At 37.4% G+C, this 115,343-nt stretch carries 84 protein-coding genes, 2 tRNA genes and 1 CRISPR repeat array (2 of these 87 only partly in view); of the genes, 31 read left to right on the top strand and 55 right to left on the bottom strand.

Annotation, left to right across the window (positions count from 1 at the left end; all coding sequences use genetic code 11):
- Window positions 1-687, top strand: partial view of an SPFH domain-containing protein gene (locus ES711_RS07980; RefSeq protein WP_146892394.1) — the 3' portion only. 249 nt of this gene lie to the left of the window's left edge; the window shows 687 of its 936 coding nt (coding positions 250-936); its start codon lies off the left edge, out of view; the stop codon is at window positions 685-687.
- A 137-nt stretch (window positions 688-824) separates the two neighbouring features.
- Here the strand turns inward: ES711_RS07980 and ES711_RS07975 are convergent, their stop codons facing one another.
- Both ES711_RS07975 and ES711_RS07970 read right to left on the bottom strand, forming a co-directional pair.
- Window positions 825-1,034 (bottom strand): hypothetical protein, encoded by a 210-nt coding sequence (locus ES711_RS07975; protein WP_146892393.1) that lies wholly within the window; start codon window positions 1,032-1,034, stop codon window positions 825-827.
- A 335-nt stretch (window positions 1,035-1,369) separates the two neighbouring features.
- Complete coding sequence (locus ES711_RS07970; protein WP_146892391.1) at window positions 1,370-3,379, bottom strand: glutamine--tRNA ligase/YqeY domain fusion protein; 2,010 nt, start codon at window positions 3,377-3,379, stop codon at window positions 1,370-1,372.
- Between the two features lie 121 nt (window positions 3,380-3,500).
- On the opposite strand from ES711_RS07970, the gene folB reads away from it, so the two are divergent.
- Both folB and ES711_RS07960 read left to right on the top strand, forming a co-directional pair.
- Window positions 3,501-3,863 (top strand): dihydroneopterin aldolase, encoded by a 363-nt coding sequence (gene folB, locus ES711_RS07965; RefSeq protein WP_146892390.1) that lies wholly within the window; start codon window positions 3,501-3,503, stop codon window positions 3,861-3,863.
- Window positions 3,864-3,914: 51 nt separating this feature from the next.
- A tRNA-Cys gene (locus tag ES711_RS07960) sits at window positions 3,915-3,985 on the top strand.
- Between the two features lie 1,027 nt (window positions 3,986-5,012).
- Here the strand turns inward: ES711_RS07960 and ES711_RS07955 are convergent.
- From ES711_RS07955 to rnr, 5 genes are all read right to left on the bottom strand, one after another.
- Window positions 5,013-5,480, bottom strand: coding sequence for a lipoprotein (locus ES711_RS07955; protein WP_146892388.1), 468 nt, complete (start codon window positions 5,478-5,480; stop codon window positions 5,013-5,015).
- Window positions 5,481-5,537: 57 nt separating this feature from the next.
- On the bottom strand, window positions 5,538-6,224 hold the full coding sequence (locus ES711_RS07950; RefSeq protein WP_146892386.1) for a LysE family translocator: 687 nt from the start codon (window positions 6,222-6,224) through the stop codon (window positions 5,538-5,540).
- Window positions 6,225-6,346: 122 nt separating this feature from the next.
- Entirely contained in the window at window positions 6,347-7,021 is a 675-nt protein-coding gene (locus ES711_RS07945) for a head GIN domain-containing protein (RefSeq protein WP_146892383.1), read from the bottom strand.
- A gap of 96 nt (window positions 7,022-7,117) precedes the next feature.
- Window positions 7,118-7,414: a YbjQ family protein gene (locus ES711_RS07940; protein ID WP_146892382.1), complete on the bottom strand. Its 297-nt coding sequence runs from the start codon at window positions 7,412-7,414 to the stop codon at window positions 7,118-7,120.
- Window positions 7,415-7,456: 42 nt separating this feature from the next.
- Entirely contained in the window at window positions 7,457-9,655 is a 2,199-nt protein-coding gene (rnr, locus tag ES711_RS07935; protein WP_146892380.1) for a ribonuclease R, read from the bottom strand.
- A 719-nt stretch (window positions 9,656-10,374) separates the two neighbouring features.
- Here rnr and rpiB point away from each other — a divergent pair.
- From rpiB to ES711_RS07920, 3 genes are read left to right on the top strand one after another with little or no spacing between them, the layout of a single operon-like run.
- Window positions 10,375-10,809 carry a ribose 5-phosphate isomerase B gene (gene rpiB / locus ES711_RS07930; RefSeq protein ID WP_146892378.1) on the top strand — a complete coding sequence of 145 codons (435 nt, stop codon included), beginning with the start codon at window positions 10,375-10,377 and terminating at the stop codon, window positions 10,807-10,809.
- A gap of 3 nt (window positions 10,810-10,812) precedes the next feature.
- Window positions 10,813-11,712, top strand: a complete 900-nt coding sequence (locus ES711_RS07925) for a cation diffusion facilitator family transporter (protein ID WP_146892376.1) — start codon at window positions 10,813-10,815, stop codon at window positions 11,710-11,712.
- A gap of 26 nt (window positions 11,713-11,738) precedes the next feature.
- A complete protein-coding gene (locus tag ES711_RS07920; RefSeq protein ID WP_146892374.1) occupies window positions 11,739-12,182 on the top strand; it encodes a GNAT family N-acetyltransferase in 444 nt (147 codons plus the stop codon).
- A 526-nt stretch (window positions 12,183-12,708) separates the two neighbouring features.
- Here the strand turns inward: ES711_RS07920 and ES711_RS07910 are convergent.
- From ES711_RS07910 to ES711_RS07890, 5 genes are all read right to left on the bottom strand, one after another.
- Window positions 12,709-14,343 carry a S41 family peptidase gene (locus tag ES711_RS07910; RefSeq protein WP_146892370.1) on the bottom strand — a complete coding sequence of 545 codons (1,635 nt, stop codon included), beginning with the start codon at window positions 14,341-14,343 and terminating at the stop codon, window positions 12,709-12,711.
- A gap of 19 nt (window positions 14,344-14,362) precedes the next feature.
- Complete coding sequence (rnpA, locus tag ES711_RS07905) at window positions 14,363-14,746, bottom strand: ribonuclease P protein component (RefSeq protein WP_146892368.1); 384 nt, start codon at window positions 14,744-14,746, stop codon at window positions 14,363-14,365.
- Between the two features lie 78 nt (window positions 14,747-14,824).
- On the bottom strand, window positions 14,825-16,717 hold the full coding sequence (locus tag ES711_RS07900; protein WP_146892366.1) for a M1 family metallopeptidase: 1,893 nt from the start codon (window positions 16,715-16,717) through the stop codon (window positions 14,825-14,827).
- 15 nt (window positions 16,718-16,732) lie between these two features.
- Window positions 16,733-18,349, bottom strand: coding sequence for a S8 family peptidase (locus ES711_RS07895; protein WP_146892364.1), 1,617 nt, complete (start codon window positions 18,347-18,349; stop codon window positions 16,733-16,735).
- Between the two features lie 13 nt (window positions 18,350-18,362).
- Window positions 18,363-19,226 (bottom strand): MBL fold metallo-hydrolase, encoded by an 864-nt coding sequence (locus ES711_RS07890; protein ID WP_146892362.1) that lies wholly within the window; start codon window positions 19,224-19,226, stop codon window positions 18,363-18,365.
- Between the two features lie 164 nt (window positions 19,227-19,390).
- Here ES711_RS07890 and ES711_RS07885 point away from each other — a divergent pair, with 164 nt between their 5' ends.
- Both ES711_RS07885 and ES711_RS07880 read left to right on the top strand, forming a co-directional pair.
- On the top strand, window positions 19,391-19,744 hold the full coding sequence (locus tag ES711_RS07885; RefSeq protein WP_394344886.1) for a DUF202 domain-containing protein: 354 nt from the start codon (window positions 19,391-19,393) through the stop codon (window positions 19,742-19,744).
- A 131-nt stretch (window positions 19,745-19,875) separates the two neighbouring features.
- On the top strand, window positions 19,876-21,756 hold the full coding sequence (locus ES711_RS07880; protein WP_146892360.1) for a cation:proton antiporter: 1,881 nt from the start codon (window positions 19,876-19,878) through the stop codon (window positions 21,754-21,756).
- A gap of 99 nt (window positions 21,757-21,855) precedes the next feature.
- On the opposite strand, the gene ES711_RS07875 is transcribed toward ES711_RS07880, so the two are convergent.
- The 3 genes from ES711_RS07875 to lepA all read right to left on the bottom strand — a co-directional run bounded on the left by ES711_RS07875 (window position 21,856) and on the right by lepA (window position 26,522).
- Window positions 21,856-23,118, bottom strand: coding sequence for a glucose-1-phosphate adenylyltransferase (locus tag ES711_RS07875; RefSeq protein ID WP_146892358.1), 1,263 nt, complete (start codon window positions 23,116-23,118; stop codon window positions 21,856-21,858).
- Window positions 23,119-23,120: 2 nt separating this feature from the next.
- Entirely contained in the window at window positions 23,121-24,524 is a 1,404-nt protein-coding gene (locus tag ES711_RS07870) for a glycogen synthase (RefSeq protein WP_146892356.1), read from the bottom strand.
- Window positions 24,525-24,725: 201 nt separating this feature from the next.
- Window positions 24,726-26,522: a translation elongation factor 4 gene (gene lepA / locus ES711_RS07865; protein WP_146892355.1), complete on the bottom strand. Its 1,797-nt coding sequence runs from the start codon at window positions 26,520-26,522 to the stop codon at window positions 24,726-24,728.
- A gap of 146 nt (window positions 26,523-26,668) precedes the next feature.
- On the opposite strand from lepA, the gene ES711_RS07860 reads away from it, so the two are divergent.
- Both ES711_RS07860 and dusB read left to right on the top strand, forming a co-directional pair.
- The gene (locus ES711_RS07860) at window positions 26,669-29,095 is read left to right on the top strand and encodes an outer membrane beta-barrel family protein (RefSeq protein WP_246139147.1); all 2,427 of its coding nucleotides are present in this window, start codon (window positions 26,669-26,671) and stop codon (window positions 29,093-29,095) included.
- Between the two features lie 118 nt (window positions 29,096-29,213).
- A complete protein-coding gene (dusB, locus tag ES711_RS07855) occupies window positions 29,214-30,206 on the top strand; it encodes a tRNA dihydrouridine synthase DusB (RefSeq protein ID WP_146892878.1) in 993 nt (330 codons plus the stop codon).
- Between the two features lie 202 nt (window positions 30,207-30,408).
- Here the strand turns inward: dusB and ES711_RS07850 are convergent, their stop codons facing one another.
- Both ES711_RS07850 and rbfA read right to left on the bottom strand, forming a co-directional pair.
- Window positions 30,409-31,611 (bottom strand): ABC transporter permease, encoded by a 1,203-nt coding sequence (locus ES711_RS07850; RefSeq protein WP_146892352.1) that lies wholly within the window; start codon window positions 31,609-31,611, stop codon window positions 30,409-30,411.
- Window positions 31,612-32,007, bottom strand: a complete 396-nt coding sequence (rbfA, locus tag ES711_RS07845; protein WP_133756954.1) for a 30S ribosome-binding factor RbfA — start codon at window positions 32,005-32,007, stop codon at window positions 31,612-31,614.
- Between the two features lie 402 nt (window positions 32,008-32,409).
- On the opposite strand from rbfA, the gene mce reads away from it, so the two are divergent.
- From mce to ES711_RS07785, 12 genes are all read left to right on the top strand, one after another.
- Window positions 32,410-32,814: a methylmalonyl-CoA epimerase gene (gene mce / locus ES711_RS07840; RefSeq protein ID WP_146892350.1), complete on the top strand. Its 405-nt coding sequence runs from the start codon at window positions 32,410-32,412 to the stop codon at window positions 32,812-32,814.
- 49 nt (window positions 32,815-32,863) lie between these two features.
- Window positions 32,864-32,937: transfer RNA gene (locus ES711_RS07835), tRNA-Ile, on the top strand.
- Between the two features lie 115 nt (window positions 32,938-33,052).
- Complete coding sequence (locus ES711_RS07830) at window positions 33,053-33,733, top strand: hypothetical protein (RefSeq protein ID WP_146892349.1); 681 nt, start codon at window positions 33,053-33,055, stop codon at window positions 33,731-33,733.
- 158 nt (window positions 33,734-33,891) lie between these two features.
- The gene (locus ES711_RS07825; RefSeq protein ID WP_146892347.1) at window positions 33,892-34,191 is read left to right on the top strand and encodes a helix-turn-helix transcriptional regulator; all 300 of its coding nucleotides are present in this window, start codon (window positions 33,892-33,894) and stop codon (window positions 34,189-34,191) included.
- Entirely contained in the window at window positions 34,188-35,384 is a 1,197-nt protein-coding gene (locus ES711_RS07820; RefSeq protein ID WP_146892345.1) for a primase-helicase family protein, read from the top strand. The genes ES711_RS07825 and ES711_RS07820 overlap by 4 nt, the downstream gene beginning before the upstream one ends.
- A 247-nt stretch (window positions 35,385-35,631) precedes the next feature.
- Entirely contained in the window at window positions 35,632-36,501 is an 870-nt protein-coding gene (locus tag ES711_RS07815; protein ID WP_146892344.1) for a toprim domain-containing protein, read from the top strand.
- A complete protein-coding gene (gene mbpA, locus ES711_RS16490; RefSeq protein WP_246139146.1) occupies window positions 36,479-36,991 on the top strand; it encodes a mobilization protein MbpA in 513 nt (170 codons plus the stop codon). The genes ES711_RS07815 and mbpA overlap by 23 nt, the downstream gene beginning before the upstream one ends.
- 38 nt (window positions 36,992-37,029) lie before the next feature.
- Complete coding sequence (locus ES711_RS07805; RefSeq protein WP_246139145.1) at window positions 37,030-37,845, top strand: relaxase/mobilization nuclease domain-containing protein; 816 nt, start codon at window positions 37,030-37,032, stop codon at window positions 37,843-37,845.
- Between the two features lie 11 nt (window positions 37,846-37,856).
- A complete protein-coding gene (locus ES711_RS07800) occupies window positions 37,857-38,180 on the top strand; it encodes a DUF6730 family protein (RefSeq protein WP_146892340.1) in 324 nt (107 codons plus the stop codon).
- A 238-nt stretch (window positions 38,181-38,418) separates the two neighbouring features.
- Complete coding sequence (gene cas9 / locus ES711_RS07795) at window positions 38,419-42,726, top strand: type II CRISPR RNA-guided endonuclease Cas9 (RefSeq protein ID WP_146892339.1); 4,308 nt, start codon at window positions 38,419-38,421, stop codon at window positions 42,724-42,726.
- Between the two features lie 41 nt (window positions 42,727-42,767).
- Window positions 42,768-43,013, top strand: a complete 246-nt coding sequence (locus tag ES711_RS07790) for a ribbon-helix-helix domain-containing protein (RefSeq protein WP_146892337.1) — start codon at window positions 42,768-42,770, stop codon at window positions 43,011-43,013.
- Window positions 43,006-43,296 carry a type II toxin-antitoxin system RelE/ParE family toxin gene (locus ES711_RS07785; RefSeq protein ID WP_146892335.1) on the top strand — a complete coding sequence of 97 codons (291 nt, stop codon included), beginning with the start codon at window positions 43,006-43,008 and terminating at the stop codon, window positions 43,294-43,296. Before ES711_RS07790 ends, ES711_RS07785 begins: the two co-directional genes overlap by 8 nt.
- A gap of 81 nt (window positions 43,297-43,377) precedes the next feature.
- A CRISPR array of direct repeats spans window positions 43,378-45,913; the repeat unit is 36 nt; unit sequence GTTGTGGTTTGATTAAAGATTAGAAGACACGATATT.
- A 105-nt stretch (window positions 45,914-46,018) separates the two neighbouring features.
- On the opposite strand, the gene cas2 is transcribed toward ES711_RS07785, so the two are convergent.
- From cas2 to ES711_RS07770, 3 genes are all read right to left on the bottom strand, one after another.
- Window positions 46,019-46,348, bottom strand: a complete 330-nt coding sequence (gene cas2, locus ES711_RS07780; protein ID WP_211363060.1) for a CRISPR-associated endonuclease Cas2 — start codon at window positions 46,346-46,348, stop codon at window positions 46,019-46,021.
- On the bottom strand, window positions 46,339-47,223 hold the full coding sequence (gene cas1 / locus ES711_RS07775; protein ID WP_146892331.1) for a type II CRISPR-associated endonuclease Cas1: 885 nt from the start codon (window positions 47,221-47,223) through the stop codon (window positions 46,339-46,341). Before cas1 ends, cas2 begins: the two co-directional genes overlap by 10 nt.
- A gap of 277 nt (window positions 47,224-47,500) precedes the next feature.
- Entirely contained in the window at window positions 47,501-47,701 is a 201-nt protein-coding gene (locus ES711_RS07770) for a hypothetical protein (RefSeq protein ID WP_146892329.1), read from the bottom strand.
- A gap of 434 nt (window positions 47,702-48,135) precedes the next feature.
- Between ES711_RS07770 and ES711_RS07765 the strand changes: the two genes are divergently transcribed.
- The gene (locus ES711_RS07765; protein ID WP_146892327.1) at window positions 48,136-49,587 is read left to right on the top strand and encodes an ATP-binding protein; all 1,452 of its coding nucleotides are present in this window, start codon (window positions 48,136-48,138) and stop codon (window positions 49,585-49,587) included.
- A 464-nt stretch (window positions 49,588-50,051) separates the two neighbouring features.
- Window positions 50,052-50,288, top strand: a complete 237-nt coding sequence (locus tag ES711_RS07760) for a hypothetical protein (RefSeq protein ID WP_146892325.1) — start codon at window positions 50,052-50,054, stop codon at window positions 50,286-50,288.
- 225 nt (window positions 50,289-50,513) lie between these two features.
- On the opposite strand, the gene ES711_RS07755 is transcribed toward ES711_RS07760, so the two are convergent.
- From ES711_RS07755 to ES711_RS07705, 11 genes are all read right to left on the bottom strand, one after another.
- The gene (locus ES711_RS07755) at window positions 50,514-51,980 is read right to left on the bottom strand and encodes a PA14 domain-containing protein (protein ID WP_146892323.1); all 1,467 of its coding nucleotides are present in this window, start codon (window positions 51,978-51,980) and stop codon (window positions 50,514-50,516) included.
- A 15-nt stretch (window positions 51,981-51,995) separates the two neighbouring features.
- Window positions 51,996-54,320, bottom strand: coding sequence for a beta-N-acetylhexosaminidase (locus tag ES711_RS07750; RefSeq protein ID WP_146892321.1), 2,325 nt, complete (start codon window positions 54,318-54,320; stop codon window positions 51,996-51,998).
- On the bottom strand, window positions 54,317-55,777 hold the full coding sequence (locus ES711_RS07745; RefSeq protein ID WP_146892319.1) for a glycoside hydrolase family 125 protein: 1,461 nt from the start codon (window positions 55,775-55,777) through the stop codon (window positions 54,317-54,319). Before ES711_RS07745 ends, ES711_RS07750 begins: the two co-directional genes overlap by 4 nt.
- 3 nt (window positions 55,778-55,780) lie before the next feature.
- Window positions 55,781-57,394: an MGH1-like glycoside hydrolase domain-containing protein gene (locus tag ES711_RS07740; RefSeq protein WP_146892317.1), complete on the bottom strand. Its 1,614-nt coding sequence runs from the start codon at window positions 57,392-57,394 to the stop codon at window positions 55,781-55,783.
- A 12-nt stretch (window positions 57,395-57,406) separates the two neighbouring features.
- Entirely contained in the window at window positions 57,407-58,549 is a 1,143-nt protein-coding gene (locus tag ES711_RS07735; RefSeq protein WP_146892315.1) for an alkaline phosphatase, read from the bottom strand.
- A gap of 22 nt (window positions 58,550-58,571) precedes the next feature.
- Entirely contained in the window at window positions 58,572-59,441 is an 870-nt protein-coding gene (locus tag ES711_RS07730) for an endonuclease/exonuclease/phosphatase family protein (RefSeq protein WP_146892313.1), read from the bottom strand.
- A gap of 217 nt (window positions 59,442-59,658) precedes the next feature.
- A complete protein-coding gene (locus ES711_RS07725) occupies window positions 59,659-60,990 on the bottom strand; it encodes a sugar MFS transporter (protein ID WP_146892310.1) in 1,332 nt (443 codons plus the stop codon).
- Between the two features lie 28 nt (window positions 60,991-61,018).
- Complete coding sequence (locus ES711_RS07720) at window positions 61,019-63,946, bottom strand: GH92 family glycosyl hydrolase (RefSeq protein WP_146892307.1); 2,928 nt, start codon at window positions 63,944-63,946, stop codon at window positions 61,019-61,021.
- A 235-nt stretch (window positions 63,947-64,181) separates the two neighbouring features.
- Window positions 64,182-65,747 (bottom strand): RagB/SusD family nutrient uptake outer membrane protein, encoded by a 1,566-nt coding sequence (locus ES711_RS07715; protein WP_146892305.1) that lies wholly within the window; start codon window positions 65,745-65,747, stop codon window positions 64,182-64,184.
- 34 nt (window positions 65,748-65,781) lie between these two features.
- Window positions 65,782-69,177, bottom strand: coding sequence for a SusC/RagA family TonB-linked outer membrane protein (locus ES711_RS07710; protein ID WP_170245250.1), 3,396 nt, complete (start codon window positions 69,175-69,177; stop codon window positions 65,782-65,784).
- A 148-nt stretch (window positions 69,178-69,325) separates the two neighbouring features.
- Window positions 69,326-70,507: a FecR family protein gene (locus ES711_RS07705; RefSeq protein ID WP_146892299.1), complete on the bottom strand. Its 1,182-nt coding sequence runs from the start codon at window positions 70,505-70,507 to the stop codon at window positions 69,326-69,328.
- A gap of 140 nt (window positions 70,508-70,647) precedes the next feature.
- Here ES711_RS07705 and ES711_RS07700 point away from each other — a divergent pair, with 140 nt between their 5' ends.
- Entirely contained in the window at window positions 70,648-71,232 is a 585-nt protein-coding gene (locus tag ES711_RS07700) for an RNA polymerase sigma factor (protein ID WP_146892296.1), read from the top strand.
- A 627-nt stretch (window positions 71,233-71,859) separates the two neighbouring features.
- Here ES711_RS07700 and ES711_RS07695 read toward each other — a convergent pair.
- From ES711_RS07695 to ES711_RS07685, 3 genes are all read right to left on the bottom strand, one after another.
- Window positions 71,860-73,068 (bottom strand): site-specific integrase, encoded by a 1,209-nt coding sequence (locus tag ES711_RS07695; protein ID WP_146892294.1) that lies wholly within the window; start codon window positions 73,066-73,068, stop codon window positions 71,860-71,862.
- A gap of 763 nt (window positions 73,069-73,831) precedes the next feature.
- Window positions 73,832-75,064: a mechanosensitive ion channel gene (locus tag ES711_RS07690; protein ID WP_146892290.1), complete on the bottom strand. Its 1,233-nt coding sequence runs from the start codon at window positions 75,062-75,064 to the stop codon at window positions 73,832-73,834.
- Between the two features lie 312 nt (window positions 75,065-75,376).
- A complete protein-coding gene (locus ES711_RS07685; RefSeq protein ID WP_146892287.1) occupies window positions 75,377-78,346 on the bottom strand; it encodes a glycoside hydrolase family 3 N-terminal domain-containing protein in 2,970 nt (989 codons plus the stop codon).
- A 231-nt stretch (window positions 78,347-78,577) separates the two neighbouring features.
- Here ES711_RS07685 and ES711_RS07680 point away from each other — a divergent pair, with 231 nt between their 5' ends.
- Window positions 78,578-79,363 carry an SOS response-associated peptidase gene (locus tag ES711_RS07680; RefSeq protein WP_146892284.1) on the top strand — a complete coding sequence of 262 codons (786 nt, stop codon included), beginning with the start codon at window positions 78,578-78,580 and terminating at the stop codon, window positions 79,361-79,363.
- A 90-nt stretch (window positions 79,364-79,453) separates the two neighbouring features.
- Window positions 79,454-79,561: a hypothetical protein gene (locus tag ES711_RS16610; protein ID WP_394344888.1), complete on the top strand. Its 108-nt coding sequence runs from the start codon at window positions 79,454-79,456 to the stop codon at window positions 79,559-79,561.
- A 12-nt stretch (window positions 79,562-79,573) separates the two neighbouring features.
- Here the strand turns inward: ES711_RS16610 and ES711_RS07670 are convergent, their stop codons facing one another.
- The gene (locus ES711_RS07670) at window positions 79,574-80,476 is read right to left on the bottom strand and encodes a phospholipase A (RefSeq protein WP_146892279.1); all 903 of its coding nucleotides are present in this window, start codon (window positions 80,474-80,476) and stop codon (window positions 79,574-79,576) included.
- 22 nt (window positions 80,477-80,498) lie between these two features.
- Window positions 80,499-82,046: a hypothetical protein gene (locus ES711_RS07665; protein ID WP_146892276.1), complete on the bottom strand. Its 1,548-nt coding sequence runs from the start codon at window positions 82,044-82,046 to the stop codon at window positions 80,499-80,501.
- 147 nt (window positions 82,047-82,193) lie between these two features.
- Here ES711_RS07665 and ES711_RS07660 point away from each other — a divergent pair, with 147 nt between their 5' ends.
- The 4 genes from ES711_RS07660 (at window position 82,194) to leuB (ending at window position 86,702) form a co-directional block, all read left to right on the top strand.
- On the top strand, window positions 82,194-83,369 hold the full coding sequence (locus ES711_RS07660; RefSeq protein ID WP_146892273.1) for a 2-isopropylmalate synthase: 1,176 nt from the start codon (window positions 82,194-82,196) through the stop codon (window positions 83,367-83,369).
- 1 nt (window position 83,370) lies between these two features.
- Window positions 83,371-84,783 carry a 3-isopropylmalate dehydratase large subunit gene (leuC, locus tag ES711_RS07655; RefSeq protein WP_146892270.1) on the top strand — a complete coding sequence of 471 codons (1,413 nt, stop codon included), beginning with the start codon at window positions 83,371-83,373 and terminating at the stop codon, window positions 84,781-84,783.
- Window positions 84,784-84,941: 158 nt separating this feature from the next.
- Window positions 84,942-85,529 carry a 3-isopropylmalate dehydratase small subunit gene (leuD, locus tag ES711_RS07650; protein WP_146892267.1) on the top strand — a complete coding sequence of 196 codons (588 nt, stop codon included), beginning with the start codon at window positions 84,942-84,944 and terminating at the stop codon, window positions 85,527-85,529.
- Between the two features lie 54 nt (window positions 85,530-85,583).
- A complete protein-coding gene (gene leuB / locus ES711_RS07645; RefSeq protein WP_146892264.1) occupies window positions 85,584-86,702 on the top strand; it encodes a 3-isopropylmalate dehydrogenase in 1,119 nt (372 codons plus the stop codon).
- A gap of 115 nt (window positions 86,703-86,817) precedes the next feature.
- Here leuB and argH read toward each other — a convergent pair whose 3' ends face one another.
- From argH to ES711_RS07550, 19 genes are all read right to left on the bottom strand, one after another.
- Window positions 86,818-88,095, bottom strand: coding sequence for an argininosuccinate lyase (gene argH, locus ES711_RS07640; protein WP_146892261.1), 1,278 nt, complete (start codon window positions 88,093-88,095; stop codon window positions 86,818-86,820).
- A gap of 121 nt (window positions 88,096-88,216) precedes the next feature.
- On the bottom strand, window positions 88,217-89,278 hold the full coding sequence (locus tag ES711_RS07635) for a M20 family metallo-hydrolase (RefSeq protein WP_146892259.1): 1,062 nt from the start codon (window positions 89,276-89,278) through the stop codon (window positions 88,217-88,219).
- The gene (argB, locus tag ES711_RS07630; protein WP_146892256.1) at window positions 89,275-90,051 is read right to left on the bottom strand and encodes an acetylglutamate kinase; all 777 of its coding nucleotides are present in this window, start codon (window positions 90,049-90,051) and stop codon (window positions 89,275-89,277) included. Before argB ends, ES711_RS07635 begins: the two co-directional genes overlap by 4 nt.
- A 99-nt stretch (window positions 90,052-90,150) precedes the next feature.
- Entirely contained in the window at window positions 90,151-91,086 is a 936-nt protein-coding gene (locus ES711_RS07625; RefSeq protein WP_146892253.1) for an N-acetylornithine carbamoyltransferase, read from the bottom strand.
- Between the two features lie 60 nt (window positions 91,087-91,146).
- A complete protein-coding gene (locus tag ES711_RS07620) occupies window positions 91,147-92,298 on the bottom strand; it encodes an aspartate aminotransferase family protein (RefSeq protein ID WP_146892250.1) in 1,152 nt (383 codons plus the stop codon).
- Entirely contained in the window at window positions 92,295-93,095 is an 801-nt protein-coding gene (gene proC, locus ES711_RS07615; RefSeq protein ID WP_146892248.1) for a pyrroline-5-carboxylate reductase, read from the bottom strand. Before proC ends, ES711_RS07620 begins: the two co-directional genes overlap by 4 nt.
- Before the next feature lie 104 nt (window positions 93,096-93,199).
- On the bottom strand, window positions 93,200-94,177 hold the full coding sequence (gene argC, locus ES711_RS07610; protein ID WP_146892245.1) for an N-acetyl-gamma-glutamyl-phosphate reductase: 978 nt from the start codon (window positions 94,175-94,177) through the stop codon (window positions 93,200-93,202).
- Complete coding sequence (locus ES711_RS07605; protein WP_146892242.1) at window positions 94,174-95,364, bottom strand: argininosuccinate synthase; 1,191 nt, start codon at window positions 95,362-95,364, stop codon at window positions 94,174-94,176. The genes argC and ES711_RS07605 overlap by 4 nt, the downstream gene beginning before the upstream one ends.
- A complete protein-coding gene (locus ES711_RS07600) occupies window positions 95,361-95,978 on the bottom strand; it encodes a GNAT family N-acetyltransferase (RefSeq protein ID WP_146892239.1) in 618 nt (205 codons plus the stop codon). Before ES711_RS07600 ends, ES711_RS07605 begins: the two co-directional genes overlap by 4 nt.
- 350 nt (window positions 95,979-96,328) lie before the next feature.
- Window positions 96,329-97,906, bottom strand: a complete 1,578-nt coding sequence (locus ES711_RS07595) for an NADP-dependent glyceraldehyde-3-phosphate dehydrogenase (RefSeq protein WP_146892236.1) — start codon at window positions 97,904-97,906, stop codon at window positions 96,329-96,331.
- Window positions 97,907-97,916: 10 nt separating this feature from the next.
- Window positions 97,917-99,182 carry a threonine ammonia-lyase IlvA gene (gene ilvA, locus ES711_RS07590; protein WP_146892234.1) on the bottom strand — a complete coding sequence of 422 codons (1,266 nt, stop codon included), beginning with the start codon at window positions 99,180-99,182 and terminating at the stop codon, window positions 97,917-97,919.
- 57 nt (window positions 99,183-99,239) lie between these two features.
- Window positions 99,240-100,742 (bottom strand): ketol-acid reductoisomerase, encoded by a 1,503-nt coding sequence (gene ilvC / locus ES711_RS07585; protein WP_146892231.1) that lies wholly within the window; start codon window positions 100,740-100,742, stop codon window positions 99,240-99,242.
- A gap of 13 nt (window positions 100,743-100,755) precedes the next feature.
- Window positions 100,756-101,286, bottom strand: coding sequence for an acetolactate synthase small subunit (gene ilvN, locus ES711_RS07580; protein WP_146892228.1), 531 nt, complete (start codon window positions 101,284-101,286; stop codon window positions 100,756-100,758).
- Window positions 101,287-101,366: 80 nt separating this feature from the next.
- Window positions 101,367-103,103 carry a biosynthetic-type acetolactate synthase large subunit gene (ilvB, locus tag ES711_RS07575; protein ID WP_146892225.1) on the bottom strand — a complete coding sequence of 579 codons (1,737 nt, stop codon included), beginning with the start codon at window positions 103,101-103,103 and terminating at the stop codon, window positions 101,367-101,369.
- Window positions 103,104-103,180: 77 nt separating this feature from the next.
- On the bottom strand, window positions 103,181-104,866 hold the full coding sequence (gene ilvD / locus ES711_RS07570) for a dihydroxy-acid dehydratase (protein ID WP_146892222.1): 1,686 nt from the start codon (window positions 104,864-104,866) through the stop codon (window positions 103,181-103,183).
- Entirely contained in the window at window positions 104,863-105,762 is a 900-nt protein-coding gene (locus tag ES711_RS07565) for a branched-chain amino acid transaminase (RefSeq protein WP_146892219.1), read from the bottom strand. Before ES711_RS07565 ends, ilvD begins: the two co-directional genes overlap by 4 nt.
- Before the next feature lie 548 nt (window positions 105,763-106,310).
- On the bottom strand, window positions 106,311-107,777 hold the full coding sequence (locus ES711_RS07560; protein ID WP_146892216.1) for a glutamate synthase subunit beta: 1,467 nt from the start codon (window positions 107,775-107,777) through the stop codon (window positions 106,311-106,313).
- A gap of 34 nt (window positions 107,778-107,811) precedes the next feature.
- Window positions 107,812-112,317 (bottom strand): glutamate synthase large subunit, encoded by a 4,506-nt coding sequence (gltB, locus tag ES711_RS07555; protein ID WP_146892213.1) that lies wholly within the window; start codon window positions 112,315-112,317, stop codon window positions 107,812-107,814.
- Window positions 112,318-112,784: 467 nt separating this feature from the next.
- Window positions 112,785-115,343: the 3' portion of a phosphoenolpyruvate carboxylase gene (locus ES711_RS07550; RefSeq protein WP_146892210.1), read on the bottom strand. 21 nt of this gene lie beyond the right edge of the window; the window shows 2,559 of its 2,580 coding nt (coding positions 22-2,580); the start codon falls outside the window, past its right edge — the gene reads right to left on this strand; it ends in the stop codon at window positions 112,785-112,787.

Here is a 115,343-nt window from a genome sequence, read left to right as displayed (position 1 = left end):
TCCGTGCAGTTTATGGTGATTTCAGAAAAAGTATATGATGCATTTTATAAGTTGGATTATGCACATGATCAAATTACCAGTTATGTGTTTGATGTGGTCCGCGCTGAAGTTCCTAAGATGAAATTAGACGATGTTTTTGTGAAAAAAGATGACATTGCCATCGCCGTTAAAACAGAACTTAACGATGCCATGTCAGACTACGGGTACGATATTATAAAAACATTGGTTACAGACATTGATCCTGATGCACAAGTAAAAGCAGCGATGAACAGAATTAATGCCTCTGAACGTGAAAAAATTGCCGCACAATTTGAAGGTGATGCGGCGCGTATTTTAATTGTAGAACGCGCGAAAGCTGAGGCGGAAAGCAAACGATTACAAGGTCAGGGTATTGCTGATCAGCGACGTGAAATTGCCCGTGGCTTGGAAGAATCAGTAGAAGTTCTTAATAAAGTGGGCATCAATTCTCAGGAAGCCTCTGCCTTAATTGTAGTTACCCAACATTATGATACGCTACAATCTATCGGCGAACATGTCAATAGTAACTTGATTTTATTACCAAATTCGCCACAAGCGGGTAGTGATATGTTAAACAATATGGTGGCGAGTTTTACCGCAAGTAATCAAATTGGTGAGGCTATGAAAGAAGCCAAAAACAAGAAGAAAGAAAATGATCTGAAAAAGTAATCATTAATTAAAGAAGCCGTCTCAAAACTAATTGAAACGGCTTTTTTTATGTTTTTCTATCGGACAGCTGTCCGAGAATAGTCTCAAATATTCAACTCTCAGATAGGTTGTATAAGTATTGAGACACATTCCTTAGTTTAATGTTCTTTATCGTATTTAGTAACCAGTTCTTTTAAGCTGTCTAAATATTCCCTTAACGCCTGATTGTCCATTTCTACATCACTACTGTCGCCTTCCGGAAGTGTCATCGGGTTTTCATCCAAATACTTCTGAAGTTCCGGATGATGATCCTCAATACTTCTCGTGACTTGGGTAATTTCAGCTAATAGTTCTTGTGATAGTTTCATCTTTCCATCTGTTTTTTGAAACATAAAAGTTACTGAAATTAAAAAGGCTCACAAAAACTTTAATTCAATATTAAGATTTTCAAAATAGTTTTAAAGCAAAACATCACGTGTCATCCATGCATTTCCTTTAAATGTCATTTGTGATGAATTTCTTTTTCGAAATGTGCCTTTTTAAACGCATTGCAACTCCCTAACCCTTTCGTAACTAAATAGTTCGATTATGATTCCTAGCACATTTTTATGCAGAACAAACTTTTTAAAAGCCACCTAAATGCCAACTTTATAAAATATCGGGTTGAAAAGCATTAAAAACACTAAAACAAGAGCATATACTTTTAAAGCGCTTTAGCCTCAGCCGACAAAGCGTCATATTTATCCTCTATTCCTGAAGCGATAAATGCTTCTATATCTTCATTACGCTCTAAACCTTGTTCTAATAACACACCTAAGGTGATCATGGTGGCAATACGCGTCCCTACTTTTTTGGCCGCAGTATTAAACCAAGGTTCCAAATCTTCATAACTTACATCATTAGCAAGTTCTTGAATCTCTGCTTTGGTTTTTAACTGTTTTTCTTCCGGCAAATTGGTGTATTTTTTACCCAATTGCTGAATGATTTCGATCGCTTTTCGTTGCGGCAGATTGTTTTTCGATTTTGTTTGCTGTGGCGTGTTTTCTTGCTCCGTTTTTGCAGTAGGTACTTCCTTTGTCCACGAATCGCGCAAGCCCACAGTTTTGTTGAACACTAAATGTTCAGCCGTTGTATCCTTATCAACATTAAAATATCCCAAACGTTGAAATTGATAACGGTCCCCTACTTTAGCGTCCTTTAAACTTGGCTCCACGTAAGCGGTGATGGTTTTTAACGATTCAGGATTTATAAATTCCATAAAATCCTTATCCGGATGTGCGTCTGGAGAAGGATCCATAAATAAACGATCATACTCTCTAACCTCAGCTTTTATAGCATGTTTAATAGAAACCCAGTGCAAAGTTCCTTTCACTTTTATAGATGTATCTTCAGTATAAGTACAGTGAATTTCTGTAATGGTGCCTTGGGCATCTTTAACAACGCTTTCCCCTTTAATGATGTATGCATTCTTTAAACGCACCTGTTTTCCGATGCTTAATCTGAAATATTTGCTGCTTGCTTCTTCCTTAAAATCGTCTCTTTCAATGTAGAGTTCTCTAGAAAAAGGGACTTTTCTAAAGCCCATACCATCATCTTCCTGATTGTTTTCAGCTTCCAGCCACTCTTCCTTTCCTTCTGGATAATTCGTGATTACCAGTTTAACAGGATCTAAAACAGCCATGACCCTTGGTGCGGTCTTGTTCAAATCTTCCCGGATGCAGAACTCTAAAAGCGCCACATCAATAACATTATCGCGCTTGGCAACTCCTACCGTTTCCACAAACTTCCGTATAGCGTTGGGTGTATAACCTCTACGACGCAACCCAGAAATAGTAGGCATTCGTGGGTCATCCCAACCGGAAACAATCTTCTCTTCCACTAATTTTAGCAACTTACGTTTGCTCATAATGGTATAACTAAGGTTTAAACGGGCAAATTCGCGTTGTTTAGGACGAATGTTGTTAGTTTCGACCACTTGGTCCAAGAACCAATCGTAAAGCTCTCTATGCGGCTTAAATTCGAGCGAACATAAACTGTGTGTAATACGTTCCAAATAATCACTTTCACCATGCGTCCAATCGTACATCGGGTAAATGCACCAATCGTTGCCCGTTCTGTGATGGTGTTTTTTTAAGACGCGATACATGATGGGGTCGCGCATTAGCATATTAGTATGCTTCATGTCAATTTTTGCGCGCAATACATGCGACCCTTCATCACATTCTCCATTCTTCATTTTTTCGAAAAGGGCAAGGTTTTCCTCGACACTTCTATTGCGGTACGGTCCATCAACCCCAGGTTGTGTTGGTGTTCCTTTTTGCTCTGCCATGGCTTCAGAAGATTGGGAATCGACATAAGCCTTGCCATCCTTGATCATTTGAATAGCCCAATCATACAATTGTTGAAAATAATCAGAAGAATACAATTCATCCGCCCATGTATAGCCTAACCAAGAAATATCCTCCTTAATGGCATCTACATACTCCTGCTCTTCCTTGGCGGGATTAGTATCATCAAACCGAAGATTGACCGGCGCATTATATTTTTCGCCCAAACCAAAACTAATGCCGATGGCTTTAGTATGTCCTATGTGCAAATACCCATTAGGTTCCGGAGGAAATCGGAATCTAAGGTCGTCTTTAGACATTCCATTCGCTAAATCTTCTTCTATAATGTGCTCTAAAAAATTGAGCGATCTTGATTCTTCTGACATAGGACTTGTACGTATTTGTTTATTCTTTAGTGCTTTTATCTGCACCATAAGAATTCTATTGCAAAATTAGGGATTTTTTTAGTTCTATAAATGCCTTATTTTTGTGGATATAAATGGAATTATGGGTGTTATTAAAGTTGAAAATATTCGGGTGTTTGCACACCATGGGTGTTTAAGTGAAGAAACAAAAATTGGTAGTGATTATCGCGTGGATTTAAAGATTAAAGCCGACTTACAACCGTCTGCACAATCTGATAAACTTAGTGAAACCGTCGATTACGTGCTACTTAACAGAATCATTAAGGAAGAAATGAAGCAACCTTCCTATTTACTTGAAACTGTTGCCAAACGGATCTTGAAACGTATTTTTGAAGAAGATCAGTTAGTGACCAAAGCTACAGTGTCAGTGAGTAAATTGAACCCTCCTATTGGTGGCGATGTTGAGAAAGTGACCATTAAAATGTCCGAAAGACGAAAATTATAGAACTATATAGCTTACCACGTTTATTTTTTTTACATTTGCACTTCCAAATTCGGCATCATGGCCGAGTGGCTAGGCAGAGGTCTGCAAAACCTTCTACAGCGGTTCGAATCCGCTTGATGCCTCAAGAAAACCTTCAACTTTTGTTGAGGGTTTTTTATTCTAAATTTTTATCTGTTGGAACGCTGAGGACGCGGATTTGTCTGATTTGAGCTGATTTTTGTGTTGGTATAAATTTTTATAAAAAATTAATTAAAGAATGTAAACCTTCTACAGCGGTTCTCCCGATAGCTATCGGGACCTTTGATGCCTCAAGAAAACCTTCAACTTTTGTTGAGGGTTTTTTTATTCTAAATTTTTCTGTAGGAGCGCTGATGACGCGGATTTGTCTGATTTGAGCTGATTTTGTAATACTTCTGAATTCTTATCTATGATTAATCAAAGCCTGTAAATGTTATACAGTGGTTCTCCAGATAGCGATCGAGACGCCTGAAGAAGAAACAAGACCGCTGCGCTTCAAGAACAAAGAATCAAGATTTTTTGCGTGAATATCAATTATTATGGTAGTTCAACTCACGTAAGAAGAAATTGGTATAAACTCCTCTTAAAAATGACCTACTTAGTTCATCCAAAGAAAATAAATTTTTGTTTTGCTTTAGCGTAAATCTGTTTCATCTGCGGGATGATTGTTCAAAATGCATAAAAGAGAATCAAGACTGCTGCATTTTTTTACAAAGAATCAAGTCGTAAATTTAAATATGAAATTATTGCGGCAGCTTGAATGTTAAAATGAAAGGAAATTTTGCACAGTTAAAGGTTAGACAGTAGTCAATTAAAAAGAAATCGTATTGCTCATTTTATTCAGATATTCTATTTTAAAGATCCAGTCTCTCGGGTAAAATCTTGGTAATTTCTACATAATCTTCATTTACGGTTCGAAGAACACCTCAATATCATTAGGAAAGTATTTTGAAACTATTTTGAATTAACACACACTATGCTAAAATAAAAAATGAACATAGATTGACGATTATTATGCCAAATTCACACATTTATGATGAATAACTATTTCGTATTAAGGCCTTTTCTAACTTTTATACTTAAACACTTATAACACAGATTAGGCAAATATCCACCGATGTTTTTATACTACTAGGGGTTGTTAATTAATGCAATACTTGCATTCACTTCATCCATAAAATTATGGAGATATTCAGGAACATTTTCTTTAATCTGATCCATATTCCAGGTGTATAAAGTTCCATTTTGGGAAAGTTGAATATACAATCCGCCGCCATCAGCGCAATCAGGACATCCAAAAACAGAAGTTTCGTCGGTTAACAATTCTTGTGGTACAGCAGATATTAAAGACCTAACATTTTCAAACGTAGCGTGATCTAACTCACGAAAACTTAGGTTATCAAGACTGTAATTATCGTTGGTATCCTCATAGAGTTTTGTTTCCGTCAGCTTGAAAATTTCTACACAAGATTGCCCGGCACACATCCCGTAATAATGCCCAAAAATAAGATAATCGCCTGTTTCTATGGTGTTATCATCATCAGAATTGCAAGCCGTTAATACAACAGCAGTAAATAGGAAAAAAAATACTCTTTTCATAAGTTAAGGTTTCTAAGAAGATGGCATTTTATAAAAAGGGTTGCGTGAACTTAGAACTTATTCAGTTTCAAAGGGGTTGATTTGTTCCAAACGGTCTTTTAACAATTCCTTTTCCTTAGGAAAAAAAGCCTGGGAAAGCAACAAAATACCAAAACCCAAAATAACTAATGCTATAATTTTTTTGGTCTTAAATATAAGTCGTGGGGTGAGTTTGTTCTTAAGCTTCTTAGCAATAAGAATTTTAAAAATATCAATGATAAAATAAGTCACCAAAATAGTGCTTAAAAAAACCATGACACCGCCTTTAGTTTCCGTAAACGAGTTGGCAATGATGATAAAGCCTACCCATCCCACCAATACGCCAATATTGATAAAATTCAGTAAAAAACCCTTTAAAAAGAGCTTTCCATAATTTTTTTGAAGTTCAACCTTATGGTATTCTCTGACTATAGATCGAAAGGATTTTGAAGTTTTTGTAAAACTGATCGTGCCATAAACCACTAAAATAACACCTCCAAATACCAGGAAGTTAGGGTCATCCTTAATTTTTTCCAATAATTTGTTGGTACTGAAAAAGGCGACGGCAATAAAAAGAATATCGGCCAACATCACACCCAAATCGAAAATAAGGGCACTTTTAAAACCCTTTGTGGCGCTAGTTTCTAAAAGCACAAAAAATACTGGCCCTATTGTAAATGCCAGTATAATTCCAAAAGGGATCGCCGATAAAATGTCGTCAAACATAAAACGTGTGTTTCAACAAAGCTACATAAAAATAACGCTGTTATGAGGCTCTAAAGGTTTCAAAAACCTATTCAATACCCTGTGTTAGCTCAGTATCAAGCAACTAAACACAAGGAAAATGATTAATCCATTAGTTTAATTCGCCCACCCAACACTTTGCTTTCGTTTACTTTTTCTGGTTTCCCGTAAACAAACACATCTCCACCGGCTCTTATTTTAATATCCGCTACCTTGGATGCATTGATATGCGCTTCTCCAGCCGCTCTAATTGCGACGTATGTCGATTCACTTTCTAAAGTTTTACCGGAAAATATTCCCCCAGTGTTAATACTAATATCCTGTCTAATGGCTTTTCCCGATACTTGAATTTCTCCACCGGTAACGGCTTTAACTTCGTTTTCAGTAACCTTTAATTTTAATTTGATTACACCACCTTCCTGAGCTCTTAGTTCCATTTTATGTTGCTTAAACGTTTCTTCAGAACTTACATAAGCCCCTTCATTAACGTCTATAACGTCAATTTCTTGATAATACAGAGTGACATTGGTTTTGTTGCCATCAAATTTTTCCCCCAAACGCATTTTTATCTTTAGGGTACCATTTTTATTGACCACTTCCACATCACTTTTATGATCTCCGGAAATAACCGCTTTTGAAGCTTTTGCTTTTACTAGCGTGACGTTAATTAAATCGTACACTTTAAGTTCATCAAAATCGCCAATAGACATTTCTATGTCGTCTTGGGCAATGGACTGGACTCCTATAAAGAGCGCGACCATCATTATAACTAATTTCATAATAATAATTTTTTATTTTATAAATTCAAAATTCCTCTCAAGTTACTCATTTGAGGGCAGATACAATACATGGGTTTAATAAATAAAACTTAAATTTTAGGCAACAGAAACAGCCGTTCCAGTAACAGAAACGGCTATGTAATTATTTGCTGTGACTTCCATGTCTACCTTGATACCAATAATGGCGTTGGCATTTAAAGTGCGGGCATTGTCCTTTAATTCCTGGAAAGCCTGTTCCTTAACTTGGCCCATACTTTCAGAAATTCCCGCATAGTATTTTTCCATATTGAAAGAAATACTCATTTTTTGCATGTTAACAGCAATCCCGGAAACAATGCCTTTATATTCAAGAATTCTAAAGCCTTCTATTTCGTTGGTAGTGGTAAGAATCATAAGTTACTATTTTTACTATCAGTACAGTGAATCTGGTAAATGTTACAGTTCGATAATTTGAGGTTTTCCAATCAGTGTAAAATCGAGGTGTTTTTTAACTAGGTCTGTGTTCTTGACCTTCACCACAACTTCTTCACCTAATTGATAACTCACACCGCTCTTCTTACCCACCAAGGCGTATTCTGTCGCATCAAACTCGTAATGATCATCGTTCATGTCTCTGACAGACACCATACCTTCACACTTATTTGTCACAATCTCTACGTAAATTCCCCAGTCTGTAACTCCTGAAATGACCCCAACAAACTCTTCATTCTTATGGTTCTCCATAAATTTGATTTGCATGTATTTAATAGAATCACGCTCCGCTTTTGTGGATAAATTTTCCATATTACTAGAGTGGTTGCATTTCTCTTCGTAAATAGCTTCGTTGGCCGATTTATCACCATCGAGATAATGCTGCAACAAACGGTGCACCATCACGTCAGGATAACGACGGATTGGCGAGGTAAAATGTGTGTAATAATCGAATGCCAAGCCATAATGCCCAATGTTGTCTGTAGTGTACTCAGCCTTACTCATCGTTCTTATGGTTAAGGTATCCACCAAGTTTTGTTCGGCTTTGCCCTGAACATCCTTAAGCATTCCGTTTAAAGAAGATGAAATCGTTTTGCTGTCCTTAAAATCGAGTTTATAACCAAATTTAGAAACCACACTTTGTAAGGCGGCTAATTTAGTAGCATCAGGTTCATCATGCACACGGTAGACAAAGGTCTTTTTAGGCGATTGTTTCCCAATGTATTCTGCCACTTTTTTATTGGCTAGCAACATGAATTCTTCAATCAGTTTGTTGGCATCTTGACTGGTTTTAAAGAACACACCAATAGGATTGGCCTGTTCATCTAAATTAAATTTAACTTCAACCTTATCAAAAGAAATGGCCCCATCTTTCATACGTTCACGACGCATAATTTTGGCCAATTCATCCATTTTTAAAACGGCATCCGCAACCTCTTGAGCTGCATCATAAGCATTACCTGTAATGGAAAGCTCTTCAGGAATATGTGTGTTTTGGGTTTCAATAATCGATTGTGCTTCTTCGTAAGCAAAACGAGCGTCACTATAGGTCACGGTTCTTCCAAACCATTGCGACTTAATTTCAGCTTTATCGTTCATTTGAAAGACTGCTGAAAATGTGTATTTCTCTTCATTAGGACGCAAGGAACACGCGTTGTTAGACAGTACTTCTGGCAACATAGGTACTACCCTATCTACCAAATATACCGACGTTGCACGTTCATAGGCTTCATCATCTAATATGGTGCCTTCTTGCACGTAATGCGAGACATCTGCAATGTGAATTCCAATTTCATACATACCATTATCCAATACTTCAAAGGATAACGCATCATCAAAATCTTTAGCATCTTTTGGATCTATCGTAAAGGTGAGTGTTTTTCTCATGTCACGACGCTTGGCAATTTCCGCTTCGGAAATAGATGTGTCCAGACTGTTGGCATACTCTTCAACTTCTGCAGGAAATTCGTACGGCAAACCGTATTCGGCCAAAATAGCGTGAATTTCAGTATTGTGTTCTCCAGGTTTTCCTAACACTTTCAAGACGGCACCTTTGGGCGAGTCTTCATCTTTATCCCAACTATCCAGAGAGACCAAAACCACATCGCCATTTTCAGCGTTGTTAATTTTATTGATTGGTACAAAAATGTCTGTATACATTTTGTTGCCATTAACCACGACAAAAGCGTAATTATCGTGAAGTTGAATGACTCCTACATAATCGCTTTTAGCGCGTTTAATGATGTTTGTAATCTCACCTTCAAACTTCCCTCGGTTACGGCGTTTATAGGCGTAAAATTCAACCTCATCACCATTAAGGGCTTTATTGATGTTATTGGAAGCAATAAAAACGTCTTCTTCAAAATCAGGACTAATAATGTAGCCAGATCCTTTAGAAGCCATATCTAAAATTCCCGTATGGTATTCAGTGTTAACAACGGCTTTGAATTTGCCACGTTCAGTTTCTTCAATTTCCTTTTTAGCAAGTAACTCTTGAAGTTTCTTTATAATTTGATTTCTGCTAGAAGCATCATTAACTTCAAGTTTAGCAGCAATTTGTTTATAGTTGTAGGATTGATTTCTATCTTTTTTTAAAATACTTAGAATTGTATTTGTTAGGTTAGAGATCTTATTTGATGATCCCTTTCTTCTTTTTTTTGTCATTTATAATGTAATCATATTGAATTTCTAAAGTTAAGCGAAATTCTGTTATTTGTAACTCAATTAAAGGAGAAGATTGGTAATTAAGTTTTTACAAAACTACGATTTAAATATTAAATGAAAGTTTCCTTTATATCAAATTTAAGAAAAGTCTGTCACCAGTGCTTTTAAAAAACTCTAATGGCTACTCAAAAAACAGTTATCCACAATAGTATATATTATAATCAGCTTTTATTTTAAATTAAAAAAAAAAATGATGTTTATGATGGGGTGTTAATAGCCGTTATAACTTTTTTGGGTTTTGCTTTGAAAGTCGTTAGTTGACATTTTGTTAGGATGAAGTTAACAAGTTATATGAATAGAACGTGTTGAGTGTAAGCGCTATTTTAAACCTTATTAACAAGTGTTAATAACCGATGTTAATAGTGAATTCATGATAATATTTTTAAAATTTTATGTTCACAGAACCACATTTTGATCATGATAAGTAAACGGGAAAAAAGGGGTTAAATTTTAGGTATTGATGATTATAAGCTTGGTTGTAAAAAAATCTGGATTATAAAAATTTTAATGTTACATAATAGCTACAAGATATCAACAAGTAATGAAGAGAACTTTGGCTGTTGTTAACAACGCTCAAACTCCATTATATAGAAGCTTAAATATATCCTTTTAGTTAGGTGTATTTAGTAACTTTATACACTAAATAAAATACAAGATATATGAAAATTTCAATTGGTAATGATCATGCGGGTACTGCGTATAAGAAGGCGATTGTTAAGCATTTAGAACAAAAAAATTACACGGTAAAAAACTACGGTACGGACAGTGCAGATAGTGTAGATTATCCAGATTTTGTACATCCGGTGGCCCAAGATGTAGAAGATAAGGTTGTCGATTTTGGAATTATTGTCTGCGGAAGTGGAAATGGCGCCAACATGACGGCCAATAAGCATCAAGGAGTCCGTTCAGCATTGTGTTGGAACAAAGAAATTGTGGCACTTGCCAGACAACATAACAATGCGAATATCTTGAGTATTCCCTCACGTTTTACAGCTTTGGAACAAGTTTTGGAAATGGTAGATACATTTTTTGAAACTGGTTTTGAAGGAGGCCGTCATGAAAACAGAATCAAAAAAATTCCTGTGGCGCATTAATTTATGACACAACACCATGCACATCCTAATAAGAAGGATAGAAATTTAGTTATTTCTATTCTGCTGAACATCCTTATTACTGCCGCCCAAATTGCTGGCGGTTTAATTTCGGGAAGTTTGGCCTTATTAAGTGATGCTCTGCATAATTTTAGTGATGTCATTTCACTTTTTGTAACGTATGTGGCTTCAAAATTATCCAAGAGAAAAGCATCCTTTCACAGAACTTTTGGGTATAAGCGGGCGGAAATACTAGCTGCTTTTATCAATGCCTCAACTTTAGTGATTGTGGCTATTTTGTTGATTATTGAAGCCATTAAACGTTATCAAGATCCGCAAGTAATCGAGTCTACATTAGTGATCTGGTTAGCGCTTATTGCTATTTTCGCGAATGGTTTTAGTGTGCTATTGCTTAAAAAGGATGCAAAAAACAACCTTAACATGCGTTCTGCCTATCTGCATCTATTCACCGATATGTTGGCCAGTGTAGCGGTATTAATTGGAGGTTTACTCATGAAGTTCTACCAATGGTTTTGGGTAGACAGCGTTTTAACCTTTTTAATTGCTGTGTATTTAATTTGGGTAGGATTTGATTTGTTGATAAAATCTTCAAAAATGCTAATGTTATTTACGCCTGATCATATAGATATTAAGGATGTGGTTAGAGCAGTGCACCAACTGCCAAAAGTGAATCGATTACACCACGTGCATATTTGGGGTTTAAATGATGATGAGCTGCATTTGGAAGCCCATCTCGAATTTAAGGAAGATATCAGCCTGTCTGAATTTGATCTCATTTTACACGATATTGAAAGTCTGTTACACGAGCAATTCGAAATTAATCATGTCAACATTCAACCTGAATTCAATAAAAAAGATCCCAAGGAAATTATTGTCCAGGATTAAATTAATAAACACATTTTGAGAATACCATGTTAGAGATTGCTACCAAAACATTTAAAGAACTCACCACTGACGAGTTGTATGCTATATTACAACTGCGAAGTGAAATTTTTGTGGTGGAACAAAATTGTGTCTATCAAGATTTAGATTATAAAGATCAGAATGCGTTGCATGTATTGGGTTATAAAAATCGTGAATTTGTGGCCTACACCCGTATTTTTAAACCAGACGATTATTTTGAACACGCCAGTATTGGCCGCGTTTTAGTAAAAGCGGAAGAACGTCTTTTTAAGTATGGGTATACCATTATGGAGGCCTCTATTGAAGCAATCAGAAAACGATATGATGAAACCAACATAAAAATTTCAGCCCAAGCGCATTTGGAAGGTTTTTATAATAACCTCGGATTTAAAGCTTGTGGAGATGGCTATTTAGAAGATGGTATTCCGCATATCCCTATGCTAAAAACCTAGATAATTTCTGATACATAAGTTACCCATAATTTCTACGCGGCGAAGGTATTTTGCTTCGCCCCTAATGTGAATTTAGGGCGCATTCCCAAAAACTTAATGCGTTTATAATCAATGCCTTGTTTTACCAAATAATCGTAGATATGCTTCGCTCTGGCGAGCGAGAGGTTGCGTTTTTTGTTTTTCTCTGAATGGCAGCTTTGCTGTTTTGTACACACATGACCTTAAACGGTGAAATAAATTTCATCTCTTTTTAGAAGCACTTTAGAAATTTCATCTTAGGTTTTTTTTAGATTCTAGCAATAAATAACTATAACCATTGTGGAAGAGTTTAGTATAGGGCAATGGTAACTCCTATTTTTATAAAAGCTATTAGGTTTGTTAGCGGTTTTGTCCTGATTTTTAATTTTTCCTATGTTCCTAAATCTTGAGTACAGAAACCCAATTAGGAGAATCTTAGTTCTAATTAGTGGGTTGGATGGCCGCTTGTGCACTTTTAAAAAACTTAGTTTATTAGAAGAATGGAATGTTATTGAAGATATCCAAGATAGTTTGAAGGATTTTTTAAAATTTCGGTACCTTTTTTTATTTCTGTATTATGCGCCATATAATACGTATACATACCTTCTCTGTAAAAATAGCGTTTAACGATCTCTTCAGATAGCAATCCCATCAATTGGGCTTTATTGTCATCGATTGCTTTCGTTTTATAGGCATTTAAGGAGTTAACCAAAGTGGCATATTCGGAATCAATGACTTCATCTAAGGCTTCATCTTTAGCTACCATTAAAGCATCATCAAAGGCTTTCTCGGTTTTGGTCTCAAACTTAAAATTATTAGCTTTTAAAAAGGCTTTAAAAGCATTAAAATCGACTTCCTTCAGTTCAAAATTCTTTAAATCCGTCACCTTATGGGAATAATAATAGTCAGTGGCAAAATCAAAAATCAAATTATCATTGACAATGGCGGTGGTGATCGGACTTAGTTTGGTGATATCCAACTCAAGATCTGGCTGAATGCCACCACCGTCATAAACGGTTCTTCCGCGTTTGGTTTTAAAAGCATTGTAATTTTCTTTTTTTACCCGGGTTGCTTTTCCAAATTCATCTCTATTCCAATAGTCTAAAGACTGAATACTGCGTCCTGAAGGCGTATAATACCGTGAGATGGTAATTTTCATTTGCGTCCCGTAGACTAAGGATTTAGGACGTTGTACCAAGCCTTTACCATAACTCCTGGCCCCAACAATCACGGCTCTATCTAAATCTTGCAATGCGCCTGCAACAATTTCACTTGCAGAAGCACTTCTACCATCAATCAATACCACTAACGGGATATCAGTATCGATGGCTTCTTTTTGGGTATAATAAGTTTTATTGTATTTGTCAACTTTAGATTTTGTGGTCACCACCAACTGATTTTTTGGTACAAAAATATTGGTAACATTCACAGCTTCATTGAGTAATCCACCTAAATTTCCTCGTAAATCCAATACGATTTGTTTGGCACCTTCACTTTTTAAAACGCGGACTGCATTGATGGTTTCAGCCGACGCTTTTTCATTGAATTTACGTAATACCACATAGCCCGTTTTGCCGTCTATCATGGAATAGTGAGGTACGGCATGTATTTCTACCGATTCTCTTTTGATGGTAGCCGTCTGTGTTTTTCCTTGACGCAGGTAAGTCACGTCTACGGTGGTTCCGGCGGTGCCTTGCAACAAATTACCGGCATCATCGTTAAAATCGGCCACAACGGTGCCATCCACTTTGATAATTTCGTCCCCAGCTTTTAATCCGGCTTTATCTGCAGGAAAATTTTTGTAAGGTTCTATGATGACTAACTTATCTTTTAAGGTCAATACATTGGCGCCTATCCCGGTGTAATCGCCAGTATTGTTAATTCTGGAGGCCTCCACATCCTGTTCATTGTAAAAATTGGTGTAAGGATCTAAATCCTGAAGCATGCTTTTAATGGCGGTATCCATCAAATTGGCCGGATTGGTGTCGTCCACATAATTCATATTCACCTCTTTAAATAAGGTGGTAAAAATTTCTATCTGTTTTGCGATTTCAAAAAAATCGCCTTTAAATGCTGATCCGGTAAGGAATACCACACCGATGAGTATAGGAAGTACTATCTTTTTTTTCAGTAACTTTTTCATAATCAAAGTCTCAAAAAGTTTAGGGTTTAGGAAGGGTCTCTTTTGTGATAAAAGCGTCCAATAAGGTATTCATTTTTTTCGATATAGTTTTATAATCACTTTCAGACTTCCCTATATACAGAATCATTAACGCATATTGCGCGGTAATGTTGTTAAAATAAGCGGATTTATTAAGCCGATAGGCCTCTCTCAATAACCGTTTAATGCGGTTTCTATGAACAGCCTTTTTAAAATTGCGCTTGCTCACGGAAACCCCAGCTTTTACAGGCACAGCGTCTTCAAAAACAGTCTTTAAATATACCAATCGTAACGGATATGCTACTACTGATTTTCCGTCAGAAAATAGCTTTTCAATAAGCTTTTGGCTTTTGAGCTTTTCTATTTTTTTATACGACTGTTCCATAGGGCACCAAAGGTAATTAGGTTATATAAAAAAACCGCTCTATTAAAAGCGGTTTTTTATACGTAAGCATATTGTGACCTAGTTAAGGGTCATCACATTATTATCTCTATTAACATCTGCCATATATCCTCGCGGGTCTATGGTGATAGACGTGATGGCGCTCTTAGGTTTGTCAATTTTAAAGCTATAGTTTGGATGTGTCCAAGCCCAATTTGTCAAAACAGTGGTTGTATTTGCCACTGGTTTGGCACCACGCATCATACGTAACGGAATGTTGTATTGGGCTTTTGTGCCGTCTGTAAAAGTGACTTCCACATCTAAAGGCATTGGCATTAATCCTATACGCTCTAGACTAACTGTTGTGATATCCCCTTCAGAATTGACTGCTTTTACGGCATAATCAATCGTATTGGTGGTCTGTGTCCAGTCCATCAAATACCAATCCAGCTCCAATCCGGATACTTTTTCAGCCACACGGATGACGTCCATTGGTTTTGGGTGTTTAAATGCCCACTCTTTATAGTAGCGTTTAAGCGTTTTATTCAGATTGTCTTCACCAATGATATAGCCTAACTGCGATAAGAACAAGGTCCCTTTACTGTATGCTGAAATCGAATAGGCACGGTTGTAATTATAACGATCAGAATGGGTAGTTTGTGGTTGCTCCCTATTTGACTTTGCTAGGGCAATATACGATCGGTACGATCCACTAAATGGGTTGTCACTATTAGTGCCACTGATAGCATCTAATGCTCTATCTTGAATATAACTGGTAAAACCTTCGTCCATCCATGAATGTTTACTTTCATTGGTAGCCAACACGAATTGGAACCAGCTATGCGCTAATTCATGTGCCGTAACACCAATCAATCCATCTAAAGAACCTTCGCCCACTATCAGTGTGCTCATGCCGTATTCCATACCGCCATCACCCCCGTGGATAACAGAATACTGGTCATAAGGATACGCTCCAATATGCGTACTGAAGTAGTTCATTAATTGTTCAGTTATGGGTTGTAATTTTTTCCAATTCTCTAAATTTTCCGCTGGCATTGTGCTTTTGTAAAGAAAATGTAAGGTTGGTCCATTTTCCATTTTTAGCGTATCGTGGATATAATCCGGATCCGCAGCCCAGGTAAAATCGTGAACTTTTGGCGCTTTAAAGTGCCAAGTTAAGGTCTTGCCCTTTTGTTTTTTTACTTTTTCGGTTTCGTAGCCATGTCCAATTTCATTAGGGTTTTGAAGATAGCCAGTACCACCGATAATATAATCTTTATCAATCGTAATTTTCACATCAAAATCACCCCAAACCCCGTAAAATTCTCTAGCAATATATGGGTCAGCATGCCATCCTTCATCATCATATTCAGCCAATTTAGGATACCATTGCGCCATAGATAAAGCAACACCTTCTTTACTGTTTCTACCAGCACGTCGAATTTGAAGTGGCACTTGCGCCTCAAACACCATATCAAAAGTGGTTTTTTCGCCCGGTTGAATTGGAGTGTTTAATGTCACCATTAAAATGGTGCCTTGAGTTTCATGGGTTACCGGTTGCCCATTTTGCAACAGTGACGTCACCTTGATATAGCCAATTTCATCCGGGCCTAACTTACTGATTCTACTTTCGTAATTAGGCTCTGCTTTGGTGCCCAAATTATTGACCATTCGGCCATCCGGATCTGCGATACTTTTTAAACGTGCATCCATTTCGCTATCCGGTTGAAAAGCGTTAGGATACAAATGGTAAAACACTTTGTTTAAATCATCCGGGGAGTTATTGGTATAGACCAATTTTTGGGTTCCAGAATATTTATAGGTTTTGACATCCATATCAATAGCCATCGTATAATCTACGTGTTGCTGCCAGTAATACGGATTTGGAGTTACTTCGAAATCCTTTTGAGCCTGTCCTGTAAAAGAGGACATCATTATAAAAATTCCGAGACTTAAAGCACTAAATAATTTCATTTTAAGATAGATTTATTAGAGGTTTTTTGCCACTTGTGCAGCTAATATTAAGGCATTGTAAGCGTTGGCTATTTTTGCTGATTTTGACAAGGTGCTGAACGGTTTTACGTTGGATGGATTTCCTCCCACAACTACTTTTGTGGTTAAGGCCAATCCTGAATCCATAATGATTTTCTTAACCTGAGGCGCAGAAAGTTTTGGATATTGTGATCTGATCAAGGCTGCAATTCCAGCAACACCAGGAGATGCCATAGAGGTTCCTCCAACTGCCTTATAGTTGTTATTTGGGAATGTCGAATAAATATCACCCCCTGGAGCAAAAATATCCACGTTTATTTTCCCAAAATTTGAGAATCCTGAGACCAAGCCTGACCCATACTTAGGGTCTAATGAACCCACACTGATAAAGTTATCTGCAACCTCTGGTCCTGTGCCGACAGCATCGTTTGGATAGACATTTTTAGTATCCAAATCAGTCCCTTCGTTACCTGCTGCATTTACGATTAACACATCTTTAGTAGCGGCATAAGCAATAGCTTCCCTTACCCAATCGCTATGCGGTGAATAATATTTACCAAAACTTGTGTTGATGACTTTAGCGCCATTATCGGCTGCATATCTAATGGCCAAAGCCACATCCTTGTCGTACTCATCGCCATTAGGAACGGCTCTGATGCTCATGATTTTTACGTTGTTAGCAACACCATTGCCTCCTTTACCATTGTTTCTTATCGCGGCCACAATTCCGGCAACGTGGGTGCCGTGGCTTTCAGAAGCTTTTACTGGTTTAACGTTGTTATTTCCGTAGTATTTTTGGGTCATATCATCAGGATTGTCACCTGTAGTACGCCCTTTAAAATCGACATTCAGGTTGTAATTTAAGCGGTCAGTTATATCTACCAATCCTTCGGTCAATTCTTTTGTAGCCGCTTTTAAACTATCAAACTCTAAACTGTACACATATTTTGCTACTGCTACATATTGTTGTAATGTTTGGTTGTTGGTTTTTATAGCATTGACATCATCCTCAGTGTAATTTTCCTTTTTTGTTTCTCTTTTTAAGGCATCATCAGCATTTTTGATTTGTTGTAAAAACTGCTCATAATTGGTCTTAATGCCTACATATTTATCGTATTCTGATTGGCGTTCTGCTTTTGCCTCAGCATATCTTGGGTGTGATGTATTGCCGCTTGCCAGTAAACGCACATATTCTAATTGTTCGTTATAAGCATCACCTAAAAAATTCCAGCCATACACGTCGTCGACATAGCCATTGTTATCGTCATCCTTTCCATTATTCGGAATTTCTTTAGGATTTTTCCAAATGGCCCCTTGCAAATCCTCGTGGTCAATATCAATACCAGAATCAATGATGGCCACAATCGTAGTCGAGCCTTTTCGGTTTTTAATAATTTCATCGTAAGCTCTATCCACGCTCATTCCCGGAATCGTATCCCGCTTCAAATCGAGATGCGACCAATGATTTTTTTCTGCTTCGGTCAATTCAGAAATTTTAAGGGGTAGCGCATCAATATTTTCCATCGGTGTGGAAACGACACCTGGTGCTGAACCACAATTATAAAGGGTAGTTGCTGCAAAAGCGGCAATAGCGAATGATTTAATAAATTTCATTTGAATGTGTGTATTAATTTGTAAAAATGTCTTGTGTAGTGTAGGTTTGATCTAAGCGAACACCTTTTTCTGTATGTTTAACCGTGATGATTTGGTGGTGTGCATCATGTTCCAAAAATAAATAATAATTCTCGTCCGCCGCCTTGTTCAAAAACAATTGTTTTTCATCTAAGGTCAGTAACGGTCGGGTATCATACCCCATCACAAATGGCAACGGCAAGTGGCCAACGGTTGGCAACAAATCGGCCATAAAAGCGATGGTTTTATCTTTGTATTTGATCAGCGGAATCATTTGCTTATCTGTATGTCCATCCGCAAAGAAAATATCAAACCCTAAATCAGAATTTTTAAGGATTCTATCTGTTGGAAGTTCCGTAAATCGGAGATGACCACTTTCTTTCATTGGCATAATATTTTCCTTTAGGAATGATGCTTTTTCACGATTGTTAGGTTCTGTTGCCCAGTCCCAATGCGCTTTATTACTCCACAAATTTGCGTTTTTAAAAGCAGGTTCATAGGCGGTTCGATCTTTATTCCATTGGATACTTCCGCCACAATGGTCAAAATGCAAATGGGTCATAAATACATCGGTAATGTCATCGCGATGAAATCCGTGCTGTTCTAAAGATGTATCGATCGAATTATCTCCCCATAAATAATAATAGCCAAAGAATTTTTCATTTTGCTTATCCCCCATTCCGGTGTCTACTAAAATCAAACGGTCACCGTCCTCAATCAGTAAACAACGGGCGGCAATGTCAATCATATTATTGGCATCGGCGGGATTGGTGCGTTGCCAAATTGACTTGGGTACGACCCCGAACATGGCACCGCCATCAAGTTTGAAGTTCCCAGATTCTATAGGATATAGCTGCATAGTTTTTATTTTTGGCGGTTATTAATCATGCAAATTACTAAAACACTTAAAATTTAAAGGTTTTGGACAATGATATTGGCGGTATTTTAACATATTCTTACCATAAGTAATCATGAGATAATTTGAATCCTATCAAAAATAATCTAATTTTATAAAAAAGTGTTATGAGAAAAATAGTTCCGGAGCCTTTGCGGCTCAGAAAAATGAAACTCTTGAAGTTTGGTAGGGATTTTAAACCAGATCAGGAGATTATTTTAAGAGACTATCTTGCTATTGAACGTACGCGATTGGCTAATGAGCGCACTTTGTTATCTTACATCAGATCTTCACTTTATCTGCTCTTGGGAGGGATTGCTTTTTTTCAGTTAAAGAATTTTCCAGACTTTAAATATTTGGCTTTGTTGGCCCTGGTATTTAGTGCCATATTTTTTATTATTGGCATCTATCGGTTTACCCTCTTGAAGAAAAGTCTTAGAAAATTATATTACACTTTTGAGACAAACGAAGATAAAAAATGAGATCCTCATTCGGTCAATTTCTTAATAAACAGACCTCCTTTTCATTTTTATGCTTATTTTCCTGCGTAGTTGCTTCAAAAAAAAATAACTTTGCTCCCTTTCCAATACGTAAATAAGGATAAACAAAACATATGGTTGAATTAGCAGGAATCATTATACTCGGTATCTTGGCGCAATGGGTGGCCTGGAAGTTAAAAATCCCAGCAATTCTACCTTTAATTCTTATCGGTCTGCTCGTAGGACCCATAGCTGCGGAATATCTTTCCAGCGACGGATCTAAATGGATCGAGCCTATTTATAATGGCAAAAAAGGATTATTTCCTGGAGAAAGTCTCTTTTATTTTGTCTCTCTCGCCATTAGTGTGATCCTTTTTGAAGGAGGCTTGACCTTAAGAGTGAAGGAAATTAAGAATGTTGGGCCCGTGATTTCCAAATTGATTACCGTAGGCTCTTTGGTGACCTTTTTTGGTGCTGCTGTTGCCGCACATTTCATATTTTATTTAAGTTGGGAAATGTCCTTTCTCTTTTCGGCCTTGATTATCGTTACTGGACCTACTGTAATTACGCCTATTTTACGAAACATTCCATTGAAGCAGGACGTTTCTGCCGTATTGCGCTGGGAAGGGATTCTGATTGATCCTATTGGGGCTTTGGTGGCGGTTTTGGTGTTCGAATTTATTAGTGTGGATGCTGGAGGTGCTTTTACCAAAACAGCCTTTATAGAGTTTGGTAAAATTGTTTTATTTGGAAGTACGTTCGGGTTCGCCTTTGCCCACGGATTGAATTTTATTATCAATAGACGCTTGATTCCGCATTATCTTCTGAACGTTTTTGCTTTAGCCAGTGTGCTGGGTGTGTTCGTTTTGGCGGATACCTTTGCTCACGAATCTGGTTTATTGGCGGTCGTAGTGATGGGGATGGTTTTGGGAAATTCCAATTCACCTTACCTAAAAGAATTGCTATATTTTAAGGAATCCTTGAGTATTCTGTTGGTCTCCATCCTGTTTATTTTGCTTGCAGCCAACATCAATATGGAAGATCTACTGCTCATTTTCAATTGGAATACCGCGGTCTTATTTGCAATTGTAGTATTCATCTTAAGACCAATTGGTGTGTTTTTAAGTACGTATAATTCGTCCTTACAATTCAATGAAAAAGTATTTATCAGTTGGGTGGGACCACGTGGAATTGTGGCAGCAGGTATTGCGTCATTATTCGGCTTGAAATTGGCTAAAAATGGGGTGCCGGATGCGGAATATATTACACCCTTGGTGTTTATGATCGTGTTAGGAACCGTATTATTGAATGCAACAACAGCGCGTTATGTAGCGCAGTGGGTGGGCGTCTTTCTGAAAAAATCGAACGGTATCTTGATTATCGGTGCTTCTAAAGCTTCTCGATTAATCGGAAACTATTTAGAGGAAAATGGACGTCATGTGGTGTTGATTGACAACAACCAGAACAACATCAATAAAGCGGCTGAATTAGGATTAGAGGCCATTAACACCAATATATATGCTGATTCATTAGGCGATAATATTGAGTTGAATGATGTGGGCTATATTATTGCATTAACTGGAAATTCTGATATTAATCAATTTGCGATTAACAGATTTAAAGGTGAATTTGGTGAAAATGGCGCTTTCAGATTGATCACTCCTGAGGAATTAAACGACCCTAACTACGAACCAAAACAAAGTATTTTTATTCAGAGGGATGATTTTATCTCCTTAACGGAAACTACTCGACGGTATCCAGCGATTCATGAAATTGTAATCACTGATAAAAAGCATTACGAAAACTTGATTGATCTCAGTGGTAGGGATTATGATATTATCCCGTTGTTCTTAAAAGACGAATCTGATGAGCTACACATTATTACAAATATTGATAAGGACGACGAAGCATTTACTGAAGGTTGGAAATTAGTCTACTTGGGGAAACCTTATGACGTAGAAAAAATTCAAAAGGAAAAAACCAATTCTAAAGAAAAAGAAGAAGAATCAGATTAAATCTCTGAGCCTTCTTCTTTGTTAAATCTTTTTATTGAGTGTAATTTAAAGCATTTTATTGACCAATTTGATAAGATGCAGATTTCGAAATAAATAGGCTTAAATCACCGTTCCGTGAGGAATGATTGCCCCTTTCCGAATCACGACAATTCCATCTCTTACCACATAAGTTTCTGTTTCTACATCTTCAGTACACGAATCGCCGTTGATGCGCACGTCATTTCCAATGCGGCAATTTTTATCGATAATAGCATTCTTAATAAAACAACGTGCGCCAATACCAATAGGAATTTTAGAGGTTGAGGTCACTTCATCGAGGGTTTGATAAACATCACTACCCATCATATATGTGTTAATAATAGTAGAATCATGACCAATTCTGGCGCGAATACCAATAACGGAACGCTCAATTTTAGCGGCGTTTATGATACAACCATCGGCAATGACCGCTCGGTTTAAAGTCGTTCCACTAATTTTTGTAGTGGGTAACATCCGTGCTCTGGTAAAAATGCGTTTGTTATTATTAAACAAATCAAATTCCGGAATTTCGTCAGTTAGGCCCAAATTGGCTTCAAAAAAGGAATCGATATTTCCAATATCTGTCCAATAGCCTTCAAATTGGTAACTCAATGTTTTGTGCTTTTCGATAGATTGCGGAATGATTTCCTTACCAAAATCATTGGTATCAGGATTGTTCATCAAATCTATTAACAGTTCTCTATTAAAAATGTAAATTCCCATGGACGCGAGGTGATTACGACCTTGGGCCTTCATATCATCACTCACTTGAGAGGTCCAATCCGGTAATAAACTGGCGTCAGGTTTTTCAATAAACGAGGTGATGATGCTGTTTTCATCAGTTTTTAAAATCCCGAACGATGTTGCTTCCTTTTCTTTTACTGGCAAGGTCGCAATGGTAATTTCAGCATTACTTTCTCTATGGGCATCTAACATTTTATTAAAGTCCATTTGGTACAGTTGATCTCCGGAGAGGATTAGTGCATACTCAAAATCATGATTTAAAAAATGGTGCATACTCTGACGTACAGCATCTGCAGTGCCTTGAAACCACGTGTTGTTTGACATGGTTTGTTCAGCCGCCAATACATCCACAAAAGCCTGGCTGAAAAAACTAAAGTGATACGTGTTTTTTATGTGCTTATTTAAAGACGCCGAGTTAAACTGCGTAAGCACGAACATGCGCTTGATTTCTGAGTTGATGCAGTTGGATATAGGAATATCTACCAACCTGTATTTCCCAGCGATAGGAACGGCTGGTTTTGAGCGTGATTGTGTTAACGGATAGAGTCGAGAGCCTTGCCCACCACCTAAAATGATAGAAATTACGTTGTCGTGGTACATAGTTATAGCTTTAGTGAGTTATAGAGATTTAAATAGGCTTGGGCTGAAGTATCCCAAGAATGATCAATTTTCATGATTAAATTACGATTTTTTTTGAACCTGACCGTATCATTGTAAAAATTTATAGCTCTGTAGATGGCAAAGCTACCTTCTTGTACGGTGGCGCCATCGTGAAGCACCCCAAAACCTCCATTGTCAAAATCGTCTACCGTATCTTTTAAACCACCCACTTTATTAACGATAGGTACGGTGCCGTAGCGCAAAGCGTACATCTGATTTAAACCACAAGGTTCCACCCGGGAGGGCATCACTAAAAAATCTGCGGCAGCGTAAAGGATATGGGCCAAACGTTCATTATAGCCAATATAGGTATTGTAATAGCCAGCATATTGTTGTTTTAAGCGGTCCAATTGTTGTTCCACACCAGAATCTCCAGATCCTAACATCATGATGGATAGATTTTTATGATAGAGTGAGTTGTTGAAAATTTCTGGAAGTAAATCCGCGCCTTTTTCATCAACCAAACGTCCAATAAAGGCAAATAAGGGCAATTTAGGATCGAGATTGAACTCCTTACAGAGCCAGTCTTTATTCGCTTTTTTACCCGCCTGAACGGTTTTGATGGAATAATTTTTAATCAAGTCAGAATCTGTAGATGGATCCCAAACCTTATCATCAATACCGTTTAAAATCCCCACGCATTTACCGCGCTCATAGCGCAACAAATCTTCCAATCCGTTAGCCGCATGGGTCAATTCCTCCATATAGTTTGGAGATACCGTGGTCACTTTCCAAGCACATTTTATGGCGGAAGCTAAAGGGTTGATCAGCTTTTTCCAATCTAACAATCCAGCTTTAGAAAAATCGAATGGTGGGATGAGGTGAATTTTATTATGCCCAAACCAACCTTGGTATTGGCCATTATGAATGGTGACAACACTGGGCGTACTGCGCAACTTATGATAAGCATAAGATTGAGACATCATAAACGGAATTAAACCCGTATGATGGTCGTGGCAATGCACTATATCAGGTTGTTCTTTCAACTGCACCAACCAATCTAGAGCAGCGATTTGAAAGCCCAAAAAGCGTTCCGTATCATTGGAGGAATAAACGTAATCTGTGTATAACAAACCAGGAATATGAACCAGATACAAATCATAGCCCAGCGTGTTGTCTACCAAGGTCAAAATATCAAACGCAAAGGGTCTGCCCAAATTAAATCGTCCACTGAACACTTTCTTAAAGCTGTGGGTATTGGTAAATTTGTTATCATAAAAGGGCATGATAACGCTACTTGTTTCGCCTAATTTGTTTTGATATTTAGGAAGTGCCCCAACCACATCTCCCAAACCGCCAACTTTGGCAATGGGATAGCATTCGGCACTGATATGAAATATGGTCATTGGTTGATTTTATGAGTTGTTTAAAACTACAAAATATTTGAGCATATAACATGGATATCATTTAAATAAATAATTAAATCATTGTGACCTTCTTTTTATATAGAGCATTTGTAAAACGAAAGCGGCGCCCAAGAACTATTGATTTCTGGGACGCCGCTTTATAATTGTGTTATTCTATGTTATAGAACAGTAGTTCTATAACTAATCATTCAGCTTTAAAACTGCCATAAAGGCCTGTTGCGGAATTTCAACATTTCCTACTTGGCGCATACGTTTTTTACCTTTTTTCTGTTTTTCAAGAAGTTTACGTTTACGTGAAATATCTCCACCATAACATTTTGCGGTCACATCCTTACGCAGTGCCTTAATGGTTTCTCTAGAGATAATTTTAGCTCCTACAGCGGCTTGAATTGGAATATCAAATTGTTGACGCGGAATCAATTCCTTCAACTTTTCGCACATTTTTTTACCGATATTTTGAGCATTATCCGCGTGGATTAACGCTGAAAGTGCATCTACGGGTTGTGCATTCAATAAAATATCCAAACGGACCAATTTGGAAACTTTCATGCCAATAGGATGGTAATCGAAAGACGCATAGCCTTTTGAAACCGTTTTTAAGCGGTCGTAAAAATCGAAGACAATTTCTGCCAATGGCATTTCAAAGGTCAATTCAACGCGTTCAGGCGTTAAATACGTTTGATTAAGAACATTCCCTCTTTTCTCAATACACAAAGACATCACATTACCAACAAAGTCAGATTTTGTAATGATTGTGGCTTTAATATATGGTTCCTCCACACGGTTAACGGTGGATGGATCTGGTAAATCAGATGGGTTATTAACAATAAAAGCCGTGTCAGGATTTTTGTTGGTATAGGCATGGTAAGACACGTTAGGTACCGTAGTGATCACGGTCATGTCAAACTCGCGCTCCAAACGTTCCTGGATAATTTCCATATGGAGCATTCCTAAGAACCCACAACGAAATCCGAAGCCTAATGCTGCTGAACTTTCTGGCATAAACACCAAGGAAGCATCATTTAATTGCAACTTTTCCATAGAGCTGCGCAACTCTTCATAATCTTCAGTATCTACGGGATAAATTCCCGCAAACACCATCGGTTTAACGTCCTCAAATCCTTCCACGATATTAGTGGTTGGGTTGGCAAAGTCAGTAATGGTATCTCCCACTTTCACTTCTTTAGCCGTTTTGATTCCCGTAATTAAATAGCCAACATCACCAGCTTTAACACTCTGTTTTGCAACTTGGGTCAATTTTAAGGTACCAACTTCGTCCGCATAATATTCTTTATCCGTGGCGACGAATTTAATTTTTTGACCTTTTTTAATTTCTCCGTCAAATACTCTAAAGTAGGTTTCAATTCCTCTAAAGGTATTGTAAACCGAGTCAAAAATCAAGGCTTGTAAAGGTGCATTCGGATCTCCTTTTGGTGCAGGAATACGTTCAATAACTGCTTCTAATATTTTATCGACACCAAAACCTGTTTTACCACTGGCATGGATCACATCTTCTGGTTTACACCCTAATAATTCGACAATATCATCTGTTACTTCTTCAGGATTTGCACTTGGCAAATCGACTTTATTCAAGATTGGAATAATTTCCAAGTCGTTTTCTAAAGCTAAATATAAATTGGATATGGTTTGTGCTTGAATACTTTGTGCTGCATCAACAATTAATAATGCACCTTCACAGGCCGCAATGGACCGCGACACTTCATAGGAAAAATCAACGTGTCCTGGAGTATCAATAAGATTTAAGACATATTGCTCTCCCTTATACGTATAATCCATCTGAATGGCGTGAGATTTTATGGTAATGCCACGCTCACGCTCCAAATCCATACTGTCTAGCAGTTGGTTTTGTTTCTCCCGCTCAGTTACGGAACCGGTAAAGTCCAATAACCGATCCGCCAGGGTACTTTTACCGTGATCTATATGTGCAATAATGCAAAAATTTCGAATGTTCTTCATAAAAACTGCGCTAACTAATGTGCAAATATAAGCGATTTATTAGCTTTTAAATGTTTTTTATTGATTCTAAATAGCAGTATATCTGTGGCTATACCGTAAAATTATTTCTAAAACTATTTATATATTGCGGTACTAAAAAAATCTGTTTGAAACGCTCCATTAGTTTTACCTACATCGTATTCGCTCTTCTTTCCGTAACCTTCAGTTTTGGCCAAGACCTCTCTATTTCAGGTACTGTACGGGATGCTGAAGGTTTGCCTATTGCATTTGCCAACATAATTTTAAAACAGGCTCAGGATTCAGCAGTGGTTAAAGGTGTATCTACTAATGAGAAGGGCATTTTTCTCTTAGATAAAATCAATACTGATGCCTATTTACTGAGCGTCAGTTTTATTGGTTTTACAGAGGTACATAAATCTATCAGTCTTGAGCGTTCTATTGACATGGGGACGGTAACTCTAAATGAGTCGTCGCAGCAATTGGATGAAGTTAATATTTTGGTAAAGCGACCTACCTTAAAAAAGGAAGCAGACCGCTTGGTATTTACGATTGAAAACACGGCCCTTATTGAAGGCACCATGTTTGAAGTGTTAAAAAATACGCCAGGCATATTGGTGTTGGACAATAACATACAAGTTAAAAATTCCAAGCCAACGGTCTATATCAATGATAAGAAAGTGCAGTTGAATACTGAAGAATTGATACAATTGTTGGAAGGTTCATCAGCCAATAATATAAAATCGGTGGAAGTTATTACCAACCCTTCAGCAAAATATGATGCTTCTAGTGGCGCGGTCATTAACATTGTAATGAGCAAGAATTTAATTACGGGTTATAGAGGGAATGTGTTTGCCAATTTTGAACAAGGTGTTTTTCCGCGGTACAATCCTGGAACCAGTCACTTTTTTAAGAACGAAAAAATCGACTTTTTCGCGAACTATAGCTATTCGCAAAATAAAATTAATAGAGATCAGGATGAGGTGGTAAACTATTACGACGGTGCAAATGCCATTGATGAAATTTTTAAATCGAATGTCAACAGAAACACTTGGTCAAAAACACATAATTTCAATTTCAATTTTGACTATACACTCAACGAGAATAATACCTTAAGCTTAACCTCCAACATGCTGGTGCTGCCTTATTTTAAATATCAGATCAACAATTCCACTCAAGTTTTGGATGCGAATGAAGCTTTGGATTATTTTTTTAATGCCAACAATTTATCTGATGATGATAAATACAATCTCGGTTTTGATCTGGATTACGTTCATAAATTTAAGAATCCGGGCGAAACCTTAGCCATCAATGCCCACTATACCATTTTTGACTACAATCGTAAACAAAATGTAAAAAGCGATTATTTTGATGCTGATGGGCGTTTTTTAGAGACCACAGCATTCCTAACCGACAATCATCAGAACACCAATATTTATACCGCCAAAGCGGATTACACTTTGCCTTTAGGCGAGGGTGGAAACCTTGAATTGGGTGCGAAAGGTTCCGCCATCAAGAGCTCTAGCAATATTACCCAATTTGATCAGGTAAACGGCTCTCAAATTATTGATTCCAACAATACCGATGCCTTTGATTATGATGAAGTCATTGTTGCAGGGTACTTCAATTTTTCAAAAGATTGGGACAAACTGAATTTAGTGACAGGTTTACGTGCGGAACAGACTAATGTGGAAAGCAATTCGGTGCTTGAAGGCAACAGTAAAACAAAAGATTATCTGGAATGGTTTCCTACCGCAAGTTTGAGTTATACAGTTTCAGACCAGGTGTCTGTCTACACCAATTACAAAAAAAGTATCCAGCGCCCCAACTACCAAAATCTAAATCCCTTTCAGTTTTACCTTAACGATTTTAATATTGTTACCGGAAACCCAAATTTAAAACCCGTTATTGTTGATCATGCCGTTATTGGCACCTCCTTGGTCCAAGGTACCTACACGCTGGAAGCTTATTATAAAACGTATTCCAATAATATTTTTGAATTGCCGTATCAGGACAACGTCAATAATATTTTAACTTATACGCCAGTCAATCTCGATAAAACGGTGGAATTTGGATTTGATTTTATCACTTATTTTTATATGTTAGAAAATTGGTCTGTATATTTTGTCACCTCCTTTTTCAATACTCATGATGAAGCGGAATTTGAAGGTATCAAAATTGACCGCGACCAATGGTCTAATTACAGCGTGTTGAGTAATGATTTTACTTTCTTAAAGGATAAAAGTTTGAATGTGAATTTTAACCTGACGTATATGAGTAAAAGTATGAGTGGATTTAGGGAAGTTCAGGATATTTTAGCTTCAGAATTGACCATGTCTAAAAGTGTGTTAAAGAATAAGGGAAGTGTCTCTGTGGTCATTTCAGATCTATTTAATACTCAAAATTATGATATCAGCTCCCGTTACCTCAATCAGAATAGCCGCATCTATTATGATCAGGATACACGATTTATCAAATTGGGTTTCCGCTACAAATTTGGGAACACCAACTTAGAAACCAATCAGAGCAGCAAGTCCCAACAAGAAACCGAGCGTTTAGAGAAGTCTGAAAATTAAGGACTTTTATAATTGTCATCATATTCTACACGCCATCGTTTGGTGTTTTACTAAAACCTCTGAGGTTTAAACAATTGCATTTGCAGAAAAAGCAGTAATTTTGTCGAAAATTTCAAAAGTGGTTAAAATAGGCGACATACAACTTCCGGACTTTCCTTTGCTTCTAGCACCTATGGAAGATGTCAGTGATCCTCCTTTCAGAGCCTTGTGCAAAGAGCACGGTGCTGATGTGGTGTACACAGAATTCATTTCTAGCGAAGGCTTGATCAGGGATGCGGCAAAAAGCATTATGAAGTTAGATATTTATGAACGCGAGCGTCCAGTAGGGATTCAGATTTTTGGAGCCAATTTGGAAAGCATGTTGCAAACCATTGATATTGTTGAAAAATCGAATCCTGATATTATCGACATCAACTTTGGCTGCCCCGTAAAAAAGGTAGTCAGTAAAGGTGCCGGCGCCGGTATTTTAAAGGATGTGTGCCTGATGGAGCAATTAACTGCTGAGATGGTAAAACGCACCAATCTACCGGTTACGGTCAAAACCCGTTTGGGATGGGACCATGATTCCATCCGGATTGTGGAAGTGGCGGAACGTTTACAGGATGTGGGTTGTAAAGCGATTTCCATCCACGGGCGTACACGCGCTCAAATGTATAAGGGCAATGCCGATTGGGGACCGATTGCTGAGGTGAAAAACAATCCCCGTATGCACATTCCTGTTTTTGGTAATGGCGATGTGGATACCCCAGAAAAAGCGATGGAAATGCGTGATGTTTACGGCTTGGACGGTTGTATGATTGGCCGTGCGAGTATTGGAAATCCTTGGTTTTTTAAGCAAGTCAAACACTTTTTTAATACTGGCGAGCATCTCGCCCCAATTTCTTTGGAAGAACGTGTAGATGCTGCGCGCAGACATTTACAAATGGCCATTGATTGGAAAGGGGAGAAGCTGGGTGTTTTTGAAACCCGACGTCACTATACCAATTATTTTAAAGGCATACCAAACTTTAAGGAATACCGCACAAAAATGGTCACCAATGATGAGTCTGAGCACGTTTTTGCTGCTTTTGATGAAGTGTTGGAAGTGTTTTCCGGATACGAGTTTGTCTAAGCGTTAGAAGACCAATTATGACATCTGATAACGATCGACTTCGACGCAAGGGTAAGAGGTATTAAGTATAAGTTCCTTTTTTATTTTGACGCCGAGCGTCGGGGAATAAAACCCAAGGATCCGGCTGAAAATCAGGATTAGTTCTACTAACAATTCTTAATTCATTGATTCGCAGCTTTTAAAAAATTTGAGTTTCACTAATTTAACTTCTGATCAGTTTTTCAGTAATACGTCCTGAGGCTATTTTGGAAGCAATCACGCCTAAAACCGTGATGGTCACCAGGACCAAAATAATATTCATGACTTGAATTCTGACGGGATAAGGTAGCGATGGCGTAATCATAACCAACGCAAATTGCTGCTGTAGTACCACTAAGATAAAGCCAATTAAAACCCCTACAAATCCTCCAAGAATAGTCATCAAACTACCCTGTAGGAAGAATACCCGACGGATATCCTTTGTAGTCGCTCCAATATTGTAAAGCGTGTGCAGAGACCCTTTTTTGTCTAGAATCATCATGATTAAGGCGCCAATGACGTTAAATAAGGCAATGATGATTACTAAGGTGAAAATCAGATACACCACTAAATTTTCAGTGTTTAGCATCTTGTAGAGCGAATCGTTCAGTTGCGCTCTGTTTTTAACGATGACGTTGGTTTCAAACTGCTTTAATATGGCATTTCTAACTGATTTTTCGTCTGTGTTGGGCTTCAATTTAATTTCGATGCTGCTCAGTTGGTTGGACGCGTAGTCCATCAAATAGCGTGCATTCACGATGTCCGTATAAACGTACGAGGCGTTTAAATCTTCATTCACATCAAAAACCCCAATATTCACCATGGTCAGCGAGTTAAACGCGCCTTTGATTGAGCTAATTTGTCCGACGCCCGGTTTAGGAACGTATACATTGAGGGTTTTGCCATAATCTAACACTCCAAAAGAGAGGTTATGCGCAATGCCCCAGCCCGAAACCAACTGTCCGCTGCCTTTCTGAAACCATTGCCCTTGAATGATCATGGAATCAATATTGGTGACGTTCAAATACTGATCGTCAACACCTTTTAAAGATGCTAATAAATTTTTATTGTCAAATTCAATAATGATACGCTCCTCAATAATCTTTGAATAGGAGGCAATACCATCAATCTTGCTAAGCGCGGTGGAGTCTTTTTCAGTAAGTAAAAAAGATTTCCCTTGGGCGGGTGTAATTTTAAGGTCAGGATCTACAAAAGAAGAAAATTCGAGGCTAAAATCCTTTAGGCCCGCAAATCCTGAAAGCACTATAAACAACGCTGCTGCGGCAACAACTACACCTGAAGCGGCAATAATGGTCATGATATTGATGGCATTATTGCTGCTCTTGGTAAAGAGGTATCGCTTAGCGATGTAAAGCGCAAAGTTCAATTACGATTTTTTACGTTTGTCCAATAAATCGGCGTCTTTAATAGGGTTTTCTTCACCTTTTAGTGACTTATCGATGCGTTCAATATATTCTAGTGAATCATCGATAAAAAATTCCAAATTAGGCATTCTGCGCAATTGGTGTCTGGTACGTTGTGCCAATTCATGACGAATGAGTGGCGTGTTAGAGCGAATACCTTTCAATAATTCTTCTGCTTCTTTGTTCGGGAAAATGCTTAAATATACTTTGGCTAATCCTAAATCGGCCGTGACATTCACTTTACTTACGGAGATAATAATCCCGCGCATACCGCCTTTAGTAGCGGCACCTTGAAGCACGTCAACCAAATCTTCCTGCAATATGCCACCTATTTTTTTCTGTCTATGACTTTCTTCCATGTGTCTTATTTAAAAATCAAAAACTGCTCATTTTTAATTTAAATTAGTATTAAAAAGCCAAATAGCGGCTTATCAACTGCAAAAATAGAGCATATTTAAGGATTATTGTATTTTTGAGGATACAAAGTTGCTTTGGCACTGCCTTAGGTGGGTTAGATATGGCTTTGGATTAATATTATTGAGATTCCCACTTTCGTGGAATGGATGAGATTTTCGCCTAAGTCAGCTAAGAAGGTGATAAGTTGTAATTTAAAGAGATTCCCGCCTACTCGGGAATGTGGATACCCGGTTAAGGTCGGATAAAAGTTAATAAGTTGTAATTTAAAGAGATTCCCCCCTTAGGTCACTTAGAAGGTGATAAATTATAAATTAAAGAGATTCCCGCCTTCGCGGGAATAAAGGATGAAAAAAATAGAACACATAGGGATTGCCGTCAAAGATTTAGAAGTTTCTAACGATTTGTTTGCGGCGCTTTTTGGGAAGCCGCACTACAAGATAGAAGCAGTAGAAAGTGAAGGGGTACGCACCTCGTTTTTCGAGAATGGCCCTAACAAAATTGAGTTGCTGGAACCGACCTCAGCAGACAGTCCCATTGCCAAATTCCTAGAAAAGAAAGGGGAGGGGATTCACCATATCGCCTTTGCGGTTGATGATATTGAAGCGGAGCTCAAGCGATTGGAAGGTGAAGGGTTTACCATCCTCAACAAGATTCCTAAAAAAGGTGCGGACAACAAGTTGGTTGCTTTTCTGCACCCTAAAAGTACTAATGGTGTTTTGATTGAATTATGTCAAGAGATAAAGCCATAAAATTGTTGTACGGTTTTAAAATAAGTAGTAATATTGCATCCTCTAAACCGGTCCTATAGCTCAGCTGGTTAGAGCACCTGACTCATAATCAGGTGGTCCCTGGTTCGAGCCCAGGTGGGACCACTCTAGTGAACACAAGCCTTTCAAGAAATTGAAAGGTTTTTTGTTTTTGGACCAGTACAACATCTGTACAACATTTCGTTTTTCTTTTGCTTTCATTTATTCCTATCTTTAAGTTGTGGAACGATTAGGAGAAATATTTGCCACTTGGCTGTATCAAAGTAGAAGAGATCTGAAGCTATTATGGTTAAAGCATGGCGCTTTGACCACAAACAGGCTTTCTATATTCGTTATCGTAATTTTAGGTATCGTGCCGTTGACCTTTTATTTCATAATTTCAGGCGCCAGTTACTCGGTAACGCAAATTATAGCAAGCTATATTTTCGTTTCGTTATTATTCAGTTTGTCTTTATTGCTTGTGAGTACTTGGTTCAAGTCTGAGGAATTATTTAAAAGTAATGTCCAGGGATTTTCTTTTTTGTTATTGTCCCCGTCCAAAATCGATAGCGTCTTTTTTGGTTTTGACAGTAATGACGTAGAGAACCTTCTTCGGTTGATTAATGGTTTGCCCGCACAACAAAAAATTGTAATCAGGGAAACCCCTAAGAACAAGCAGACAGGAAACATTCGGTTTCTGTTTACCTTTTTGGATCTCATTGTTCGCGGCGGCATCTTTAGGATGGATACGAAACCCAAGGAGTCCTTGAACATGCTTATTTCCGAACGTTTCACGTTTCAAAACTCCGAAATCAATTCAGGTACGCTGCCTTCGAGCTACTCCAAATGGTGCTCAGCTACCCATGACGGTAATTATGATGATGTGCGAAAGGACATCTCAAAAGCATTAGGGATTACCTAATATTTACGCAATTCCGTTTTTTATAAAGAATACTTAGAGCAATCTTAAAGCAATCGTTATTTCCCTATTGTTTTCACTACATCTATCGTCATATGTTTGCCTTGTACAATCAAAGTAAAAGGCCTTTTACTCATTATTAATTCTTAAATAAAAAGATTATGAATGAGCAAGAACATGTTGTGGATTTGTTGCAGGATATCAAAGGCCTGCTTTCCCACAACAAAAAAGTATACAACATGGATGACTTGGTCAAATACACAGGGCTATCCAAAAGCAAGATCTATAAACTCTCGCAGCTAAAGCTGATACCAGCTGGAAACAATCCGCATATTCGGCAGCTCTTCTTTAATAAAGCTGAAATAGATGCCTGGCTTCTGGGAGAACCTAATCTACCTGACGAATTTTTGGAACAACGGTTCAATGAACAGTTGCTGACCAATAAAAAATCCGGATTATGAAAGATAGAACTTACATCCGCGTGGGTACCTCTTATTATAAATTGGTCCAAGTTCCAACTATTGCTGGACATCTCAACGACATTATTGTGCCATGGAAACTCGAGGCACTCCGTCAAGATTATGGAAAGAGTTTTATTGGAAGCATTAAAAAGTATGATGGATTTACCAGTCTTCCAAGCCATTTAAACTTTGAACAGGAATGGCACGGTTTCTATAACACCTATGCGCCATTGCCCCACAAACCCTTGGAAGGCAGTTTCTCCTATACTTTACAACTGTTAGAACATATTTTCGGCGAACAGCTGAATCTGGGACTGGACTATTTGCAGCTCCTGTATAAGAGACCGATCCAAATACTGCCTATATTATGTTTAGTGTCCAAGGAGCGTTCAACAGGCAAGACCACATTTCTCAAATGGCTAAAAATGGTTTTTGATAAAAATTTAACCTATTTGACCAACGATAGTTTCAGTAGCCCATTTAATGCAGATTGGGCCAACAAGTTATTAATCTGTATAGACGAGGTGCTTTTCAACAAAGAAGAATTGACCGAACGGATAAAGAATTTGAGTACGACGAATATTAATATGCTTGAAGCTAAGGGAAAGGATAAAAGAGAAATAGAGTTTTTCGGAAAGTTTATTCTGTGCAGCAACAACGAGGACAGCTTTATCAAGATCGATACTAACGAGACCCGATTTTGGGTGTTGAAGATGCCTTCTTTGAAAAAGGAAGAAACACGATTTCTGGAATATCTGGAAGCCGAGATCCCTGCATTCCTTTACTATTTAAAACATCGGGAACTGATCAGTCCCAATACCACCCGAATGTGGTTTTCAGCCACACAGATTAGAACCAAGGCTCTCGAGAATTTAATGCAGAACAATAGAAACCGTGTTGAAAAGGAGCTTGCCAGTGTTATTCTCAGCGCCATGGAGACCTTGGAATTAGAAGAGGTACAATTATGTCCTTTAGATGCGCTCCATCTCTTAAACCGCACTCGGATTAAAACAGATCTTACCCAACTGCGTCATATTTTCAAAAAGGACTGGAAACTTCTAAATCAGGACAACTCTATGGTCTACAGAAAATTGATGATATGGCAAGAAGGCGGGATGGGGCTGACCGATGCAAAGGGAAGGTACTATTCCATAAAAAAGGACTTTCTAAAGAAAAATTTTAGTGAAGATTGAAAAATGATGCAACGTAACGATGCCATGGAAACCCAATGTTTATAGGCTATAAAAACTGTTTTCATCATTCTCTAAAAAAAATGCTGATGAAAAGAAAAACAACCTACACTATATACTATTTTTTTGATGAAACGATGATATATAGTGTTTAGGCCAGTAAGAATAAGGGTATGGTCCGTCATCGTTTTGTCATCATTCTGTCATCAAAATAAAAACGATGACTAAAATTCGAACAATATTATAGGCTATGAAATCAATAAATAGCAGGCTGACATGCGAAAGAGCCCGAGTTTTTCCCATCGAAAAAGCGTTGGCAAAACTCGGGCACTTTCCCGTGAAAACAGCGGAAAAAGAAGTTTGGTTTCTGAGTCCTTTCAGGTCAGAAACCCAAGCCTCTTTTAAAGTCTCTAAAATTAAAAACCGATGGTATGACCATGGAGAAGGGGTAGGCGGCAATGTGATTGATTTGGTCTGTAGGATTTTGAAATGTTCTGTAAAGGAAGCTTTGGAGTTTTTAAATCAAGATTGGCCTTCTTTTTCTTTTCAACAGCCGCAACATCTCATTCCAAATGAGACAAGTTTAACTATACTAAAAGTTAGAAGAATCAGACACCCGGCATTGATCCAGTATTTGAACTTGAGAGGTATTCCACTGCACGTCGCCAATACCCATTGCTATGAAGTGTGGTACTCATTTAAGAATTCTAAGTTTTTTGGGATAGGGTTATTAAACAACAAAGGCGGATGGGAACTGCGCAATAGGATTTTTAAAAATTCCAGCAGTCCAAAATCTTATACCTATCTCCAAAGGAACAATGAGAAGTTGATCGTCTTGGAAGGGATGTTTGATTTCTTGTCACTAGCCGTCTTAAATGAAGCTTTGATAAATAATTCAGATATTTTGGTGTTGAATTCCCTAGCGTTTGTTAAGGATATTGATGTATGTGTTTCAGATTATGAACTGGTGCATCTCTATTTAGATAATGATGAAGCGGGCAGAAAGATGACGCTCTATTTGACAAATGAATATAACCATGCTATAGATGAAAGTAGCAGTTATAAAAACCATAACGATTTAAACGACTTTTTATGTCATGAGAGAAAAGGACGAGATTGAACGACACCATGAACAGAAGCAGGTTCTAAAGATTCCTGCCCAACTGCTCAAACATTCTGAAACCTTGGAACTCGATCTGGAAGTGGATGCCAATGGAATGGGAATTATTCTGGGTAGGAATTCAAGATGTGTGTCTGTGGACACATTCTTGTTTGCTCCCGATGGTCGCAAAGTAAAAAAAGGAGTGTTTAGGGGGAAAAGTGATCTGATTAAGTTCAGATGTTCGCTTTACGAAAAGAAGCTGTTAAACATTAAGGCGGCATCCGCAGGATTGACCCTGAGCGAATATATCCGCCGTGCCGTATTGGAAAGGGAGATCACCGAACGGCTGAGCGAGGAACACATCGAGCTGTATAAGATGATGCTCCAATACCACAATAATTTTAAGGCCATCGGAAACATGTACCGCAAACGGGATCCCAACCTGACCACATCGGTCTATGCCTTGGCCAATGAAATCAAGTTACATCTCAAAAAATTTCAACGATGATAGGAAAGGGCAAAAGCATATCGCACACCCGGGCATCGATGGCCTATGGCTGGAACCAGGAAAAGGAGGCCGATATCGTGCTCAAGGAATTTCTGCATGGCGATTCCCCAGCTGAGATCACCAAAGAATTCAAGATGCTCCAGGACCTGAATTGTAACTGCAGCAAGAACACCCTGTCCTTCGTTATCAGCCCCACGATTGAGGATGGCAGGAAATTGGATAAAAGCAAGCTGCATGACATTGCCAGGCGGTTCATCCACGAGATGAAACTGGGCGAGCGTCAGGCCATCGCTTTTGTGCATAGGGACAAGGATCATAAACACATCCATTTATATGTCAACCGGATTGATTTTAGAGGTGTGGCGTATAACGATAGTTTTATAGGAAAGCGAAGTCAGTTGGCGGCAGAAAAAGTAGCTGAACACATGGGACTGACCACCGTTAAACAGGTTCAGTTTGAAAAGGAGTTCAATCTTAAGGAAATACGTACGGAGATCAAACGCAGACATGATTTGAGCATGTCCCAATTTAAGCCCAGATCATTTGATGACTATATCAAGGCCATGGAAACCAATGGGGTCAAGGTCATCCCAACTATTAATAAACAAAATAACCTACAAGGGTTCCGCTTTGAATTTGATGGTCACAACTTAAAGGGCAGTGAAGTCCACCGCAATATGTCCATAGGTAATATTGGTAAACAAATGGGCGGCCTTGAAATAGCCAAGAATTTAAAGAATAATGCGGTGGGAGTGAAGCTAGCCGGCAACATGGTAGGCTTGGCGCCCAAGTTAGCCTTTAAACTGACCAAATTCTTAATTAAGAAAACCATACAACAGGGACTGTCCTATTAAATAAAACGATCATGACAAAACTAGAAGAATTCACGGCTCTTTTGGTCAATGAGACCACGGACTTTAAAAATGCTCTGGAAAAGTTGGAGAAACTTAATGAGCAGTTAAAGGACACAAAAATTAAGATGGATGTTATGGAATATAAAACCATCATCGAAAATCATCAGCAATACATGGCATCACATTTAAATTCTATGGAGCGGTTTCAAAATCACTTTGACGATAAAATAAAGAAGGCCAAGATTTATCCCGATTGGGCTGTAGGGGTTTTTATTGTGAGTTTGGTTTTGAGTTTCAGTGCCCTAGTATTTATTACAATAAGTTTCTTTATATGAAAGACTTATCCAAGTAAATGATATTGCAAGGAGATCTTCTTTAAACAAAAAAAGTCCCACCGAAGCAGGACTAAAGATTTTCATCTACGGCATATAGCCTTATTGTGATAAGATTAAAGATTAGAAGTTTTAATCTGAATCAAATATAGAAAAATATTTTTGATTTAACAATGCGGATTCCCACACAAGAAAATTCAAGTTAATTTGTATATTGAAGACTGTTAAAGTTTAAAATGGTATGGCAAAGGTATTAGGATTGGATTTAGGGACTAACTCGATTGGGTGGGCGATTGTAGAAAAAGAGAAAGATGAAAAAGAATTTATATTATTAGATAAGGGAGTTAGAATATTTTCCGAAGGTGTAAATCTTGAGCCTAAAACAAGTAGTGAAAGCTCAAAAGCAGCACAGCGTACTGGTTATAGGAGCGGAAGAAAATTAAAATATAGAAGAAAATTAAGAAAGCTTGAGCTATTAAAGGTGTTGTCTGATAATAACTTATGCCCAATATTAACAGATGAGGAGCTTAAGCTTTGGCGCTATAAAAAAATATATCCTACAAACGATGATTTTAGATTGTGGTTAAGTACGGATAATCAAGATGATAAAATAGAGCGAAAAAGACAGAACAAAAATCCTTACGTTTTTCGGTTCAAGGCTTCGACACAAAAGCTTGATTTAAACAAAACAAGTGATAGGCATGAATTAGGTAGGGCTTTATATCATATTGCACAAAGACGTGGGTTTTTGAGTAATAGGTTAGATACATCAGACAATTCCATTGTTGAGGAAAAAAATAGTGAAATAGAAGAAATTGTTCATCAATCAACTACTGTAGAAGATTTTTTAAAAACCTATGATGAGTTTTTGGAGGCTTATGATAAAACAGAAGCAAACAGTAAGGCATTATTCACTTTAGGAAGAGCATTTAAGTCTATTTTAAAGGAAAATGTAAATGAAGAATTTAATTCAGTAAAAGAGAAATTATTAGAACGACTAAATCGCAAAGAGTTTTTAGGCAAGGTTAAGAGTGCAATTAGCGATTTATCTACTAAAATGGAAGAGGCTAATTGCAATACATTGGGAGAGTATTTTTATGGTTTACATAAAGAAGGACAGCGAATAAGAAATCATTATACACATCGTGAGGAACATTATTTACACGAGTTTCATGTTATTTGTGATCAACAGAATCTTTCTCCAACACTAAAAAAGGACATTGAAAATGCTGTCTTTTTTCAAAGACCATTAAAATCTCAAAAAGGATTGGTTGCCAAATGTCCTTTAGAAAATGACAAAGCTTGTGTACCTGTTTCTCATCCGGACTTTGAATTGTTTAGAATGTATGGTTTTATTAATTCAATTAAAATAAGGCCTGTAGAAGAAGATAAATTAAGGTTTTTAAATTCCGAAGAAAAAATAAGTATAGAACCTCTTTTTTATAGAAAATCCAAACCAAATTTCGATTTTGAAGAAATAACAAAAAAGCTCACACCTAAAAATTTAAAATCAGGTTATTATAAAGATAAGAACGTAAAAGACTTTGACATTTTATTCAACTTTGGAAACTATACTAATGTTAGTGGATGTCCAACAATTGCAAATTTAAGAACTGTTTTTGGAGATGATTGGAAAACCTATTTAATTCAAAATTTTAATAAGAAAAACAAGAATGATTCCAGTAAATCAGAACATCAAATAGTCGATGCTATTTGGCACGTGCTTTTTAGATTTGATAAAATCGAAAAATTAAAACAATTTGCAAAAGCCTATCTAGATTGTGATGACGACATGGCTACCAAGTTTTCAAAAATAAAATTGAAACAAGATTATGGCTCGTTGAGTTTAAAAGCTATTCGCAATATTCTGCCATATTTAGAAAAGGATTTAATCTACTCTCATGCCGTATTTTTAGCTAATATGAAATCGGTTTTGCCAAAAGATGTTTGGAATAATGAAGAAGACCGAAAGGTTATAAATAATGAAGTGTTTTCAATAATCGAAAATTATAATACGTATAGAAATACGGTTGATATAGTAAATGGAGCAATTAAAAATGTAAAGGATAATCAAGAAACATGGAACGCTAAAAACACTTTTGTTATAGACGCGTATAAAAAAGATATTAATAAAAGTATTCAAGACTACTATGGATTAAAAAGTTGGGATTCGTTTTCAGAAGAAGAAAAGGACACCATTTTAAAAGATAGTTTTAAGCTTTTTTCTACTCAAATGGAACTCAATCTAGGACGTGGTGAATTCTTAAAAAAAGAAACATTAGACGAACGTGTAAAAGAGTTTTTAAGAGACAACTTTAACGTGAGTGAAGCTAGTTTAAAAGCACTTTACCATCCATCTGCCATTGAGGTTTATAAAAAAGCTAAACGCAGTGATAAGGATGGCAAGCTCTATTTAGGAAGTCCGTTAATATCTTCCATTAAAAACCCTATGGCAATGCGGGCATTACACCAGTTGCGCAAAGTCATCAATCAACTAATTAAAGATGATGCTATAGATGAGAATACGATTATCCGTATTGAAATGGCACGAGAACTTAAAAGTGCAAACGAAAGAGTTGCGATACGACAATGGCAAAATGACCTTCAGAATAATAGAAAAGACCATATAGAAGCCATTAAGAAGCTTTATAAGGAAGATTCTGGATTGGATATTGAGCCGTCTCAAGATGAGGTTTTAAAATTCCAACTATGGAATGAACAGAATAAAATTTGTCTCTATACAGGTAAAACTATCAGCATTTGTGATTTTATTGGAGCAAATCCAAAATTTGATATTGAACACACCATTCCGCGAAGTAAAAGTTTAGATAATTCGCAAACTAACAAAACCTTATGCTGTTCAATATATAATAGAGATGTTAAAAAAGGCAAAACGCCTACAGAGTGCAGTAATCATGAAGATATTATTCCAAGAATAAAACATTGGTATGCCAACTATAAAAGTTTAGAAAATCAAATAAGAGATCTTACTAAAAAAGTTAGAGCAGCAACTACAAAAGAGAATAGAGACAGCAATATTCAAAAAAGAACGAAACTACGTTTTGAATATAATTATTTAAGGGATAAATACAAATCTTTTACAATGATAGAAATCCCTAGAGGATTTAAAAATAGTCAGTCAGTAGATATTGGTATTATTAGTAAATATGGAAACTTGTTTCTAAAATCATTGTTTTCGCAAGTCTATCCGGTAAAAGGAAAAACAACTTCTAATTTAAGAGATATTTGGGGATTGGATAAAAAAGAAAGGGACAACCATGCGCATCACGCAAAAGACGCTGTAGTTGTGGCATGCTGTTCTAAAGATATTAATGATGCCTTGGCTGAATATTATCATAATTACGAAGATTATAAGTTTTACGGAAAGCCAAAACCATCCTTTAAACATCGAATTCCATGGAAAGGCTTCAATAACGATGTTAGAGACTTTGATGATAATACATTAATTAGTCATCACACGCCAGATGTATTGCCAATTCAGAGTAAAAAAGCCATTCGTAAACGTGGCATTATTCAACGAAACAAAAATGGCGAAATTAAATACAAACAAGGAGATACGGTTAGAGGTGCTTTACATAAAGAAAGTTTTTATGGAGCCATAAAACGAGAGGAGAAAAATAAAAAAGGAGAAGTAGAAGATGTTATAAAATATGTTTTAAGAAAGTCTCTGGATAGTTTTTCAGATACAGATTTAAGGAACATTGTGGACGACAAAATAAAGGAAATTGTGACGAATGGTCGATTACAAGAAAAAGTATATAAAAAAGAAATTGAAACTTTAAAAAAGCAAATCAATAAAGTAAACGATGCCGAAGAAGAGGTAATAAGAGCTCAAATAGACATGTTATCGAATAAAATTGAGAATGAACTTTATGTATTGCCAAACAGAAATGGTAACTCAATACCTATAAAGAAAATCCGATATTTTGCAACAGATGTAAAAGTGCCTTTAGAAATTAAAAAGCATCGCGATGTTTCTAGGCATGAACACAAGCAACATTATTTTGCAAAGAATGATAGTAACTATTGTATGGCTATTTATGAAGGTGTTGATGCAAATGGGAAAATAAAAAGGTCAAATATATTAATTAATAATCTTGATGCTGGCAGTTATTTTAAAATGAGTAATACAAATAATAAAATCTATCCAATTGCACCGGAAAAAGATGAAAATAACAATCCTTTAAAGTGTGTTTTAACAAAAGGAAAAATGGTTCTTGTTTATGATAAATCACCAAATGAATTGCATGACATGGAAGCGTCACAATTACTTGAGCGTTTATTTCAAATTACACAAATGGACGTAGAAGCTTCGTGTATCAAGTTGCTACATCATACAGAAGCAAGGGAAAAGAAAGTATTAACAACATTTATGGGTTTAAAAACTGGAATGAAAGGCGGTAAAAATATTGGAGAACATAAAAAATACCAATGGATAAAAGCTGGTGTTAATAGTTTTGATTGTCTTGTTGAAAATTATGATTTCAAAATAACGGTATCAGGTAAATTAGAGTTTATAAAAAACTAAAGTTTTTGGTGTATATTTACACCACATTAATTGTTTTAATCATGACCAGACAAAGTATTTCCTTAACCAAAAAAAATGACGAATGGCTAAAAGTTCAATTGTCTGAAGATGAATTTAATAGCAAAAGTGAGGCTATTAACTATCTTATAAAACAAGCACGCAATCAAAAAGAATATTATGATTTTGTACGGATGAAAATAGAAAAAGGCGAGAAGAGTGGTTTTGCGAAAAAACAAACGAGGGATGAAATGTTAGCTGAATTTAAAAAAGATCTACCAGATGAATAGCTACTTTTTAAGTAGTGAGGCTAAAGAAGACTTAAGAGAAATCTATTCTTACGGAGTAGTAAAATTCGGAATTAATCAAGCAGATAAATATTTTCATATGCTTCATGATTGTTTTGACAAAATTCAGTCAAACCCAATTATGTTTCCAACAGCAGACCATATTAAAACAGAATTTCGTTATTGTGTTTGTGGTGTGGATACTATTTATTATAGAATAAAAGAAAATAGCATAATTGAAATTATTACAATTATTGGAAGACAGGATTTTCCAAAACACTTATAAGTTCATTGACATACGGTTTTATCTTAAACAGCCAAGCCACAACGGAAAATTGACCTTCTCAATTTTTTGCAACGATTTTTCGTTGTGGTTTGATTAAAGATTAGAAGACACGATATTAGGTTTTTACCTTTAATGATATCTCCTTGTGGTTGTGGTTTGATTAAAGATTAGAAGACACGATATTCTGCATCGCATATTGCCCTGCATACTCCGTGTTGTGGTTTGATTAAAGATTAGAAGACACGATATTGCCCCTCTGGCAGGTTGTTTGCCGCGCCTAGTTGTGGTTTGATTAAAGATTAGAAGACACGATATTGATTTCGTATGCCTCTTGCATAGCCGTGTGTTGTGGTTTGATTAAAGATTAGAAGACACGATATTAAGACGACGTTAAGCAGTTTTCTATTAATAGTTGTGGTTTGATTAAAGATTAGAAGACACGATATTACCCTAAAAGAGAAAGCGTAATCTCGGATAGTTGTGGTTTGATTAAAGATTAGAAGACACGATATTTTTCCAACATGTTTCAACATGTCTTTGACAGTTGTGGTTTGATTAAAGATTAGAAGACACGATATTTAATTGGTTATGGTGTAATCTCAGGAGCGGTTGTGGTTTGATTAAAGATTAGAAGACACGATATTACCATCTTATCGCTTACAGCTGAGCGCGAGTTGTGGTTTGATTAAAGATTAGAAGACACGATATTAAAGCTCTTCTTTGGCTTTTTCTAGTCCTGGTTGTGGTTTGATTAAAGATTAGAAGACACGATATTTTTCGTCTCTATCAGTATCAATTAGGAACTGTTGTGGTTTGATTAAAGATTAGAAGACACGATATTTGTTTGAGCACTATCTAAACCCATTACGATGTTGTGGTTTGATTAAAGATTAGAAGACACGATATTATTGGTAGGCAATGATTATTATGGCCGATTGTTGTGGTTTGATTAAAGATTAGAAGACACGATATTTGTTGAAAAATGCAATCAGTCAAGTAACCAGTTGTGGTTTGATTAAAGATTAGAAGACACGATATTAGTGATAGCTTTATTAATGTCTGAATAAATGTTGTGGTTTGATTAAAGATTAGAAGACACGATATTTTAACGGAAATTTAACCGCGCTTAACTTGTGTTGTGGTTTGATTAAAGATTAGAAGACACGATATTTAATTCTAGCATCGATATAATCAGTTGCGAGTTGTGGTTTGATTAAAGATTAGAAGACACGATATTAAAGAAAACCGCAATCGTGACATCTTTACGGTTGTGGTTTGATTAAAGATTAGAAGACACGATATTAATCTGGGTACCCGCTTTTGTTTAGTCTTAGTTGTGGTTTGATTAAAGATTAGAAGACACGATATTCCCCCGCTCCAGGGACTGCACTTTTATCTGTTGTGGTTTGATTAAAGATTAGAAGACACGATATTAGTACATAAGATTTAACGGTGACCCTACTAGTTGTGGTTTGATTAAAGATTAGAAGACACGATATTAAGACCAGACGGTTATAAGGTAACCACTATGTTGTGGTTTGATTAAAGATTAGAAGACACGATATTCCAACTCTGGACAGAATGCGAAACAATAAGTTGTGGTTTGATTAAAGATTAGAAGACACGATATTCTTACATGTGTATCATCGACAAAGCGCATAGTTGTGGTTTGATTAAAGATTAGAAGACACGATATTATTGATTCAGTTTACGATGATAACGAAAAGTTGTGGTTTGATTAAAGATTAGAAGACACGATATTAAAAAAGCCCTGTTTATACATATAACAGAGTTGTGGTTTGATTAAAGATTAGAAGACACGATATTAGGTCATTAGCAGTCGGTTCTAACGTTAAGTTGTGGTTTGATTAAAGATTAGAAGACACGATATTTGTTAAGATACTATATACGCCTAACGTCAAGTTGTGGTTTGATTAAAGATTAGAAGACACGATATTCCGCTCCCGAGATTACACCGTAACCAATTAGTTGTGGTTTGATTAAAGATTAGAAGACACGATATTAGGGCCAAGTGGAGCGTATCCGTTTGCTGTGTTGTGGTTTGATTAAAGATTAGAAGACACGATATTTTTTATGTGAGTAATCCGCATATTCCAGAGGTTGTGGTTTGATTAAAGATTAGAAGACACGATATTTGTGGCTACAACGTCCATTTTGTCAAAGAAGTTGTGGTTTGATTAAAGATTAGAAGACACGATATTTTGGTTAACGCCTGTCATATACACGTAAATGTTGTGGTTTGATTAAAGATTAGAAGACACGATATTTGATAACGGTTTCTTTTATTGTATCGGTTAGTTGTGGTTTGATTAAAGATTAGAAGACACGATATTTCTCATTGTATTTGGTGCGGTATAGTAACGGTTGTGGTTTGATTAAAGATTAGAAGACACGATATTTTGTTTCCGCATCTTGTGTATACCCCATAGTTGTGGTTTGATTAAAGATTAGAAGACACGATATTGCTGGGATGGAGCGAAGTCGGACTGAAGCAGTTGTGGTTTGATTAAAGATTAGAAGACACGATATTTCAGGTTTAGCAATTATGGCATATTTCAAAGTTGTGGTTTGATTAAAGATTAGAAGACACGATATTAGTTGGTTCTGTACCTTCTGGTAATCATGTGTTTAAAGCAAGATGTCGTATGAAAAAATGCTTCTTTTTTGCAGTGATAAGGCAAGATTGAAGCATTTTTTTGTTTTAAAATAATTCCAATTGAGAGGGTTGAGGTTCTTTTGGAACTTCGGCACGTCCCCAAAAGTTCATGATATTGCCAAATTGTTTGTCAGTTATTCGGAGTACGCTTACCTTGCCGAAGGGTGGTAAAAGTCTTTTGATTCGTTTTTCATGTACATCAGCACTTTCGCTGCTCGCACAATGCCGCATATAAACAGAATATTGCATCATGGTAAAGCCATCTTTTAGAAGATTTTTTCTAAAGCCGGCAGCATTTCGCCTGTCTTTAATAGTTTCGGTAAGTAAATCAAAAAACACAAATAACCACATAATCCTATAACCGTTTAGCTCCATAATTCTGGATATTTAATCCTTTTCCGTTCGCCAGTATAACATTGTTGTAATGAGCTCGCTGTTTTTTGCAAGCCCACCATTAATGGGCTTTTTTCGGTTTTAAAATACACGGTTCTTGTAAGAACTTGAAGCAGTTTCGATTTGATTTCCGTGGTCAATTCTTGCTCATCAGAATTTTGCATTATAAAATGGACCGCTTCATCGACTGTGGGCCTAAAAGGTTCCATGATGTCATCGGCTAATGCAAAAGCATTGTATTTACTTTTATGGTGAATTCCCAAGGTGTTTAGTAATCCGCTTCCGGATAAAGCTCTAGCAGTGGAGGCTCTCAAAACGGCATAGCCATAATTAAGGAAATTGTTAGGATAATTACCAAATCGCTCTCTTTTAAAATCAATTTCAAAAAAGGATTTCCAATAATATTTAGCGGCAACAGCCTCCATATTGGTAGTATCTCCACTTAACACCTTACTTTCTAGAAACTCAAATACGTTTTTTTTATCTGTGATCCTTTCCAAAAGAATACCTTGATTTTTTATTTTTTCTCTTATGGTTTGTTGCCATAATTTCTTTTTTAAAGGAGCGCTCGCATTAATTTGATGTTTAAATATTTCTTGTTGGATAATATGGCTATTGAGATTTAGTAGCATTCCATTTGGAAGGTGTTTGTCATCGCATATAATACAAGCACAGTTATTGTTGATCAGTTTATTGAGAGCTGGCATACTAATATAGACTTCGTTATGATCAATAATGATATAACCAATATCTTCGATTGGAATGGTTCTTTTTATGCTGTCGGACGTAATTACAAGTTGCTCATTTGAGGTCGTAATAGAACATTTGTTTGTGAAGAATAGTGTTTTTTTTAGCATAAATAGTCTATAAGTAAGGGTGGAATTTGCTAAGTTGCAATAGGAGGGAACTTTAAATATATACAATTCAGTTTGTAATAGGCTGAAAATCTGTAAGATTTTTAAGGCAATAGCTTAATTCTTTTGTTTATAAATCCAAATTATTATGCCAGAACATGTCTTCGAGTTCAACTTCTCAAAATTATAATCACTGCGATTTTGCTGAAGCAATTCACAATAAAGATTATTCCGTTGTGAAAACATTTAAGGCGGTACATTAGTTTGTATCGCCTTTTTTTTATTCTTTGAGGTATATTAATTTCCAAATTTTTATGTTCGACATATTGATATGCACTGTCGCCTCATCTAAAATGGAATTGTCAAACTCCTTAAAATAAGTCTGTGTAATGGTATGGTTTTTATGCCCCATAGAGACGCTTATGATATTATCAACATCACCTTTTTGTTTTAAACAATTTGCAAAACTATTTCTGGCCATGTAACTGGTAATGAAATTTTCGATTCCAAGTATTTCCGCAATCTCTTATAATTCTTTGTTATAGCGTTGAAGAATCTTATGCTTTCTGTTTTCCAACTAGGATTATAAGCTTCCTAAAATGAAATGATGTAATAATTGGTATAAGACGTTGTTTTTAGGAATAATAGGGAAAATATATCTAGTTAATAAGTTACTTGGTTAAAGTTCTAATTTTTAACTTGAAGATTCTATCCATCCAACTTTTACAAGCTGAAGCATACTTGAATTTCTGGTTAATCTAACGAAAGAAAGAATAAGCACGTACTTTTGAAGCATCAGGAAATATAGAATCAAGCAGCTTAAAATAATAAAATAACTTTATTTAATTTTAAAATGTAAAAACAGATACATTTCAATGAGTCTATTTCGCTATATTTGTATTAATTAACAAAATTATGAACAATCCTAGACTTATTCCGACAGAAAAAATTATAGAACGTTTGCGTTATGAAAACCCTTGGTGGATCACTCAAGAAATCCCCAGTGTCTATAAGGACATGTCGAGACGTTTGTACTTTGATTTGTTCTATCCGTTTATTACCGAAACAGACATACGTCGTGCGGTGGTTTTAATGGGGCCAAGACGTGTTGGAAAAACAGTCATGTTATTTCATACCATTGATGAATTGATACGCGACCAAGTTGACCCGCAACGCGTATTTTTTGTTCCTATAGATAACCCTATCTATTTACATTTAAGTCTACAAGACATTTTAGACCTTTGCAAAAAAGCCATCAATATCAATAGTTTAAAAGGCTGTTATGTGTTTTTTGATGAAATACAATATCTAAAGGATTGGGAGCGTCATTTAAAAGTCTTGGTGGACTCCTATCCTGACACCAAATTTGTGGTATCGGGCTCCGCAGCTGCTGCTTTAAAATGGCATAGTACTGAAAGCGGTGCTGGACGGTTCACCGACTTTATGTTGCCTCCTTTAACATTTCAGGAGTTTATCCATTTAAAAAACAGAAATCACCTGATCAAGAAGGATGCTATACAATATGCTAACAAGCAGCTCCCTTACTACATTCCCCATGACATTACGGAGCTGAATAAAGAATTTTTGCAGTATTTGAATTTTGGGGGGTATCCGGAAGTGGTATTGTCTGAAAAAATTCAAAAGGACATGGGACGTTACGTGAAAAATGATATTGTTGATAAAGTACTTCTTCGCGATTTGCCAAGCTTGTATGGTATCAAGGATGTACAGGAATTAAATCGCTTTTTCACTTACATTGCTTATAATACGGGCAATGAATTCTCTTTCGAGACCATGTCTAGGGAGAGTGGCATTCAAAAGGAAACCTTGAAGAAATATTTGGAATATTTAGAAGCTGCTTTTTTAATTAAAGTTTTAAACAAAGTGACTGTAAATGCCAAACGACTAAAACGGATTACGAGTTTTAAAGTTTATCTAACCAATCCATCGCTTCGTACTGCTTTATTTTCTCCCGTTAAGGAAATAGATGAGGAGATGGGTAATATGGTGGAAACTGCGATACTTTCCCAATGGATGCATCGCGAAAATCTGGATTTAACTTATGCACGTTGGAAGGAAGGAAGGGTTGAAGGTGAAGTAGATTTAGTTCTGGTTGATGATAAGAAATTTAAACCCGTTTGGGGTGTGGAAATTAAATGGAGCAATCGATTTTACGAAATGCCACAAGATTTAAAGAGTTTAATCCATTTCTGTAAAGCCAACGCATTGAATAGTGCTTTAGTTACTACTATTGATAGGTTAGGAACAAAGGAAGTGAGCGATTTAAGTTTTACTTTTCTGCCTGCTTCTGTGTATGCCTATAACATTGGCGAAACAACGTTGAGAATCAAGTCTACTAGCTACTAAACTATCAAGATCATGAAATCAGTTATACATAAAGCATACGTTGTCGCTAACATTCGTTTGAATTACTACTGAAAGGAATTAGAAATGATACACCTGAAAATGATCCTCTCATGACAGCACTTATAGAGGTCAGTGATATTATCGAACACTATGAAGAAATCCATTTTTCAATACGGTCTGATTACTTCGGTTCGATTTGTGCCAGTGCTTTCGGTTCATAGTTCCATGCATTTTGGTCCAAACTGTGCCGTTTTTTGCCTGTGTGCTAAAAACCTATAACGGTTCAATTTGTGCCACTTTGAAAGATCGAGGATAGTTACCTTGTCGCCCAAAACGAGCGATATGGCCAACACACTTGATCCAATAGTGAAGTGATTTCTGAAAATCTTAGAGCATTCAAACAGCGTTCTTATACTGCGTCTAGAGACTTTTACGACCTCTATCATTTAACCCAAGAGTTTTATATGGAAAATTGGGAAATGGTCATTCCTATTTTTATAAAAAAAATGATGCATAAAAAATTGGAATATCAATCGCCTGATGATCTCATAGATGGTTCTAAAATAACAAATGTAAAACGTGCCTGGAGAACTAGTGTAGCCCACCAAATTACAGAAGCACATCTAGCGCAAACGAAAATTACAGAAATAGTAGCAGACGGTATTAAAATGTATCTACCTAATGATAAAACTTTAAAGTAAGTTCAAATCTGAAACGTTCAAAAAAAAAATGGCATCGGCCTAGTCTCGCTTTGTTTAACGAATCCTTATTTTTAACAAAGGATCAAATACCGAGATGATAAACATAATAACTTTATAGACCAATATTTCATTTATGTAGGTATATGTATTGATATCAATAAAATAATCGAAATTCAAGGTAAATGTGGGCGAAGTCTAAAATTAATTATGTACAAAAACAAAAGTTTAATTATCATCTTTTGGAGCTATTTTCTCCGGAATATAGAGAATTTCATCAGGTAAAGAAGTTTCCAAAATGTCTCGACTAGAAAAGCCTACCTCCAATTCCTGACCCATGTAATCTTCATAATAGAGTACTTGTAAATCATGGAATCCGGCATCAAGAGCAACCTTGCCTTCTCTGCGACGTGAACTATGGCCACCATCATTATCCACAATTTCTTGGCCGTCAATGAAGAGCTTAGAACCATCATCAGAGATGGTATAAAAACGATATACGCCCTTTTCAGGGATTTTTATTTGAGTACGGAAATCATATCCAAAATGATCTTTAATGGGAGCTTCCTTAATAGAGAAGTTCCTCATATTTCCTTCTTTAACTTTTTTCCCCGAAGTAACCTGATTTGTCATTTTAAATTTTCCTTCATAATAGGTGTAAGCAACGCCCTGAGCTTTTGGCTTTACATTTTTTGCGGGTAAATAGGTCATTGTTTTCTCGTCAAAGGATGTAATGCCAGAAGGGTAGTGGTAAGTGTCTTCATTTCCTGAAGGAGTAACGATCCATGTGTCAAATTGAGGTTTACCCTCAAATATTTCAATGATGCGGCCGCCTCTTTCTAACGATCCATAGGCATCAGTGCCTGTTACGCGTCCATAACCTAAGGCTATGTCATATTCCATTCCAATATAATCATTGTTATGATCATGTCCAGCAAAGACTCCCATAACATCCTGCATGTCGATAAATGCGTTAAACAATCCTGAATTTATGGTTGGTGAAGACACCCCACTTTCAAGTTTTTTTCCAAAGGTTGTTTCGCGACCAACTACATTATTATATTCGAGAAGTGGAATGTGGAAAAAGGCCAATGAAGGGATGGGACTACCACCATTATTTTGTGTGAACTGCGTACTTTGCTTCCTGTACCATTCTATCTGGTTAAAATGAATCCAATCGTAGTGGCCGTAATTATTTTCTGGCGTGTAGTCATTGGAATCGAAACAATAAAGCAGAGCTGCAATATCATTTTTAGAGTTGTAAATTGAAATTACATTATTGCCCATTCCCATAATGTCTTTTGGGCCCTTATCTCCGATATAATAGGGCGATTTCAATAGAAGATCGTACATGTCATCTTTAATTAAATGCTCTGGATCGTGATTTCCCATTGTTACAGTAAAAGGTGTTTTAGCATTCTCAAAAATACTAATTACTGATTTCCATCCATCCAATGCAGGGTCACCTGTTACGATGTCGCCAGTCAAAATTGCGAGATCAGGCATTTCCGATTTTAAAACTGACTGAATGGTTGTGGTTGTTTGAGAGGAATTCGCCGAGTTTGGCATCCAGTGGATATCCGTAAATTGTACAATTTTAAATTTTCCATCTTTAAAAGTAAATTGCTTTTGGCCATAAGCCTCTGAATGGAGAGTTACAACCCAGATAAGCAAAAGTATAAGTGTTTTTTTCATGTTTATTTGTTTTAATTAATTGATTTCGATTTCATCAAGAGCAAGTTTGCTTTGTTCCCCCTCCCGATAATATCCATTTGGTATAAGGCCTCCACTTAATATTTCTAATCTGACAAACAATGCTTCAATCTCAGGAAATGTTATCGATACAGGAAATCTAGTGCCCTCTGTTGGAGATAAATCGTAAGTAAGTTCCTTTTGCTTTTTCTCAGTATAAGTCACTCCATCCAATGATGTTGAAATTTTTATAGAACGGGATGGCCAGGTGTAATTCACTGGTCGCCATAAAAACGAAGTTGCGAGTTCGCTGATTAAACTTTTAGTCTCTAAAGCCAGGTTAATTTGAATTGTATCTTGACGATAGCTTACCCAATGGCGCATGTTATTTGCATATCCCCGAATGCCATCCGTTAGTCCAAAACCTTCATTTACGTTTTCCGATAGGGGTTCCGGTATGCTCACATATTTGCGACCCGTAGCTTTGTTTACAACAAAACCTTTGTTGGTTATTTTCCCTTGGGCAACACCATTATTATATACTGCAGCATAAATTGTGGCATCCTCTGTTATAATTATTGGCTTGGTGTATGCTGATGATGAGGTGGTTACTATGGAGTCGTTAACTGAATAGAATATTGTGGTGTTGGGACTGAAAGTTTTTAATGCCACTTCAAATTTACTACTTGTAGGGTTCCAGGCACCAGTTAGATTTACATCATAAAAATTGCGCGAAGCATTAACTCCATAATAATCTAAACGCTTAAAATTCTTTGCAAGTCTGAGGGTAAAATCATCAAAATTTTTGTTCTTAAGTTGAGTCCATTGTACTTCTGCCATGGCTAATAATCTTGGGAAAGTCATATATTCAAAATATTCAGGTGTTTGAATATATTCGCCCCATATATTGGCCTGTGTTCCAATGATGTAAGATTGTTCTTCAATTGTTAGTTCATTAGGAAGTGGATTGTAAGCATATACATTATCTAAAGGCAAGAAACTACCTATAGCTAATGGCGCAAATTCAGGGTCTTCTTGGTAATGATCAAAATAACATTCATCACCAGGAGTCATAATTACCTTATGTTTTTGTTTTGCTGCAAGTATGCCACCTTTTTCTCCTCGCCATGACATGACTGTTGCATTGGGAGCCAATCCACCTTCGAGTATTTCATCCCATCCGATGATGTCTCGACCTTTTTTATTTACAAACTTTTCAATTCTATGGATAAAATAGCTTTGTAATTCCTCTTCATTTTTAAGTCCTTCTTTCTTGATCAAAGCTTGACAATCAGCGCATTTTTTCCAAGCTTTCTTTGGGCACTCATCGCCACCAATATGTATATATTGGCTTGGAAATAGTTCGATGACCTCAGTTAAAACATCTTCAAGAAATGCAAATGTGTTTTCTTTGGGACAGTAAACTTCATCGAAGATATCAAAGCGTTCACGTACTTTGTAATCTTTGCCTAAACCGCATGAAAATTCAGGATATGCGGCTAAAGCTGCCGAGGAATGTCCAGGCATTTCTATTTCAGGTATTACAGTAATGAAACGATCGGAAGCATATTGCACAATTTCTTTAATATCTTCTTGGGTGTAGAAACCTCTTTTTTCAATACCATCATAGCGATATGGCCAGTAGTAGTCTGAATGACCAACCTGAGTTTGACTGCGATATGAACCTATTTCTGTTAGTTTGGGATATTTCTTTATCTCAATTCGCCAGCCTTGATCATCCGTAAGATGCATATGCAGGCGATTAAGCTTGTAAATTGCCATCATATCAATAAACTTCAACACAGTTTCCTTTGGTAAGAAGTTTCGAGCAACATCCATCATTGCGCCGCGATAAGGAAAACGTGGAGCGTCTTTAATACTTACTGCTGGTAGCTCTATTTTGCTAATGCCTTTTTTAGAAGTATTAAGTATTTCTTCAGGCATTAATTGAATTAATGTTTGAATACCATAGAAAAAACCTGCTCCTGTGTTGTTTGATTTGATTTCAATTTTGTCTGATGTTATATTCAAGTTGTATGCTTCATCGGCTAAAGAATTATCAACTATAAAACTAAGAGTTGATGGGGTTTCTTCTGATATCATATTGACCGCGATAGAAGTATTTCTTAGAACATCTTTAAAGTATATAAATAGAGAAATTAACGAAGAATCTGAAGGCATTGATACAGTTAGTTGATCTTGTATAATCAATTGGCCTGATTTTACCGTTATCTCATTAGGGAGCGGAATGAGATTATATTCATTTGGTGAAATGTCTTTGTTGTTATTACAGGAAAGGACATATAATGATGCAATTAGAATAATTATAATGTGCTGTTTCATAATGTCGAGGCTAAAATATGAGGATGTTCCTTCAAGGTTTTTATTACAAGTTCCCCAAACAAAGTGTTTACCCAAGCAAACCAAGAACGTGTGAATTTTGAAGCATCGTCACAGTGGAAAGATTCATGCATAAAACCTGTATCTCCATCCGTATCTTTTAGTTGTTTTAAACATGCTTTGATCTCTGTGGGATTATTGGATGTTAGACCTTTCATAATGATACTCATGGGCCAAACGTAATCGAGTCCAACATGTGGCCCGCCAATTCCTTCTCCAGCTTTTCCTTTAAAGAAGTAGGGGTTATTGTCACTCCATATTAATGCTCTTGTTTTTAAATACGTCACATCATCGAACGTGCAATAGCCTAAATATGGAGCAGATAAAAGACTAGGGATATTTGCATCATCCATACAAAGGGCATTTCCAAAACCATCAACTTCGAAGGCATATATTTCTCCACCAATCGGATGATTAACAATGCCATGCTTTTTGATGGCATTATCAACTTCCTGGGCTAATTCAGAACATTCATTTGCAAATTGCATATTGCCTAACACGGTAGTTTCTATTTCAGATAATTGACGTAATGATACCACTGCAAACATATTTGAGGGGATCAAAAAACCGTACTGTGTAGAATCATCAGATGGACGGAAAGAGGAAACAATCAAACCAACAGGCTTAGTAGGTGCTCCCCAACCGTTATTTATTTGTGAGTCCGTTGGGCGATCGCAATCGCGAGTAAAGCTATAGGGACCTAAACTGTCTTTTCGTTGCTGTTCTTTAAAGGTTTTTACAACCAACTTCATTGATTTGTGCCAATTTTCATCAAATATGGAAGTGTCACCTGTTATTTTCCAGTAATGATAAGCGAGTCGAATTGGGTAGCAGAGCGAATCTATCTCCCACTTCCGTTCGTGAAGCTCTTTGGACATATATTGCGTATTGTCCGTTTCCCAATAACTTCCAATCGGACCGTCATTAAAAGCATTTGCATAGCGATCAATTTGGATACAATTTGTTTGTCTATTGATCAAACCGGCAATCATCAACTGTAATTTTTTGTCTTCAGTCATTAATTGAAGATATGGCCAAACTTGTGCTGAGGAGTCTCTTAGCCACATGGCCTCGATATCGCCAGTTATAATAAATGTATCAGGCCGACCATCCTTTTCAGAGTGCTTTACGGTTGTGTCAAGGGTATTTGGGTAGCAGTTTTCAAACATCCAACTGAGTTTATCATCCTTAATTTTTCCTTTGGTTTGTTTTATGGTATTTTCAACTGCAGAAGAAATAAAGTTTCTTTGCTTTAAAGGTGGACGTTTTGAAACATAGTTATTTTTATCAGTTGATGAAGATGAAAATAAAGACGATGGATAAATTGTAGTTGCAGCTAGGCCTAAAGTTCCGACGGTAATAAAATCACGTCTGGATATATTTTTTTTATTGAAAGTCATTATTTAATAATTTTTTATGTCAGGAGTTACTTGAATAATCTTTGTCTTATCACCATAATGCACTAACAAATCAAATGAAATATTAGAGTCAATGGATATTTTAGGTTCCTCATTAGCAGAGCGTCTTGCTTTTGATTTAAAGGATATGAGACCATCAGGACCAAACGGATAACGTTCTATACCATTCGCTTCGATTAAATTCATATCCCAAATAATCTGTTCTTTTGTGTAATCGGCTCGTATACCAATTATGAATTCTATTAATCCGGCAATAGGCGGTAGACCTGTCCACCCTACAAAATCTTTTCTAGCCATAAATCCTGGCTCTGCACTTTCTGGAGCATAGTATTCCCAAAAGGTTCCTGTGTTTTTATAGACCTCTAATATTTGCTTATAGTGATTTAATGCAATCTCTCTTGATTGCTTTTTATAACCTTTATTCATAAGTCCGGTCATCACCATATAATTTGTTCCGGGCCATATTCCTCCTTGCCAATAACGTCCGTTTTCCTTGTATTTCGGATTATCTGCCGAAAGTGAAGGAACACGGAATTGGCGGTTAAATGTTTTTGGATTATCTAGTTCCTTTACCAATAAATCCAACTGACTGCTATCCAGTACATCAGAAAACAAAGCCCAATAAGCTCCAATTCCTTTAGTTGTCGAGAGAGAGCCATCCGCATATTGATCGTAAAGGAAACCTGTTTCTTTATCCCATAAGTTTTCTTGGATATATTTTTTCAGCATTACCGCTTCATCTTCAAACTCTTCTATTTCTTGCCATCTTTCGAGATGAAATCCCATTTCAAGCAATAGATTAGCCGTAAATAGTTGCTGCAGGTTTGTGTCCAGCCAGACCATGTGGCCATTGCTATATATCATATTATAACCCGGTTGAACGCGTGGCATATTATCCATACCAGTACCCCATCCACTTGACCAATAAGCGCCGTTTCTCCAAGTACGATTGAGTTTTAACCACTTATAATATCCAACCAAAGCTGGAAAAATTTTATGTAAACGTTCAGTATCGCCAAATTGTTTATAATATGCTATTTCGCTCCATGGCATGAGATTTGGACCAGTACTTACAGGATCATAGCGTTCAAATGAATCAGCCCCATCAGCTTGTATTTCTCTACAAATAAATCCATCTGGATGTTGCTTGGCATAAAAGTTATCCAGGGTTTTTTGAAATGGGAAAAAGCGTTCTCCATAACGGGCAAACATGAGCATAAAAGAGGAATCCCACATAAAGATATTGCCGTTGTAAGCGGTGTCAAGATAGCTAGAAACAAAACCAGACCCTTCCTGAGGTGCACGTATATTGCCAATGGCAATTTCCCATGCTTTCCAATACATTTCTAGTTCTTTCGCATGACCATCCCAAATAGGAGCAGGTAAAATCTTTTTTGCCTCTTCAAAGCTTTTTGGCTGAATGGTTTGGGGTTTTGCAATACGAAACTCATTTTCTGCAACAAGCGGTTCTTTTAAATAGGTGTTTTTATATGGTAAATTATATTTTTTATCATTACCACTAGTCTGGGCTTCAATTCCAGTAAATATTATGCAAAATAAAAATAATAGAATTTTGGAAGGAATAAGGTTTTTCTTCATCACACAAGGCTTTTATAAATTAAGTAGTTCTTTTATTTTATCAAATATTGCGGTGTTTTCATAGATGCCGTTAAATTTTTCTGAACCAGGACCAAAGGCATATACAGGTACCATCGCACCACTATGACCGTCAGTTGAAAATTTGCATACAATACGACCTTCTTCTTTATCACCGTCGATCAATGTAAGTCCCCCTGTTTCATGATCCGAAGTAACAATAACAAGCGTTTCTCCATCTTGGGCAGCCCATTCGTATATTTTACCTATGGTACGATCAAAATCTAGGGTTTCTTGCATTAACAAATCCAAGTCATTGAAATGACCATAGTCATCAAGCTGCGAGCCCTCGATCATCATAAAAAAGCCATTGGCATTCTGATTTAGCAATTCAATTCCTTTTAATGACGCTCTTGCCAATAGATCGCCTCGAAGTTTTGGTAGGGGAGTATCAATGCTATCAACAACGGCGAATACTTTACCACTTTTAATTTTAGCTACCTCATCCCAATTCCGAGAGATTTGATAACCTTTGTTCGATAATTCTTTGAAGATATCGCGTCCGTCTTCTCTGTTCTCAAAAAGTTTAGCGCCTCCACCAAAAACATAATCAGCATTGCAGTTAATATAATCCGTTACAATTTCTGCTTCATTTTCTCTATCGATATTATGACAGCAGAAAGAAGCCGGCGTTGCATCCCATAAACGACAGGTTACTGCAATACCAGTTGATTTGCCGTTTTCAGATGCAAGGTCAATAATTGATTTAAGGGGCTTACCTTCAGTATCCACACCGACATAATGATAATTAGTTTTTTGGCCAGTAGCCATTGCTGTAGCGCTTGCGCCCGAATCAGTAATCAGTTTATCTGCGCAATAGGTTTTAGCTAAACCTACAACTTGACAGTTGTCTAAATTTAGTTTTCCTCTATTAGCAGTCCAAGCGGAATAGACATGCATTAAACTCATGCCATCTCCTATCATTAGAATAACATTCTTTACTTTTTTTCCATCTGGGGGTGTTAAGTTCGGTACGTCATAAGGGGTTTCTAATATATAGGTCTGAGATTCTGTATAGCGATCTTGTGCCATTAGTATACCAGGAAACATTGGTAATAATAGAGCGTATAGTAGGCTCTTAAATATTAACTTTTTCATGCTTTACTTTTTTAATTCTGATTTATTTTAATTCTACACGTACTAATATCGGAGTGTGGTCTGAGAGAAAGATATCATTATCTGTTTCTGCTAATACACCATATTTTGATATTTCTATATCTTTACTTATAAATATATAATCAATCAAAGGGCGTTTCTCAAATGGAATTTTTCCAAAGTCATGAAAGCTCCAAGATGGACCATAAACTAAAGGGGATATCGAGCGTGAATCAATTAAATGATTCTCATTAGAAGTATTAAGAATAGTTTTTATAACTACCGAATCGGGCTCTGCATTGAAATCTCCCATAAGTATAACAGGTATGCCATTGGCTAATTCAGAGAGTTTGTTTAATATTAATGTCACACTCTCTCTGCGAGCAACCACTCCAACATGATCAAAATGAGTGTTCATGGTTAGTACTTCCTTTCCTGATTTAAGATCTTTTAACTTCGCCCAAGATGCAATTCTTTCACAGGCGCCATCCCATCCTTTTGATCCTGCGATTTCTGGTGTTGCACTCAACCAGAAATAACCACTTTCAACAACTGAAAATCGATTTTTCTTATAAAAAAGGGCACTGTATTCGCCTTTTTCTTTACCATCTTCGCGTCCAACGCCGACGGACTCATAATCAGGTAGCAATTTTTTCAAGTCTACCATTTGATTATGTAGTACTTCTTGTGTTCCAAGTATATCGACATCATGAAATAAAATCGAATTTGCTACGTATTCTTTTCGGTATTGCCAGTTATTCATGCCATCCTCAGGATTATCATATCTGATATTGAATGTCATTATATTTAATTTAGCTGACGGGTGATTTTGTTTTTTAACTTCACCGCATGAGATTGCGATAACGGATAATAGGATTAAAATTATCTTTTTCATTTTCTTTATGTTTATTAATTATGTAGAGACTATCACCATTTAAATGTAAGGTATAGATCACTTTTTTTTTAATATGACCGAAAATTATAACTCGTGATTTTTGATTGCATAAAACAACCATATTCCAAAAAATAATAATTTCGTGGGTTCTAAGTATTATTAAGCTTTTTAGTCCTCACAACAAGTATCATGATAATAATGGTGGCAGCTCTTAATTTTAGATTGCCATTGAAGTAATATTTTGTGCAACCTTTGACTTCCCATGTTTATATCCAAACCAAACAATATAAGTGTAGCAAACCACAATAATCAACAAGGCATTTTTAAACGCTATGATATCTGTTAAATAGCCAAATGCTGGTGGGATGATGGCACCACCAACAATAGCGGTACATAGCAAACCTGAAGCTTTAGGTTTTAAATGGCCAATACCATCAATGGCTAGTGTAAATATTGTTGGGAACATAATGGAATTGAATAAGCCCACTGCGAGAATACTCCACATGCTTATTAAGCCAACAGTACTTATTGACAAAAGGATTAAACTAATAGATATAGCTGCGAAAATAGCCAACACTTTTCCTGGCTTCATAACTCTTGTTAAATATGCGCCTGCAAATCGACCAAGCATGGCACCCGACCAATAGAAGGTTACAAAAACGCCCACAACTGCTTTGTCATCTTTCCCAGTTAGTCCTGAATTAAGTATGGTTTCTGCAATTGATTTCATGATAGCACTTTCTTTTATTACCGAGACCAAATTCATGTCTAAAAAGTAGTTGACCAAATAACTTCCTATAGCTACTTCGGCACCAACATAAAAAAAGATTCCCAAAACACCTTGCATGAGTTTTTTATTTTTAAAGGCTTCAGTATAAGTTCCTGTGGATGTTTCAGAAATCATTTGTGGTAATTTCGCGAATAAAAATATGAACGCTATCAATCCTATAAAAAGTGCCAATCCTAAAAATGGAGTTTGTACAGCAGCAGCCTCTGAGGCCAAATAAGCTTCTTTGGTAACAGTGTCTAATCCAGCTATTTCGTCTTTGCTTTTTATGACATCGCTTAAGATAAATAAAGCACCAACAGCTGGGGCTACTGCTGTTCCTAGAGAATTAAAGGCTTGCGAAAAATTTAAACGACTCGAAGCAGCATCTTCTGAACCTAATACGGCAACAAAAGGATTGGCGGCTACTTGCAAAACAGTAATTCCTGCTGCCAAAATAAAGTAGGCCAACATAAAAACACCAAAAATACGGTATGAAGCTGCCGGATAAAACAGTAAACAGCCTACGGCCATGGTCAACAGTCCTAAAACAATACCTCGTTTATAGCCGATTTTTGAAAGAATATAACTTGCTGGAACGGATAATAAAAAGTAAGCGCCAAAAAACGCAAATTGTACTAAGCCTGCTTGGAAATATGTTAATTCGAAGAGTTCACGTAACCGTGGAATTAACGAATCAACCAATACCGTAATAAATCCCCAGAGAAAAAATAGAACGGTCAATAGAATGAATGCTGAGCGATATGATTTTTGGTTTGACATAATTTATTTCTTAATGCTAGTTGAAGAATTATTTAATAAATAAAACGGATGCTGGTATTGGAACTAATTCAGTTGATGATGGAGTTATCCACGACCAGCTTAAATGTTGTCCTTCATAATCTTCAAAATAATACAGTGTGTAAGGATGAAACCCTTTTTTCAGAGCAATGGTACCAAAAGCAGGGATCGCCGAGTGGGAACCATCATTGTCCACTATTTTTTCTTCGTGTAAGAACAGAACGCTTCCATCGTCTGAACGCGTTTGGAAAGTATAGACGCCATCTTCAGGAACATTTATTAAACCCGAAAAAATATACCCAAAATGATCTGCCTGTTTGGCATTCTCTATATTAGGTTCATCCATAATGCCAGTGTCTAATAAGAGAGATTTTTCAATGTCTGATACATATTTGTAAACACCTTCGTAATATTTATATGAAGTTCCATTTTGTAGGGACTGAATGTTTAGTGCGGGTCTCAACTCTGCCTTTGTAGCTTTTATGGATAAGGTCCTACTTGGACTGAATCCTTCTTTAAAACCTATCGCTTTAATTTGGGTAGTCTGTTTTAAACTAATTGGTTTTTCATACATAGGGGAGTTCTTAGTAGGATCACTACCATCTAACGTATATCTGATCTGAGCACCTTGGGTAGCAGTGCCGAAGGCAACATTTATATCATCTAAAAATAAGTTTAGATCTTTGTCAACAAAAGGGATTGAAACTATGCTGTTTGTAGTCAGTGAATAGGGGGATGTTTCAGGAGTAGTTCCCCTTTTCATGTTCGGTTTAGAGGTTAGTGTAAAACGAAGTTCGCCACCCTCCATCAGTTGTTTGTAAGTAATAAAGTTTTGATTGATTTCTTTTCCGTTTAACTCGACTTTGTCAATATAAATATTGTTTTTAGTGTCATTTCCTAGAATTTGTAACGTGTTTCCATTGGCCAACTTTAGTGTAGCTTCCTCAAATAATGGAGTGGTTAATGTAAACTCTGTGCTGCCAGGGGAAACGGCATACAAACCTAAACTTGTCAGAATATACCATGCAGAAATCTGACCGCAATCTTCGTTACCACTAATTCCTTCAGGTGTAGGTTGATACATCTCATCTAGTATACGGCGTGTCATTGCTTGGGTCTTCCATGGTTGCCCTACATAATTGTAAAGAAAGGCCATGTGGTGACTTGGTTCATTGCCATGAGCGTATTGTCCAATTAAACCAGTAATGTCAGACATAGTCCCATCAATTTTGGAATCAACAGTAAATAATGAGTCCAATGATGAAATAAAAGAATCTTTTCCTCCAAATTGTTGAACCATTCCATTAACATCATGCGGAACGAAAAATCGATATTGCCAGGCTGTAGCTTCTGTATATTCTCTTCCAACCTCAAACGGATTAAAAGATTTTTCCCAATTCCCATCCATTTTTTTACCTCGGAAGAATTTAGTGGCGCCATCAAAAACATTTACATAATTTTGTGAGCGTTCAATATATGTTTTAAAAACATCTTCTTTCCCCATGGCTTTTGCCATTTGGGCAATAGTCCAGTCATCATAGGCAAATTCTAACAGACATGATACAGACTCTTTCTTTATGTTGGAAGGTATAAAACCATACTTTATATAATAGTCTGCTCCTTTTTTGTTCTTTTCGGAAGAAATTATCATGGCCTCTAAGGCTTTTTCTGCGTCAAAACCCTTAATGCCATTCAAATAGGCATCTGCAATTACAGATACGGAATGATAACCAATCATAGTACCAGTTTCTCCTGCGGAAAGCGGCCAAATTGGAAGTTCATCTGTAACATCGTAAATATCCAGAAAGGATTTGATTATATCATTAACCAAAGTGGTGTCTATCAAAGTCATCATAGGATTCCATGCACGAAATGTGTCCCATATTGAAAGTGTCGAGTATTTTTTTTCGTTTTTACCCAATTTTCCGATACTCATATCATGACGTCGATAATCACCATTTACATCATTCACAATGTTAGGTGCCACCATAGCATGATACATTGCAGTGTAGAAATTTGTAAGTTCATCTTCACTTCCTCCGCGAACACTAATCGCAGAAATAGATTCAGACCATATTTTGCGTGCTCCTTTATGAACGGCATCAAAATCAAAATTTACAACATCATTTTCTAAGTTCTCACGCGCATTTTCAGCACTTACAATTGATAATCCAACTTTTACAATAATTGTTTTGTTTCCTTTAAAATTAAGTACCGCTTGTAAATCATTACCCATGATTTTCTTGCTTGAGGGAACACGTTTTTTTGAATTAATAAAATCTACTGATTCAAAAGGTTGCGAAAATTCTGCAACAAAGTAAATGTATTGGTTATCTACCCAACCTCTAGTTCTCCGCATTCCCACAATTTCATTTTTCGAAGTTGCTTGTAATTCTGCCTCATAAATAAATTCGTCGTCCAACAAATGCGCTAGGTCGATAATTATTGATGCTTGTTTGTCTTTTGGGAAGGTATAACGGTGTACTCCTGCGTACGTAGTTGCTGTTAATTCAGCTTTTATATTTTCGTCTTTTAGCAAAACAGAATAGTAACCAGCTGAAGCTTTTTCATCCTTATGAGAAAAGGTAGCGGGTTTATAGATATCCCCTGTATTATTAAGATTGATTTCTGTTGTCGTAGGTCGAAATAATATATCTCCAAAATCTGTAACTCCAGTACCACTCAAATGAGTATGTGAAAAGCCTAAAATAGTGGAATCATCATAATGATAACCGGAGGCGGCGTCCCAATTACCGCGACGTGTGTCTGGGCTTAATTGAACGGCCCCAAATGGAACCGTTGCACCAGGGTAAGTATGCCCATGAAATCCTGTGCCAATCATTGGGTCTATATAGTCAATAGGACTCTTTTTTGTTTGAGCGTATACGCCAAGAATTACTATGAAATAAAATAGACTTGTTAATTTTAATTTTTTCATAAAGTGTTAATAATTTAAATGTTTTTATTGATCGATACGATATATCAAATAATACAATCAACCCTATTTTATAAGGTTTTTTATAATGCTATTGATAATGTACGATTGCTTAAATGTCGCGTAATACAAAACCAGTTGTGATATTTTTTAAGTCATCTCAACAACTGGTTTTAAGTTTTTGCGAACTAAAGTATTACTTCATCCTATTTTTTATGAAATAGGATATATTTAAAAATTAGTAACCGATATTTTGTTTAATTACACCTTGACTGTCATCAATCATGTTTCTAGGAATTGGGAAAACATGATTAACCGATGGATCAAAATTACGAGCTGGCCATATTTCCACTACAGATGTTTTTGCTTTTATGGTAGTGCTGTTGTCTGATTCGGAAACACCCGTTGTTTTGAAACCATGTAGAGGTTTTGAATAAGCTTCTTTAGCATCGCCCCAACGGACTAAATCTAAGTGACGATTTGTGAGTTCGCCTCCTAGTTCGACTCTTCTTTCATTTTTTAAATCTTGTTTTGATGCATTTGAAATGGCTTGTAAGCCTGCGCGAGTTCGAACCATATTAAATGGTTCATCACCATTTTTGCCTTGCCAAATAAGTGCTTCTGCTTTCCAGAGTAGAACTTCTGAAAAACGAATCAATGGAATGACCAATCTTGTTGTCATATTATTACCATTTGGATTAACTGTAGTTCCAATGGCATTCTCAGGACGAAATGGATCCATATATTTGTTAAACTGCATGCCTGAAGAACTTTGAATGGAAGAATATAATTTATCAGTACCTAAATATTTAAACGCATCACCTGGAGCTAGAATCGTTACAGAACGGCGTTGGTCATTTGGTTCAAAAGCATCGTAAAGTTCTTTTGTTGGCATGAAATACCCCCAGCCATTATATAATCCCCAACCTTTGTTTTCTAACATAACTCCTGGAAGTTTGGATCCATCTTCTTCATTGCCCGTCCATCCATAAATGTATTCAGAACTAAAATTGTTTTCAATTTTAAATACATCAGCATAGTTGTTTAAAAGTGCGTGGTGTGGAATGACAAGATCACAGTACTCAACCACTTTCTGATAATAGGTTTCATCGTATTGTGCGTTATATAACGCAGCTTTTGCAACGTACGCAAATGCCGCAGTTTTATGAGGTCTTCCCCATTGTGATTTATCCCAATCTTGTAGAAATGGAAGCATAGAAGCCGCTTTTTCAAAATCACTAATTATCATTTTATAATTGTCACTTACACTTTTCGCTCTTGGTTGATTCATGTTATCAAAAGACGTTTCTTCAGTAACGATGGGTATTCCTCCATTCAAATCATTATCTCCATAATATGGAGCTATCCACAAATACGCCCAACCTCTTAAAAAGTAAGCTTGTCCTAAAACTTTGTTTTTAACATCTTGACTAATATCCATGCTAGGGACATTGGCAATAATGTCGTTGGCTTTTTTAATAATTTGATACATTGTAGGCCAATTATCCATATTATCTCGTTCGCCATATTGGAAGTTTTTAATCAGAGCAGCTTGTGATTGATTTCGGCCTGTTACCATGTCATCACTGACGTTGACGTACCACATCATTCCACGCCCGGTGATGGACTCAGTTGCAGTCCAAAAATAAAGTCCATCGGCTGCGTCAAAAGCATCTGCTTCAGTTCTCCACATAACAGATGTAGAGGGTTCTCCTTTTTCTTCAAAAGTTAAAAAATCTTCACAATTTGTAAAAAGCATTCCTACAAAAGTGATTAATATTAATTTATAGATATGTTTATTCATTTTTTAGTCGTTTTAAAAATTTATGTTTGAAACGTTAAAAGTTTAGATTTAATCCAAAGTTGATTATTCTTGATATAGGATATCTTCCACCATCAAGTCCCAAGCGGCCAACTTCAGGATCCATACCACTATATTTAGTGTATGTAAATAAGTTTTCACCACTTGTATATATTCTAATTGAAGTGTTTTTGGACCATTTACTGAGAACACTAGGGGGAACGGTATAACCTATAGTTAAGTTTTTTAAGCGTAAGTAACTGCCATTTTCTAAAAAGTAGTCCGACAGAGTAGTATAGTTTCCATTGGGATCGTTTACAATAACTCTTGGTGTATTTGAGTTTTCATTAAAGGTATAGCTGTTAAGTAGTTCTTTCGATAAATTCCAGCCTGTTTCAGTGGCGTACGACATAACCTTAGCACCATTAAATATTTTATTACCACCAACACCCTGCCACTGCATAGAAAAATCAAATCCTTCCCATTCTGCTCCAAGATTTAGGGCGTAAGTTAATTTAGGCGCGTAGCTATCCATATAAACGCGATCATCTTCATTAATGATTCCGTTGCCATCAACATCTCTGAATCGGATATCTCCAGGCTTAGCGTTCATCTGAGCACCAGTCCATGTGCCACTAACTTCACGTCCGTTTTCTGCATTGTGAGTGTCAACTTCTGCTTGAGATCTGAAAATACCATCTGTAGGAATAAGAAAATAAGAATACCAAGATTCTTTTACAGCAGAACGTAATGGTCTAAATCCTCTGATGTCATCTCTATGAGCTAAATACTCAATGTCTCCTAAATCAAGTAATTGATTTTTTAAAGTTGCGAAATTGGCTCCAACATTGAAACGGACATTTCCGATTTTATCCGAGTAGGTTGCGGCAAATTCAAATCCGGAATTTCTCACTTTGCCAACATTTCCTTTTGGTGCTACTTCAATACCAGCAGTAGGGGATACTACTAAATCTTCAATAAGGTCTTTGGTGTCTTTGCGAAACCAATCCATTACAAAAGTAAATCGATCATCAAATAAATTTAAGTCGAAGCCTAAGTCAATTTGTTCGGTAGTTTCCCAACGAAGATTTGGGTTTAGGAACGTATCTAGGCTAATCCCTTTCACAGGTGTTTGCGCTTGATCACCAAAGTAAGTAAACCACGGAGACTCTGAAAACTTAATGTTATTAGCATAATAACCAACGGATGAAATATTCCCAATACGACCCCAACTTCCTCTAAATTTTAATAGGTTAATACTTTCGCCCAGCTTTTCAAAAAATGGTTCTGATGATAGTTTCCATCCCGCAGATACAGCAGGGAAAACTTGAGAACGATTATCTTTGGACAATCTAGATGTAGCATCATACCTTAAACTTCCTGTAAAAAAATAACGGTCATCATAAGAATAGGAAGCTCTACCAAAACTAGAAACCTTTGATTGTTCCCAAAAAACCTCTGTAGGCTTATCTTTAGACCAATTATTACCATTTACAAAAATCTGTGCCCATGAATCTTCTCGAGAGAAATCATAAACGGTCGTGCTATTGGCTCTATGATTATCATAACCCATAGTATAGCCAGCCATTAAATTAAAGCGATGTTCATTGTTGAGTTGAGCTGAGTAAGTTGCTACGGATTCCCATAACCAATTATTGGAAAGTGAGTTGAAAATGTTTCTGCTATTTTCATCTTTTGGATTTCCTATTTCAGTAACTCTTTTAGAGAAATCTTCATAGCGATCAGAGTTATATCCAACCGTAAAATTTGAAGTAAATGTCAAGCTGCTAATTGGTTTGATTGTTATAGTTGATGTTGACATTAGTTGATGAGACGGACGGTTTTGAGTTAGCCTTTGGAGTGTAGCGACTGGATTTTGAACTTCTCCAAAAGAACCTGCATATTGTGAAGCCCATTGAGGCGTAGTCCCACCATAAGCTTGTTGGCCATTCATGCCATAAACAGGCATTCCATCTTCGGTATATTCATAAATAGATGCTGAGGCTGGCATTTGCATCGCTTGAGCTATTACTCCAGTATGGCTTTGGGTATTTAAGCCACCTTGACCATTTGAATAATTATATCCAACTCTCTCACTAAACGTTATATATTTATTAATATCATAATCAAGATTGATTTTTCCGCCAATATTTTTGTTAAACGTGTTAAGGAGTACACCTTCTCGTTTATCATAAGAAACTGAAGCAAGAGATCTCATTTTTTCACTTCCTCCTGAAATTGATAAAGCCGTATGTTTATACGTACCCGTTCTGAAAATTTCATCCATCCAATCAGTGCGTGTAGTTCGTGCATAAACATACTTACTTGGATCTATATAACCTGGTAAAGAATTTCCAGCAGCTAAATTTGCTGCTTGCATTATATCTGCATATTCAGCAGCATTGGTCATTTTAGGTAAGTTTACTGCTTGGGCAAAACCCGACGATATATTAGCAGTAATTTTAGTGTCACCTGCTTTTGCTTTTTTGGTGGTTACAACAATGACACCACCTGAACCTACATGAGCTCCATAAATAGCGGCAGAAGCCGCATCCTTTAACACACTTATACTTTCAATGTCTTCAGTATTGAATGGTGCACCCGGTACTCCATCAACAATGTATAAGACTTGGTCTCCCATTCTAGAGCCTTGTCCACGAATGGTTATTGAAGGTTTAGAAAGAGGATCTCCACCTGTATTAGCAACGGTTACGCCGGCAATTTGACCTTGAAGCATACCTTCAAACCCAAGTGCCCTGCTTTTCATTTCTTTTGTGAAATTAACAGTACCTACTGCTGTCGATAAATCTTTCTTTCTTGTATTTCCATATCCAATGACTACCACTTCATTTAAGCCTAACGCTTCTTCCTGTAGGGTAACATTAACAGTTGTTTTTCCTTCTACTATTGCTATCGAAACACTCGTCATTCCTACATATGAAAATAGTAATTCTTGACCTGTACTTGCATTTATAAAGTATTCCCCATCAAAGTTTGTTACAGTTCCTTTATTAGTTCCTTTTATCATAACACTTACACCTGGCAAAACGAGGCCTTGAGCGTCTGTTACCGTGCCTTTAATTTCTTGCTGGATTTCTATTTTGAGCTTACTAATGGATGAGGCAGTGCTCTTTTCACTAATTAAAATTGTTTTTTCATCAGTTAACTCGAAACTCAAATTATTGATTTCTAAACTTTGTTGTAAAATCTTCTCAATTTTAATTTCACCTTTTTTTAATTCTATTTTAGGGGTGTTCTTAAAGAGATTTTTCGGGTAAATAAAAAGATAATTCGTTTGTTTTTTAATGATTTTAAATACATCATCTACCGTAACTAATTGATCTTGTGAAATTGTTATTGTGTGTTGAGCAAATGAGTTTTCTGTGTTAAAACTAAATGCTGTTGTACATAACAGAAAAATAAAAGTTTTCATAATTTTAGTTAATAACCGGATTCCCCATAGTGAATGGACATTGGTTGATTTAATTTCCATAAATTTGAATTGTGTTAGTTAAACATTAATTAATACATAGTTAAAGGGCGAGGTTCGATACCGCAAAATGTCAAAACCTCGTTCCTTTTTATTTTAAAATGATTGTTTTATCAATAATTTTATAGTCTTTAATAATACCAAAGCTTTTAATGTTTGATAGAATTTCATTTATATTTTGATCCTTATTTAAAACGCCAACAAATTCTTCATTTTCGATATCCTTATTCTCAATTACAACATCTATATCATACCATCTCGATAATACTTTCATGATATCTTTTAAAGATTTGCCGTCAAAACTAAACACCCCATCTTTCCAGGATATTTCATTGCGAATATCTACTTTTTTAATTGTGGTAATATTAAGGTCAAGGTTAAGCTTTAGTTGTTGTTCTGGTACTAAAGCCTGTTTTTTTGTGTCTATATTTACAATTACTTTACCTTCTACTAAAGTCGTGTACACAAATTCTTCATCTCTATAGGCTTTAATATTGAATTCGGTGCCTAGAACTTCAACTTCCTGTGCCTTATTTATGACTCTAAACTTGGAACCATTATGTTTAGAACTTGGCGAAACAGCAAAATAAGCTTCCCCATAAATTAATTCAACTTTTCTCGTTTCTCCATCTTTAAAACAAACAGGATATTTTATTTGAGTTTCAGAATTAAGCCATACCTCAGTTTCATCAGATAACTTTAAATGAAATTGTCCGCCTCGTGGAATAGTGAGATAGTTATATAATTCTGCAGTTGTATTGTTGGATTTCCTGTTATAACTGATTTTTTCTCCATTACTAATAGCATTTTTTGTTTGCATTGAATGCCCCTTTCTTAATGCCATCTGTGTTCCATCTTCTAATGTTAAAATAGCTTTGTCAGAACCGGATTTAATTTCACTATTAATGTTAATAGGAGCGTCTTTACGCCCTATAGTTTTCAAAGGTAAATCGGAAAAAAATCCTTGTTGATAGAAATAGCCAGTGCATAGTATTATTAATGCCGCTGCCGCATATTTGGAATATAATCGAATTCTCTTTAGTTTAAAAATCGTTTTGTCTTTCTTAATTTGTGCTAATAATCTTCTCTTGGTATCATTTGTATTTCGATTTTCTAAGGAATAATTAATCGTGTAGTGAGTTCGTACGATCTCTTTAAATACTTCATAATTATTCGGATCTTCAATCCAATAGTTTAATTCGCTTAATTCATCTGAATTTGCGGAGTTGTTAATGTATTTGACTATAAGATCTTCTACGTGTTTTGAAATCATTTATCAATGTGTCTTTTATATTATAAACCATCCCGTTTTCATTACCCTTAGTTTTTTGCGAAATATTTTTAATTTTATAGTATGTCATAGTAATTTAAATCAACTCTGCTTACATTTGGGAAATTGATTGTCACTTATTTATGAATCAAAAATTTGAAAATTCAACCTATTTCATTGAGTCTCTGAAGGCTGGAGATGAAGAGGCCTATTCATATTTAGTGGACAAATTCGATAAAAGATTATTTGTATATGCATTAAGCCTTGTTAAGGATATAGCTCTAGCGCAAGATATAGTACAAAACGTCTTTCTGAACGTGTGGATTTATCGAGAAAAACTTAATTCTGATTCTTCAATTCAGAATTTTTTATACACCTCAACTTATAATAATTTCACAAAACTGTATTGGAAGAATAAGTCTACGAAGAATCTAAAAGAAAAATATGCTCAAGCTTTAAATGAAGTAGTAGAAGAAACGGATGAAGAAGCAATTAAAAAACTAATGATAATCGTTACTGAAGAGATAGATAACCTACCACGTAAATGCAAAGAGGTTTTTTTGTTGAGTAAAACAGATGGTCTTTCAAATATAGAAATTTCAGAATATTTGAATATCTCCTTAAAAACAGTCGAAAGTCATATTACGAAAGCATACACGATTATTAGAGAACGAATTGACGATAAAACCCATTTTGTGTTGTTTTTGCTTTTTAAACAAATTCTATGATATAGATTAAGTAAAATTTGATTAACAAAATAGAAAATAATTTTACTGACCTATTTAGTAAAATGGTTAAGCAATTTTGCCATTTTAAAGTCTTCGAGCACATGTACTTCCACCTAGGATATTTTTAAAATGGTTACACTTAGTTTTAGAATTTAGTGTCACTTATGTTGTCCTTGATTTGGGACCGTCTTTTTATTTGAATTTCATTTTACCTATATCTTTTAATCCAAGAATTTTCTTAGGAAAATCGGGAAATGATCATTCCTGTTTTTATTAAAAGGATGATGCATAAAAAATTGTAATACCAATCGCATGATGATCTAATAGACGCTTTTAAAATAGCAAAAGTAAAACGTGCTTGGAGAACCAGTGAAGTACACCAAACTAGCGAAGCGTACCAACCCAGAACAGACGAAATTTTAGAATTAGAAGCGCAGCTCATTAAAAGTTATTTACCCAATGATAAACTCTGAAAATAAATAAGTTCAAATTTGAAATATTCAGAGATTATGGCATCGCCCTAATATCCATTTGTTTATGAATACTTATTTCTAGAAAATAATAAATCGCAAAAGGATAAATATAGTGTCCCTTTGGCGGAAGACTAAAGTTTAATAAGATTTACTCTCAAACCAATATTTCAATCGCATCATCTAAAACGGAATTGTCAAATTCTTTGAGATAAGCTTGAGTAACAGCTAAGTTTTGATGCCCCATAGATTCGCTAATTATATCGGTTGCGACTCCTTTTTGTTTTAAGCAGTTTGCAAAACTGTGTCTAGCGACATAACTGCTGAGGGGTTTGTTGATTTCACAGATTTCAGCAATCTCTTTTAATTCCTTGTTGTAACGTTGGAGCGTTTTATGTTTTCTATTTTCTAGTTGCGCTGGAGTCAAGTTGTTTTTCAAAAGAATAGGGAATATGTAATTAGTGCCTATGGAATGCTTTCTATAATAACTTAGAATCTCTTGCACCGGGAGAACAATCTTAATTTTAAAATGTCCTTTTGTTTTGGACCTTGTATAATAAATTTTGTCGCAGTCAGTGTCTTTCCACTCCAGTTTCATCATGTCCGCAAAATTCATACCTCTAGTATAAAAACTAAAGATGAAATAGTTTCGGGTATTGACAAACGATGGATATTTCTTTAAGTCGAGATCTCTAATTTTAAGGACTTCTTCTATTGATAAAGCCTTTTTTAGGTTTTTGCCTTTAAGTTTAGAGACCTTATATATCTTAAAGGGATAATCCTGTTCTTTCGCAATGTTTCTTTCAATGGCGAAGTTATATAGCGCTCTAATAGTCCTCATCCGGACACCTATGCCGCCATCACTTCCGCCTCGTGACCTTAAAAAAGCTTCATACTTATACAAAAAAGAAGGGGTAATTTCTTTGAAATTCAGTTTGGTGCTTTTATTAAATTTTTTTAAAGATTCAAAAGTGTCTTTATTCACTTTAGCATTTCCTGTTCTTCCTGCATAAATCATTTCGCCAATAATCTCATCCCAGAAGTAGAAAAGATTTTGTTGCACGGGATTGGATACAATTCTAAAATGATTTTCAAAATCCTTTAGCGTGAAATCACTTTTCTCCATTTCTAAATCCGAGAGGATTTTCAAAGCTCTATCTTTAAATTTAAGGAGTAACCTGTTATTTTGAATGCTGTTTGAATTCTTAGCGGTGAAACTACCCGTTGTTTCGTTCCATTCATTCGGAAAAGCTCTAAATATCGTTTGAAAAAATTTTGAATTTCTATCTTTAGATACCCTCAAAGAGATGGGGTAACTGCCATCAGCTAGCTTTGTTTTTCTTAATACGGTTTTTACGGTTGCCATAGGTTTAGAATAAATCAGTACAACACTTATGAAATATATCTTCAATATCTCAACTACATCAATATTTTGTTTAGCATATAATCAGTACAACATCTGTACAACAAATTGCCTTTTAAAGGTAAATCATATGCAAATAGAAACAAAGCGAAAAGTCATAAACTATTGACAATCAATCAATAAGAAGCTATATGTTGGCAAATGAAAACTGAAATTAATTGTCTCATAATCAGGTGGTCCCTGGTTCGAGCCCAGGTGGGACCACAAAAAGCACTCAAATAGAGTGCTTTTTTCATTTAATATATCTTCTATCAGCACGTTACATATAAATCAACATTTTAAATTCCCCGTTATTTACTATGTTTTTGATACTATTCCAAATTCAACAATAATAATAATTGCTTTTGTAGTTTCCAAGGTTTATCAAGATATGAGTTGATAAAGGAATCACACTAATAAATGCCTGCACATTTGAAAATGCAAGTAATCAATGAAATTGAACATCTCAATATGCATTATGGATCACTGGTTATAAAAAGTCAGCACAGTTAATAAAGTGAGTAAGCATTTAATACGTTATTCTCTACTGTAAAACTATATGGTTTAAATTGATTTCTGCCAGACTAGTTGAAGCCACTAATAAAAACAAGCCTTTCAATTTCTTGAAAGGCTTGTGTAGTAAAACTATTCTAGGTTATAATTGAATTTTTATAACCATCTTGGTGGAAGCATCTATTAATAATGCTCTTTAACGCTGTTTCTGCACTTACAGTCTTGGCGTATCACCATCTTTTGGCTCTTGATACTGATCTCTTTGTATTGGTGTGTTATTTTCTTCACGCATTTTATCAATAATATCTTTAAAATGTTCTCCAGCTGCTGCGCGTCCTCCAAGACCATAACTTAAAGCAACTGCTACAGCAATGGCGCCTAAGATAAGACCAAATGCCAATTCAACAATTTCATTGGCAATTCCCATGGTTCGCAAGGCAATAGCTATAAATAACGCCATCGACGCTACGCGTAACACTCTAGCAATAAAATGATTAGAGTTGGATTGTTTCATGGTGTTGTAAATGAGCATCGAAATATAATTACCAATAGCAATGATCACCAGTCCAAAGAGAATTTGACCAGTCACTTCAAGAATCTCATTAAGAATATAGGTTAAATAATCTAATCCTAAAATGGCAACCGCTGTAATAATTCCAAAAAATACAATAAAGAAATAGATGAGGTTTGCAATCAGTTTTGATAAGGACTGATTTGAGCCAATCATATTCTGGATTTTAATTTTTTCAGCGGCTTTGTCAAGTCCTAAATTTTGGAAAAGATCACTTAAAAACGACGCTAAATACTTTCCGCCCCAAATAAATATGATGAGGATAAGTGCAGCGATAACTATTTCGCCAATCAAATCTGTGAATTTATAGAGAATTTCATTTGCTGGTCCAGATATGGCATTCATCTGCAACGCATTAAAAGCTTGGATGAGAAATGGAATAAATATTAGTATAAATACTACTTTCTGAAGAATATTTACAAGCATATCAGTATCCTTAAATCCGGTTTTATCGACCAATTTATCAATAAAATTACCACCCATAGAGATCAAACTTGAGACAAATTTTGCCAACAAATAGCCAATAAATCCAATAAGTATCGCACCAATTAAATTCGGAATGAAAGACAAGAATTCATTGAGCATATTTTTAAGAGGATCAAGAACTGCGCTAATTTCTAAGATTTCTAGCGCCATCAGTAAAACAATAACCATTATGAGATAATAAACTATTTTACCAAAAAAGTGACTTATGCTTTTAGAATTTTCTTCATTTATTACTCTAGCGCCCAACTTGGTGCGATCAAGTAACTTGGATATCATTTTCTGAACAATTTTGGCTATTATCCAACCAATAAGTAGAACCAATATAGCTCCCAAAAGATTAGGCAGATAATCTGTTACGGTGTCTGCGAAGCGTTGTAGATGTGTTTCCATAAAATAGTGTGTTTTTAAGTTTAGATCCTTAAGGTACAAATAAAATGTTAAATTTTGCAGATATGGCAATCGAGCTATCTCTGAAAGTGTAGGATACTTCAGTGAATTTTAACAATACAGGTGATTTGAAAGCATGTAAAGAATGCGAAGTTTTAAGCTCTTTTCTTATAAAAGGCAGAGTTTGTTTTAGAAGATATTTCAAAGTTTACGTAACCTTTTTTGACGTTTGTATAATTAGAATTATGGACGACTCAAACCTGGAATTTTTTCTAAGACCAAATACGCTGTACAACTATATTTATAAAACAATGCCTACTCTTTTTTTTCACCACCCTTTATGGCTTCATAAAGCACCTGCTGAATCTCCGTCCGCGTGTTCAAATTATACAACCGCACATTATCACGGGTAGGCGACACCCTGTTGGATAGAAAAATATACAGCAAATCCGCTTCCGGATCCATCCAAACCATCGTGCCTGTAAACCCCGTATGTCCAAAACTGCTTTCGCTGGCATCAGCAGCGGTATTATTGACTATGCCTGCTTTATTAGGGCGGCGTTTGTCAAATCCTAACGCGCGTTTATTGTCAGACTCGGGAAATTGTGTTTTGGAAAAATTCTGAAAGGTTGCTTCTTCAATATACCGTTTGCCACCATAAGTGCCCATGTTGAGGTACATTTGCATCAACTTGGCCAAATCGTTGGCATTGGCAAACAAGCCGGCGTGTCCTGAGACGCCTCCCAACATGATAGCACCTTCATCGTGAACCGTCCCATGAATTGGGATATGGCGGAAGTAGAAGTCGTTCTCCGTAGGTACGATGTCTTTTAAGGCATATTTGGTCATGGGGTTATAGGTGATGCTCGTCGCTCCCAAAGGTTGGTAGAAGCTGCGTTGTAAATAGCTAGAAAAATCGTCGGGCACCATGCTTTCCACCACGCGTGGCGCTAAGATGAAAAAGAAGTCGGAATACACATAAGCCTTTTTATCTAAGAGTGGTGATGTCCGAATGGCTTTAACGATTTTATCCTCATAATTCCGATGCAAAAACATGTTTTTGGCAATTTTCACTGGATATTGTACGGAAGAATCTTTTTTTATGGTCCACCATTTGTAGCTTCCATTGTTTCGGTACATGTTTTTATAGAAAGGAATCCAAGGTTGAAAACGCGCTTGATGGGTTAAAATATCACGAAATGAAATAGCCGCCTTATTACTGTTTTTAAAACTTGGCAGATGGTCGGCCAAGGTACCGTCCAAATCAAATTTTTGTTCATCGTATAATTTCATCACTGCCGCCATGGCGGAAGAAATTTTGGTTACAGACGCTAAATCATAAAGATCTTCCGTTTTCACTTTTATGGTATCACTATAGGTATGTAAGCCATACGCTTTATGAAATACCACTTTCTGATTTTTAGCCACCAAAATCTGTCCGCCTGGGATGGCTTTTAAATCCATAGCCTGCTGCATCAACGAATCAATGCCGCGCCTTAAAATGTCAGAATCCATGCCTACAGCTTCAGGTAGCGTATAGCTAAAACGGATACCGCCTTCAAGATCTAGACCATCGCCATATTTAAATTTTTCTCCAATGCTTACCGGTAATTTTCCGGATGCGCCTATTCCTCCAAAAAGAAGTTGAGCCGTGAGTTCTTGTGATTGTTTGGAATCTTGGTAAGCGACGATTAATCCTGCTGCCTTTTCAACGTTTTCTAATTTATCCAGCACATACGGATTCTTGAAAAATGCCACAATACTTTGATTATTCTGGGACAATTCACTTATAAACACTTGTACCGCAGTCGAGAATTTAAGGCTATTGCTGGGGCGTTGGCTATCATCATGAATGCCAATAATCAGCTGATCATAGGCCTTTAGTTGGTCTTTCAATTTTAAAATATCCTCTGATGTAGCTTCCATTGGCACTTGATAAGCGTCCACTTTGGTATAAAGTTTTAGACTTTTCTGAAATGGGGTTTCGCTTGAAGCGCTAATGGATATGGAGGCAAATTTTACTTCATCCAATTGCTGAAACGGCAGCAGATGGTTATCATTCTTAAGCACCGTAAGGGACGCAGCCACCAATTTTTGATGTAATAATTGAGCTTCGGCAGAATTTACATCGGCTACAATATGCTCAGGATTAACGGCGGTGTAAGCATCCAGTCCCACCCATTGTTTCACGGCCAGTACTTTTCTAACTCTGCGATCTATCTCCTCTTGGGAAATCAATCCATTTTTAAGGGCTTTTTTAAGTTCTAGGATGGTACTCGGGACACTTTCCACCAATTCCACCACATCATTGCCCGCTAAAATTGCATCTCTGTCCACAACACCTGGCGAGTGGCCTTGCGTAACGGCCTTCATGGTCATGGCATCAGTAATAATCAGCCCTTCAAAACCCATCTGGTCTTTAAGTAAATCAGTTACGATGGGTTTGGATAAGGTGGACGGCACTCCAGTAGAATCTAAGGCTGGGATGTTTAAATGCGCCACCATAACCCCGCCAAGTCCTGCCGCTATGAGTTTTTGGAAGGGGAATAATTCCAAGGTATCCAAACGTTGTAAAGAATGATTGATTTGTGGTAAAGCGTAATGCGAATCGACATCTGTATCGCCATGTCCCGGAAAGTGTTTTGCCGTGGTCAGGACCAGCTGATCTTGCATCCCTCGCATATAGGCCGAGGCTTTATTGGCCACATTGTTTTTGTTTTCTCCAAACGATCGGTAATTGATTACCGGGTTATTAGCGTTATTATTCACATCGACCACAGGCGCAAAATTTATATGAATCCCGGTGCGCTTTAATTGGCGGGCAACCTCAACACCCATGTCATACAGTAGGGCATCGTCTTGTATAGCGCCCAAAGCCATCTGAAACGGGTAACTGATGGTATGGTCCAAGCGCATTCCCAAACCCCATTCCGCATCCATAGCACCTAATAAAGGCACTTTTGAAGCGTTTTGGTAGTCATTCATTAGTTGTACTTGCGATTTAGGATCACCCTGAAAGAAGATGAGTCCACCAATTTTCTGTTCTTCTATCAACTTTAATAGCGCTTGTTTATGATCATCACCCTTATTGGAATACGCCCGCACCATAATTAGCTGAGCAATCTTTTCCTCTACCGAAAGGGTTTTCATGATAGAATCTACCCAAGTATTGTTTTCATATTGTAAAAATTGGGGTTTTTTAGCCGATTCTTGCTGTGCCTTGAGCGTTGTACTGACTATTAAAAATATGAATGTGAGGATGAAGGAAATCGTTTTTCTGATCATTTGTAGGTATTTGTATGGAATGGAACGCGTTTTTAAAACAGTTGCGGTATTACCAAACCGATTATTAAGTATAAATGTTCTCTAAAAGCTTACAAAATAATCAATTATCAGCAGACATTCTGTAAATGTCAACACCAACAGGAGGAAGGCCTTCAATTAATGTATTTGATACCACAGATTGTAAATACCATCTAAAAGATTTACTTTTAAGGAAGAGAATGAACTTGTTATATGTGCTACGATATTAAAGTAAGCTTAGAATCGCAATTAAAAAGGGCCGCAACAAAGGGCGACCAGGCTGCTGTTGATGAAATTTTAGAGCGTTTAGTGCCCTTAACAGATTTGCCTTTATTTCATGCTTCCGGATTTACGCACCCTGAACTTTTAATCTATACGGACCGCTCCCCAGATTTTCCTGAAGTGGCCACCTGGGGATTGGTGCCGCAGTGGGTTAGTGACGCCGAGCAGCTCAAAAAAATCTGGAACACCACCCTAAACGCCAGAGGGGAAACCATATTTAAAAAACCTTCTTTTAGAGATTCTGCAAAGCGTAGTCGTTGTTTCATTTATGTGGATGGATTTTATGAGCACCATCATTTTAACAAAAAAACCTATCCATATTTCATTTTTAAGACAGATAAAGAACCTCTCATTTTAGCGGGATTATATAGCGAATGGAAAAATCCTACCGATGGTGGCACACTCCTTTCATTTTCCATCGTTACCACGACCGCCAATCCGCTAATGGCCAAGATTCACAATAATCCGAAATTAAAAGAGGCCCGCATGCCGGTCATTTTACCAGACCATTTAGCGGAACAATGGTTGCGACCGTATGATAATTCGAATGATCAAAAAACGATAGAACAATTGATCAAGGCTTTTCCAAACGATGCTTTGGAAGCCTATACCGTAGACAGTTTAAGAGGGAAAAATTACATCGGAAATCGAGAAGAAATTTCACATCCTTTCGTGTATGACGAGTTACCTAAATTGGATCACATACCAAAACACTAATAAACAGCATAAGGCAAAGAAGTATTATAAACAAAAATGGGATGCATTTAATACTTCAAGCGTCTAGATGGGTTGCTCTACACGCCAAATGTGCGCTTGCAATTGGAAGCTGGAGCATCGCCAGAAACCATCGTAAACTCTTGGAAAACGAAGGTGGGGCGTTTTAAAGAAAGACGAAAAGCTTATCTTTCGTATTAATAATTTGTGCTTTTACCATTCCACAAAAGAAATTCCTAGTCCTACAGTCGTTTGGTAATGGTTGTAGTCAATCAAATTTTCGCCATAGCCACTAAACACTTGAATAAGACCTCTAAGATTATTTCTGATAGGATACATATAATTAAACTGTACGCTGCCGTGGTTCTCATTAAATGACAGCGAATTGCGCATGCGTAAGTTTAAGCTATGACCATTTTTGCGATAGATTACGGTAGCTTCCGCACGCCCTATATAATCATCAATTTCAGGATTGTCATCATCTTCAGGGCTAGAGTCTACTCTAATCCATGGTTTTAAATACACTTGAAAATTATTTTTTTCCATAGCAAAATGGAAAACTACTCTGTTCCAGCTTCGTGAAATTGGATCTGGACGACCATTAGATTGGTGGTTAAACGCAAATCCGGCCATTTTTGCCTGAAACCCTAAAAACTTAAAATCGAGTGGGTAATTAATGATCAACTCGGGCTCATAATTCAGCTCTCTAAATGGGCGTGACAACTGCTTGTTATACACTTGCCAATTCGCGGTTTGAGTATAGCCCATCCAAATATCGCCTTTCCCAAAAAGGAAAGATTGAATCAGTTTGGTCTTAAAACTAATTTGAAATTTTACTTCTGTGGAATGGAGATTTAACGGCTCCTCAAATGCAGGTTCAGCGCCTACACTCTGAGGCATCTCGTTAATACGGTTGGTCCATTGTGCGGGCAGTACGTAAAAGGGTTTATAGGAATTAAGTCGGAAAGTGCCGTTTCTATCTTTTTCATCAAGTTCCCAAGTTTCAGATAAAGATTTGGTTACGATGGAGTCTTTCTTTCTAAACAAACCTTGGGCATGAAGGCCGTAGGAGAAAGTCACTAAAAAAAAGAACGAAAAACATTTTGAAAAGGACATAAATTTTGGTGTTGATATAGTATTAAGAAACTGATGCTGCCAAATACTTATCTCTAATAATTTGGCCAACCGGCTTATTTTCGATTTTGCTTTCTAACCACGAAATAATATCCAGATATAAAAAAGCTCGACGCTCATAAGGATGGTCCTCATAGATTTTTAAGGTTTGATGCAACTTAATAAACGCTTCTTTTAAATCGTGGGGATACATATCCTGTAAGCTTTTGATGAACTTAATCAACTCTTTTTGTACTTCGTACAAATCATTAATTTTGAGTAAAAATTTATACGTGCTTCTCAATAAGCTGTCCATATGATAATCTAAACCTGCTTCATAATGCGCCACTAAATTTAAAACGCGGGCAAAGCATTGTAAATCTTCGCGCATGGACAACGATTTGTTAGAAATGATCTTATCCAAATAAAAAATACAGGCTTTATTATTACCAGCGCCAAATTGCATGCTGGCAAATTTATAGTAAAAAATCATTTTATGGTGTCCATCCAAGCGACTATTAAATTTTTTGAATTTACTTTCAATTCTGGGGATAAGGTTGAGCCCTTCATCAAAACTTCCGTCAATAAAATGCTGATTAATCCTGTGAAAGTTGAGGTATAAAAAGACTAGCGCTTCCACATTTTCATCCTTTGGGAAGTCTGGCTGCTCCACCTGATCCTCTAAAATGGTCAAGCGCTTTAAAAATTTAGGTTTATTGCCGATAAAGAAGAGCGCTTCCAACAAATAATTATTGCCCTTTAAGAAAAAGACAGGGTTAAGGCTAATCATTTGCGGGTTATCGTAAAATAAATTCACCCATTTGGAAGCATATTTATAGCAATTCAAAAAATCTTGAAGCAAAAAACTATGCCACAAATGAGAGTTATACAGCCATAATTTTTCTCTAAAACCCAATTTGCTAATCTCAAATTTTGGTAATTGCTGATTAAAATAGGCGGTTACAATTTGTCCTTCTTCCTTGTTTTTTACGTAGCCTGATTTTAAAATCATACTGTACAATTGCAAGGATAAATTGGAAAGCTTACTCGTAATGACATTCAGTTTGCTTAAGGTTTTAGCTTGTTGGGTCAACTCATCAGCACGGCTGCTAATGCTGCGGGTGATGTATTGAGATTCAATAATCTTTTCAAATTCCACGATTTCATAAGCTAAATTCTTTTCCTCATGCTGAATGGCGAGTTCCTTAGCCTTTTCTGAAATCTTTAAACTCTGTTTATAGAGTCCTTTATGGTATAAGATGGAGGCAAAATCAATCTGTTCGCGAATTTGGGAACGGATATTTTGATGCGAAGGATTCAGTTTTAAGCTGATTAAAATCTGTTTGTACAAATGCGCTTTGACGTTGGCCAACTGTTGTTTTTTGACAATTCCCGTTTTGATAATCGCCGGCTCGTCATAGGTGGTAGCCTTGTCCAAAAGGTTAAAAAGATTCAAAAATTTAGAATCTGCATTCACCCCCAATCGTCCAACATACAGTTTAAATTGTCGTTTTTCTGACTTGGTTAATGATTTGACCAATTGAAATAAATTATCTTTTTGCTCCTTAGTCATCACGTTAAAATCACTTTTAAAATAGTGTAAATCAAATAGTTATACTGATTAAAACCGACTGAACATCGTAAAACCCCAAACCTAGGGCATTTGAATTTGAATCCAAAGTATAAATTAGCTAGTCAATAGAAAAATAAAACGTAACAAATGTCTGATAATAATGTTCAAATTTTTGACACCACGCTGAGAGACGGAGAGCAAGTTCCTGGATGTAAACTAAATACCAAACAAAAATTAGTCATTGCGGAGCAACTGGAAAATTTAGGTGTGGATGTTATTGAAGCAGGCTTTCCGGTATCGAGTCCGGGAGATTACAAATCTGTAGAGGAAATCTCCAAACTTATCAAACATACCACTGTTTGCGGCTTGACCCGTGCGGTTGAAAATGATATTAAAGTGGCCGCTGAAGCTTTAAAATATGCCAAATATCCAAGAATTCATACGGGTATTGGTACTTCGGCATCACATATCAAATACAAATTCAACAGTAATCAAGATGCCATTTTAGAACGTGCTTTTGAAGCCGTGAAATTTGCTAAATCTTTTATTGAAGATGTGGAGTTTTATGCGGAAGATGCCGGACGTACAGACAACGAATTTTTAGCGCGTGTATGTGAAATAGCCATTAAAGCTGGTGCCACCGTATTGAATATTCCTGATACTACGGGCTATTGTTTGCCTAGTGAATATGGCGCAAAGATCAAGTATTTAAAAGAAAACGTTAAAGGCATTGAAAAAGCCATTCTGTCTTGCCACTGTCATAATGATTTAGGCTTGGCCACGGCCAATTCCATAGAAGGTGTGATCAACGGCGCTAGACAAATTGAATGTACTATAAATGGGATAGGCGAGCGTGCTGGGAATACCGCCCTTGAAGAGGTCGTGATGATTTTAAAGCAACATCCGTATCTCGATTTGGATACCAATATTAAAACCGAAAACTTGTTCGGACTGAGCCAATTGGTTTCAGAAAGTATGGGCATTTATACCCAACCTAATAAAGCCATTGTAGGTGCGAATGCCTTTGCCCACAGCTCAGGAATTCATCAGGATGGCATGATTAAAAATAGAGAGACTTACGAAATCATCAACCCTAAAGATGTTGGCGTTACCGATTCGGCCATTGTATTGACGGCAAGAAGTGGCCGTGCAGCATTGGCTTACCGAGCTAAAAACGTGGGCTATGAATTGACCAAATTACAATTGGATGACGTGTATGCTAATTTTTTAAATTTTGCTGATCAGAAGAAGGAAGTCAATGATGTAGATATTCATCAAATCATTGAAACCAGTAAAGTGTATCAACAAATAATTTCAGCTTAAGATGGGAAAAACCTTATTTGATAAAGTTTGGGATGCCCATGTGGTGGATACGATACCAAATGGACCGCAGATTCTTTATATCGATAAACACTTGATTCATGAAGTAACCAGTCCGCAAGCATTTAATGAACTAGAAGAACGCAATATTCCTGTGTTCCGACCTGAGCAAATTGTAGCCACTGCCGATCATAATACGCCGACTTTAAATCAGCATTTGCCAATAAAAGATGAATTGTCCAGAAAACAGCTGGAGCAACTCTCTGATAATTGCAAAAAGAATAATATTACGCTTTATGAACTAGGACACAAATACAATGGCATCGTTCACGTTATGGCGCCCGAATTGGGCATTACCCAACCGGGCATGACCATCGTGTGTGGCGACAGTCATACATCAACCCACGGTGCGTTTGGAACCATTGCCTTCGGGATTGGCACCAGTCAAGTGGCGCAAGTTTTTGCGAGCCAATGTTTACTGCTGACAAAACCAAAAAGTTTACGCGTTACCGTTAACGGGGAGTTGACAAATGGGGTGCTACCCAAAGATGTTATTTTATATATCATTTCTAAAATTGGCACCAATTCAGGTACGGGCTATTTTTGTGAATATGCGGGAGATGTGTTTGAAAACATGTCTATGGAAGGCCGGATGACGGTTTGTAACATGAGTATTGAAATGGGTGCTCGTGGCGGCATGATTGCGCCAGACGACACCACTTTTGAGTATATAAAAGGTCGGAAATTTGCTCCAAAAGGAGAAGTATTTGATCAGAAAGTAGCTTATTGGAAAACATTGCCAACCGACGATGATGCCGTTTTCGATAAAGAATATCATTTTGATGCTGCCGATATTGAACCGATGTTAACCTACGGCACTAATCCAGGAATGGGCATCAAAGTATCAGGATTTATTCCAGAAACTGACGACGCCTCTTTTGAAAAAGCCTTGGACTATATGAACTTTAAGAAAGGCGAAACCTTAATTGGCAAACCGATCAATTATGTTTTTATAGGCAGTTGCACAAATTCAAGAATTGAAGATTTTAGAATTGCCGCCGATTATATTAAAGGCAAGCAAAAAGCAGCGAATGTGACCGCTTGGTTAGTGCCAGGAAGCAAACAAGTAGAAGCGCAAATTATTGAAGAAGGCTTAAAAACCATTTTCGATGATGCTGGATTTGAATTGCGCCAACCTGGCTGTTCTGCGTGTTTGGCGATGAATGATGATAAAATTCCGCAAGGCGAATATTGTGTCTCAACTTCAAACAGAAATTTTGAAGGCAGACAAGGGCAAGGTGCTCGTACTATTTTAGCGAGTCCGTTAATGGCGGCGGCAACCGCAGTGGAAGGCAAAATTATTGATATCACAAAACAATTACAACACCAGGTCAGCCACGAATACACGGCGGTTTAATGTTGTGGTTGTGAATTCTATTTGGATTCGTGAATAAGTGGCAAAAAATAGAAACTAAGTAATTATAGAGATTCCCGCCTCAGTTTATCTTGAGCGAAGTCGAAAGACAGGGTCTACTTTAGATTCCCACCTCCGTGGGAATGAAAAATAAATTTTCAATGGAAAAATTTAAAACATTAACCTCAACAGCAATTCCCTTAGACATTGAAAATGTCGATACGGATCAAATTATTCCGGCGCGTTTTTTAAAAGCCACCAATCGTGAAGGTTTTGGCGAAAATGCTTTTAGAGACTGGCGTTTCCAAAAGGATGGGACCGTCAATGTTGAGTTTGTGTTGAATCAACCGCAATACGAAGGGCCAATTTTAGTGGCAGGCGATAATTTTGGCTGCGGAAGTAGTCGAGAACACGCGGCTTGGGCATTAACCGATTATGGATTTAAAGTTATTGTATCCAGCTTTTTTGCAGATATTTTTAAAGGAAACGCGTTGAATAACGGCTTGTTGCCAGTTCAAGTGACGCCTGAATTTTTAAAGAAATTGATGACCGCCATAAAAGCGAATCCGCCAACAAAAATTACGGTCGATTTGGTCGCGCAAACCATCGGAATTGACGGTTCAGATCACACAGAATCTTTTGTAATTGATGCCTACAAAAAATCCTGTATGATCAATGGGTATGACGATATCGATTATTTATTGAGTAAAAAAGACAGCATAGAACACTTTGAAAAAACGCTTATTTAAGCCGAATTTATAACTAAAACAGGAAGGTTATTGAGAAACCTTCACCACAACTATATGAAATTAAAAATAGCAGTATTGCCAGGAGATGGCGTAGGACCAGAGGTAACCGCTCAAGCTGTTAAAGTTTTGAAAGCCATTGCCCAAGAATTTGATCATTCGTTCCAATTTAAATATGCTTCAGTAGGAGCTGTTGCAATTGATGAAATGGGAGATCCATTGCCTAAAAAAACCCTCGATTTATGTAAAAATTCCGACGCTATTTTATTTGGCGCTATTGGCGATCCGAGATATGACAATAACCCATCCGCTAAAGTGCGTCCAGAACAGGGTTTGTTGAAGTTGCGTAAAGAGTTAGGCTTATATGCAAATATCAGACCCGTAAAAGCTTATGATACGCTTTTGGATAAATCGCCCTTAAAAAAACAATTTATTAAAGGCACTGATATTTGCATTTATAGAGAGTTGACCGGAGGCATTTATTTTGGTGAGAAAACCCTTAGTGAAGATGGCAATACCGCTTCGGATTTGTGCGTGTATTCACGTGTAGAAATTGAGCGCATCACGCATTTAGCCTTTAAAGCGGCTCAATCCAGAAAACGCAAGGTCACTTTAGTGGATAAAGCCAATGTTTTAGAATCGTCACGTTTATGGCGAAAAGTGGTCACCGAAGTATCCGAAGAGTATAAAGATGTGAAATTGGAGTACTTGTTTGTTGATAATGCGGCCATGCAAATCATCTTAAATCCGAGACAATTTGACGTGATTCTTACCGAAAATATGTTTGGCGACATTATTAGCGACGAGGCAAGTGTTATTGGAGGTTCTATCGGACTTTTAGCCTCTGCATCAGTTGGTGATTACTACGCCATGTTCGAGCCAATCCACGGCTCTTATCCGCAGGCAAAAGATTTAGGAATCGCCAATCCGATTGCCTCTATTTTATCAGCCGCGATGTTGTTAGATCATTTTGAACTTTTTGAAGAAGCAGAATTAATCAGGGAAGGCGTAGAGAAATCGTTGAAACTAAATATTACCACTCCAGAATTGAACAGTAAATTTAATCATATCACCACAACCAAAGTGGGTGACTTTATAGAGGATTTCATCAACAATCCAAAAGATACCAATATGAATTTCACCAACATTCACTTAGGACAGTCTACTATTATTTAAGTTAATATAGTTAGTCGGATATTTAGATAGTAGAACTTCAGGAAAGCATCCTTCAGGGATGCTTTTCGCTGTTTATAGATTGGCATAATTTTAATAAGGCATCTAAAAATAAACTTTACAATTTCGGGAACTTCGCTTTAATTTCTTCTAAACACAAATTCCCAATACTCCCTATATGGGAATGTTCTTTAGACGTATCCGGCTTATAAGTGCCTTCCTGTACCTGTTTCCCAATAATTTGATACGCTTCACGGAAACTCATCCCACCTTCCACCAAGGTATTAATGTTATCTACAGTAAATAAATACTGATATTTCGCATCATTTAAATCGATGTTCTTAACCTCAATTTGTTGAATGGCATAGTTGAAAATATCCAAAATATCCTTGACATCAGTAATAGCAAGAATCATATTTTCTTTCAACAATTGATAATCACGATGGTAGCCACTTGGAAGGTTGTTGGTGATCAACACCATCTCGGTTTGTAAAGCCTGAATTTTATTACATTTTCCACGAATCAACTCAAACACATCCGGATTCTTTTTGTGTGGCATAATACTACTTCCTGTGGTCAGTTCGTCTGGAAAGGTGATAAACCCAAAATTTTGACTCATATAAAGGCAAATATCCATAGCAAATCGCGCCATAGTGTTGCATAAACTACCCAAAGTCATCGCAATGGTACGTTCACTTTTTCCACGCGCCATTTGAGCCGCCACAACGTTATATTTCAAGGTCGCGAACTGCAGTTCTTTAGTCGTTAGTTCGCGATCGATGCCAAAAGAACTGCCATAACCCGCAGCAGAACCTAACGGATTTTGATCCACCGTTTTTAGGGCCGCATTAAGTAAGTAGACGTCATCCACAAGCAATTCCGCATAGGCAGAAAACCATAAACCAAAGGATGAAGGCATGGCCACTTGAAGGTGCGTATATCCCGGAAGTAAAGCTTTTTTGTGAGTTTCCGCCAAGTTTAACAAGGTGTTGAAAAATAGTTCTGTTTTCTCGTGAATACTCCCAAGATTCTCTTTGTAGAACAACTGTAAGGCCACTAAAACTTGATCGTTTCGAGAACGTGCCGTGTGAATTTTTTTACCAACCTCACCCAATGTTTTGGTCAATTCAAACTCGATTTTGGAATGGACATCTTCAAATTGCGCGTCAATAGTAAACGTGCCGTCTTCAATTTGCTGTGCTAAAGTTTCTAAGCCACCTTGCAATTGGATTAATTCGTCTTCAGATAATATGCCAATGGACTGCAACATTTTAGCGTGCGCTAAAGAAGCCTGTACATCAAATTTGGCGATATGCAAATCAATTTCCCTATCGTTACCAACAGTGAATTGTTCTATTTTTTTGTCAATATTAATTCCTTTATCCCAGAGTTTCATAGAAAAAATTTTAATTCTTAAAATTTCAGAAAAAAGAATAAAGACCGCTTCGCTGTTAGAATAAAGACTTCACTTATAGCGTAATCAAATCTTTGTTCTTTTGTCTCTATTCTTTGTTCTTTCACAATATCTTCTTTAATAATTTGATATAAATTTCAATCCCTTCCTCAATTTCGCTAATATAAATAAATTCATCCGCTGAATGTGATCTCGTACTATCACCAGGGCCTAATTTTAAAGACGGACAAGTCAAGGTTGCCTGATCTGAAAGCGTTGGAGACCCGTAGGTTGATCGTCCTAAAGCGATTCCAGCCTTTACTAGTGCATGATCTTCAGGAATGGACGACGAGTTTAAGCGCAAACTTCTAGGGATGATACTACTGCACGGGGATTCGCTTTGTAGAATCTCCACAATTTCAGCGTTAGTGTAGCAATCATTCACCCGCACATCTACCACCAAATCCACTTCTGCAGGAATGGCATTGTGTTGTTTTCCTGCATTAATTTGTGAAACCGTCATTTTAACCTCTCCTAAAGCGGCAGATACTTTATCAAATTTATAGTTTTTAAACCATTGTAAAACTTCAATCGAATTATAAATGGCGTTATCATCATTAGGATGCGCAGCATGACTTGGTGTGCCTTTCACTTTGGCGTCAAACACTACTAGCCCTTTTTCAGCAATGGCGAGCTGCATCAAGGTGGGTTCGCCCACAATAGCTACATCAATGTGCGGAATGATTTCCAACATGCTATTAAGTCCATTGGGACCGCTGCTTTCTTCTTCTGCGGACGCTACCAACACCAAGTTATAGTTGAGGTTGGGACGCTCATAAAAATAAGTAAACGTTGCTATTAATGATACCAAACAACCTCCAGCATCATTGCTTCCCAATCCGAATAATTTCCCGTCTTCTACAATCGCTTTAAAAGGATCTTTAGTGTAAGCGGTATTTGGTTTCACCGTATCGTGGTGCGAATTGAGTAATAAGGTCGGTTTGGAATCGTCAAAATATGTATTAGTGGCCCAAACGTTGTTTTTGGTTCGTGTGTATGGCATAGCGCGTTTCTCAAACCATAGCTCAACAAGCGTAGCGGTTTCATCTTCCTCAGAAGAAAAAGAAGGTGTTTCGATTAACTTTTTAAGCAGTGCAATGGCATCTGTGGTCAGTTTTTCTATCATTTGGTAATGGTTGTAAAATTTGCAGTGGCGTCAAACAACATCTCTGGTTTGCCAATACACACTTTATGAACATTCTTTTGGACAGCGTGAATGCAATTATTCAATTTTGGGAGCATGCCGTCAACGATAATCTTATTATCAATTAACCCTTGATAGGTTTGCGTGGTAATTTCTTTTATGACTGACGATTCATCCGTAATATTTCTCATGACGCCGTTTTTCTCAAAGCAGTAGTACAATTCAGTTTGATACTGATCCGCGAAAGCAATAGCCAATTCTGAGGCAATGGTATCGGCATTTGTATTAAGGAGTTGCCCTTTTTTATCGTGAGTTAATGCACAAAATACAGGCGTCACCTTATGATCTAACAACACTTGTAGAATTTTGGTGTCTACGTTTTCAACATCGCCCACAAAACCAAAATCTGTCGTTTTTACGGGACGCTTTTTAGACCGAATAGTATTCCCATCAGCACCCGAAAACCCTATCGCATTACAGTTTTTAGACTGCAATTGCGCCACAATATTTTTGTTGATTTTCCCGGCGTATACCATGGTAATGAGGTCTAATGTCGCTTGATCGGTAATACGTCGGCCGTCAATCATTTTTACTTCAAGTCCGAGTTGATTGGCGAGTTGAGTTGCTAATTTTCCGCCACCATGAATCAATAGTTTAGGTGATTCAATAGCTGCAAAGGCCTCTAAAAAGGACGCTAGTGCCGCGTCATTATCAATAATATTGCCGCCTATTTTTATGATTTTTAGTGTTTTCATTTTATGCCCGTGTCTTTCGACTGCGCTCAAGAGGACTCCAGAACGTATTTTTTGTTTAAGACCTCACAGGTTTTTAAAACCTGTGAGGTCTCTAAAAATTTATAAATTCTCCAATATGTTTTTCAACACCACTTGCGCCGCAAAGGTTCTGTTGTTGGCTTGATTGATGACCACAGATTGACCGCTGTCCAAAACAGCATCTTCAACCACCACATTTCGTCTTACTGGGAGGCAGTGCATAAACTTAGCCTTGCCCAATTTTTCTTGAGTCATCATCCAATTCGGATCTTCGTTTAAGATTTGTCCATACGCTTTATAATTGCTCCAGTTTTTCACATAGACAAAATCAGCATCTTTTAAGGCGTCTTCCTGATTGTGATGAATTGGTGTGTTTTTAGTGATGTTGGCATCAAGTTCATAACCTTCAGGATGGGTAATGGTCAAATCAACCTCCATGTTTTGCATCATTTCCACAAAGGAATTCGCAACCGCCTGAGGCAACGGTTTTGGATGTGGCGCCCAAGACAACACGACTTTAGGTTTGCGGGTCTCAGAAAGCTCGGTAATGGTAATCGCATCTGCCAAAGCTTGCAACGGATGTGCCGTGGCACTTTCCATATTTACGATTGGCACTGTCGCGTATTTTATAAAACTGTTAAGGATAAATTCTGAGGCGTCCTTTTCTTTATCAGTTAGGCTAGGGAAGGCGCGCACCGCAATAATATCTGCATACTGCGAAATTACTTGCGCTGCTTCTTTGATGTGTTCTGAACTTCCGGCATTCATAATGCTGCCATCTTCAAATTCAATATTCCAAGCGTCATTAACGTTCAAAATACTCACATGCATTCCTAAGTTACGAGCTGCTTTTTCTGTACTTAATCGGGTTCTTAAACTTGAGTTGAAGAACAACATAACTAAGGTTTTGTGTTTTCCTAATTCTGAAAATTCCAAAGGTTGCATCTTGAGTAAAATCGCTTCCTTAATCATTTCAGACAGATTGGAAATATCTTTTATTTCGGTGTATTTTTTCATCAAAAATTTATTTTCAATTATATTTTCACAAACCTCACAGGTTTTCAAAACCTGTGAGGTTTATAATTCCTGTCCACCATTCATTAATAGCAATTCCTGTTGTAACGCTTCAAAGAACAAATCAATATGTTCTTTTTGAATGGTTAATGGTGGAAGAATTCTGATTAAGTTAGGGTTTTTGGCACTTCCGGTAAATATCTTATGCTTGTGGATGAGGTTTTTACGCAATTCTGCTACTGAAAAATCAAATTCTAAGCCTAACATGAGGCCGCGGCCTTTTACCGCTTTTAAATGCGGTAAATTCTGCGATTTTTCTATAAAATAGCTAGACATTTCATCGGCATTTGCCATCAATTTTTCCGATTCTAAAACTTCTAAAACGGCTAAAGATGCAGCACAGGCCAAATGATTCCCACCAAAAGTAGTCCCCAATAATCCAAAAGATGCTTTAATGTTTGGGTGGATCAAAATGCCGCCAATAGGGAAGCCGTTGCCCATACCTTTTGCCATCGCGATAATATCTGGTGTCCAACCATATTTTTGAAAAGCGAAGAAATCGCCAGTTCTTCCAAATCCAGACTGTACCTCATCAGCAATCAGCATAACCTTATACGTTTTACACAGTTTTTCAAGACCGATGTAAAATTCCGGAAAGCTTTCATCTAAACCGCCCACACCTTGAATACATTCGATAATCACAGCACAGGTTTCTCCTTCTTTTAAAATAGTTTCCACCGTTGCCAAGTCGCCTAAAGCTACAAAGTCCACATGTTGTTGCGCGTTTAACGGTGCCACAATTTTAGCGTCATCTGTTGCCGCAACGGCCGCTGAGGTACGTCCGTGGAACGAATTTTTAAAGGCCACGACATTCTTTTTTCCGGTGTGAAAAGAAGCAAGTTTTAAGGCGTTTTCGTTGGCTTCAGCGCCCGAATTACATAAAAACAACTGATAGTCTTTACAACCGGAGATGCGTTCAAGTTCAGATGCTAGAGATTCTTGTAGCGGATTTTGAATCGCGTTACTATAAAAACCCAAATTTTTTACTTGTTCGGAAATGGCCGAAACATAGGTGCGGTGGGAATGTCCGATAGAAATCACCGCATGCCCGCCGTATAAATCTAAATACTCCACACCTTTATCGTCATAAACCGCGAGATCTTTTGCACGCACTGGCGTGATATCAAAAAGCGGATAGACCTTAAATAAACTCATAGTTGCTCTTTTTTAATGTTACTTATTTTATTGTAGGATGCAATCATGCCGTGGATTAGTGAAGAACTCAAACCTTTATGTTCCATCTCATTCAGCCCTTCTATAGTACAGCCTTGTGGAGTGGTGACGCGGTCAATTTCTTCTTCAGGATGATGTCCGTTGGCAATTAATAAATTTGCCGCACCTTCACTGGTATACATCGCCAATTCTTGCGCTTCTTTTGCATCGAATCCTAATTGAATGGCTGCTTGGGTACTCGCGCGAATCAGACGCATCCAAAAAGCAATCCCACTAGCACATATGACTGTTGCAGCTTGCATTTGAGACTCAGGAATCACCAAAGAATGTCCTAAACGGTTAAAAATTGCCTGTGCAATTTTAATGCGTTTTTCGCCCTGTGGGTTACTGCAAATGCAGGTCATCGATTTCCCAACCGCGATCGCCGTATTTGGCATCGCTCTGATGATAAACTGTTCTGAACCAATAATGGCTTCAATTTTTGGGATTAGAAATCCGGTAACCGTTGAAATGACCACATGTTTTTCAGTAATGAATTCAGCGATATCCTTCAAAACATTTTCTAAATGAGCGGGTTGAACGGCTAAAATTAGAATGTCAGAATTTTTGACAGCCTCCCCATTATCTGAAGTTATAAATACATTTTTATAACCTTCAAACTCTGCGATGCTGTCTGTATTTCTTTTGGACAGGTATAGCGTGGTAATCGCATTCGTGGTGATTAGCCCTTTAGCGATGGATTTGCCTAAATTTCCTGTACCGATGATTGCTATTTTCATATTTATGCCCGTATTTCGACGCCGCTCAATATAAACTGGCGGGTATCTTATAATTAAACTTCAACTATGTCCTTTTTGTTAAGACCTTATAGGTTTGCCTAATTTTAAAAATAATTAGCCTTTAACCGCAATCCCTCAGTTTCTTCAAAACCAAACATTAAATTCATGTTTTGAATGGCCTGACCTGAAGCGCCTTTCAGCAAATTGTCAATGATGCTCGTAATCAAAAGTTTGTTGTTGTGTTTGTGTAAATGAAGAATGCATTTATTAGTGTTGACCACTTGTTTTAAATGGATGTCTTCATCAGAAACTACTGTAAAAGCGGCATCTTGATAATAGGTTTTATACAAGGTTTTTGCATCGTCCAAACTGCCTTCAAAATCGGTATAGGCGGTGGCAAAAATCCCTCTGGAAAAATTCCCTCGGTTAGGCACAAAAATGACCTCAGATTTAGACTTTTTCTGTAAGTCTTGGATGCGCTCATTGATCTCTCCCAAATGTTGGTGGGTGAACGCTTTATAATGAGAAAAATTATTATCGCGATAGGTGAAATGCGTGGTTTCAGACAGCGACGTTCCGGCACCTGTTGATCCAGTAACGGCGTTAACATGCACATCACTTTTTAATAATTGAAAAGTTGCTAGAGGTAAAATTGCTAACTGAATGGCCGTTGCAAAACACCCCGGATTCGCGATAAAGTTCGCTTTTTTGATGGCTTCTTTATGCAATTCTGGCAGTCCGTAAGTGAAATGATTACCTTGAAAATCACGATCAGCTTCCAATCTAAAATCATTGCTTAAATCGATGATTTTAGTTTTAGACGAAAAGGTATGACTCTCTAAAAATGCCTTCGAATTACCGTGGCCCAAGCACAAAAATAAAACGTCAACATCAGGATTAATGGTGCTAGAGAATTCCAGATCTGTACTACCCACTAAATCTTGATGCACCTTGTATATTTTATTTCCAGCGTTTGAAGTGCTATAAATAAAATTAAGGTTTGTTTTTGGATGGTTGAGGAGCAACCGGATCAATTCACCCGCTGTATAACCTGCACCTCCAATAATACCAACGTCTATCATGATTCTGAATTTACTTGGTGATAAATTTTATTTTGATTCCCCACGATTTTAATAAATCCTTTGGCTTCATCGGCGGTCCACCCTTTGTTGATTTCACCATAACTGCCGAATTTGGCATTCATTAAATCGTGAGCAGAACTGATGCCATCTAACATAAAATGATACGGTTTTAAGGTGACCGTAACATCTCCGGTTACATTTTTCTGGCTGCTTTCTAAAAACGCCTCAATGTTGCGCATAACAGGATCTAAATATTGACCTTCGTGTAAATGCATGCCGTAAAAACTAGAGAGGTACTCTTTATGTTGCATCTGCCATTTGGTAAGCGTGTGCTTTTCCAGTAAATGGTGCGCTTTAATTGTAATCAATGCTGCTGCAGCTTCAAAACCTACACGTCCTTTAATACCTACAATGGTATCCCCAACGTGAATGTCACGCCCGATAGCGTATGCAGATGCTATATTATTTAAAGCTTCAATATTTTTTTCTGGTGCATCAGCTGTACCGTTTAATGCTGTAAATTGTCCATTTTTGAAGGTTAGGGTGACTTTTTCTTCGCCTTCTTTGGTCAATTGTGATGGGTACGCGTGTTCTGGTAATGATTTTTCAGAAGTTAAGGTTTCTTCTCCTCCAACGCTTGTTCCCCAAAGCCCTTTATTAACGGAGTATTTGGCTTTTTCCCAAGACATGTCCACACCATTCTTTTTCAGGTAATCGATTTCTTCCTGTCTTGATAATTTCAAATCTCTAATTGGGGTGATGATTTCAATATGAGGTGCCAAGGTTTGGAAAATCATATCAAAACGAACCTGATCATTCCCTGCACCAGTACTACCGTGGGCAATATACTGCGCATCGATACTTTTAGCGTATTCTACAATTTCAATGGCTTGAATAATGCGTTCCGCACTTACTGATAAAGGATAGGAATTGTTTTTTAAGACATTTCCATAAATCAAATACTTGATTACTTTATCGTAATACGAAGCTACAGCATCTAAATTTTTATAGGTAGAAACACCCATTTTATAGGCATTGGATTCAATAGAACTGATTTCTTCAGAGGTAAATCCGCCTGTATTCACACTTACGGCGTGCACTTGATAACCCAAATCCTTACTTAAATGTACTGCACAATAAGAAGTGTCCAATCCGCCACTATAGGCTAAAACTAATTTTTTGCTCATGATTTATCTTTTTTTAAAAACAAAGCCTGTTTGATTTGCTTTAATCTTTGAAATGTTTTGGTTTTTATATGTTGGGGTTCAGTGCTGTCTTTTGCTTTCGGATCAAATAACATCCCCGTACAGAGGCACATTTTCTGTTCCGTACGTTGCAATACATCATAATTTTTGCAAGTTTGACAGCCGTTCCAGAAACTTTGATCGTCTGTTAATTCTGAAAAGGTAACGGGTTTGTAACCCAATTCGCTGTTCATTTTCATAACCGCTAAGCCTGTAGTAATGCTGAAAACTTTAGAATCTGGAAATTTCTCTCTAGAATGTTGAAAAATCCGGGCTTTTATTTTTTTGGCTAGGCCTTGTTCTCTGTAGTCTGGATGTACAATTAATCCGGAATTAGCCACGAACTTCCCGTGGCCCCATGCTTCGATATAACAAAAACCAGCAAAGGTGTCGCCATCTAACGCGATCACGGCATTCCCATTTTCCATTTTAGTAGTGACATATTCCGGTGTACGTTTCGCAATACCCGTGCCTCTTACTTTTGCGGATTCAGCAATGGTGTCGCAGATGATCTGTGCATAGATAGCATGAGATTTATTAGCAATAACAATGTCCATTGTTCTTGATGTTTAGAATTAAAAAAAATTAAAGATATGTTGTCGGAAAAACGGAACCGGACTCACCTAAGTTCCAATAATGAAGCGCACCCTTAAGGGCGGCGGAACAGAAAATGACATGTCCTGACACGGTTGCTATCTGCGGCAACTGAGTTTGAAAGGGAAAATATGTGTGATGATTTGATCAAGGTGTAAAAAAATAAAAATACGTTAGCGACTCTTTTTAGGTTAGAATGCACAGCGTCTGCGCAACATGCGTGCGGGACTAGATGGACGTATTTTATTTTTCATTATAATCATAAATCAAAAGTAATATTTTATTTAACAACTCAAATTAATTTTAACTTTTTTTAAAGGATATAATCTGTGCTAACAAAATTTGAGGCTTTGCTCTCTAAAAGATTTTTCAAGATGGCATTGTTATAGGCATTGTCCTTGGATGCCACAAAAGTTCTGATGGAAAAGGAACGTAAAGCGTCATGGACACTTAAAGTGGCCACCGCAGAATCTTTACGCCCTGTAAAAGGATACACATCTGGCCCACGTTGGCAAGAGCTATTTAAATTAACTCTACACACCAAGTTTACTAAAGTATCAATTAGCGGCGCCAAGGTTTTAATGTCACTACCAAACAAACTCACTTGCTGTCCGTAATTGGATTCTGCCATGTCATCTAGTGGTTCGTTAATATCTTTAAATGACAGTACAGGAATCACAGGTCCAAATTGTTCCTCCTGAAATACACGCATATCTTTATTGACGGGATACAAAACTGCTGGGAAAATATAATTTTCCGTGGTTTGGCCTCCTTTTTCGTTTAATATGCTGGCTCCTTTAGCAAGCGCATCATCAATTAATTCTTGAATGTATTGCGGTTTATCAGGTTCAGGTAAAGGCGTTAATTTCACGCCAGATTCCCATGGATTTCCAAATTTTAGAGCATCAACTCTTTTGGCAAAACGCTTGTTAAATTCGTCTACAATGGCTTCATGCACGTAGACTATTTTGAGCGCTGTACAACGTTGTCCGTTAAATGACGTCGTTCCAGCAATACATTCGTCAATGGCCAAATCTAAATCGGCATCTTTAAGCACAATAGCAGGATTTTTCGCTTCCAATCCTAACACCAAACGCAGTCGGTTACTTTTTGGGTGTTCGTTTTGCAAAGCATTGGCCGATTTGCTATTGCCGATAAGCGCCAACACATCAACCTTTCCAGATTGCATGATTGGGGTAGCCACCGTTCGACCGCGGCCGTAAATGATATTGACCACACCTTTAGGAAAACTGCTTTGAAACGCTTCCAACAAAGGCGATATCAACAAAACTCCAAACTTTGCGGGTTTAAAAATGGCTGTGTTTCCCATAATTAATGCGGGAATCAATAGCGCAAATGTTTCGTTTAGTGGATAGTTATAAGGTCCTAAACATAATACCACACCCAAAGGACCTCTCCGGATATGTGCATACACACCATCATTTTTTTCAAACTTGGCGTTATCACGATCCAATTGTTTGTACTCTTCAATGGTGTCGTAGATGTAATCAACGGTTCTATCGAATTCCTTTTCTGAATCTGGTAAGGATTTTCCAATTTCCCACATCAGCAATTTCACCACCTCATCACGCTTGGTTTTCATTTGGGTCACAAACTTTTCCATACAGGCAATTCGGTCGTTTACCTTCATTGTGGGCCATAGACCTTGCCCTTTATTATAGGCATTTACAGCAGCATCCATAGCTTCTAAAGCTTCTTTTTCGCCTAAAGTCGGAATAGTGCCCAACAAGGTTGGAGCATAGTTTTGAGTTGAAGAAATGGTAGAATACACCTCTGAGCTTTCTCCAGACCAGGGTCTTAATTCGCCATCAACTAAGTAGTTATTTTGATGGAGCAATGATTTTATTTGGTACTGTTCTGGAATGTTCATAAAGTTATGTTTAGACTAAAAATTGAAATAGATCGGGTTTGTCGTTAAGGTAATCCCCATAGAAGTTACGAAGTTTCATTTTGGTAATTAATGGCTCTAAATCATCTGACGATTTTAGTTCCAATCCTACCACAGCAGCACCGTTTTCACGATTGGTTTTTTTGGTGTATTCAAAGTAAGTGATGTCATCCGTTGGACCTAAAATATCCACCACAAATTCACGTAATGCACCCGCACGTTGGGGGAATTTGATGATGAAGTAATGTTTTAAGTTCGCATATAATAGGGCGCGTTCTTTGATTTCGGCCGTTCTGGTGATGTCATTATTACTGCCACTGATGATACAAATAACATTTTTACCTTTTATCTCATCCGCATATTGGTCTAATGCGGCGATACTCAAGGCACCGGCAGGTTCTACAACAATAGCATCCTTGTTGTAAAGATCGAGGATGGTTTCGCATACTTTTCCTTCTTCCACCGTAATCATATCGTGTAAATTTTGTTGACAGATGGCAAAATTCAAATCGCCCACCCGTTTTACCGCGGCACCATCTACAAAATTCTCAATGTCTTTTAATTCGGTGTTGCGCTTGTTGGCTAAAGATGTAGTCATAGAAGGTGCACCTTTAGGCTCTACGCCAATAATTTTAGTTTGTGGCGACAACTGCTTAAATATTGAGGATAAACCAGCGGAAAGTCCACCACCACCTACCGGAACAAATACGTAATGGATGGGATGTTGTGCTTGGTCAATAAGTTCTAAACCTACCGTGGCTTGACCTTCAATGACTTTTTCATCATTAAAAGGATGGATAAAAGTTTTATTTAAACGCTCACATTCCAATATTGCCGCTTTATTGGCATCATCAAACGTATCACCTACCAACACCACTTCAATAAAATCTTCACCAAACATGGTTACTTGATCTACTTTTTGTTGTGGCGTTGGAGATGGCATAAAGATAGTGCCCTTTATTTTCAACAATTTACAGGATAATGCCACGCCCTGTGCATGATTTCCTGCACTGGCGCAAACAATTCCGTTTTCAATTTGAAGTGTAGTCAAGGAAGACATTTTATTGTAAGCACCTCTAATTTTATAGGAGCGTACTTGCTGTAAATCCTCACGCTTAAAATTAATATTCGCTTCAAATTGCTTTGAATAACGATAGTTTTGCATTAATGGCGTAACCTCAGCGACGTCCTGTAGTTTTTTGGCCGCAGCTTCAACAGCGGCTAAACTTGGGTAATAGATTTTAGTTTCAACGTTCATCAGATTTCTTTATAGGCAGGAATTGCTTCCTGCCTTAATTATACATTCGTTCAATAATTAAACTAACACTGAATCTTCAACTTCAGCATCCGTTTTGATTACCTTCATGGCCGTCATTGCAGCTCTTAATCTTTTCCCAACCGTTTCAATAGGATGATTTCTGATAGCGTCATTAACTGCAATTAATTCTTGATTGTCTATACTGTTGGAGTCTGAAAACGATTTTCCAATAGTATTTGGATCGACATTTTTCATAAAATCTTCCAAAAGCGGCTTACACGCATGATCAAATAAATAGCAACCATATTCTGCAGTATCAGAAATGACACGGTTCATCTCGTAGAGTTTTTTTCTGGCGATGGTATTGGCGATTAATGGCAATTCGTGAAGGGATTCATAGTAAGCCGAATCTTCAATAATACCAGCGCTCACCATAGTTTCAAAAGCCAACTCAACCCCAGATTTCACGAAAGCAACTAAAAGCACTCCGTGATCAAAATAGGTTTGTTCAGTAATATGGTCTGGAGTCAATTCTGTTTTTTCAAAGGCGGTTTCACCTGTCGCAGCGCGCCATTTTAATAAGTCGGCATCATCATTCGCCCAATCTTCCATCATGGTTTGGGAGAAATGACCAGAGATGATATCGTCCATATGTTTTTCAAACAAAGGTTTCAAAATGGTCTTTAATTCTTCAGACAATTCATTGGCTTTTATTTTTGCCGGATTTGATAAACGGTCCATCATGTTGGTAATGCCGCCATGTTTTAGTGCTTCGGTAATGGTTTCCCAACCTAATTGAATCAATTTTGCAGCATAATTGGCATTTACACCCTCTGCTACCATTTTGTCAAATGCCAAAATTGATCCTGTTTGAAGCACCCCACAAAGGATGGTTTGCTCCCCCATTAAATCACTTTTTACTTCAGCAATAAACGATGATGCCAATACTCCCGCACGGTCGCCACCAGTAGCCACAGCGTATGCTTTAGCCTGTTCCCAACCTTTTTGTTCTGGATCATTTTCTGGATGTACCGCTATTAATGTTGGCACTCCAAACCCGCGTTTGTATTCTTCACGAACTTCAGTTCCCGGACATTTTGGCGCTACCATGATGACCGTAAGATCTTCACGGATTTTAGTACCTTCTTCCACAATATTAAAACCGTGGGAATAACTTAAGGTTGCGCCTTTTTTCATCAACGGCATGACGGTTTTAACAACATCCGTATGCTGTTTGTCAGGCGTTAAATTCAATACCAAATCGGCAGTAGGAATCAATGCTTCATAAGTACCCACTTCAAAGTCGTTTGAAGTGGCATTTTTATAGGATGCACGTTGCTCCTTAATGGCTGCATCCCGTAACGCGTAAGAAATGTCTAAGCCAGAGTCGCGCATGTTTAAACCTTGGTTCAAACCTTGGGCGCCACAGCCTACAATTACTATTTTCTTTCCTTTTAATGCATTTATTCCGTCTTCAAATTCTGAAGCGTCCATAAATCGGCACTGTCCCAATTGCTCTAATTGTTGTCTTAATGGTAATGTGTTGAAATAATTTGACATGATAATTGTTTTTTTAATGTTGAAATGCTTCCAGCATTTTTGATATTTTCATTTCGTCTTTGGTCACTGCAATGCGTCCTGAACGCGTGAATTGCATGATTCCGAAAACACTTAATTCGCGGTATAATATTTCTAATTCTTCTCTACGCCCTGATTTTTCGATAACGAAAAACTCTCTGTTGACGGTTACAATTCGGGCGTTATTATCTTTGATGATTGTTTCAATTTGTTCACGTTCATCAAACAAAAAATTGGACTTGATTTTAAACAAGCACGATTCCTGATAAATAGTCTCATCTTCAGTATGGAAATAAGCCTTTATGACCTCGACTTGTTTTTCTATCTGACCGATGATTTTCTTCATCTGATCTTCTTGAAGTTTCACAACGATAGTCCATTTTGAGACATTTTCAATTTCAGAAACTGAAGAATTGATACTCTCAATATTGATGTGACGACGTTGAAAAATAGCCGAAATACGATTCAATAACCCAATGTTATTTTCGGTATAGATGGTTACGGTATATGCTATTGGTTCACTCATGTTTATATTATCGTTTTAATTGATAATGGTTTTTCTCTTCTCTCTGTTCTCTATTCTTTGTTCTCTTTTCTCAAAAAGACCTATTCCAATCGAATTTCAGAAACACTAGCTCCTGTAGGAATCATCGGGAAGACATTGCCCTCTTTTTCTACTCTTACCTCTAAAAAGTAAGGGCCTTCACAAGCCATCATCTCTTCAACAGCCGCTTTTAAATCTTCTCTTTTTGTTACTTTTTGAGCATCGATATAATAGCCTTTTGCAATCGCCACAAAATCTGGGTTGGTCATTTCTGTAGACGCGTAGCGTTTTTCGAAAAACAACTGTTGCCATTGGCGAACCATGCCTAAGAACTCATTGTTTAGGACCACAATTTTTACCGGTACTTTTTGTTGAAAGATGGTGCCCAATTCCTGAATGGTCATTTGGTAACCGCCATCGCCTATAATGGCCACCACATCTCGCTCTGGAGCGGACATTTTTGCGCCAATGGCCGCAGGTAGTGCAAAGCCCATAGTTCCTAATCCTCCAGAAGTGATGTTACTTTTGGTGGTGGTGAATTCAGCATATCTACAAGCAATCATTTGATGTTGTCCTACGTCAGAAACTATAGCTGCATTGCCTTTGGTGCAAATGTTGATTTCCTTGAGCACCTCGCCCATAGTTAAGCCTTCCTTTGTTGGATATAAATCATCTTTGATGACCTTTTCGTACTCAATGGTATAGAGGTCTTTAAATTCTTGATGCCATTCCGGATGTGAATTGGTTTTAATTAAAGGAAGTAATTGTTTAAGACTTTCTTTAGCATCGCCTAAAACCGCCACGTCAGTTTTGACGTTCTTATCAATTTCTGCAGGATCTATTTCAAAGTGAATAACCTTGGCTTGTTTGGCGTAGGTAGCTAAATTTCCCGTCACACGATCGTCAAATCGCATGCCTATCGCAATTAAAACATCACATTCATTAGTTAACACGTTAGGTGCATAATTGCCGTGCATCCCAACCATGCCTATATTTAAAGGGTGAGCCGTTGGGATTGCCGAAGCGCCAAGAATGGTCCACGCTGCAGGGATTCCTGCTTTTTCCATGAGTGCTTTTAATTCCTCTTCAGCCTCACTTAAAATGATGCCCTGGCCCCAAACGATTAAAGGTTTTTTAGCCGAATTGATGAGCAGGGCAGCAGCCTTTACATCATCGATATCTGTTTTTGGAACCGGATTATAACTTCTAACGCCTTTACATTTTTCGTAGGAAAAATCAAATTGCTCAAATTGTGCATCTTTAGTAATATCAATTAAAACGGGTCCTGGACGTCCGCTTCTGGCTATATAAAATGCCTTGGCAATCATCTCAGGAATTTGGGAGGCTTTTGTGATTTGTTGGTTCCACTTGGTCACAGGTGTCGAAATTCCGATGATATCTGTTTCCTGAAACGCATCGCTCCCCAATAAATGGGACGCCACCTGCCCTGTAATACAGACCATCGGTGTGGAATCGATTTGTGCATCTGCAATGCCTGTAATAAGATTGGTAGCGCCTGGGCCGGAAGTTGCCATAGCGACACCAACTTTTCCTGAAATACGTGCGTAACCCTGAGCCGCGTGCGTAGCACCTTGCTCATGACGTGTTAATACGTGATGAATTTGATCTCTGAATTTATAAAGTTCATCATAAACGGGCATAATTGCGCCACCTGGATACCCGTAAAGGATGTCTACACCTTCAGCAATAAGACATCTGATGATGGCTTCACTACCGGAAATCCGGATGGTGGAAGCAGTTGTGGTTTGATCTTTTTCTAATGTTTGTGTGTCTTTCATATTAAAAACATGTTTTTCAATCCTTTTTATCCTGATAACTTACAGGAGGAGTTCAACTCTATTAGGTTGTGTATTATTTAGAATTCATCAGTGACACAGCCCTTAGAGGCTGACGACACTGTCTTTGCATATTTGTAGAGCACCCCGCGCTCAAATTTTAATTTTGGTGCGACCCACTTGGCTCTTCTTTTGGCTAATTCTTCATCGGAAATTTCGATATTAATCGTGTTTTTAATGGCATCAATGGCAATGACATCACCATTTTCAACAAGTGCAATATTTCCACCGTCCTGAGCTTCAGGAGCGACGTGTCCTACTACAAATCCGTGGGAGCCACCAGAAAAACGCCCGTCCGTAATTAAGGCCACATCTTTACCCAAACCTGCACCCATAATAGAAGAGGTTGGTTTTAACATTTCTGGCATTCCCGGACCTCCTTTTGGGCCCTCATAACGGATGATGACCACATCTCCTTTTTTAACTTTACCAGTTTTAATGCCTTCATTTACGGCTATTTCGCCATCAAATACATTAGCAGTACCTCTAAAAGAAAAGCCTTCTTTTCCGGTGATTTTTGCCACAGCACCTTCAGTTGCTAGGTTTCCGAAAAGGATTCGGATATGACCTGTTTCTTTTATCGGATTACTGAGTTTGCTAATAATGTCTTGGTCTTCCACTAAATTTGGAACATCTTTTAAATTTTCAGCAATGGTCTTCCCGGTGACAGTTAAACAATTGCCATGCAACATGCCGTTATGTAGCATGTATTTTAATACCCCAGGAATCCCGCCGATATGGTGTAAATCTTCCATAGAATATTTGCCGCTTGGTTTCAGATTAGCCAACAATGGGGTCGTGTCGCTAATTTTTTTGAAATCTTCTAAAGTAAACTCTACTTGGGCCGCTTTTGCAATAGCTAAAAAGTGAAGTACGGCATTCGTTGAACCCCCAAGAACCGTCACCAATCGGAATGCATTTTCTAAAGATTCCTTAGTTACAATATCCGATGGTTTGATGTCTCTTTCTAATAATAAACGTACGGCTTCACCTGCTTTGGCAGATTCCACCTCTTTTATATTTCCGTCGCTTACTGCAGGGTTTGAAGAGTTAAATGGCAATGACATCCCCAAGGCCTCAATGGCAGAAGCCATTGTATTTGCCGTGTACATTCCGCCACATGCGCCAGCACCCGGGCAGGCTTTATGAATAACATTTTTATATTCTGCATCATCAATAGTTCCAGCAACTTTTTCGCCATAGGCTTCAAATGCTGAAACGATATCTAATTTCTTTCCATTATGGCATCCAGAAGCGATTGTTCCACCATACACCAAAACTGAAGGTCTGTTTAAACGCAGCATTGCCATTAAAGCTCCCGGCATATTTTTGTCACAGCCAACAACGGTAATAACACCGTCATAACTCATGGCTTCAACTACAGTTTCAATGGAGTCTGCAATGATATCGCGAGAAGGTAATGAAAAGCGCATTCCCGGTGTCCCGTTAGAGATGCCATCACTCACGCCAATCGTATTGAAAATTAAGCCTACCAATCCCGCATTTTCGGTTCCCTTTTTAACATGTACGGCTAAATCGTTAAGATGCATGTTACATGGATTGCCTTCATAGCCCGTACTGGCAATGCCGATCATTGGTTTTTTTAAATCCTCATCAGTTAATCCAATGGCATGCAACATTGCTTGTGCCGCTGGAAGTGTAGGATCTTGTGTAACTGTCTTACTGTATTTATTTAATATACTCATAGTGCGTTTGCTAACTTTGATTTGCGTTGCCCTAAAACTTCTTGTTGGTACAACTGCATTAATTTATAACCTAAAGAATCCGTCCATGATAACGGAAATTCGTAATCATCCAACGATTTTAATCCGACCACTTCAGCTGCTGTTCCGGTAAAAAATGAACTGTCTGCTTGTTTTAATTCTTCTAATTTGAAATGTTTTTCTTCCACAGGAATACCTTCTTCCTCACAGATTTCTAGGATGGTCTCCCGGGTGATGCCTGCCATAATGCTGCCTTTTTTAGGAGTATATAGTTTTCCATCTTTTTCCATAAAAATGTTGGCACCAGAACATTCTGCAACATAGCCATGCATGTCTAATAACAAGGCTTCATCATAACCAGCGTCTTTTGCTTCATTAGTGGATAGGACGGAGTTGACGTAATGGCCTGTAACCTTCGCTTCTACAAAACACGATTTTGGATTTGGGCGTTCAAAGGATGAGGTTTTAACTCGTAATAAGCGATCCCCCATGAGTTTTCCCCATTCCCAACACTGCATTGTTAAAAACGATTCTTTTGAAGTATAGAGTCCCATATTGGCACCCGTAGTGATGAGTGGGCGGATATAGGCATCTTGAAGATTGTTTTTTTCTAAGAGCTCATAGGTGAGGGCTACTAGGTCAGCAACCGTATAGTCAAAGGGAATGCCCATTACCTTAGCACCATATTTAAGACGCTCATAATGTGCTTCCGCTCTAAATATTTTGGTGCCTTCGGCTGTTTTATAAGATCTAATGCCTTCAAATACGCCATTGCCGTAGTGCAAGCTTTGGCTATATAAACTACTAGAAGCAGTTTTAGGATTTAAAAATTCACCGTTGTGGTAAATGATCGTTTGGTCGTTACTGTATGCGTTCATAAAGGTTTAAAAGTTTAAAATTAATATAAGCTTTGTATTGGGTGCTTCGGGATTGCTCGGTCAGACTAAACTCAGTGTCATAGTTTCATATTTAATTTACTGTATATCAGTTGTTTAAGTGTGTTTATTTATGATGTTCAAAATGTCAAATTTTCCTATAAAAAAAGCCTGTATCTCAATTGATACAGGCTTTTTTTGGGAATAGCATACTGTATCAACTAACTGGAGCTAATAATAATGATGCTAATAATGATGATATTCTGTTGCATTGGGTAAAACAATTTAATTTAAAACTGGATGAACAGCTTGTTTCTAGTTTCCGCTTTATCCACATTATTGAAACTCTGTAATACTAAAAAAGCCTTCCAGTTAGAGGAAGGCTTCAGTTATATTTTTTTAAACTTAGTGTACCATTCCTCCTTAGCGTGACAAAATCACGATGCTAATAATAGAAATAATATTTAAGTTTTGGTTTTTCATCTGTTCGTCAAAAATCATAAAAGATTTTTATAAAACCTAATATATGTCTTAGAAATTTCTATTTATTTCTAAATTCTTGGCAAATCATTATCGTCTTTAAGTGGTAAATTAGAATTGCCCATTAGGTATTTATCAACGTGGTGAGCGGCTTGTCGGCCTTCTGAAATGGCCCAAACAATTAAGGATTGGCCGCGGCGCATATCGCCTGCACTGAAAATCCCTGGAACGTTAGTAGTATAATCAGTAGTTGCAGCTTTTATGTTAGATCTAAAATCCATTTCGAGACCAAATTGCTCAGCCAGTGTTTTTTCTGAACCTGTAAAACCTAATGCCAATAAGACCATGTCACAATCCCAATGTTTTTCGGTATTAGGAAGTTCTCTAAGTTCGGGACGTTGCCCTTCATTAAAAATCCACTCCACTTCCACAGTTTTCAAACCGATGAGGTTGCCGTTTTTATCTCCTAAAAATTCTTTGGTCGAGACACTGAAAAAGCGTTCCACGCCTTCTTGGTGAGATGAGGTTGTTTTTAACTTCATTGGCCAATAGGGCCAAGGTTGATGTGCAGGGCGTCCCACAGATGGCTTACTTAAAATTTCAAAATTAGTTACACTTTTTGCGCCATGACGGTTGCTAGTACCAATACAATCGGAACCTGTGTCTCCACCACCAATGACAATGACGTTCTTATTTTTTGCGGATAAAATTTCATCTTCACTGATTAAACCGTCTACATATTGATTGTTTAATTTTAAGAAATCCATGGCTTGATGCACACCTTTCAGATGGTTGCCTTTTATTGGGATGCCTCGGCGTTCCGTAGCACCACCACATAAGACAACAGCGTCAAAATCGGCTTTAATGGTTTCTATACTGATATTTTGACCTACATGGGCGTTGGTGATAAATGTGATGCCTTCTTCTTCAAGAATGGCCATTCGCCGATTAATAATTGATTTTTCAAGTTTAAAATCGGGAATCCCGTAGCGCAGTAATCCGCCTACTTTGGCGTCCCTTTCGAAAACAGTGACGGCATGGCCTGCTCGGTTTAACTGTTGTGCTGCCGCCAATCCAGCAGGGCCAGAACCAATAATGGCTACTTTTTTACCCGTTCTTATGTTTGGTGGGTGCGCTGTAATCCATCCTTCTTCAAACGCCTTTTCGACAATGTTTTTCTCGATGTTTTCTATAGACACCGGATCTTCATTAATGCCTAAAACACAAGCCTCTTCACACGGGGCAGGACATAGTCTACCCGTGAATTCTGGAAAGTTGTTGGTAGAATGTAGAATTTGCGCAGCCTCTTTCCAACGGCCTTTATACACTTTGTCATTAAAATCTGGAATTAAATTCCCTAAGGGGCAGCCACTATGGCAAAAGGGAATGCCGCAGTCCATACAGCGTGCACCTTGATCTTTTAGTTTTTTCTCCTCTAGCGGAATCGTAAATTCTTTATAATTTTTCAATCGTTTTTCAACCGCTATGTAGGGTTCATCTACTCTTTCGTATTCTAAAAATCCTGTTATTTTTCCCATATGTGTGTTCCGCGCAAACGGAAATCTTTTTCAATTAAACAACTACTTTATTCTCTTCTTCCAATCTAATGAGTGCTTGCCTATATTCTTCGGGCATTACTTTGATGAACTTTGGCAATTCTTTCTGCCAATTTTCTAAGAGTCGTTGTGCCAAAGGACTCAATGTGGCGTTGTAATGATTTTCGACTAGGTTTTTTAATTCGGCTCCATCTTCTGCGGAAGCGACAGGCTCTAAATTCAAGCCTTCCTTATTGCATTTTTTATCGAAGGTGTTGTTGGGGTCATACACATAAACGATGCCACCACTCATACCGGCACCAAAATTCCGTCCGACGTCGCCTAAAATGACGGCTCGTCCACCTGTCATGTATTCACAACCATGGTCGCCAATGCCTTCTACAACGGCGTGTGCACCAGAGTTTCTGACACAAAATCGTTCGCCTGCTTTTCCATTTATATACACTTCGCCACTGGTAGCGCCATATAAGGCCACATTACCAATAATTATATTGTCTTCAGGAACAATGGTGGATTCCTCAGGAACTTTGATACTTATTTTAGCACCAGAAAGCCCTTTTCCTAAATAATCATTTGTATTTCCGTTTACAACAAGTGTTAATCCTTTAGTAGCGAAAGCGCCAAAACTTTGTCCTGCAGATCCCGTAAAATTGATTTTTAAAGTGTTCTCTGGAAGCCCTTGTGCGCCATAAATCTTAGAAATCTCATTACTCAAAATAGCTCCAAAAGCACGATCTCTATTATTTATTTTCGATTCGATGACCGTTTTTTCTTTACGGAATAAGGCAGGATGCGCTTGACTTATAATCTTAAAATCCAAAGCTTTTTCCAGCTGGTGATCTTGTTTTTCAGTGTTGTAGAGTTTGGTGCCTTCAGGCGTAATAACTTGATGTAGGATAGGCGATAAATCCAAGCCTAAAGATTTATAATGGTTAATGGTATTGTTACGGTTGAGTTTTTGAACCTGACCAACCATTTCATTGATGGTCCTGAATCCAAGCTCAGCCATGATTTCACGTAATTCCTGCGCTACGAAATACATAAAATTGACCACATGTTCCGGTTTGCCTTGAAATTTTTTGCGGAGTTCAGGGTTTTGAGTTGCGATACCAACCGGACAAGTGTTTAGATGGCAAACCCGCATCATTACACAGCCAGAAGCCACTAAAGGTGCTGTTGCAAAACCGAATTCCTCAGCGCCTAACAAACAGGCAATAGCAACATCACGTCCCGTTTTCATTTGACCGTCACACTCCAAAACTACACGGTTTCTCAAATTATTCATCACTAAAGTTTGTTGGGCTTCGGCGAGTCCTAACTCCCACGGTAATCCGGCATGTTTTAAAGAGGTTAATGGCGATGCACCTGTACCGCCATCATGTCCTGAAATTAGAATCACATCGCCTTTGGCCTTCGCAACTCCAGCGGCAACCGTACCAATACCGACTTCAGACACCAATTTTACATTGATTCGTGCCTCGCGATTGGCCGATTTTAAGTCGTAAATCAGTTGTGATAAATCTTCTATAGAATAAATATCATGATGAGGCGGTGGTGAAATTAATCCCACATAAGGGGTCGAATTTCTAGTTTTTGCAATATCAGGATTTACTTTAGGTCCTGGCAATTGGCCGCCTTCACCCGGTTTGGCACCTTGTGCCATTTTAATTTGTATCTCCGAAGCACTGGTCAAATAATTTGAGGTCACCCCAAATCGTCCAGAAGCCACTTGCTTTATGGCGGAGTTTTTCCAATCGCCGTTAGCATCTTTATAAAAACGTTCTTCATCTTCGCCACCTTCGCCAGAATTGCTTTTTCCGCCAATTCTGTTCATTGCAATGGCTAAATTCTCGTGCGCTTCCTTGCTAATGGAACCGTAAGACATGGCACCCGTTTTAAAACGTTTAACGATTTCTGTCCACGGTTCAACTTCTGATAAGGAAATGGGGTCATAATTGGTAAACTCAAACAAACCTCTAATGGTCATTAATTGCTTGGTCTGTTCATTGATTAGGTCGGAATATTCCTTAAACGTCGCTGGCTTATTAGTTCTAACAGATTCTTGGAGTTTGGCAACGGTTATGGGGTTGAAAGCATGTTTTTCGCCATTGCGTCGCCATTTATAGTTACCTCCAAATTCTAAGTCTAAGTCTCCATCCACTTCGTTGTGATGGTATGCCTGACGGTGGCGCTTTGAAATTTCTTTCTCAATTTCCCGTAAGCCGATACCTTGAATCCGGGTAACCGTATTTGGGAAATAATTAGTGACCACTGTGGTATTAAGGCCTACACATTCAAAAAGTTGCGAGCCACGATAGGAATTAAGAGTGGAAATTCCGATTTTGTTCATCACTTTAAGAATGCCCATGCCAATAGCTTTGTTGTAATTCTTGATCGCTGTCATGTAATCTAAGCCATCAATATCCTGATTTTCAACTTGCTCTTGAACAATTTCATTAACAATATAAGGGTTAATAGCACTTGCACCATAGCCAAATAATAATGCAAAATGGTGCACTTCACGTGGTTCGGCTGACTCCATGATAATACTAACTTTGGCACGCTTACCAATTTTATACAATTCATGATTCACATAAGAACAAGCCATCAATGCAGGAATTGGAGCCATTTTTTCATTCACGCCTCTATCCGATAGAATAATGATGTTGCCACCATCATCAATCGCCTCTGAGGCAGTTTTGACAAGATTTAGGAGGGCGCGTTCCAACTCATTCAAACCTTTATCCACTTCATATAGAATAGAAATGGTGGTGACTACAAAATCAGGATTTTGCGTGTAGTTTTTAATTTTATCGAGATCATGCTTCGAAATTACAGGATTTTGGATTTTCAATTTTCGACATTGATCTTCGTTAATTTTGAAAATATTGGTGTCGCTCCCCAAAGTCAAACTGATATCCGTAATCAATTTTTCACGAATGCCGTCTAATGGCGGATTGGTAACTTGAGCGAATAATTGTTTGAAATAATTGTAGAGTAGCTGTGGTTTATCAGAAAGTATAGCAATAGGGGCATCGTTACCCATGGAGCCGATGGGTTCTTTACCCAGTTGCGCCATCGGATTGATAATAACGCTTAAATCTTCTTCAGTATATCCAAAAACAATTTGACGTTTTAATAGGGGATCTTCAACATGATTGATGTCGCCTTTTTTAGCTGGAATATCCGCCAAATGCACCAAATTTTTCTGCAACCATTCTTGGTAAGGATGCTTAGATACAATCGCCTCTTTAACTTCCTCATCTTTGATGATGCGACCTTGGTTCATGTCTACCAAAAACATTTTTCCAGGTTCCAATCGGCCGTGATGTTCCACATTTTTGGGTTCGATGTCGATCACGCCAGTTTCCGATGACATCACCACAAATCCGTCTTTGGTAACCGTGTAGCGCGAAGGACGCAAACCATTTCTGTCTAGTACAGCACCTATATAATTACCATCCGTAAACGGAATGGACGCTGGGCCATCCCAAGGTTCCATGATACAAGAATTGTATTCGTAGAAGGCTTTTTTAGCGTCAGACATCTCAGTGTTTTTTTCCCATGCTTCAGGAACGAGCATCATCATCACTTCAGGTAATGATCGGCCGGTCATCAAGAGCAATTCGACCACCATATCCATTTGTGCGGAATCTGATTTGCCGGGAAGGATGATTGGGAAGATGCTTTTGATCTCATCCCCAAACCAATCGCTTTCCATTAGTTCTTGACGAGATAAGGTGCGGCTAACATTGCCTCTCAACGTGTTGATTTCACCATTATGACACATGTATCTGAAGGGTTGCGCCAAGTCCCAAGTGGGGAAAGTGTTGGTTGAAAAGCGTTGGTGTACCAAGGCCAAACGGGTCACTAAGGATGGATCTTGAAGATCTTTATAATACAGCTTAATATCTTCCGGTACCAGGAGGCCTTTAAAGATGATGATTTTGGTGGACAAACTAGGCAGGTAAAAACGTGCGCTTTCTGAGAGCTTGGAAGCGTTTATATGATGTTCTGCTTGCTTCCTAGCAATAAATAATTTGAGATTGAAATTGAAATCATCTTGATTTTGATCAATTTTTCCGATAAATACCTGCTTTACAAAAGGTTCAGTCAGTGCCGCTACACTACCTAAAACACTAGCGTCTACCGGCACATCGCGCCATCCCAAAATATGAAGGCCTTGTGCTTTTATGTAATATTCGAATTTTTCGATGCAATAGTTGCGTTGGTTTTCTTTTTTAGGAAGAAATACGTTGCTTACTGCATAATCACCAAATTTTGGCAAGTTGAAATCGCAGTTTTTTATGAAGAAGTCGTGAGGAATATCAATTAAAATACCAGCACCATCGCCAGTTTTACCGTCAGAACTTACAGCGCCTCTATGCTCTAATTTTTCCAAAATTTCAAGCGCTTTATGGATGATGGTATTGGAGGTGTTTCCTTTTAAACTACATATAAATCCGGCGCCGCAATTGTCATGTTCAAATTCTGGTAAATAAAGTCCTTGTTGCTTTAACATTTTTAGAAAATTTAATGGGTTTTAACCTTAATAAGTTTTCTAAGATATGTGTAAAATGCTGTGAATTAAAATGATGACTTCATTTTTCCGAGATTGTGAATGAGAGCGGATTAAATTGTGAGATGCTGAATTTGGTAGGGGTGAAATTATTATATTCCTAATGCATTAAATTTGAGTAAATGGATTTTTTGTTAAATTTAATGTATTCAATATTAATTTTTGATAAATTTAAGTGATTGAAATTTGGATATTCGAGACAATACTTCAATTTTAATTGTAGTCCGTATGTTGTGTATTAGAGGCGAATTGCGCCAATGAGGTGAATCACCGCAGGAAGTCTATAAACACGAAAAAACCCTCAACAGTTAAAATTTTGAGGGTTTTTCTTAAATGAACATTCTTAAAATACTGCCGTGTAAATCTTTGTTCTTGATGCTAACAGCGAAGCGGTCTTGGTTCTTAATAAATTAAGCCGAATTCCTACTGGCGTTGATATTTCCAAATAAAGAACGCATTACAATCTTTTCATAGACCGCGATTTGAGCTTCGTTTTTAGGCGATTCCTTTTCCAACTCCTGAATTTTTTTCAAGGCAAATTGTTGGATGGTTAAAAGCGGTAAAACAATGGATTCGCGCACACTAATGGACGCTTTTCCGGCGGGTTCTTCCTGCATCAACTCTGTATAGCCTGTTAACTTAAGAATCAAACGTTTGGTAATAACGTATTCATCGTGAATAATGTTCCAAAATGGGCCATATTCTGCATCCTCAGCCATGTATTTTGTCAAATCAAAAAAGGATTTTGAAAGCGACATCATACTGTTTTCTATCAGCGTTTTAAAGAAGTTTGACGTTTTAAACAGGTGTTGTACTTTTTCAAACTCTCCTGAGTCTTCGTAATGTTTTAAAGCCGTGCCCACACCAAAAAATCCCGGTACGTTTTGCTTAAGTTGGCTCCATGATCCTACAAATGGAATGGCTCTTAAATCTTCAAACACCAAGCCTTCAGCTTTTCCACGTTTTGAAGGTCGGCTTCCAATATTGGTTTTGGCGTAGTATTTTAGGGTGCTCATATTCTCTAAATACGGAATGAACTTTGGATGTGCTTTAAAATCGGCGTACGCTTTATAACTCAAGGTCGCCAAATTACCCATCACCTCTCTGTTTTCAGGCTTCATGCGCAAATCTGTATCACTTAAACTATTGTGTATACCAGAACTGATCAACTGTTCCAAGTTGTATTGAGAAGAATCAAGTGTTCCAAAATTAGAACTGATGGTTTGTCCTTGAATGGTCAGTTGCACTTCTTTATCTTCAATAGTTGGTCCTAAAGAGGCATAAAAATTATGAGTCTTTCCACCGCCACGAGCAGGAGGTCCCCCACGACCATCAAAGAAAATTGCAGTCACATCATATTTTCGGGACACCTCAGTTAAGCGTTCCTTGGCTTTATAAATTGCCCAATTGGCCATTAAATAGCCACCGTCTTTGGTGCCGTCACTAAAGCCGAGCATAATGGTTTGCTTGTTGCCTCTCGATTTTAAATGGGCGCTGTAGGCAGGATTGGTATACAATTCCTCCATCACCAAGTGCGCATTCTCTAAATCTGTAATGGTTTCGAAAAGCGGCCCAATATCTACGGTTAATTTATCTTGGAAGGCCACTAATTTTAACATGGCAAACAATTGCATCACGTGCAATGTGCTTTGGTTATTGCTGATGATGTATCTATTGGAAGCCTGTTCGCCATTATTTTCTTGAATGGTTTTTATCGCAGCAATAGTCTCTAAAGTTTTAAGGGTTTCTTCATCAGGAATGGATGATAAATCAATTTTGCCTTTTACTTTAGATAGCACGTCAACTTGTTCTTTAGCTGAAAGATCGAAGTAATTCTTAGGAAAAATAGAGCTTCCACCGGCTAATAGGGTCTCAACTAAATCAGTAAATACTTTTTCGTGTGCACGACTGTCCTGACGGATGTCTAAGGTTGAAAAATGAAATCCAAAAAGATGGATTCGGTTCAGCAAGCTGTTGATTTCTGTATGATATAAGGATTGGTGGTCTTTAATAATGACCTCCTTAATGGCGTTCAATTCCGCTTTAAAACTTTTTAAGGTCAATTCGGACGGATTGCCAATCATCAGTTCATACAGCTCCTTTTCAAGGTAGGACATGCGCTCTTCGATCCCGGAAAAGGTCAGTTTTCGTTTCAATCGTCTAACATCGCGGTAGTAATTTTTTATGATGGTTTCCTTTAAACGTTCCGCAACTTTCAAGGTGATTTCCGGCGTTACAAAAGGGTTTCCATCACGGTCGCCACCTGGCCAAAAGCCAATATTGATAATGTTGTTGTCAATTTGTTGCCCGTCAAAGATGTTCTGTTGGATGTAATCAAAAATATCTCCAAACGATTTATAAAATACGTTTTCTAAATACCAGATCAGACTTACCGCTTCATCATAAGGTGTTGGCTTGCTATGTTTAAAAAATGGAGTTTTTCCTAACTGTGCCAACAGATCATTGATACGTAGTAAATCATTTTCCTTGATAGCCTCGGTCAAATCTGTAATAATTCCTAACACAGAACCTGGATAAAACTGGGTAGGATGTGCGGTTAGCACGATGCGCACCTTAAATTCCTCCAAATATTTTTGGAGCAGTTCCATTTTGTTTTCAGCAGTGGCACTTTCCTTTAAACTTCTTAAAGTGCCGATACCGTCCATATTATTGACTTTTGAGAATGCGGCATCTTCAATGGCATCAAATAAAACCACTTGCCTTTCAATATATTGAATAAAGCGAAACAAGAGGTTGATTTGGCTTTCCGGGGTACGGCGTGCCTGATATTTTTTGAAAAACGAGTTGACAATTGTGGTTGGATCTTCGCCAGCTTTAAAGCCTTTTTGGCAAGTTTCATGAAACAGTGGCAATAAGACACCGGTTTTGGTTACGGCATCAAAAGGCAAGGTCATGAAAATACCATTGTAAATTTGGTATTTTGATAAAACACTTTGATTGAAACGGGT

The sequence above is a fragment of the Gelidibacter salicanalis genome (genome assembly GCF_007997285.1).
GTDB classification, from domain to species: Bacteria; Bacteroidota; Bacteroidia; order Flavobacteriales; family Flavobacteriaceae; genus Gelidibacter; species Gelidibacter salicanalis.
This window is presented reverse-complemented; position numbering and strand designations above follow the sequence as displayed.

Bases quoted from the DNA above. Each gene is read 5' to 3' on its own strand.
- ES711_RS07975 (WP_146892393.1), bottom strand. From the start codon at position 1,034: ATGAAACTATCACAAGAACTATTAGCTGAAATTACCCAAGTCACGAGA.
- ilvD (WP_146892222.1), bottom strand. From the start codon at position 104,866: ATGAGTATATTAAATAAATACAGTAAGACAGTTACACAAGATCCTACA.
- cas9 (WP_146892339.1), top strand. From the start codon at position 38,419: ATGGCAAAGGTATTAGGATTGGATTTAGGGACTAACTCGATTGGGTGG.
- ES711_RS07970 (WP_146892391.1), bottom strand. From the start codon at position 3,379: ATGTCAGAAGAATCAAGATCGCTCAATTTTTTAGAGCACATTATAGAA.
- ES711_RS07700 (WP_146892296.1), top strand. From the start codon at position 70,648: ATGAATCAAAAATTTGAAAATTCAACCTATTTCATTGAGTCTCTGAAG.
- ES711_RS07820 (WP_146892345.1), top strand. From the start codon at position 34,188: ATGAAAGATAGAACTTACATCCGCGTGGGTACCTCTTATTATAAATTG.
- ES711_RS07725 (WP_146892310.1), bottom strand. From the start codon at position 60,990: ATGTCAAACCAAAAATCATATCGCTCAGCATTCATTCTATTGACCGTT.
- mce (WP_146892350.1), top strand. From the start codon at position 32,410: ATGAAAAAAATAGAACACATAGGGATTGCCGTCAAAGATTTAGAAGTT.
- ES711_RS07680 (WP_146892284.1), top strand. From the start codon at position 78,578: ATGTGCTACGATATTAAAGTAAGCTTAGAATCGCAATTAAAAAGGGCC.
- ES711_RS07600 (WP_146892239.1), bottom strand. From the start codon at position 95,978: ATGGACATTGTTATTGCTAATAAATCTCATGCTATCTATGCACAGATC.
- rnr (WP_146892380.1), bottom strand. From the start codon at position 9,655: ATGACAAAAAAAAGAAGAAAGGGATCATCAAATAAGATCTCTAACCTA.
- ES711_RS07660 (WP_146892273.1), top strand. From the start codon at position 82,194: ATGTCTGATAATAATGTTCAAATTTTTGACACCACGCTGAGAGACGGA.
- ES711_RS07940 (WP_146892382.1), bottom strand. From the start codon at position 7,414: ATGATTCTTACCACTACCAACGAAATAGAAGGCTTTAGAATTCTTGAA.
- ES711_RS07910 (WP_146892370.1), bottom strand. From the start codon at position 14,343: ATGAAAAAGTTACTGAAAAAAAAGATAGTACTTCCTATACTCATCGGT.
- mbpA (WP_246139146.1), top strand. From the start codon at position 36,479: ATGAGAGAAAAGGACGAGATTGAACGACACCATGAACAGAAGCAGGTT.
- leuC (WP_146892270.1), top strand. From the start codon at position 83,371: ATGGGAAAAACCTTATTTGATAAAGTTTGGGATGCCCATGTGGTGGAT.
- leuB (WP_146892264.1), top strand. From the start codon at position 85,584: ATGAAATTAAAAATAGCAGTATTGCCAGGAGATGGCGTAGGACCAGAG.
- ES711_RS07950 (WP_146892386.1), bottom strand. From the start codon at position 6,224: ATGTTTGACGACATTTTATCGGCGATCCCTTTTGGAATTATACTGGCA.
- ES711_RS07875 (WP_146892358.1), bottom strand. From the start codon at position 23,118: ATGTACCACGACAACGTAATTTCTATCATTTTAGGTGGTGGGCAAGGC.
- rnpA (WP_146892368.1), bottom strand. From the start codon at position 14,746: ATGGAACAGTCGTATAAAAAAATAGAAAAGCTCAAAAGCCAAAAGCTT.
- argB (WP_146892256.1), bottom strand. From the start codon at position 90,051: ATGAAAACACTAAAAATCATAAAAATAGGCGGCAATATTATTGATAAT.
- ES711_RS07765 (WP_146892327.1), top strand. From the start codon at position 48,136: ATGAACAATCCTAGACTTATTCCGACAGAAAAAATTATAGAACGTTTG.
- ES711_RS07870 (WP_146892356.1), bottom strand. From the start codon at position 24,524: ATGACCATATTTCATATCAGTGCCGAATGCTATCCCATTGCCAAAGTT.
- ES711_RS07595 (WP_146892236.1), bottom strand. From the start codon at position 97,906: ATGAACATTCCAGAACAGTACCAAATAAAATCATTGCTCCATCAAAAT.
- cas1 (WP_146892331.1), bottom strand. From the start codon at position 47,223: ATGCTAAAAAAAACACTATTCTTCACAAACAAATGTTCTATTACGACC.
- ES711_RS07750 (WP_146892321.1), bottom strand. From the start codon at position 54,320: ATGAAACAGCACATTATAATTATTCTAATTGCATCATTATATGTCCTT.
- ilvB (WP_146892225.1), bottom strand. From the start codon at position 103,103: ATGAAAGACACACAAACATTAGAAAAAGATCAAACCACAACTGCTTCC.
- ES711_RS07670 (WP_146892279.1), bottom strand. From the start codon at position 80,476: ATGTCCTTTTCAAAATGTTTTTCGTTCTTTTTTTTAGTGACTTTCTCC.
- ES711_RS07805 (WP_246139145.1), top strand. From the start codon at position 37,030: ATGGCCTATGGCTGGAACCAGGAAAAGGAGGCCGATATCGTGCTCAAG.
- ilvC (WP_146892231.1), bottom strand. From the start codon at position 100,742: ATGTCAAATTATTTCAACACATTACCATTAAGACAACAATTAGAGCAA.
- ES711_RS07890 (WP_146892362.1), bottom strand. From the start codon at position 19,226: ATGCAGCTATATCCTATAGAATCTGGGAACTTCAAACTTGATGGCGGT.
- argH (WP_146892261.1), bottom strand. From the start codon at position 88,095: ATGAAACTCTGGGATAAAGGAATTAATATTGACAAAAAAATAGAACAA.
- ES711_RS07880 (WP_146892360.1), top strand. From the start codon at position 19,876: ATGGTTGAATTAGCAGGAATCATTATACTCGGTATCTTGGCGCAATGG.
- ilvA (WP_146892234.1), bottom strand. From the start codon at position 99,182: ATGAACGTTGAAACTAAAATCTATTACCCAAGTTTAGCCGCTGTTGAA.
- ES711_RS07665 (WP_146892276.1), bottom strand. From the start codon at position 82,046: ATGACTAAGGAGCAAAAAGATAATTTATTTCAATTGGTCAAATCATTA.
- ES711_RS07885 (WP_394344886.1), top strand. From the start codon at position 19,391: ATGAGAAAAATAGTTCCGGAGCCTTTGCGGCTCAGAAAAATGAAACTC.
- ilvN (WP_146892228.1), bottom strand. From the start codon at position 101,286: ATGAGTGAACCAATAGCATATACCGTAACCATCTATACCGAAAATAAC.
- ES711_RS07560 (WP_146892216.1), bottom strand. From the start codon at position 107,777: ATGGGAAAAATAACAGGATTTTTAGAATACGAAAGAGTAGATGAACCC.
- proC (WP_146892248.1), bottom strand. From the start codon at position 93,095: ATGAAAATAGCAATCATCGGTACAGGAAATTTAGGCAAATCCATCGCT.
- leuD (WP_146892267.1), top strand. From the start codon at position 84,942: ATGGAAAAATTTAAAACATTAACCTCAACAGCAATTCCCTTAGACATT.
- ES711_RS07770 (WP_146892329.1), bottom strand. From the start codon at position 47,701: ATGGCCAGAAATAGTTTTGCAAATTGTTTAAAACAAAAAGGTGATGTT.
- ES711_RS07710 (WP_170245250.1), bottom strand. From the start codon at position 69,177: ATGAAAACTTTTATTTTTCTGTTATGTACAACAGCATTTAGTTTTAAC.
- rpiB (WP_146892378.1), top strand. From the start codon at position 10,375: ATGAAAATTTCAATTGGTAATGATCATGCGGGTACTGCGTATAAGAAG.
- ES711_RS07945 (WP_146892383.1), bottom strand. From the start codon at position 7,021: ATGAAATTAGTTATAATGATGGTCGCGCTCTTTATAGGAGTCCAGTCC.
- lepA (WP_146892355.1), bottom strand. From the start codon at position 26,522: ATGAAGAACATTCGAAATTTTTGCATTATTGCACATATAGATCACGGT.
- ES711_RS07720 (WP_146892307.1), bottom strand. From the start codon at position 63,946: ATGAAAAAATTAAAATTAACAAGTCTATTTTATTTCATAGTAATTCTT.
- ES711_RS07895 (WP_146892364.1), bottom strand. From the start codon at position 18,349: ATGAAATTTATTAAATCATTCGCTATTGCCGCTTTTGCAGCAACTACC.
- ES711_RS07755 (WP_146892323.1), bottom strand. From the start codon at position 51,980: ATGAAAAAAACACTTATACTTTTGCTTATCTGGGTTGTAACTCTCCAT.
- folB (WP_146892390.1), top strand. From the start codon at position 3,501: ATGGGTGTTATTAAAGTTGAAAATATTCGGGTGTTTGCACACCATGGG.
- ES711_RS07815 (WP_146892344.1), top strand. From the start codon at position 35,632: ATGAAATCAATAAATAGCAGGCTGACATGCGAAAGAGCCCGAGTTTTT.
- ES711_RS07705 (WP_146892299.1), bottom strand. From the start codon at position 70,507: ATGATTTCAAAACACGTAGAAGATCTTATAGTCAAATACATTAACAAC.
- ES711_RS07790 (WP_146892337.1), top strand. From the start codon at position 42,768: ATGACCAGACAAAGTATTTCCTTAACCAAAAAAAATGACGAATGGCTA.
- ES711_RS07740 (WP_146892317.1), bottom strand. From the start codon at position 57,394: ATGAAGAAAAACCTTATTCCTTCCAAAATTCTATTATTTTTATTTTGC.
- ES711_RS07745 (WP_146892319.1), bottom strand. From the start codon at position 55,777: ATGACTTTCAATAAAAAAAATATATCCAGACGTGATTTTATTACCGTC.
- gltB (WP_146892213.1), bottom strand. From the start codon at position 112,317: ATGTTAAAGCAACAAGGACTTTATTTACCAGAATTTGAACATGACAAT.
- ES711_RS07785 (WP_146892335.1), top strand. From the start codon at position 43,006: ATGAATAGCTACTTTTTAAGTAGTGAGGCTAAAGAAGACTTAAGAGAA.
- argC (WP_146892245.1), bottom strand. From the start codon at position 94,177: ATGATAGACGTTGGTATTATTGGAGGTGCAGGTTATACAGCGGGTGAA.
- ES711_RS07565 (WP_146892219.1), bottom strand. From the start codon at position 105,762: ATGAACGCATACAGTAACGACCAAACGATCATTTACCACAACGGTGAA.
- ES711_RS07695 (WP_146892294.1), bottom strand. From the start codon at position 73,068: ATGGCAACCGTAAAAACCGTATTAAGAAAAACAAAGCTAGCTGATGGC.
- ES711_RS07735 (WP_146892315.1), bottom strand. From the start codon at position 58,549: ATGAAAAAGTTAATATTTAAGAGCCTACTATACGCTCTATTATTACCA.
- cas2 (WP_211363060.1), bottom strand. From the start codon at position 46,348: ATGGAGCTAAACGGTTATAGGATTATGTGGTTATTTGTGTTTTTTGAT.
- ES711_RS07800 (WP_146892340.1), top strand. From the start codon at position 37,857: ATGACAAAACTAGAAGAATTCACGGCTCTTTTGGTCAATGAGACCACG.
- rbfA (WP_133756954.1), bottom strand. From the start codon at position 32,007: ATGGAAGAAAGTCATAGACAGAAAAAAATAGGTGGCATATTGCAGGAA.
- ES711_RS07760 (WP_146892325.1), top strand. From the start codon at position 50,052: ATGGAAAATTGGGAAATGGTCATTCCTATTTTTATAAAAAAAATGATG.
- ES711_RS07690 (WP_146892290.1), bottom strand. From the start codon at position 75,064: ATGGAAACACATCTACAACGCTTCGCAGACACCGTAACAGATTATCTG.
- ES711_RS07625 (WP_146892253.1), bottom strand. From the start codon at position 91,086: ATGAAAAAATACACCGAAATAAAAGATATTTCCAATCTGTCTGAAATG.
- ES711_RS07715 (WP_146892305.1), bottom strand. From the start codon at position 65,747: ATGAATAAACATATCTATAAATTAATATTAATCACTTTTGTAGGAATG.
- ES711_RS07920 (WP_146892374.1), top strand. From the start codon at position 11,739: ATGTTAGAGATTGCTACCAAAACATTTAAAGAACTCACCACTGACGAG.
- ES711_RS07605 (WP_146892242.1), bottom strand. From the start codon at position 95,364: ATGAGCAAAAAATTAGTTTTAGCCTATAGTGGCGGATTGGACACTTCT.
- ES711_RS07685 (WP_146892287.1), bottom strand. From the start codon at position 78,346: ATGATCAGAAAAACGATTTCCTTCATCCTCACATTCATATTTTTAATA.
- ES711_RS07925 (WP_146892376.1), top strand. From the start codon at position 10,813: ATGACACAACACCATGCACATCCTAATAAGAAGGATAGAAATTTAGTT.
- ES711_RS07620 (WP_146892250.1), bottom strand. From the start codon at position 92,298: ATGAGTTTATTTAAGGTCTATCCGCTTTTTGATATCACGCCAGTGCGT.
- ES711_RS07730 (WP_146892313.1), bottom strand. From the start codon at position 59,441: ATGAAAAAGATAATTTTAATCCTATTATCCGTTATCGCAATCTCATGC.
- ES711_RS07955 (WP_146892388.1), bottom strand. From the start codon at position 5,480: ATGAAAAGAGTATTTTTTTTCCTATTTACTGCTGTTGTATTAACGGCT.
- ES711_RS07825 (WP_146892347.1), top strand. From the start codon at position 33,892: ATGAATGAGCAAGAACATGTTGTGGATTTGTTGCAGGATATCAAAGGC.
- ES711_RS07900 (WP_146892366.1), bottom strand. From the start codon at position 16,717: ATGAAATTATTTAGTGCTTTAAGTCTCGGAATTTTTATAATGATGTCC.
- ES711_RS07635 (WP_146892259.1), bottom strand. From the start codon at position 89,278: ATGATAGAAAAACTGACCACAGATGCCATTGCACTGCTTAAAAAGTTA.